The 99,299-nt window shown below is 65.7% G+C and carries 96 protein-coding genes and 1 pseudogene; 49 read left to right on the top strand and 48 right to left on the bottom strand.

Going from position 1 to position 99,299, the window contains the following annotated elements; all coding sequences use genetic code 11:
• Nucleotides 1-295: 295 nt before the first annotated feature.
• From RBB42_RS14875 to RBB42_RS14845, 7 genes are all read right to left on the bottom strand, one after another.
• The gene (locus RBB42_RS14875) at nucleotides 296-1,462 is read right to left on the bottom strand and encodes a M20 aminoacylase family protein (RefSeq protein WP_305972184.1); all 1,167 of its coding nucleotides are present in this window, start codon (nucleotides 1,460-1,462) and stop codon (nucleotides 296-298) included.
• Nucleotides 1,463-1,605: 143 nt separating this feature from the next.
• Nucleotides 1,606-2,772, bottom strand: coding sequence for a M20 aminoacylase family protein (locus RBB42_RS14870; protein WP_305972183.1), 1,167 nt, complete (start codon nucleotides 2,770-2,772; stop codon nucleotides 1,606-1,608).
• Nucleotides 2,773-2,825: 53 nt separating this feature from the next.
• Nucleotides 2,826-4,169 (bottom strand): NAD(P)/FAD-dependent oxidoreductase, encoded by a 1,344-nt coding sequence (locus tag RBB42_RS14865; RefSeq protein WP_305972182.1) that lies wholly within the window; start codon nucleotides 4,167-4,169, stop codon nucleotides 2,826-2,828.
• A gap of 160 nt (nucleotides 4,170-4,329) precedes the next feature.
• On the bottom strand, nucleotides 4,330-5,490 hold the full coding sequence (gene argE / locus RBB42_RS14860; protein WP_305972181.1) for an acetylornithine deacetylase: 1,161 nt from the start codon (nucleotides 5,488-5,490) through the stop codon (nucleotides 4,330-4,332).
• 39 nt (nucleotides 5,491-5,529) lie between these two features.
• On the bottom strand, nucleotides 5,530-6,411 hold the full coding sequence (locus RBB42_RS14855) for an endonuclease/exonuclease/phosphatase family protein (RefSeq protein WP_305972180.1): 882 nt from the start codon (nucleotides 6,409-6,411) through the stop codon (nucleotides 5,530-5,532).
• 3 nt (nucleotides 6,412-6,414) lie between these two features.
• Nucleotides 6,415-6,807, bottom strand: coding sequence for a hypothetical protein (locus RBB42_RS14850; RefSeq protein ID WP_305972179.1), 393 nt, complete (start codon nucleotides 6,805-6,807; stop codon nucleotides 6,415-6,417).
• Nucleotides 6,808-6,819: 12 nt separating this feature from the next.
• The gene (locus tag RBB42_RS14845; protein WP_305972178.1) at nucleotides 6,820-8,664 is read right to left on the bottom strand and encodes an ABC transporter ATP-binding protein; all 1,845 of its coding nucleotides are present in this window, start codon (nucleotides 8,662-8,664) and stop codon (nucleotides 6,820-6,822) included.
• Nucleotides 8,665-8,916: 252 nt separating this feature from the next.
• Between RBB42_RS14845 and RBB42_RS14840 the strand changes: the two genes are divergently transcribed.
• The 4 genes from RBB42_RS14840 (at nucleotide 8,917) to RBB42_RS14825 (ending at nucleotide 14,190) form a co-directional block, all read left to right on the top strand.
• Entirely contained in the window at nucleotides 8,917-10,614 is a 1,698-nt protein-coding gene (locus tag RBB42_RS14840) for a peptide ABC transporter substrate-binding protein (RefSeq protein WP_305972177.1), read from the top strand.
• A gap of 104 nt (nucleotides 10,615-10,718) precedes the next feature.
• The gene (locus RBB42_RS14835; RefSeq protein ID WP_305972176.1) at nucleotides 10,719-11,726 is read left to right on the top strand and encodes an ABC transporter permease; all 1,008 of its coding nucleotides are present in this window, start codon (nucleotides 10,719-10,721) and stop codon (nucleotides 11,724-11,726) included.
• Nucleotides 11,719-12,708, top strand: coding sequence for an ABC transporter permease (locus tag RBB42_RS14830; RefSeq protein ID WP_305972175.1), 990 nt, complete (start codon nucleotides 11,719-11,721; stop codon nucleotides 12,706-12,708). The genes RBB42_RS14835 and RBB42_RS14830 overlap by 8 nt, the downstream gene beginning before the upstream one ends.
• A gap of 432 nt (nucleotides 12,709-13,140) precedes the next feature.
• Complete coding sequence (locus RBB42_RS14825; protein WP_305972174.1) at nucleotides 13,141-14,190, top strand: YeeE/YedE family protein; 1,050 nt, start codon at nucleotides 13,141-13,143, stop codon at nucleotides 14,188-14,190.
• A 194-nt stretch (nucleotides 14,191-14,384) separates the two neighbouring features.
• Here the strand turns inward: RBB42_RS14825 and RBB42_RS14820 are convergent, their stop codons facing one another.
• Entirely contained in the window at nucleotides 14,385-15,686 is a 1,302-nt protein-coding gene (locus tag RBB42_RS14820) for a DUF3422 family protein (RefSeq protein WP_305972173.1), read from the bottom strand.
• 145 nt (nucleotides 15,687-15,831) lie between these two features.
• On the bottom strand, nucleotides 15,832-16,269 hold the full coding sequence (locus RBB42_RS14815; protein WP_306043722.1) for a DUF6314 family protein: 438 nt from the start codon (nucleotides 16,267-16,269) through the stop codon (nucleotides 15,832-15,834).
• 166 nt (nucleotides 16,270-16,435) lie between these two features.
• On the opposite strand from RBB42_RS14815, the gene purB reads away from it, so the two are divergent.
• From purB to RBB42_RS14790, 5 genes are all read left to right on the top strand, one after another.
• Nucleotides 16,436-17,746, top strand: coding sequence for an adenylosuccinate lyase (gene purB / locus RBB42_RS14810; protein ID WP_305972171.1), 1,311 nt, complete (start codon nucleotides 16,436-16,438; stop codon nucleotides 17,744-17,746).
• A 5-nt stretch (nucleotides 17,747-17,751) separates the two neighbouring features.
• A complete protein-coding gene (locus RBB42_RS14805; protein WP_305972170.1) occupies nucleotides 17,752-18,240 on the top strand; it encodes a DUF4396 domain-containing protein in 489 nt (162 codons plus the stop codon).
• Between the two features lie 121 nt (nucleotides 18,241-18,361).
• Complete coding sequence (locus RBB42_RS14800; RefSeq protein ID WP_305972169.1) at nucleotides 18,362-18,520, top strand: adenylosuccinate lyase; 159 nt, start codon at nucleotides 18,362-18,364, stop codon at nucleotides 18,518-18,520.
• A 239-nt stretch (nucleotides 18,521-18,759) separates the two neighbouring features.
• Nucleotides 18,760-19,812: a flagellar motor switch protein FliG gene (locus RBB42_RS14795; protein WP_305972168.1), complete on the top strand. Its 1,053-nt coding sequence runs from the start codon at nucleotides 18,760-18,762 to the stop codon at nucleotides 19,810-19,812.
• Nucleotides 19,813-19,880: 68 nt separating this feature from the next.
• Nucleotides 19,881-20,849, top strand: coding sequence for a lysophospholipid acyltransferase family protein (locus tag RBB42_RS14790; protein ID WP_305972167.1), 969 nt, complete (start codon nucleotides 19,881-19,883; stop codon nucleotides 20,847-20,849).
• Here RBB42_RS14790 and RBB42_RS14785 read toward each other — a convergent pair.
• Nucleotides 20,819-21,514, bottom strand: a complete 696-nt coding sequence (locus RBB42_RS14785; protein ID WP_305972166.1) for a DUF1223 domain-containing protein — start codon at nucleotides 21,512-21,514, stop codon at nucleotides 20,819-20,821. The two genes, RBB42_RS14790 and RBB42_RS14785, sit on opposite strands and share 31 nt — an antisense overlap.
• Nucleotides 21,515-21,823: 309 nt before the next feature.
• On the opposite strand from RBB42_RS14785, the gene acnA reads away from it, so the two are divergent.
• From acnA to RBB42_RS14750, 7 genes are all read left to right on the top strand, one after another.
• A complete protein-coding gene (acnA, locus tag RBB42_RS14780) occupies nucleotides 21,824-24,583 on the top strand; it encodes an aconitate hydratase AcnA (RefSeq protein WP_305972165.1) in 2,760 nt (919 codons plus the stop codon).
• A 206-nt stretch (nucleotides 24,584-24,789) separates the two neighbouring features.
• Nucleotides 24,790-25,665: a Hint domain-containing protein gene (locus RBB42_RS14775; protein WP_305972164.1), complete on the top strand. Its 876-nt coding sequence runs from the start codon at nucleotides 24,790-24,792 to the stop codon at nucleotides 25,663-25,665.
• Between the two features lie 301 nt (nucleotides 25,666-25,966).
• Entirely contained in the window at nucleotides 25,967-26,896 is a 930-nt protein-coding gene (locus RBB42_RS14770) for a Hint domain-containing protein (RefSeq protein WP_305972163.1), read from the top strand.
• Between the two features lie 119 nt (nucleotides 26,897-27,015).
• A complete protein-coding gene (locus RBB42_RS14765; protein WP_305972162.1) occupies nucleotides 27,016-27,351 on the top strand; it encodes a TM2 domain-containing protein in 336 nt (111 codons plus the stop codon).
• A gap of 122 nt (nucleotides 27,352-27,473) precedes the next feature.
• Complete coding sequence (locus RBB42_RS14760; RefSeq protein ID WP_305972161.1) at nucleotides 27,474-28,340, top strand: Hint domain-containing protein; 867 nt, start codon at nucleotides 27,474-27,476, stop codon at nucleotides 28,338-28,340.
• 972 nt (nucleotides 28,341-29,312) lie between these two features.
• Complete coding sequence (locus RBB42_RS14755) at nucleotides 29,313-30,254, top strand: Hint domain-containing protein (protein ID WP_306043721.1); 942 nt, start codon at nucleotides 29,313-29,315, stop codon at nucleotides 30,252-30,254.
• Nucleotides 30,255-30,582: 328 nt separating this feature from the next.
• On the top strand, nucleotides 30,583-30,723 hold the full coding sequence (locus RBB42_RS14750) for a hypothetical protein (protein ID WP_305971147.1): 141 nt from the start codon (nucleotides 30,583-30,585) through the stop codon (nucleotides 30,721-30,723).
• 34 nt (nucleotides 30,724-30,757) lie between these two features.
• Here RBB42_RS14750 and RBB42_RS14745 read toward each other — a convergent pair whose 3' ends face one another.
• The 11 genes from RBB42_RS14745 to yajC all read right to left on the bottom strand — a co-directional run bounded on the left by RBB42_RS14745 (nucleotide 30,758) and on the right by yajC (nucleotide 38,687).
• Nucleotides 30,758-31,600, bottom strand: a complete 843-nt coding sequence (locus RBB42_RS14745) for a cytochrome C (RefSeq protein ID WP_305971146.1) — start codon at nucleotides 31,598-31,600, stop codon at nucleotides 30,758-30,760.
• A gap of 98 nt (nucleotides 31,601-31,698) precedes the next feature.
• Nucleotides 31,699-32,238 carry a DsbE family thiol:disulfide interchange protein gene (locus tag RBB42_RS14740; RefSeq protein ID WP_305971145.1) on the bottom strand — a complete coding sequence of 180 codons (540 nt, stop codon included), beginning with the start codon at nucleotides 32,236-32,238 and terminating at the stop codon, nucleotides 31,699-31,701.
• A complete protein-coding gene (ccmD, locus tag RBB42_RS14735) occupies nucleotides 32,231-32,389 on the bottom strand; it encodes a heme exporter protein CcmD (protein ID WP_305971144.1) in 159 nt (52 codons plus the stop codon). The genes RBB42_RS14740 and ccmD overlap by 8 nt, the downstream gene beginning before the upstream one ends.
• Nucleotides 32,386-33,135, bottom strand: coding sequence for a heme ABC transporter permease CcmC (gene ccmC, locus RBB42_RS14730; RefSeq protein WP_305971143.1), 750 nt, complete (start codon nucleotides 33,133-33,135; stop codon nucleotides 32,386-32,388). The genes ccmD and ccmC overlap by 4 nt, the downstream gene beginning before the upstream one ends.
• A 71-nt stretch (nucleotides 33,136-33,206) precedes the next feature.
• Nucleotides 33,207-33,863: a heme exporter protein CcmB gene (ccmB, locus tag RBB42_RS14725; RefSeq protein ID WP_069208533.1), complete on the bottom strand. Its 657-nt coding sequence runs from the start codon at nucleotides 33,861-33,863 to the stop codon at nucleotides 33,207-33,209.
• Nucleotides 33,860-34,474: a heme ABC exporter ATP-binding protein CcmA gene (gene ccmA / locus RBB42_RS14720; RefSeq protein ID WP_305971142.1), complete on the bottom strand. Its 615-nt coding sequence runs from the start codon at nucleotides 34,472-34,474 to the stop codon at nucleotides 33,860-33,862. Before ccmA ends, ccmB begins: the two co-directional genes overlap by 4 nt.
• 179 nt (nucleotides 34,475-34,653) lie before the next feature.
• Entirely contained in the window at nucleotides 34,654-35,007 is a 354-nt protein-coding gene (locus RBB42_RS14715; protein WP_305971141.1) for an Mth938-like domain-containing protein, read from the bottom strand.
• 9 nt (nucleotides 35,008-35,016) lie between these two features.
• Nucleotides 35,017-35,766, bottom strand: coding sequence for a sulfite exporter TauE/SafE family protein (locus RBB42_RS14710; RefSeq protein ID WP_305971140.1), 750 nt, complete (start codon nucleotides 35,764-35,766; stop codon nucleotides 35,017-35,019).
• Complete coding sequence (secF, locus tag RBB42_RS14705; protein WP_305971139.1) at nucleotides 35,759-36,727, bottom strand: protein translocase subunit SecF; 969 nt, start codon at nucleotides 36,725-36,727, stop codon at nucleotides 35,759-35,761. The genes RBB42_RS14710 and secF overlap by 8 nt, the downstream gene beginning before the upstream one ends.
• A gap of 1 nt (nucleotide 36,728) precedes the next feature.
• Complete coding sequence (gene secD, locus RBB42_RS14700) at nucleotides 36,729-38,393, bottom strand: protein translocase subunit SecD (protein ID WP_305971138.1); 1,665 nt, start codon at nucleotides 38,391-38,393, stop codon at nucleotides 36,729-36,731.
• Between the two features lie 6 nt (nucleotides 38,394-38,399).
• Nucleotides 38,400-38,687, bottom strand: coding sequence for a preprotein translocase subunit YajC (gene yajC, locus RBB42_RS14695; RefSeq protein ID WP_305971137.1), 288 nt, complete (start codon nucleotides 38,685-38,687; stop codon nucleotides 38,400-38,402).
• A 273-nt stretch (nucleotides 38,688-38,960) separates the two neighbouring features.
• Between yajC and RBB42_RS14690 the strand changes: the two genes are divergently transcribed.
• From RBB42_RS14690 to lfb1, 5 genes are all read left to right on the top strand, one after another.
• Nucleotides 38,961-39,107 (top strand): hypothetical protein, encoded by a 147-nt coding sequence (locus RBB42_RS14690; RefSeq protein WP_305971136.1) that lies wholly within the window; start codon nucleotides 38,961-38,963, stop codon nucleotides 39,105-39,107.
• 112 nt (nucleotides 39,108-39,219) lie between these two features.
• Nucleotides 39,220-39,867 (top strand): trypsin-like serine peptidase, encoded by a 648-nt coding sequence (locus RBB42_RS14685; RefSeq protein ID WP_305971135.1) that lies wholly within the window; start codon nucleotides 39,220-39,222, stop codon nucleotides 39,865-39,867.
• A gap of 84 nt (nucleotides 39,868-39,951) precedes the next feature.
• On the top strand, nucleotides 39,952-41,244 hold the full coding sequence (serS, locus tag RBB42_RS14680) for a serine--tRNA ligase (protein WP_305971134.1): 1,293 nt from the start codon (nucleotides 39,952-39,954) through the stop codon (nucleotides 41,242-41,244).
• Between the two features lie 31 nt (nucleotides 41,245-41,275).
• A complete protein-coding gene (locus tag RBB42_RS14675) occupies nucleotides 41,276-41,977 on the top strand; it encodes a TspO-related membrane protein (RefSeq protein ID WP_305971133.1) in 702 nt (233 codons plus the stop codon).
• An 80-nt stretch (nucleotides 41,978-42,057) separates the two neighbouring features.
• On the top strand, nucleotides 42,058-42,429 hold the full coding sequence (lfb1, locus tag RBB42_RS14670) for an LIC10280 family protein (RefSeq protein WP_305971132.1): 372 nt from the start codon (nucleotides 42,058-42,060) through the stop codon (nucleotides 42,427-42,429).
• 178 nt (nucleotides 42,430-42,607) lie between these two features.
• Here lfb1 and der read toward each other — a convergent pair whose 3' ends face one another.
• From der to RBB42_RS14655, 3 genes are all read right to left on the bottom strand, one after another.
• On the bottom strand, nucleotides 42,608-44,080 hold the full coding sequence (gene der, locus RBB42_RS14665) for a ribosome biogenesis GTPase Der (RefSeq protein ID WP_305971131.1): 1,473 nt from the start codon (nucleotides 44,078-44,080) through the stop codon (nucleotides 42,608-42,610).
• 133 nt (nucleotides 44,081-44,213) lie between these two features.
• The gene (locus RBB42_RS14660; protein WP_305971130.1) at nucleotides 44,214-45,548 is read right to left on the bottom strand and encodes a PQQ-like beta-propeller repeat protein; all 1,335 of its coding nucleotides are present in this window, start codon (nucleotides 45,546-45,548) and stop codon (nucleotides 44,214-44,216) included.
• A 65-nt stretch (nucleotides 45,549-45,613) separates the two neighbouring features.
• Nucleotides 45,614-46,270: a tetratricopeptide repeat protein gene (locus RBB42_RS14655; RefSeq protein WP_305971129.1), complete on the bottom strand. Its 657-nt coding sequence runs from the start codon at nucleotides 46,268-46,270 to the stop codon at nucleotides 45,614-45,616.
• 346 nt (nucleotides 46,271-46,616) lie between these two features.
• On the opposite strand from RBB42_RS14655, the gene RBB42_RS14650 reads away from it, so the two are divergent.
• Together RBB42_RS14650 and RBB42_RS14645 are read left to right on the top strand one after the other, a co-directional pair.
• On the top strand, nucleotides 46,617-48,560 hold the full coding sequence (locus tag RBB42_RS14650; RefSeq protein WP_305971128.1) for an efflux RND transporter periplasmic adaptor subunit: 1,944 nt from the start codon (nucleotides 46,617-46,619) through the stop codon (nucleotides 48,558-48,560).
• Nucleotides 48,557-52,378, top strand: coding sequence for an efflux RND transporter permease subunit (locus RBB42_RS14645; protein ID WP_305971127.1), 3,822 nt, complete (start codon nucleotides 48,557-48,559; stop codon nucleotides 52,376-52,378). The genes RBB42_RS14650 and RBB42_RS14645 overlap by 4 nt, the downstream gene beginning before the upstream one ends.
• 129 nt (nucleotides 52,379-52,507) lie before the next feature.
• Here RBB42_RS14645 and RBB42_RS14640 read toward each other — a convergent pair whose 3' ends face one another.
• Nucleotides 52,508-52,678: a DUF2256 domain-containing protein gene (locus RBB42_RS14640; RefSeq protein ID WP_305971126.1), complete on the bottom strand. Its 171-nt coding sequence runs from the start codon at nucleotides 52,676-52,678 to the stop codon at nucleotides 52,508-52,510.
• Entirely contained in the window at nucleotides 52,678-54,189 is a 1,512-nt protein-coding gene (locus tag RBB42_RS14635; RefSeq protein ID WP_305971125.1) for an FAD-binding domain-containing protein, read from the bottom strand. The genes RBB42_RS14640 and RBB42_RS14635 overlap by 1 nt, the downstream gene beginning before the upstream one ends.
• Before the next feature lie 89 nt (nucleotides 54,190-54,278).
• Here RBB42_RS14635 and pepN point away from each other — a divergent pair, with 89 nt between their 5' ends.
• The 4 genes from pepN (at nucleotide 54,279) to RBB42_RS14615 (ending at nucleotide 59,321) form a co-directional block, all read left to right on the top strand.
• Nucleotides 54,279-56,831: an aminopeptidase N gene (gene pepN / locus RBB42_RS14630; RefSeq protein WP_305971124.1), complete on the top strand. Its 2,553-nt coding sequence runs from the start codon at nucleotides 54,279-54,281 to the stop codon at nucleotides 56,829-56,831.
• Between the two features lie 185 nt (nucleotides 56,832-57,016).
• Complete coding sequence (locus tag RBB42_RS14625; RefSeq protein ID WP_305971123.1) at nucleotides 57,017-57,760, top strand: SDR family oxidoreductase; 744 nt, start codon at nucleotides 57,017-57,019, stop codon at nucleotides 57,758-57,760.
• Entirely contained in the window at nucleotides 57,757-58,188 is a 432-nt protein-coding gene (locus RBB42_RS14620; protein ID WP_305971122.1) for a hypothetical protein, read from the top strand. The genes RBB42_RS14625 and RBB42_RS14620 overlap by 4 nt, the downstream gene beginning before the upstream one ends.
• Before the next feature lie 269 nt (nucleotides 58,189-58,457).
• Nucleotides 58,458-59,321 (top strand): GNAT family N-acetyltransferase, encoded by an 864-nt coding sequence (locus RBB42_RS14615; protein ID WP_305971121.1) that lies wholly within the window; start codon nucleotides 58,458-58,460, stop codon nucleotides 59,319-59,321.
• A 3-nt stretch (nucleotides 59,322-59,324) separates the two neighbouring features.
• On the opposite strand, the gene RBB42_RS14610 is transcribed toward RBB42_RS14615, so the two are convergent.
• On the bottom strand, nucleotides 59,325-60,086 hold the full coding sequence (locus RBB42_RS14610) for a transglycosylase SLT domain-containing protein (RefSeq protein WP_305971120.1): 762 nt from the start codon (nucleotides 60,084-60,086) through the stop codon (nucleotides 59,325-59,327).
• 243 nt (nucleotides 60,087-60,329) lie between these two features.
• Between RBB42_RS14610 and RBB42_RS14605 the strand changes: the two genes are divergently transcribed.
• Entirely contained in the window at nucleotides 60,330-61,562 is a 1,233-nt protein-coding gene (locus tag RBB42_RS14605) for a hypothetical protein (protein WP_305971119.1), read from the top strand.
• Between the two features lie 71 nt (nucleotides 61,563-61,633).
• On the top strand, nucleotides 61,634-63,148 hold the full coding sequence (gene gatB / locus RBB42_RS14600) for an Asp-tRNA(Asn)/Glu-tRNA(Gln) amidotransferase subunit GatB (protein WP_305971118.1): 1,515 nt from the start codon (nucleotides 61,634-61,636) through the stop codon (nucleotides 63,146-63,148).
• A gap of 362 nt (nucleotides 63,149-63,510) precedes the next feature.
• Here gatB and RBB42_RS14595 read toward each other — a convergent pair whose 3' ends face one another.
• Complete coding sequence (locus tag RBB42_RS14595; protein ID WP_305971117.1) at nucleotides 63,511-63,768, bottom strand: BolA family protein; 258 nt, start codon at nucleotides 63,766-63,768, stop codon at nucleotides 63,511-63,513.
• 73 nt (nucleotides 63,769-63,841) lie between these two features.
• Here RBB42_RS14595 and RBB42_RS14590 point away from each other — a divergent pair, with 73 nt between their 5' ends.
• The 3 genes from RBB42_RS14590 to RBB42_RS28130 all read left to right on the top strand — a co-directional run bounded on the left by RBB42_RS14590 (nucleotide 63,842) and on the right by RBB42_RS28130 (nucleotide 65,145).
• A complete protein-coding gene (locus RBB42_RS14590; RefSeq protein WP_305971116.1) occupies nucleotides 63,842-64,468 on the top strand; it encodes a J domain-containing protein in 627 nt (208 codons plus the stop codon).
• A gap of 213 nt (nucleotides 64,469-64,681) precedes the next feature.
• Nucleotides 64,682-65,047: a trypsin-like serine peptidase gene (locus tag RBB42_RS14585; RefSeq protein ID WP_371931836.1), complete on the top strand. Its 366-nt coding sequence runs from the start codon at nucleotides 64,682-64,684 to the stop codon at nucleotides 65,045-65,047.
• A complete protein-coding gene (locus RBB42_RS28130; RefSeq protein WP_371931802.1) occupies nucleotides 64,990-65,145 on the top strand; it encodes an invasion associated locus B family protein in 156 nt (51 codons plus the stop codon). Before RBB42_RS14585 ends, RBB42_RS28130 begins: the two co-directional genes overlap by 58 nt.
• 174 nt (nucleotides 65,146-65,319) lie before the next feature.
• Here the strand turns inward: RBB42_RS28130 and msrB are convergent, their stop codons facing one another.
• Entirely contained in the window at nucleotides 65,320-65,784 is a 465-nt protein-coding gene (gene msrB / locus RBB42_RS14580; RefSeq protein ID WP_305971115.1) for a peptide-methionine (R)-S-oxide reductase MsrB, read from the bottom strand.
• Between the two features lie 119 nt (nucleotides 65,785-65,903).
• Nucleotides 65,904-66,470: a fasciclin domain-containing protein gene (locus tag RBB42_RS14575; protein ID WP_371931800.1), complete on the bottom strand. Its 567-nt coding sequence runs from the start codon at nucleotides 66,468-66,470 to the stop codon at nucleotides 65,904-65,906.
• Nucleotides 66,471-66,701: 231 nt separating this feature from the next.
• On the opposite strand from RBB42_RS14575, the gene RBB42_RS14570 reads away from it, so the two are divergent.
• On the top strand, nucleotides 66,702-68,075 hold the full coding sequence (locus tag RBB42_RS14570; RefSeq protein WP_305971114.1) for an L-serine ammonia-lyase: 1,374 nt from the start codon (nucleotides 66,702-66,704) through the stop codon (nucleotides 68,073-68,075).
• A gap of 21 nt (nucleotides 68,076-68,096) precedes the next feature.
• Here RBB42_RS14570 and RBB42_RS14565 read toward each other — a convergent pair whose 3' ends face one another.
• From RBB42_RS14565 to RBB42_RS14495, 15 genes are all read right to left on the bottom strand, one after another.
• The gene (locus RBB42_RS14565) at nucleotides 68,097-68,657 is read right to left on the bottom strand and encodes a helix-turn-helix domain-containing protein (RefSeq protein WP_305971113.1); all 561 of its coding nucleotides are present in this window, start codon (nucleotides 68,655-68,657) and stop codon (nucleotides 68,097-68,099) included.
• 189 nt (nucleotides 68,658-68,846) lie between these two features.
• Nucleotides 68,847-69,716, bottom strand: coding sequence for a substrate-binding domain-containing protein (locus tag RBB42_RS14560; RefSeq protein WP_305971112.1), 870 nt, complete (start codon nucleotides 69,714-69,716; stop codon nucleotides 68,847-68,849).
• Between the two features lie 58 nt (nucleotides 69,717-69,774).
• On the bottom strand, nucleotides 69,775-70,584 hold the full coding sequence (locus RBB42_RS14555; RefSeq protein ID WP_305971111.1) for an ABC transporter substrate-binding protein: 810 nt from the start codon (nucleotides 70,582-70,584) through the stop codon (nucleotides 69,775-69,777).
• Between the two features lie 32 nt (nucleotides 70,585-70,616).
• Nucleotides 70,617-71,375 carry an ATP-binding cassette domain-containing protein gene (locus RBB42_RS14550; RefSeq protein WP_305971110.1) on the bottom strand — a complete coding sequence of 253 codons (759 nt, stop codon included), beginning with the start codon at nucleotides 71,373-71,375 and terminating at the stop codon, nucleotides 70,617-70,619.
• Nucleotides 71,368-72,075, bottom strand: a complete 708-nt coding sequence (locus tag RBB42_RS14545; protein WP_305971109.1) for an ABC transporter permease — start codon at nucleotides 72,073-72,075, stop codon at nucleotides 71,368-71,370. Before RBB42_RS14545 ends, RBB42_RS14550 begins: the two co-directional genes overlap by 8 nt.
• 203 nt (nucleotides 72,076-72,278) lie before the next feature.
• Nucleotides 72,279-73,607, bottom strand: coding sequence for a sigma-54-dependent transcriptional regulator (locus tag RBB42_RS14540; protein WP_305971108.1), 1,329 nt, complete (start codon nucleotides 73,605-73,607; stop codon nucleotides 72,279-72,281).
• 27 nt (nucleotides 73,608-73,634) lie between these two features.
• Nucleotides 73,635-73,760 (bottom strand): hypothetical protein, encoded by a 126-nt coding sequence (locus tag RBB42_RS14535; protein ID WP_305971107.1) that lies wholly within the window; start codon nucleotides 73,758-73,760, stop codon nucleotides 73,635-73,637.
• Nucleotides 73,757-75,040, bottom strand: coding sequence for a c-type cytochrome (locus RBB42_RS14530; protein ID WP_305971152.1), 1,284 nt, complete (start codon nucleotides 75,038-75,040; stop codon nucleotides 73,757-73,759). Before RBB42_RS14530 ends, RBB42_RS14535 begins: the two co-directional genes overlap by 4 nt.
• Nucleotides 75,040-76,296 carry a formate dehydrogenase subunit gamma gene (locus RBB42_RS14525; protein ID WP_305971106.1) on the bottom strand — a complete coding sequence of 419 codons (1,257 nt, stop codon included), beginning with the start codon at nucleotides 76,294-76,296 and terminating at the stop codon, nucleotides 75,040-75,042. Before RBB42_RS14525 ends, RBB42_RS14530 begins: the two co-directional genes overlap by 1 nt.
• Nucleotides 76,297-76,459: 163 nt before the next feature.
• Nucleotides 76,460-77,053 (bottom strand): formate dehydrogenase FDH3 subunit beta, encoded by a 594-nt coding sequence (fdh3B, locus tag RBB42_RS14520; RefSeq protein ID WP_305971105.1) that lies wholly within the window; start codon nucleotides 77,051-77,053, stop codon nucleotides 76,460-76,462.
• 12 nt (nucleotides 77,054-77,065) lie between these two features.
• On the bottom strand, nucleotides 77,066-79,966 hold the full coding sequence (locus tag RBB42_RS14515; protein ID WP_305971104.1) for a formate dehydrogenase subunit alpha: 2,901 nt from the start codon (nucleotides 79,964-79,966) through the stop codon (nucleotides 77,066-77,068).
• Nucleotides 79,967-80,105: 139 nt separating this feature from the next.
• Nucleotides 80,106-80,294: a twin-arginine translocation signal domain-containing protein gene (locus RBB42_RS14510; protein WP_305971103.1), complete on the bottom strand. Its 189-nt coding sequence runs from the start codon at nucleotides 80,292-80,294 to the stop codon at nucleotides 80,106-80,108.
• Between the two features lie 80 nt (nucleotides 80,295-80,374).
• Complete coding sequence (locus RBB42_RS14505) at nucleotides 80,375-81,004, bottom strand: TorD/DmsD family molecular chaperone (RefSeq protein WP_371931799.1); 630 nt, start codon at nucleotides 81,002-81,004, stop codon at nucleotides 80,375-80,377.
• On the bottom strand, nucleotides 81,001-81,618 hold the full coding sequence (locus tag RBB42_RS14500; RefSeq protein ID WP_305971102.1) for a DUF3306 domain-containing protein: 618 nt from the start codon (nucleotides 81,616-81,618) through the stop codon (nucleotides 81,001-81,003). The genes RBB42_RS14505 and RBB42_RS14500 overlap by 4 nt, the downstream gene beginning before the upstream one ends.
• The gene (locus tag RBB42_RS14495) at nucleotides 81,615-82,151 is read right to left on the bottom strand and encodes a DUF3305 domain-containing protein (protein ID WP_305971150.1); all 537 of its coding nucleotides are present in this window, start codon (nucleotides 82,149-82,151) and stop codon (nucleotides 81,615-81,617) included. The genes RBB42_RS14500 and RBB42_RS14495 overlap by 4 nt, the downstream gene beginning before the upstream one ends.
• A gap of 370 nt (nucleotides 82,152-82,521) precedes the next feature.
• On the opposite strand from RBB42_RS14495, the gene RBB42_RS14490 reads away from it, so the two are divergent.
• On the top strand, nucleotides 82,522-84,471 hold the full coding sequence (locus RBB42_RS14490; RefSeq protein ID WP_305971101.1) for a 4Fe-4S binding protein: 1,950 nt from the start codon (nucleotides 82,522-82,524) through the stop codon (nucleotides 84,469-84,471).
• A gap of 29 nt (nucleotides 84,472-84,500) precedes the next feature.
• Here the strand turns inward: RBB42_RS14490 and RBB42_RS14485 are convergent, their stop codons facing one another.
• A complete protein-coding gene (locus tag RBB42_RS14485; protein ID WP_305971100.1) occupies nucleotides 84,501-85,265 on the bottom strand; it encodes a cytochrome c family protein in 765 nt (254 codons plus the stop codon).
• Between the two features lie 53 nt (nucleotides 85,266-85,318).
• On the opposite strand from RBB42_RS14485, the gene RBB42_RS14480 reads away from it, so the two are divergent.
• From RBB42_RS14480 to RBB42_RS14410, 15 genes are all read left to right on the top strand, one after another.
• Complete coding sequence (locus RBB42_RS14480; protein WP_305971099.1) at nucleotides 85,319-85,510, top strand: DUF6494 family protein; 192 nt, start codon at nucleotides 85,319-85,321, stop codon at nucleotides 85,508-85,510.
• Complete coding sequence (locus RBB42_RS14475; protein WP_305971098.1) at nucleotides 85,507-86,580, top strand: Mrp/NBP35 family ATP-binding protein; 1,074 nt, start codon at nucleotides 85,507-85,509, stop codon at nucleotides 86,578-86,580. The genes RBB42_RS14480 and RBB42_RS14475 overlap by 4 nt, the downstream gene beginning before the upstream one ends.
• Nucleotides 86,577-87,287, top strand: coding sequence for a biotin/lipoate--protein ligase family protein (locus RBB42_RS14470; protein WP_305971097.1), 711 nt, complete (start codon nucleotides 86,577-86,579; stop codon nucleotides 87,285-87,287). The genes RBB42_RS14475 and RBB42_RS14470 overlap by 4 nt, the downstream gene beginning before the upstream one ends.
• Nucleotides 87,284-87,763 carry a DUF6505 family protein gene (locus tag RBB42_RS14465; RefSeq protein WP_305971096.1) on the top strand — a complete coding sequence of 160 codons (480 nt, stop codon included), beginning with the start codon at nucleotides 87,284-87,286 and terminating at the stop codon, nucleotides 87,761-87,763. Before RBB42_RS14470 ends, RBB42_RS14465 begins: the two co-directional genes overlap by 4 nt.
• Nucleotides 87,744-89,735, top strand: a complete 1,992-nt coding sequence (locus RBB42_RS14460; protein WP_305971095.1) for a sensor histidine kinase — start codon at nucleotides 87,744-87,746, stop codon at nucleotides 89,733-89,735. The genes RBB42_RS14465 and RBB42_RS14460 overlap by 20 nt, the downstream gene beginning before the upstream one ends.
• Nucleotides 89,736-89,829: 94 nt before the next feature.
• Nucleotides 89,830-90,882 (top strand): acyltransferase family protein, encoded by a 1,053-nt coding sequence (locus RBB42_RS14455; protein WP_305971094.1) that lies wholly within the window; start codon nucleotides 89,830-89,832, stop codon nucleotides 90,880-90,882.
• Between the two features lie 183 nt (nucleotides 90,883-91,065).
• Nucleotides 91,066-91,215, top strand: a complete 150-nt coding sequence (locus RBB42_RS14450) for a hypothetical protein (RefSeq protein ID WP_305971093.1) — start codon at nucleotides 91,066-91,068, stop codon at nucleotides 91,213-91,215.
• Nucleotides 91,206-91,367 carry a hemin uptake protein HemP gene (hemP, locus tag RBB42_RS14445; RefSeq protein ID WP_305971092.1) on the top strand — a complete coding sequence of 54 codons (162 nt, stop codon included), beginning with the start codon at nucleotides 91,206-91,208 and terminating at the stop codon, nucleotides 91,365-91,367. The genes RBB42_RS14450 and hemP overlap by 10 nt, the downstream gene beginning before the upstream one ends.
• Entirely contained in the window at nucleotides 91,364-91,846 is a 483-nt protein-coding gene (locus RBB42_RS14440) for a hypothetical protein (RefSeq protein WP_305971091.1), read from the top strand. Before hemP ends, RBB42_RS14440 begins: the two co-directional genes overlap by 4 nt.
• A gap of 29 nt (nucleotides 91,847-91,875) precedes the next feature.
• Nucleotides 91,876-93,147: an imelysin family protein gene (locus RBB42_RS14435; protein WP_371931801.1), complete on the top strand. Its 1,272-nt coding sequence runs from the start codon at nucleotides 91,876-91,878 to the stop codon at nucleotides 93,145-93,147.
• Between the two features lie 20 nt (nucleotides 93,148-93,167).
• Entirely contained in the window at nucleotides 93,168-93,443 is a 276-nt protein-coding gene (locus RBB42_RS14430; RefSeq protein WP_371931798.1) for a (2Fe-2S)-binding protein, read from the top strand.
• Nucleotides 93,410-93,895, top strand: a complete 486-nt coding sequence (gene bfr, locus RBB42_RS14425; protein WP_043143194.1) for a bacterioferritin — start codon at nucleotides 93,410-93,412, stop codon at nucleotides 93,893-93,895. The genes RBB42_RS14430 and bfr overlap by 34 nt, the downstream gene beginning before the upstream one ends.
• Nucleotides 93,882-95,396 carry a di-heme oxidoreductase family protein gene (locus tag RBB42_RS14420; protein ID WP_305971090.1) on the top strand — a complete coding sequence of 505 codons (1,515 nt, stop codon included), beginning with the start codon at nucleotides 93,882-93,884 and terminating at the stop codon, nucleotides 95,394-95,396. The genes bfr and RBB42_RS14420 overlap by 14 nt, the downstream gene beginning before the upstream one ends.
• 1 nt (nucleotide 95,397) lies before the next feature.
• A complete protein-coding gene (locus RBB42_RS14415) occupies nucleotides 95,398-96,387 on the top strand; it encodes an imelysin family protein (protein ID WP_305971089.1) in 990 nt (329 codons plus the stop codon).
• A 1-nt stretch (nucleotide 96,388) separates the two neighbouring features.
• Nucleotides 96,389-97,441 carry a DUF1513 domain-containing protein gene (locus RBB42_RS14410; RefSeq protein ID WP_305971088.1) on the top strand — a complete coding sequence of 351 codons (1,053 nt, stop codon included), beginning with the start codon at nucleotides 96,389-96,391 and terminating at the stop codon, nucleotides 97,439-97,441.
• A gap of 205 nt (nucleotides 97,442-97,646) precedes the next feature.
• Here RBB42_RS14410 and RBB42_RS14405 read toward each other — a convergent pair whose 3' ends face one another.
• Both RBB42_RS14405 and RBB42_RS28125 read right to left on the bottom strand, forming a co-directional pair.
• Nucleotides 97,647-99,035 (bottom strand): bifunctional enoyl-CoA hydratase/phosphate acetyltransferase, encoded by a 1,389-nt coding sequence (locus RBB42_RS14405; RefSeq protein WP_305971087.1) that lies wholly within the window; start codon nucleotides 99,033-99,035, stop codon nucleotides 97,647-97,649.
• Nucleotides 99,036-99,222: 187 nt separating this feature from the next.
• A pseudogene (locus RBB42_RS28125) lies at nucleotides 99,223-99,299 on the bottom strand (aldehyde dehydrogenase family protein); the annotation flags it as partial.

Below are 99,299 nucleotides of genomic sequence, written 5' to 3'. Positions count from 1 at the left end.
CTCCGGTGTGACGGGCTGGCCCCTCGCACCTTTCGGCGCACACCTCCGGTGTGACGGGCTGGCCCCTCGCACCTTTCGGCGCACACCTCCGGTGTGACGGGCTGGCCCCTCGCACCTTTCGGCGCACACCTCCGGTGTGACGGGCTGGCCCCTCGCACCTTTCAGTGCACACCTCCGGTGTGACGGGCTGGCCCCTCGCACCTTTCAGCGCACACCTCCGGTGTGACGGGCCGGCCCCTCGCACCTTTCAGTAAACACCTGAGACGTGCCCTCGTCACCGGGGGGGCAAGCGGCCTCAGGAGGCCAGTGGCATCCGGCGTTCGACGATCTCCGCCCACCAGGAACAGCCCGCCGGGATCGCGTCGTCGTTGAAGTTGTATTCCGGGTGGTGAACCATCGCCGTGTCGCCATTGCCCACAAGGATGTAGGCGCCGGGGCGTTCCTCCAGCATGTAGGCGAAATCCTCGCCGCCCATGACGATGGGGGCCTCGTCGATGCCTCCGGACACCTCTTTCGCAACTTCGCGGGCAAACTCGGTCTGCTCGGGATGGTTGACCATGACCGGGTAGCCGCGGTGATAGATCACCTCGGCCGTACCGCCATAGGTGGCCGCCACGCCGGCCGCGATCTCCTTGATCCGCTGTTCCGCCAGGTCGCGCATTTCCGCCGACTGGGTGCGCACGGTGCCGCGCAGGAACACCTTTTGCGGGATCACGTTGAAAGCCTTGGACGAGGTCTCGAAGGATGTGACGGAGACAACCACCTGGTCCACCGGATCGGCGTTGCGCGCCGCGATGGTCTGCATGGCCAGCACCAGCTGGGACGCCATCACCGTGGTGTCCACGGTCTCATGCGGCTTGGCGGCGTGACCGCCGCGGCCTTCGAGGTTGATCTCGAACTGGTCGGTCGCGGCAAAGAAGGCCCCCTCGCGGATCGCGAAGGACCCGACCGGGCGGCCCGGCCAGTTGTGCATCCCGTAGACTTCCTGGATGCCCCAACGCTCCATCATGCCGTCATCGCACATCTCCTTGCCGCCGCCGCCGCCTTCCTCGGCGGGCTGGAAGATCACCACGACGGTGCCGTCGAAATTGCGCGTCTCGCTCAGGTATTTCGCCGCGCCCAGCAGCATGGCGGTGTGACCGTCGTGGCCGCAGGCGTGCATGGCGCCATCGGTCTTCGAGGCATAGTCAACGCCGGTCTGTTCGTGGATCGGCAGCGCGTCCATGTCGGCGCGCAACCCGATCACCTTGCCAGAGCCATTTCCCCGTCCCTTGATGACGCCCACAACACCAGTGCGGCCGATACCGGTCACCACCTCGTCACAGCCGAACTCCTTCAGCTTTTCCTCGACCAGGGCCGAGGTCCGGTGCGTTTCGAACAGGATCTCGGGGTGTTCATGCAGGTCTCGGCGCCAGGCGGTGATCTCGTCCTGCAGTTCGGCAAAGCGGTTCTTGACGGGCATCTCGGCCTCCTTGTTGTCGTGAGTGTTCGTTGCGCCGCAGAGGGTCCTTGGGGCGCCATGCGGTTATGGGGTTCAACATATGCACCGTCGTGCGGGGCGCAACCACGACCGCGCGTCGCCCCTGCCCCGGCGTCCCGCGCTGCTCAGCCCAGGGGCATCCGTGTCTCGGCCAGGGTGGCGAACCAGCTGGCCCCCACCGGCGCGATGGCATCGTCGAAATCATAGGCCGGGTTGTGCAGGTCGGCGCTGTCGCCATTGCCGATGAAGACAAAGGCCCCGGGACGCACCCGCAGCATGTCGCCGAAATCCTCGCTGCCCATCACGCGCGGCGCCTCGCGGTCCACGTGGCCGGACACCGCCTCGCCCGCGTCGGCGGCCATGGCCGCCTGTGCCTCGGCATTCACCAGCGGATCCACGCCCTCGATATACGCCATCTCCGCCTGCGCCCCGTGGGCCAGGGCAGTTGCCTCGGCGATCTGGCGGATCCGGCTGCGCATCGTGTCGCGATCTGCGACATCATACTGGCGCACCGTGCCGATCAGCGTGACCGCATCGGGCAGCACGTTGTAGGTGAAGGTCTCGGATTTCATCCCGCAGACGGAAATCACCACTGCGTTCTGCGCGTTCACATCGCGCGAAGGGATCGAATGCAGCGCGGTGACGATCTGGGCCGCCGCCAGGTTGGTGTCCACCGCAAGATGCGGCATAGCGCCGTGGCCGCCCTTGCCCGTCACGCGGATCTCGAACTTGTCGGCAGAGGCCAGGAAAGGCCCCGGCCTCGTCGCGAAATGGCCCTGCGCCAGCCCCGGCCAGTTGTGCATGGCATAGACTTCGTCCACCTTGAACCGGTCGAACACCCCGTCCCCGATCATCGCCTTGGCCCCGCCGCTGCCTTCTTCGGCCGGCTGGAACAGCGCCACGACGGTGCCGTCGAAATTGCGCGTCTCGGCGAGATACCGGCAGGCGCCCAGCAGCATCGTGGTATGGCCGTCATGGCCACAGGCGTGCATCTTGCCCGGTATGGTCGAGGCATGATCCGCCCCAGTCTGTTCCAAAATCGGCAGCGCGTCCATGTCGGCCCGGAAGGCCACGGTGCGCCCGGACCCGCCCTGCCGTCCCCGGATCACCGCGACGACGCCGGTCTGGCCCACACCCTCGATCACTTCGTCACAGCCGAAACCCCGCAGCTTTTCGGCCACGAAACGCGCGGTCTCATGTTCCTCGAAACGCAGCTCGGGATGTGCATGCAGGTGGCGGCGCCATGCGGTCAGGTCCTCCTGCCAGTCGGCGATACGGTTCTTCACGGGCATCGGGTCTCTCCTTTGCCCATGATCCTGCGCCCATGCGGCCGCCTTCGCAAGCCTCAGAGATTGGGGCCAGGCTGCAACCGCGACCCGTCAAAGAAGCGCGACATGCGGAACCGGTCCAGGTCATGGCCAGGCTGCCCCCCGGTGGCCAGGTCGACGGCCACCCGGCCAAAGCCGGGACCGATGCCGAACCCATGCCCGCACATGCCCGTCACCACCGTCAACCCGGGGATCTGCGCGACCTGGTCCACCACCGGCACCACGTCCGGCAGCACGTCGATCATGCCCGCCCAGGCGTCCTGCGCCCGGACCGGCGCCGCATCCGGATAGATCTGGCCGAACCGCCGCATGATCTCCGAGACCTTGCCGCCATTGGGCGCGGGATCGAGGATGCGCATCCGCTCGAACGGGCTCTCTTCGGCCCCGCTCCAGTGGCGCGGGGTGGAAAAGGCATCGGGCCAGTGGCGCGGTTGCGGCCCGCGCGGGTGGATGTCGAATTCACCGGTCATGGCCAGCGGCAGGTAGTGGTGCAGGTGCCGCAGGAGATCCGGGCCAAGGTACAACTCGCCGAAAGCGGCGGGCGCCAGCGTATAGCCGCCATCGGCGCGCGGACGAAAGGCCAGCCGGTCGTCCACCGCCGCCGTCCCCACCACCGGCGGCAAGGGCTGCGTGGCCAGCGCGGTCGAACGCACCGCAAGCTGCGGAATGTCCACCCCGTGCCGGCGCAGGAACAGCGAAGACCATGCGCCCCCGGCCAGGACAACGGCCTGCGTCCGGACGCGGCCTTTCTCGGTGATGACACCGGTCACGCGCCCGGCCTGCCGGTCCAGCCCGCGTACGGCGCAGCTCTCGGCAATCGCCGCGCCCTCGGCCCGCGCCAGCCGCGCCAGTTCCGGCACCGCGACCGAGGGTTCGCCTTTCATGTCGGTGGGCGTGTGCAGGGCCCCGACCCAGGGGCCGCGCGGATAGTCCAGCAGGCGCAGCATCTGCGTCCGCCCCAGCAGTTCCGAGCTGACGCCAAGCCCCCTGGCCTCGTCCAGCCAGCCTTCGAAAGCCGCCATCTCGGCCTCGTCACGGGCCAGATAGCTGACCCCAACGGTGCGCGTGCCCAGACGTCCGCCACATTCCGCGTCCAGCGCCTGCCACAGGTCCTGCGCCTCAAGCGCGATGGGGATCTCGGCCTTGTCGCGCCCCTGCACCCGGATCCAGCCCCAGTTGCGCGAGGACTGCTCACCGGCGACCCGGCCTTTCTCCAACAGCACGACCTTCAGCCCCCGGCGGGCCGCGAAGAGCGCGGTCGACACACCGATCACCCCGCCACCGATCACCGCAAGGTCGACGGCCTCGGGCAGAGGATCTGAAAACTCCACCTCTCCCATCTCGTGATAGGGAAATCTCATCCTGCCCCCCCTTGCCCGGCACAGGCGCCCTTCCCGAATGTCGCGGCGCCGTATTTTACCAGAGAACAAGCACCGCGCGCGCCCCTGCTTCTTCTCTGCCGAAATACTCCGGGGGTGAGGCCGAAGGCCGAGGGGGCAGCGCCCCCTTGCAGCGAACCGGTCATGCCAGGCGCTCCAGCAGGCGTTCCATGAACCGCCGGCCTTCCTCGAACTGTGCCAGGGTGATGTACTCGTCCGGTTGATGCGCGACGGTGATGCTGCCCGGGCCGCAGACCACGGCCTTGTAGCCTGCGACCTGGAAATGGCTCGCCTCGGTGCCGTAGCTGACGAAATTCTCCGAGTTGTCGCCGGTGATCTGGCGGACCAGCGCCTCGGCGGTATTGTCCGTTTCCGGGGCAAAGGGCGGCAGGCTGAATTTCTCTTCCAGCTCGATCCGGGTCTCCAATCGGACCTGTTGCATCTGCGCGGTAAGCTCGGCGGCCTTGTCCTCGGTCAGGCGCCGCCACTGGTCCAGCGTCTCGCCCGGCACCACGCGATAACCAAAGCCGAACTCGCAATCCTTGGCCGCGATGTTATGAGCGGTGCCCCCCCGGATCTGGCCGACGTGGACGTTGGTATATGGCGGGTCGAACAGCCCGGCCATGCCGACCGGCTCCGCCGCCTGCAACTCGGCGTTCAGCTGGTTGGCCCAGTCGATCATCTTGGCCCCCCACATGATCGCGCTGACCCCGGTGTGCAGCAGCGAGCTGTGGACCTCGAAGCCGTGCACATGCACCCAGTAGGTCACGCCGCCCTTATGGCCGGTCACCGCCTTCATCATGGTCGGCTCCCCGACGATCACGTCGCGGGCACGCGGCAGGCCGGACATGGCCTCGATCAGCGGCGGCGCACCGGCACAGCCGATTTCCTCGTCATAGGACAATGCGATCTGCAGCGGGCGCGTGACACCGCGCCTCTTGGCCTCGACCAGGGCCCAGATCGCCAGCGCGTCGAACCCCTTCATGTCGGTGGTGCCGCGCCCGTAGAGGCGGCCGTCCCTTTCAGTCACCGTGAAAGGGTCCGTGGACCAGTCCTGCCCATCGACCGGCACCACGTCCGTATGGCCCGACAGCACCACGCCGCCCTCTTCGTCCGGCCCCACATGGGCAAAAAGTGCGGCCTTTTCCGGCTCGTCCGGCTTGACGTGGCGCCCCGCCTCGATCCCGTGCGAGGCGAGATAGTCCTGCACCCAGTCGATCAGCGGCAGGTTGGTGTCGCGGCTGACGGTGGCAAAGCTCACCAGCTTGTCCAGCAGCGCACGGGGGGACAGCACCTCGGCCATTCTCACCTCGTTCTTGATGTGTCGGATGGCTTATGCCTGTCACGGCAGGGCGATATCCGCAACCACCGGGTAGTGATCCGAGGGCCAGTCACCTGCCCTTTTGCCATGCAGCCCCCAGGGACCGCCCACAAGCTGCACGCCGGACGCGCGTCCCAGCCGGTCAATGGCGGGCAGGATGTGCAGACCGCGGTTGAAGTGGAACGAACTGCCGCGCGGGTCATGGGTGTGCAGCCCGGCCTCGCGCAGGATGCGCACCGTCCGCCAGCCCGGGAGCGCGTTCATGTCGCCCAGCACGATGACCGGCATTCCCTGCTGCAGCATCGGCGTGACATGTGCTGCAAGGCGGCGGGCCGCGCGACGCCGCTTGGCGCCGTCGCGAAAGTGGAAATGCACGTTGTAGACCCGGAACGGGCGCCCGTCCGGCCCGGCGAAAACCGCCCAGGACGCGAAATACAACCAGAACCCCTGGCGCTGGCGCTCTTTTTCGACGACCTCGGGCGCGTCGTAGAGGAACCAGCCCTGGTCAAGCAGGCGCAGACGGTCGGTGCGGTAGAAGATCGGCTGGCGGGTGGGAAAGCGTCGCCAGTCGCCCGTCGCGGCAAGGCCGTAGCCCGGGTTGCGGGACAACAGCCAGTCGCGCGCCAGGTTCACGTCGCGGTTCTCGTCCGGGCCGATGCTGACCATTTCCTGAAAGGCGACGAGATCGGCGTCCGCCTCCTTGAACACCGCGTCCAACGCCTGTTTGCGCGCCTCCCAGTCGGCCAGGGACCAGGGGCCGCGCGCCTGGGTCATGCGGATGAAATGCACGTTGTGACTGGCCACGCGCAGGACATCGGCGCTGCGCGCGGGCGGCGCCTGCGGCTTCCCGCAGGCGGACACCAACAACACCAGCAGGGCCAGGGACTTGCGCAGGGCCCGCATCGCTCAGCCCCCTCCGACGGGCGCGTCGCGCAGCCAGGTTCCGCCGTACCAGGTGCAGTACCAGTCCGGGTTCTCGGCCTCGATCGCGCGCAGCAGGCGTTCCGTGGCGCCCCATTCGTCGATGGCCAGGCTGATGGCCCGGCTGTCAGGTCCGGGCAACCGAAGCTGGATCCGAAAGCGGTCGCGCCTGTAAAAGCCCGCATCGCCGCTGTCGTTCCACCGCAGGCCCGGCAGATGGCGGTCGAAGACGGCGCGCAGGTCGGCCTGCGGACCAAAGGGGATCGCCGGGCAAGGACCGGCCAGCGCCTCGATCAGCGGCGACTGGTCCATGCGGGGATCATCGGGCGAACAAGGGGGCGGGCCGTCGAACCGCCAGATCCGCAGGCCCGCCGCCACGCCCTGCCCCCGTCAGTACCCGCTGTCGGTGATCAGCACCTTGTGGCCCGGGCTGACCTCTTCGTATTCCGAAGGCGCGGCCTCGTAGCCGACCGGGTGGATCGGTGAGGGGATCGGCTTGAAGTTGAGGTCCTTTTCCGTCTTCCGACGGCGCGGATCGGCGATCGGGACCGCCTTCATCAGGGCCTGTGTATAGGGGTGGCGCGGATTCTCGAAGACGGCGCGGCGCGGCCCCAGTTCGACGATCCGGCCCAGGTACATGACGCCGACGTAATGGCTGACCCGTTCGACCACGGCCATGTCGTGGCTGATGAAGAGATAGCCCAGCCCCATGTCCGCCTGCAGTTCCATCATCAGGTTGATGACCTGCGCCTGCACCGAGACGTCCAGCGCCGAAACCGCCTCGTCCGCGACGATCAGACGGGGTCGCAGGGCCAAGGCGCGGGCAATGGCGATCCGCTGACGCTGGCCGCCGGACAGTTCGTGCGGATAGCGGCGCATGAAGCTGCGCGGCAGTTCGACCCGGTCAAAGAGCTGCGCGACATGGTCGGACACCGCGCTGCCGGTCTCGATGCCATAGTTGTGGATCGGCTCGGCCACTTGGTCGGCCAGTTGCAGCTGCGGGTTCAGCGAGGCGAAGGGATCCTGAAAGATCATCTGCATGTCGCGCCGCGCCTCGCGCAGCCCGTTGGTCCCCAAGGCCATGACGTCGGTGCCGTCGAGATCGACCTTGCCCGCCAGCGGTTCGACCAGCCGCAGGATCGACCGACCGGCGGTGGACTTGCCGCAGCCGGATTCCCCCACGAGGCTGAGCGTCTGCCCCTTGTTCAGGACAAAGGACACGTCCTCGACCGCGTGGACATTGGCCACGGTACGGCGAAAGAACCCGCCCTTGACCGCAAAACGCGTGGTCAGCCCCTCGACCGTCAGCAAAGGTTCGTTGGTGCCGGGGATGGGTTTCAGATCCTGGTCGTCGCGGCCCACCAGCTTCATCGGTTCGGGCAGGTCCTTGCCGGTCATCTCGCCCAGCTTGGGGACGGCGGCCAGCAGCGCCTTGGTATAGGGGTGCTTCGGGTTCTCGAAGATTTCCTCGACGGTGCCTTCCTCGACCTTGTTGCCGCGGAACATGACCACGACCTTGTCGGCCATCTGGGCGACCACGGCCATGTCGTGGGTGATGAACATCACCGCGGTGCCGGTCTCACGCTTGAGCCGGTCCATGAGGGCGAGGATTTCCGCCTGGATCGTCACGTCCAGCGCGGTGGTCGGTTCGTCGGCGATCAGCAGGCGCGGCTTGCAGGCCATTGCCATCGCGATCACCACGCGCTGACGCATCCCGCCGGACAGTTCGTGCGGGAACTGGTTCAGACGGCGTTCCGGTTCGGGAATGCGCACCTCGCGCAAGAGTTCGACGGCCCGCTCCTCGGCCTGTTTCGCGTTCATGCCGCGGTGGACGCGCAGCCCCTCTGTCAGCTGTTTCTTGACCGTGAAGACAGGGTTTAGCGCGGTCATCGGCTCCTGGAAGATCATTCCGATCTCGTTGCCGCGGATGTTGCGCATATGCGTCTGGTCGAGGGTGCGCAGGTCGACCTCGCCGCCCTCCTTGCGATCGAACAGCAACCGGCCGCCGGCGATGTCGCCGCCACCGTATTCCACCAGCCGCATCAGCGAGAGCGAGGACACCGACTTGCCCGAGCCGGATTCGCCGACCACGCAGACCGTTTCCCCCGGACCGATGTCGAAACTGACGTCCTCGACGCCGACGACCGGTCCGTCCTTGGTCTGGAACTCCACCCGCAGCTTGTCGATCCGCGCGATCGGTCCTGCGGTCTGCGAGTTCGGTGCGCTGTCCAGCATTGTTGCGTGCTCCCCATGTCCTGAGGGCAAAGGCTATGGGCTGCGCGGGCAGGCTGTAAAGACCCGCAGTGCTTTTACGTTAGGCAATGCTTGCATTTTGCGCATGTTGTGCTTTCGATGGGGAACGGGTGGGGTATCCGGATCATCGATGTGCAAATGGCGGTTGCAATCGCCTCCTCATCTGGCCGACCATCCCGCCACAACGAAGGGGCCGGGCACGACATCCGGTCCCGACCAACATGGAGTGATATCATGAGACTCAAGACCCTGATGCTCGGGGCAGCCGCCGCTATTGCACTGGCTCCCGCAGCCTTTGCCGAGCGGGCGTCTGACGGCGACGTCAAGATCATCTACTGGCAGGCTCCGTCGATCCTGAACCCGTTCCTGTCGGGCGGCACCAAGGACGTCGAATCCTCGTCGATGATCATCGAACCGCTGGCACGCTACAATGAAAACGGCGAACTGGTGCCCTGGCTGGTCGACGAGATCCCCACCGTTGCCAATGGCGGTGTCTCCGAGGACCTGACCCAGATCACCTGGAAACTGAGCCCGGGCATCCTGTGGTCGGACGGCACGCCGCTGACCTCCGAAGACGTCAAGTTCACCTATGAATACTGCACCCACCCCGAGGGCGGCTGCGCGCAGATCACCAAGTTCGAGGGCGTGACCTCGGTCGAGACGCCGGACGAATCGACCATCGTCGTCACCTTCGAAGGCCCGACCCCGAACCCCTACGGCCCCTTCGTCGGCGGTGAGAGCCCGATCATCCAGAAGGCCCAGTTCGAGAACTGCGTCGGCGCCGCGGCCTCGACCTGCACCGAGCAGAACTTCAACCCGATCGGCACCGGCCCCTTCGTCGTCACCGAGTTCAAGCCGAACGACGTGATCACCATGAAGGCCAACGACAACTACCGCGACCCGGCCAAGCCGGCCTTTGCCACCGTGACCTTCAAGGGCGGCGGTTCGGCGGCCGCGGCGGGCACCGCCGTGATGGAAACCGGCGAATTCGACTACGCCTGGAACCTGCAGCTGGCCCCCGACGTCATCGCCAAGATGGAAGCGGGCGGCATGGGCAAGCCGGTGGCCGGCTTCGGCCCGCTGTTGGAACGCATCATGCTGAACAACACCAACCCCGATCCGAACCTTGGTCCGGACGAGCGTTCGGTGATCCGCCCGCACCCCTTCCTGGGTGACCCGGCGGTCTACAAGGCGATGTCGATGGCCATCGACCGCAACCTGCTGGTGGAAATCGGCTATGGCCAGGCCGGCCGCGTGTCCTGTTCCTGGGTCCCCGCCCCCGCCGCCTTTGCCGCAGACATCGAAGGCTGTGACGTGCAGGACATCGAGGGCGCCAAGAAGATGCTGGACGACGCGGGCATCGTCGACACCGACGGTGACGGCATCCGCGAAAAGGACGGCGTGCCGCTGTCGATCGTCTACCAGACCTCGGTCAACGCCGTCCGCCAGGACTTCCAGGCGCTGATCAAGGACTGGTGGGAACAGATCGGCCTCGAGGTCGAGCTGCGTTCGGTCGACGCATCGGTCTTCTTCGGTGGCGACCCGGGTTCGCCCGACACCTTCCAGAAGTTCTATGCCGACGTGGAAATGTACGCCAACACCTTCAACGGCACCGATCCGCAGGCCTATCTGGGCAACGGTCTGTGCGACAAGGCTCCGCGTCCGGAAACCCAGTGGCAGGGTGAGAACATCAGCCGCTTCTGCGACGAGGAATACGACGCGCTGCACAAGAAGCTGACCGAGACCGCCGACATGGAAGAGCGTCAGCGCATCGGCCGCGAGCTGAGCCGCATGGCCTTCGAGCGGGGCGCGATGATCCCGCTGGTTCACCGTGGCCGCCTCTCGGCGCATTCCAACAGCCTCGGCGGCGTCAAGCTGAACGTCTGGGACAGCGAGCTGTGGAACGTGGCCGACTGGTACCGGATCGACTGATCCGCTGAAAACCGGGGCGCGCCCGGCGCGCCCCTATTGCAGGCCGGACCCGCTTCGGCCCGGCCTGCCCCCGGCTCCATAGCCGCAAAAATCAGAGGCGTTTGATGCTATCCTACGCGACGCGACGTCTGGTCCTTTCGATCCCGACGCTTCTCTTCATCAGCTTTGTCATCTTCATGCTGCTCCAGCTTGCCCCGGGGGACCCGATGGCGCAGGTGCCGCTCACGGTCCCGCCAGAGGTGAAACAGAAGATGCGCGAGGCCCTGGGCCTTGGTGAGCCGCCGCTGGTGCAATACTGGAAATGGCTGGTGCAGGTCTTCTGGACCGAACCCAAGGTCTTTATCGACTGGGCCTTCGGCACCAACATGACAGAGGGCGCGCAACGCGTGATCTCGTGGCAGACCCGGTCGCCGGTCATGGACATCATCATCCAGCGGATCCCGCAGACCCTCTGGGTGGTCGGCACAGCCTATATCGTCGCCATCCTGATCGCCATCCCGGTCGGCGTCTATTCGGCCTACAGGCAGTATTCGGTCTTTGACCAGGCGGGCACCTTCGTGACCATGATCGGTTTCTCGATCCCGCCCTTCTTCACCGGCCCGCTGCTGATCGTGATCTTTTCCGTGCAGCTTGGCTGGTTCCCCTCGATCTACGACACCACCCACGTCGTGACCGACTGGGCCAGCTTCAAGGTCCAGCTGAGCCAGATGATCATGCCGGTCATGGTGCTGGCGCTGCAGATCACCGCCCAGCTGAGCCGCTACATGCGCGCCTCGATGCTGGACAACCTCAACCAGGACTACGTGCGCACCGCCCGCGCCAAGGGCCTGAGCGAGGCGATCGTCGTCAATGTCCACGTCGTGCGCAACTCGCTGATCCCGGTGGTGACCGTGATCGCGCTGGGGGTGCCGGCCATCTTCGGCGGCGCCATCATCACCGAACAGGTGTTCAAGGTGAACGGGATCGGCCAGCTGCTGATCACCGCGCTTTTCGCCAACGACCTGCCGATGGTCATGACCCTGACCTTCATCTTTGCCGTGCTGATCGTGCTCTTCAACCTGGTTGCCGACATCCTCTACGGCCTGCTCGACCCGAGGATCCGCTATGACTGACAACACCACCCCCTCGGACGAGCCATTGCAGGCCATCGAGGCCCTGCAGGACAAGGAACCGTCCAAGCCGCCCCGCGCGCGGTCCAAGGACGTCTGGGACCAGTTCCGCAAGCACAAGGGCGCCATGTTCGGCCTGGGGTTCCTGATCTTCATCACGCTCGCGGTGCTGATCGGGCCCTGGCTGTACCAGGTGGATCCGCAAAAGATCGACATCCGCAACAAGGACTTCCGCCCGATCTATGTCGCGCTGTGGGATTCCGATGCCAGGACCGGCTGGAACAAGCCTTTCGGCTCCGACCAGCTGGGCCGTGACCAGCTGGCGCAGATGATCGCCGGGGGCCGCGCCTCGATGGCGGTGGGCTGGGCCGCGATGATCCTCAGCCTCGTCATCGGCACGGCCGTCGGCGTGATCGCGGGCTATTTCAAGCGCCTCGACGGGTTCCTGATGCGCATGACGGACCTGTTCCTGTCGCTGCCGATCCTGCCGCTGCTGTTGCTGGCGGTGACGCTGTTCCGACAACCGCTCAGGGCCAACTTCGGGCCGGAGGGGGGCATGTTCATCCTGATCGTCACGATGATTGCCATCACCTCCTGGATGCCGACGGCGCGGATCGTGCGCGGCGACATCCTGGCCATCAAGGAACGCGAATTCGTGCTGGCCGCGCGTTCGATCGGCACAACCCAGTTCAAGATCATCCGGCGGCACCTGCTGCCCAACGTCCTGTCACCGATCATGGTCTCGGCGGCGCTGGGTCTGGCCACGGCGATCATCACCGAGTCGGCCCTGTCGTTCCTCGGCGTGGGCTTCCCCTCGGACTTCCCGACCTGGGGCAAGATGCTGGCCGACGCCGTGGTGCGGATGGAGGAATTCCCGGAGCGGGTTCTGCTGCCCGGGATCGCCATCTCGCTGACCGTGCTCTCGGTCAACTACCTGGGCGACGGGTTGCGCGATGCGCTGGACCCGCGCATCCGGGGCCGGTGAGCCTGACCGCAATGACAGCAACAGGGACCGGCGGTGCAAACCGCCGGTCCTTTTCCTTTCGGCGTGCCATGCCGCTTTCCTGCGCGCGGTGATCCAAGGGATCGGCGGCAGTGGCACCTTCGCTAATGACACCCCTGCCCCGGCGGGCACGATGCGCACCCTGAACACCGTTCCAAAAACCCCGCGAAATGCTGGCAGAGCTTACGTCTTCGAAAAAAGGATAAGCCCACGGCCCGTGGCCCGGCGTCCCGAACAGGCACGCGCCCCGGCTGGGACGCGGGGATGACGTTTTCCCACTGGATACCCTCCAAGTCGGGAAATCGTCCCGGTTCGAAAGGTGCGCCATAAAGATCATGCGCTTGCCTTGTGGCCTCTGCCCCCTCATTTGGGACAAAATTCCTGAATCCGAATTCCCGCACCCCGGAGGCTGCCATGTATGAATCGCTGGGTTTCGACACTCTTACCGCTCCGCAGGCCGCGGTCTGGTTTGCGCTGATCCTTGGTGCCGCCTTTGGTCTGCTGGCCGAGCGGACCCGTTTCTGCTTTCGGCGTGGCCTTGTCGGCGAGGATCGGCGCGCCGCGCTTGGCGTCTGGCTGACCGCGTTGGCCTTTGCGCTGGTGGGCACCCAGGCTGCCGTGGCGATGGGCTGGATCAGCTTCGGCGACCACCGCTTCATGGCGAGTGACCTGCCGGTGGCGGCGATCCTCGTCGGCGGCCTGCTCTTCGGCGCGGGCATGGTGCTGACACGCGGCTGCGTCTCGCGGCTGACGGTGCTGACCGCCTCGGGCAACCTGCGCGCGCTGACCGTGCTGGCGGTTTTCGCCGTGGTGGCCCATGCGACGCTCAAGGGCGTGCTGGCCCCGGTGCGCACGACCCTGGCGCAAACCACCCTGCCCCTGGGCGAGACCACCAGCCTTGCCGCCCTGCCCGGTGGCGCCGCCCTCTGGACCGCGCTGCTGGCCGCCGCGGCGCTGGCCTACGGGCTGCGCTCGGGCAACCGCTGGCAGGCCCTCGCGGGCGGTGCGCTCATCGGCCTGCTGGTGCCGCTGGGCTGGGTCGGTACGGGCTTCATCCTCTATGACGATTTCGACCCGATCGCGATGCAGAGCCTCGCCTTCACCTCCACCTGGTCGGACACGCTGTTCTGGACCGTCGCCTCCAGCTCGATCCCGGCGGGCTTCGGCGTGGGCCTGATCGGCGGCGTCTTCCTGGGCGCCTTCGTCTCGGCCCTGGCCGCGCGCCGCTTTCAGTGGCAGAGCTTCTCCTCCCCGGCAGAGACCGGCCGCTACCTGGCCGGCGCCGCGCTGATGGGCGTGGGCGGTGTTCTGGCGGGCGGCTGCACCGTGGGCGCGGGCCTCTCCGGCGTGCCGACCCTGTCGATCGCCGCGCTGGCCGCCCTGGGCGCCATCGCGGTCGGCGGGCTGGTGACCAACGCCCTGCTCTCCGCCTCTCCGCGTGGCACGCTGCAACCGGCGGAATAACCCCTTCTCGAACCGAAACGCACGGCCCCGGAAATGTCCGGGGCCGTTCTCGTTCGTGCCAGCAACCGCAAGAATCAGCGCGCCGCCTGTTTCCTGGTGACTCCGGAAGCAAAGACAGGCGCAGCCTGTCCCAAGGGTCGGCGGGCGGGCGCCTTTGCGGCAGAGCCGCAAACAGTCCCGTCCCGGCGACAGGCCTACAGGTCCGGCCCGCCGTCTTCCATGTGGTGCCGGATACGGCGGATCATCAGCCAGACCACCGCCACCACCGGCAGCGTCAAGATCGCCGTCATCATGCCCTTGCTGATCCCCAGCAGGTCCGCCACCGGGTACATCAGATAGCCCGCCAGCGAGACCGCGTAGTAACTGATCGCCACCACCGACAGCCCTTCGACCGTTTTCTGCAATTGCAGTTGCAACTCGGCGCGCTTGTCCATGCTTTCCAGCAATTGCTGGTTCTGCGCCGAACGCCCCACCTCGACCCGGGTGCGCAGCAGGTCGGCGGCGCGGGTGGCTCGGTTGGTCATGCTTTCCAGCCGGCGCTCGGCGCTTTTCACGGTCCGCATGGCCGGGTCGTAGCGGCGCATCATGAATTCGGAAAAGGTCTGCCGGCCCTGAAAGCGCTCCTCGCGCAGCACCTCGATCCGCTGCCCCACGATGGCCTCGTAGGCGCCCGTCGCGCCCAGCCGGAAGGACATGCGCGCGGACAGGCTTTCCAGCTGGGCCGAAACCTTGAGCAGCGCCTTCAGCGTGCCTTCCTCCTGCCCGTCCTCGTCGGTCATGACCTGCATCAGCCGGGTCAGCTCGGTGTCGATCTCGCCCAGCCGCGGAGAGATCTCGCGGACCCGGGTGAAACCGAGCATCGACATGGCCTTGTAGGTCTCGATCTCGCAGAGCCGCTGCACGATGCGCCCCACCCGGCGCCGGCCGATCCCCTCGCGCACGAAGATGGCAAAGCGCTGGTGTCCGGCCGGATCGATTCGGAAATCACCCGCAATCACCGCATCGCCGTCGATCACCTCGCTGACGGCCACGCTTTCGGGTACAAGCCAGTCGCCCAGCTGGCGGCTGATGGCAGCGTCGTCGGCGGGGCGCTCGTCGATGCGCAGCATCGCCGATGTCACCCGGACGCCGGGCGCGCGCGCAAGCCAATCCGGCGGAAAGACATCGAGATCCGCCGGATCGAAGGCGCGGTCGCCGAGCCCCGGCATGAAAACCGTATAGGTCACGAATTCCGTATGCTGTTCCCATTTCAGCATGAATTGCCCGATCGGCCCCTGGTAATGGGTGGCGCCGGGCTGGGGATGCGGGGTTTCATGCCGGTCGAGCAGATCGATCAGATGCGTCAGGTCCGCGCCCCGGTCCCGGGCGGCGGCATCCTTGGGCTGCTTGATCGCCAGGTAGATCGCACGGCAGGGCGCCGTGAGCGAAGGAAAGGGGCGCGCGTGCAACTCGTTGGCCAGCTTGAAGCGCAGCGGATGGTCCTGGATGGGCGGCATTGCATGGACTCCGGTTATCGGGCGCAACATGAATTGCTGCAGGTGCAAAGTAAAGATGATAAACGGCGTTTTTTCAGTGCCTTAGTTGAATGCGACCGTATACATTGCCGCAGCGGCAGGCGATCCGCCCGGCCGGCCCGGCCTCTCATGACCCCGGCCTCTCTGCCGCCGAGTACAGGGTCAGGCTCTCGTAGGCTTTGCGCGGCCCCGTGACGCGCCAGCGCAGGGACCAGCGCGGCCAGTCCGAGAAATCATAGAGGCCATCGTATTGATCCGGCGGGCACCAATGCGCGACCTCGCCTCCCTCGGTCGGGACCTTGTGGAACAGGCGACCATCCTCGAAGTAGACGGTCAGGTCCGCGTCCCAGCGATAGCTGCGTTCTGCCACGAAGGGCCCCTGCCCACCCAGCCAGAACTGCCCCCGTTCACTGTAGATCGCGCCGGTGCCATCCCGCTGCCAACGGGCGGTGCCCTCGAACCGGCCCCGGGCGCCATCGTCCTGCCAGATCTGCCGGCTGACCTGCCAGTCGCCGAGAAATGCCTCGAGATCCCGCGTCGCCACCCTGCCTGAATGCCCTGTCATCTTGCCGTCCCCGCCGGATTTCAGAGTGCTAACACGCGGCACCGCCCCGGGGAAAGCCACAGGTGCGGTGATCCCTATCGTCGCGGCGCGCCTGCCCCCCTATTGCCGATGCATGCCGGTCGGCGTATGGCACCCCAACGTCGCAGTCCCAGCCGAGAGGTCCGCCATGATCCCCCGCTATTCCCGTCCCGAGATGGTCGCCATCTGGAGCCCCGAAACCAAGTTCCGCATCTGGTACGAGATCGAGGCCCATGCCTGCGACGCACAGGCCAACCTGGGCGTGATCCCCAAGGAAAACGCCGAGGCCGTCTGGAAGGCCAAGGATGTCGAGTTCGACATCGACCGCATCGACGAGATCGAGCGCGAGACCAAGCATGACGTCATCGCCTTCCTGACCCACCTCGCCGAGCACGTCGGCAGCGAGGAGGCCCGGTTCGTCCATCAGGGCATGACCTCGTCCGACGTGCTGGACACCTGTTTCAACGTCCAGTTGGTGCGCGCCAGCGATATCCTGATCAAAGATCTCGAAGGGCTGCTGGCGGCGCTGAAGAAACGTGCCTACGAACACAAGGACACGGTGCGCATCGGGCGCAGCCACGGCATCCACGCCGAACCCACGACGATGGGCCTGACCTTTGCCCGGTTCTACGCCGAGATGGACCGCAACCTGAGCCGGATGCGCGACGCGCGGGCCGAGATCGCGACCGGCGCCATCTCGGGCGCCGTGGGCACCTTTGCCAACATCGACCCGGCGGTCGAAGAGCATGTCTGCGACCAGATGGGCCTGGTGCCCGAGCCGATCAGCACCCAGGTCATCCCGCGCGACCGCCACGCGGCGTTTTTCGCCACGCTGGGCGTCATTGCCAGCAGCATCGAGAACGTCGCCATCGAGATCCGCCACATGCAGCGGACCGAGGTGCTGGAAGCGGCCGAGTTCTTCTCGATGGGACAAAAGGGCTCCAGCGCGATGCCGCACAAGAAGAACCCGGTCCTGACCGAGAACCTGACCGGGCTTGCCCGACTTGTCCGCATGGCCGTCATCCCGGCGATGGAGAACGTGGCGCTCTGGCACGAGCGTGACATCTCGCATTCGTCGGTCGAGCGGAATATCGGCCCAGACGCCACGATCACGCTGGATTTCGCGCTGCACCGCCTGACCGGCGTCATCGACAAGCTGCTGGTCTACCCGCAGAACATGCTGGACAACATGAACAAGTTCCCCGGCCTCGTCATGTCGCAGCGCGTGCTCCTGGCGCTGACCCAGGCCGGTGTCAGCCGCGAGGACGCCTATCGCCTTGTGCAGCGCAACGCGATGAAAGTCTGGGATCACCGCACCGATTTCCGCGAGGAACTGCTGGCGGACGAAGAGGTGCGCGCGGCACTCTCCGAGGAAGAGATCAACGAGAAATTCGACCTCGGCTATCACACCAAGCACGTCGACACGATCTTTGACAGGGTGTTCGGTGCCCCTACCTAAGGGGAATGGAACAGCATGAGCACAATCCTGCGCATCACGGGCATGCGCAGGACGACAGCCACGATACCCACGCCACCTGGCCCGCCGCCTTCTGGGCGACGGTTCATTGTGCAACCGGCTGCGTCAGCGGCGAAGTCCTGGGGTTGATGATCGGCGTGTCCCTGGGGCTGAGTCCCTGGCCGATCATTGCCCTGACCACCTCCCTTGCCTTGCTGTTTGGCCTGACGCTGGTCTCTGTTCCGCTGGCACGACGGCTGGGCACCAGTGTCCCGGCCGCCCTCGGCATGGTCTGGCTGGGCGAGACCGTCTCGATCCTGACGATGGAATCCGTGATGAACGCCGTCGATTATCTCTTGGGCGGCATGACCTCCGGCACGGTCTGGAGCACGGCCTTCTGGCTGTCGATGGCCGTGGCCATCCCCGTCGGCTTTCTGGCCACGCTGCCGGTCAACTATGTCATGATCGGACGCGGGATCGCGAAACACGATCACTGAGCGCCCCGAAACCAAGCAGGTTTTCAGGATGCTGCGCGGACACGGGTCCGCCGGGCAAGTTTGTTTTTTGCCAGGGGCCGCATGCGTGCTACCCTTTCGGGTACACGTAGACAGGAGGACCATGAAGATGAAGCTGAAGATGCTCTTCGCCGCGACGGCCCTTATCGTGGCACCGGCGCTGGCGATGGCCTGCCCCGGACATTCCAAACAGGCCATGAGCTGCGCCGACGGCATGACCTATGACCATGAAAGCAACAGCTGCGTGGTGGTCGCCAGCTGACGGCCACAGGCGTCCGCAGCGCGCATGACCGAGGTTTCGCGGGCGGCCCATCGGGCTGCCCGTCTTGTTTCATGGCGGGTCCTGCCGCCAAAGCTTGACAGCGGCTTAACGTGGCCGGGCATTTTTCCAACAATTGCAGGGGTTTCCTGCGGCTTCTTCGAGCATTGGGCTTAACGGACCGGAAACCTTGTGGCGTTACCCCTTGGCCATAGCGCAACAACAAGGTCGGAAAGAACCGGATGTCCGCACTCGCTGCCCTGCCTGCCCCGTCCGCCATCGGTGGCAAGCCCCGTCTCAGCCGCAAGGCCAAGGCCGCCATCATCGTGCAATTCCTGCTGAACGAGGGCGCGGATGTGCCCCTTGCCGCTTTGCCCGACGAATACCAGGCCGAACTGACGATGCTCTTGGGCAATATGCGCTACGTCGACCGCGAGACGCTGAATGCCGTGGTCGAGGAATTCTCGAATGAGCTCGAATCGGTTGGCCTGGCGTTTCCCGGCGACATGGCCGGTGCGCTGACCGCGCTTGACGGCAAGATCAATCCGCACACCGCCATGCGCCTGCGCAAGGAGGCCGGGGTGCGCCAGACCGGCGATCCCTGGGCGCGGATCAACGCGCTGGAAGTGGACCAGATCAAGACGCTGGTGATGTCCGAAAGCACCGAGATCGCCGCCGTCATGATGTCCAAGATCGCCGTCGGCAAGGCGGCGCAGGTGCTGGCGAAACTGCCCGGCGACAAGGCGCGGCGGATTTCCTATGCGGTCTCGATGACCACCGGCGTGACGCCCGACGCGGTGGACCGGATCGGCCTCAGCCTGGCGGCGCAGATCGACGCCGAACCGCCCAAGGCCTTCAAGGCGCGGCCCGACGAACGGCTGGGCGCGATCCTGAACTATTCCAACACCGCCGTGCGCGAGGAACTGCTGCAGAACCTCGAGCAGGAGGACGCGGCCTTTGCAGAGGCGGTGCGCAAGGCGATCTTTACCTTCGCCAACATCCCCGAACGGCTGAACCCGATGGACGTGCCCAAGATCACCCGCGACGTGCCGCCGGACACCATGGCACTGGCACTGGCGGCGGCGATGCAGGGATCCCCGGAAGAGAGCAAGGCGGTCGAATTCCTCTATGCCAACATGTCCAAGCGCCTGGGCGAGAACCTGCGCGAGGAGGTCTCTGGCCTGGGCGAGGTCAAGACCTCGGTTGGCGAAAAGGCGATGGCGGCAGTGATCAGCGCGATCCGCGACCTCGTCTCGTCGGGCGAGATCGAGCTGGTGGCCCCCGACGAAGAGTGATGCCCGCGCCCCTTGCCGCCCGGCATCGCCCTGCATAGAACGGGGACGATCTGTACGAGGGCCCCCGGGTGAGCGGCAAGGACACGGAAAAGACACGGAACACAGGCAAGGCCGGTCCGAATCAGGAGGCGGCCCGGGGCACATGGCCGGACCGCCTGTCAGATATCGGGCTGAACCTCTTTGTGGGCGCGCTGCGCCTCTTGCCCGTACGCAGCCGGCTGAACCTGGCCAGCTGGATCGTGCGGCGGGCCGTCGCTCCGGCGCTGGGATACTATGACCGCGTCGAGGCCAATATCGACCATGTCTGGCCCGGCACGCCGCCCGAGGAAAAGCGCCGCATCGCCGATGCCGCGATCGACAACCTCGCCCGGGCCTTCATCGAGAACTACGACCCGGCCGAGATGCTGCAGCGGGGCGCCGCCTACCCGGTGGGTGGTCCCGGACTGCCCGCCTTTAAACAGGCCCGGGCCGAGGGGCGGCCGGTGCTGCTGCTCTCGGGCCACTACGGCAACCCGATCTGTGCGCGCTGCGCGCTGGTCGCGCGGGGCTACGAGGTGGGCGGCCTGTTGCGGGCCATGTCGAACCCCTATTCCAACGCCCGCTACGTCCAGAACTACCGCGACGTGGCAGAGCCGGTCTTTGTGCAGGGCCCCGGCGGGCTGAAGGCGCTGCTGCGGCATGTGCGCGGCGGCGGCGTGCTGGCGATGGTCTTCGACGTCTTCGACGGCTCTGGCGTGCCCATCGATTTCCTTGGCCAGCCGGCCCCGACCGTGACCTCTCCGGCAGATATCGCGCTCAAGACCGGGGCGCTGCTGATCCCCTATTTCGGCATCCGCCGCGCGGACCATTACGGCTTTGACACCATCCTCGAAGACCCGATCGAACACGGCGATCCGGTCGAGATGATGCGCGAGGCGACACGGCGGCTGGAAGCGCGGATCAAGGACGATCCGGGGCAATGGATGTGGACCCACCGGCGCTGGAAACCCAAGCGCCAGATGAAACGTCAGCGCAAACGGGCCGCCGCCACGATGTGACCGTTCTCGGGGTCCTGCACCAGCACGACCACCGGCGCATCCTGCCCCACCTCGACTCGGCCCTCGTAGATGCCGGTCCCGTCCCAGCGGGCGACGACATCCCAACGACGGGCGATGTTGGTATAGGTCAGCGTGTGGCCGGCGTTCTCTCCACGGGTGATGGTCACCTCTTCGGAGGGATCGTAGCGCACGACGTGAATATCGCAGGGCCGCGCGTCGGTCAGGGCCTCGGCCCGGATCGCGATGCTGGCTCCGTCGCGCTGCACCGAGAGATTGACGTGCGAGGGACGCTCGGCGTGTTTGCGGATCAGCTTGGAGAGCTTCATCGGGCGCGAACCGACAACATCGTCCTCGCCGTTCACCACCATCTGCGGCGTGTAGATCATCTTCCAGCCGCCAGTACGGGCATAGGCCTTTTGCCGCCGGGTGAAGGCATGCTGGGCAAAAACATCCTGCCAGCCGATGTAGTCCCAGTAGTCGACGTGCAGTGCCAGGGCGATCACGTCCTCGCGGTCGCTGAGTTCGGCAAGGATCGCGTCGGCTGGCGGGCAAGAGGAGCAGCCCTGCGAGGTAAAGAGCTCAACCACGACCGGATTGTCCTGGGCGGAAACCGCCCCTGCCAGCGCGATCCAGCCCGCCGCCACGATACCTGCAATCCTGCGCATGAATGCCTTGCCCTTGTCTCGTTCCCCCATCCGGGTCTACCCAAGCGCGTTCTCGAACGCCAATCAAGGTTTTGGGAGATTGCGTGACAGGTTTTGCCCCGCCAACACCCGTCACACCCGCGTATATACGGCCATCAGGGCGCAGAAACAGGGGGCCACACGGACCACGTTGCACGGGTTCGCCCGCCCAGTCGGGCAAAATTGTGTGCAACGGTATACAAAAACGACGCACCCCCCTTGATTGACTCACCCGCTTTCGGCATGAGGGTGCCAAGAAATCCTTTCGTCACCCCATCGGAGGCATTGCCCATGACCATCACCGTAGGCCATGACAGCGCGGGCACGCGCAAGACGCTCGAAGCCGGCGGCAAGACCGTCGCCTATTACTCGATCCCCGCAGCCGAGGCTGCCGGCCTTGGCGATTTCTCGAAACTGCCCGCCGCGCTTAAGGTGGTGCTCGAGAACATGCTGCGCTTCGAGGACGGAAAGACCGTCACCCAGGACGACATCAAGGCGTTCAGCGACTGGGCCAAGAACGGCGGCAAGGGCGACCGTGAACTTGCCTACCGCCCGGCGCGCGTGCTGATGCAGGACTTTACCGGCGTTCCCGCCGTGGTCGACCTGGCCGCCATGCGCGACGGCATCAAGGCCCTGGGCGGCGACGCGCAGAAGATCAACCCGCTGAACCCCGTCGACCTGGTCATCGACCACTCGGTCATGATCGACGAATTCGGCAACCCGCGCGCCTTCCAGATGAACGTGGACCGCGAGTACGAGCGCAACATGGAGCGTTACACGTTCCTCAAGTGGGGCCAGACCGCGTTCAACAACTTCCGCGTCGTGCCCCCGGGCACCGGCATCTGCCACCAGGTCAACCTGGAATACCTCAGCCAGACCGTCTGGACCGACGAGGACCAGAACGGCGTAACCGTCGCCTACCCCGACACGCTGGTCGGCACCGACAGCCACACCACGATGGTCAACGGCGCGGCCGTTCTGGGCTGGGGCGTGGGCGGCATCGAGGCCGAGGCCGCGATGCTGGGTCAGCCGATCTCGATGCTGATCCCCGAGGTCGTCGGCTTCAAGCTGACCGGTGCGATGGTCGAAGGCACCACCGGTACCGACCTCGTGCTGAAGGTCGTGGAAATGCTGCGCGCCAAGGGCGTGGTCGGCAAGTTCGTGGAATTCTACGGCGACGGCCTCGACAAGCTGCCGCTGGCGGACCGCGCCACCATCGCCAACATGGCCCCGGAATACGGCGCCACCTGCGGCTTCTTCCCGATCGACGGCGAAACCCTGCGCTACCTGCGCAACACCGGTCGCGACGAGGACCGGATCGCGCTGGTCGAAGCCTATGCCAAGGAAAACGGCATGTGGCGTGACGCGGACTACGACCCGGTTTACACCGACACGCTGGAACTGGACATGGGCACCATCGTTCCGGCCATCTCCGGCCCCAAGCGTCCGCAGGACTACGTTGCCCTGACCGCGGCAGCCACCTCGTTCGAAAAGGTCGTGGCCGATTTCCGCGGCATCGACATTTCGGGTGATGCCAAGGACATGGCGGCCGAAGGCCCTGCCGCAACCAAGCCGGTCAACGTCCACAAGACCGCCAAGGTCGAGGGTGAGGACTATGAGCTGCGTGACGGCTCGGTCGTGATCGCCTCGATCACCTCCTGCACCAACACCTCGAACCCCTACGTCATGATCGGCGCGGGCCTGGTGGCACGCAAGGCCGCGGCGCTTGGCCTGACCCGCAAGCCCTGGGTCAAGACCTCGCTGGCCCCGGGGTCGCAGGTCGTCTCCGCCTACCTGGAGGCCGCCGGCCTGCAGGAAGACCTGGACAAGGTCGGCTTCAACCTCGTCGGCTATGGCTGCACCACCTGCATCGGCAACTCGGGCCCGCTCCAGCCGGAGATCTCGAAGTCGATCAACGAGAACGACCTGATCGCAACCTCGGTCCTGTCGGGCAACCGCAACTTCGAAGGCCGGATCTCGCCGGACGTGCGCGCCAACTACCTGGCCTCGCCGCCGCTGGTCGTGGTCTACGCGCTGGCCGGTGACATGAACATCGACATCACCAGCGAACCGATCGGCCAGACGCCGGACGGCAAGGACGTCTACCTGAAAGACATCTGGCCGACCACGCAGGAAGTGGCCGAGCTGGTCGAGCAGACCGTGACCCGCGAGGCGTTCCAGTCCAAGTACGCCGATGTGTTCAAGGGTGACGAGAAGTGGCAGGGCGTCGAGGTTCCGCAGCAGGAAACCTATGACTGGCCGGCGACCTCGACCTACATCCAGAACCCGCCCTACTTCCAGGGCATGGGCAAGGAAAAGGGCGCCATCACCAACATCGAGGGCGCGCGCGTCCTGGCACTGCTGGGGGACATGATCACCACCGACCACATCTCTCCAGCCGGTTCCTTCAAGGAAACCACCCCCGCCGGTAAGTACCTGGTCGAGCGTCAGGTTCCGGTGCGCGAGTTCAACTCCTACGGGTCGCGCCGCGGCAACCACGAGGTCATGATGCGCGGCACCTTTGCCAACATCCGCATCAAGAACGAGATGCTGGACGGCGTCGAAGGCGGCTATACCAAGGGCCCCGACGGCGACCAGACCTCGATCTTCGACGCGGCCATGGCCTACAAGGACGCTGGCACCCCGCTGGTGATCTTCGGCGGCGAACAGTACGGCGCGGGCTCCTCGCGCGACTGGGCGGCCAAGGGCACGGCGCTGCTGGGCGTGAAGGCGGTCATCGCTGAATCCTTCGAGCGTATCCACCGCTCGAACCTGGTCGGCATGGGCGTCATCCCGTTCGAGTTCACCGGCGGCGACACCCGCAAGTCGCTGGGTCTGACCGGCGACGAAAGCGTCTCGATCACCGGTCTGGACACCGTTCAGCCGCTGCAGGAGGTGCCCTGCACCATCACCTACACGGACGGTTCGACCAAGGAGATCACGCTGAAGTGCCGGATCGATACCGCCATCGAGGTGGAATACATCGAACACGGCGGCGTGTTGCACTACGTGCTGCGCAACCTCGCGCAAGAGCCCATAGCGGCGGAATGATCTGACCGATCAACGTATACAGAAAGGGCGCCTTCGGGCGCCCTTTTTTATGCCCGGGATTCGGCCCGCCCGGCGTCCCCCCTTTTCACTCGATAGCTCCGGGAAATGACGGCTTACTGTCCGCCCACAGCTTTGGATTCAAATCCGATTGACGTTGCCAACTGTTGCAGTAACGTGCCGGTGTTTATCCAATATTGTGGGGAAAAATGTCCGATTTCAATTACGTGCAGGATTTCGTCTATGATCCGGCAGGAACGCAAATCAACAATTCCATCGCTGGCGGATCCCTTGCGGATGAAGACAACGACGACCAGTTCGAAACCGGCGATCAGACCTTTTCGACCAACGATTACGTGGGCACCATCACGGTCGGTGGCATTGAAATGCCGGTGTTCCAGCGTCCCGATGGCTCGCATCACGTGTACAACCCCGGTCCGGGATGGGTTACTCCCCCGGCGAGTTTTCCGGGGGCGACTTCGGGCGCTCATCTCTTCTGTTTCGCGGCCGGAACGCGGATTTCGACCCCTGACGGCACGGCCGCTGTCGAGGATCTAACCATCGGCGGCTACATCCTGACGGAGGATGGCCGCTGTGTTCCCGTGAAATGGATTGGGCGTCAGACGGTACGCACGGCATTTGCTGCGTCGAAGCGGCAATTGGTCAGGCTTCGCGCAGGCTCGCTTGGCCATGGACTGCCAAATGCCGACCTGACCGTGACCGCCGACCACGGCATGGTGCTGGACGGATACGTCATCAACGCGTCCGCGCTTGTGAACGGCGACAGCATCAACTGGGTGCAGAGCGCGGAACTGGGCGGCAGCTACACCGTCTACCACGTCGAAACCGAAGTGCATGACGTGATCCTCGCCAATGGCGCGCCTGCCGAGACGTTCATCGACTACCGCGACCGCCGCGCCTTTGACAATTTCGACGAGTACCTGGACCTGTTTGGCTGCGAGCGGATCATTCCCGAAATGCCCGCCCCCCGGATTTCCAGCGCCCGCCTGGTCCCGCAGGCCATCAAGAATCGCCTGGCCGGAACCGACGCCCCATCCACCCGGCAAAAGGCGTGGTGCGCCTAATCGGATCGCGTTCGGAATGAAACCGAGATGTATCGAACAGGGCGGCCTGCGGCACGACGCGCCGGGCAACCTGGCCAAGTCGCATTCGGCACCGGGGTGGGACTCGGGCCGGGCATCGCAGATCGCCTCATGATCATCTGAAAGCAGAAACGAGCACCGAAACGGGCGGGCCGTAGTCTTCGCCCTGATTGAGGTCGGCATCCCGGTACGCGCGCAATGCGAACGAACACGGATTTTTCTTTGCCCCTCAAAGCTCCTGTCTTAAGGTGCCACTGTTAATTATTAACAAAGAGTAAAGAGTATGCCGACCGAACATACTGTCATCGTATGGGAAAGCACCCCCACGGATACCTCGCCGACTAGTCTGTCCCTCGGCGAAGACCTGATCGCCTCTGTCCTTACCTTTACGGATGTCGATGATAGCGGGACACTCGCCGTTGGGGATAGCGTGGGCGGCGAAGCGATCACATATATAGAAATAGTCGATATCACTTTGAGTGTCAGCGGCCCCGTTTCCGTCTGCGCCGTCCAGACACCCTCGACCATCTATCTCATCCCCTTGGATGGCTCCACGCCGACGGCAGAAGTGTTTACGTCAATCGAAAGCTACACGGGCGTTTCCTCCGCCGACATATCTCTGATGTGCTTCCTGCCCGGCACCCGGATCAAGACCCCCCAAGGCGATGCAGCCGTCGAATGCCTGAAGATCGGGGACCTGATCGCCACGGCCGATGGCCGCCAGGTGCCGGTCAAGTGGATTGGGCGCCAGACGGTCCGGCCCCTGCTCTCGCGTCAGGGCGCGCAACCCGTCCGCATCCGTGCAGGTGCCCTGGGCGATGGCCTGCCCGACGCCGACCTGACCGTGACCGCCGATCATGGCATGGTTCTGGATGGACATGTCATCAACGCCTCGGCGCTGGTGAACGGCACGACGATCGACTGGGTCCCGCTGGCCGAACTGGAGGACAGCTTCACCGTCTACCACGTCGAAACTGAGAACCACGACGTGATCCTTGCCAACGGCGCACCTTCGGAATCCTTCATCGACTACCGCGACCGCCGCGCCTTTGACAATTTCGACGAGTACCTGGACTTGTATGGTTGTGAGCGGATCATTCCCGAGATGCCCGCGCCCCGGATTTCCAGCGCCCGGCATTTGCCGATGGATACAAGGGTGCGCCTCGGCATCGGACGTCTCCCCACCGACAGGGGCGCCGCGATCAGCGCCTGACAGACACGCGGCAGGACATGCAGATTTTGGGGGCTTTTCCCCATTGCTCCCATATTCATGCCGTATTTCCCCTGCATCGAGCATGTTCATATGCATTTCAGACTCCCAGGAGACCCGGATTGGAACTTTCCACGCAACAGCAAATGCTGGTCGAACAAAAACTGGCCAACGAAAAGAAGTCCTCGACCACGGCCTATCTGCTATGGTTCTTTCTCAGCGGGTTTTCGGCCCATCGCTTTTACCTGGGCCGCGCCGGCACTGCCATTGTCCAGATGATCCTGTTCTGGGGCGGGCTGCTGCTGGCCTATTTCATCATCGGGATCCCGATGCTGCTGGCCTTCGTGATCTGGTGGATTGTCGACGCCTTCCGCATCGGCCCGATCATCGCACAGGACGCCGAGGCCAAGCGTACACGGATCGCAAGCGAAGTCGCCCTGACAACACGGGCTGACTGACGCTCCCCGACATCGGGGCGCCTGCGAAGTTTCGCGCGGCGCCCCCTTGATTGCGACCGGGAATCGAACCTAACCTGCGGACACCCGCCCGCTTGTTACTTTTGGTTCCAGAGGATTGTATCGTGTCGCAAAGCTTTACCCATATCTATGTCGTCGGCGGGGTCGACGGCCTCGGCAATTATCAGCTGCAGGGGCCGAACGCCATTTCATCAACCGTCAGTGACGGCGCGGACGGCCTCAACGACACCAGCACCGCAGTTGGCGACAATGTCACATGGACCGTGTCCAGCGTGCTGACCAGCGGTCCCTATGAATTGTTGGGGCTGACCGTCGACGGCGATCCGGTCCTGTTCAACGGCTCCTCCGCCTATGTCGCTTCGAACGATCCCAGCCTGGGGCCGGGCGTCGTGGCGGCCTCTTCGGATACGACCTACACCTACTGCTTTGCCGCCGGCACCCGCATCGCCACCCCGGAAGGTGAGACCCCGGTCGAGATGCTGGACATAGGCGCCACCGTCCTGACGGCGGCGGGCAATGTGGTCCCGGTCCGATGGGTCGGTCGGCAAAGCCTGCGCGCCACGCAGGCCCGGCTGGTCCGCATTCGCGCCGGCGCCCTGGGGCACGGTCTGCCCCACAGTGACCTGACCCTGACCGCCGATCACGGCATGGTTCTGGATGGCCGGGTGATCAATGCCGCCGCGCTTGTCAACGGGGACACGATCAACCGGGTGTCCGTCGCGGACCTGTCCACGCGCCTCACCGTCTACCATGTCGAGACAGAGGCCCATGACGTGATCCTTGCCAATGGCGCGCCCTCGGAAACCTTCATCGACTACCGCGACCGCCGCGCCTTCGACAATTTCGACCAGTACCTGGAGCTATATGGGGTCGAGCGGATCATCCCGGAAATGCCCCTGCCCCGGGTCTCGTCCGCGAGGATGCTCCCTGCAGAGGTGCGCCTTTCGCCAGGGCTGCGGCACAGCGCCTGATAGCGCCCACCCCTTTTTGACGATTGACAGACCCCGTCACCCTTATGGTTGGCGGGGTCTTTCGGTCCTGATGAAAACGGATGACCGGGTTTGCCCGAGTTCCGGATTTCGGTTTCGATCCGGCGAGTCGCCCCAATAACAATCCATCTGCGGCAGGTCGATCAACGCCCGGACGTCGCGCCCCATGTCCACCGTCCGGGCCGAGTCACATCGCCGCCAGTTTTCCGCAAGTAGCGGCGGAGGCATTTGCCGACTGCCTGGCCACAGGCACCAGTCCCAGAACAAGCACCTGTACCTCTTCCGGCGTCACATCTTCATCGGCGTGTGATCGTCCTCGTGAGGGAGTGCACGCAGAGACCACCCCGCCCGGCGGCGTTCAGACGATGCCCCTGCGTCGTGGCGGCCAACGCCCGCTTGTCCCCGAGGTCACTCCTCCGGTGTCGTCACGGGTCAAGACGTCGGGCCTTACGTTGGACGCGGCCTTCGCGCACCCCATGCCCGGAATCCCTATATCAATACTTCATGACACGATCTTGTACCGCAGGTCCATAACCCCAGAAGTCACACCTCATCCCATACTACTTTAGGAGGAGTTGACAATTCCTCTATTCGGAATTGCCGCAGAAAAGCGTGTTGAAGGCAGGCAGGCAGGACAATCATGACATTCATGCAAATATTTTGTGACCAACTGGTAAAATCAACCCATTATCCATCATGCAGCATAAATGTACACTTAAAGGCTTAACCGCATGTGTATAGGACACATCCAAAAGTATATTTAAACTCTTAGTCCAAAATGCAGTTTTTTGCATTGACTGTCGGAAAACCGCCGGGCTAACTCTCGTATAGAGGGAGCTAGTCTAGACCTTCCCGAAGGTGCGAGGGGCAATCTTCGGGGCGTTCAAGGGCGTGTTTTCAAGACGGGGCTGTTCAGAGTCCTGGTCGATCAGGTGTGACGAATAGGAGAATTTCATGTCCACGATAAACCTTGATGATGTCTATACCGATGGCAGCCTGATCGGTCTGTCCGTCGGCCAGTTGATCAACCCGACAACATTGCTGGACTTCAGCAGCCCGGAGTCGCCCGCATCGATCACCGATGCCAACGACACGTTCGAGCAGACGGACGACGGCATCACCACGTTCAACGGCGATCCCATCGACTACATCGGCCATGGGACCGCATCGGTTCTTGGCCTGCTTGACCCCAAACCCTTCGTTGCGTTCGACGCCGGCGGTCAGACCTATTTCTGGTTCCCGGAAGGCAAGCCTGCCCTGGGCGCTGTCACCACCACCTTCGACCTGACCAGCACCGGTGACTATGCCTACTGCTTTGCGGACGGCACGCTGATCGCCACCCCCGAAGGTGAGCGCAAGGTCGAGGACCTGTCCATCGGCGACAAGATCCTTACCGCAGACGGTTCGGAAACCACGGTCAAATGGCTGGGCGTCCAGACGCTGAACGGCGTCCTTGGCGAAGCATCCAGGCAGATGGTGCGCATCAGCGCCGGCGCGCTTGGCGATGGCCTGCCCCACAGCGACCTGACCGTGACGGCCGATCACGGCATGATCATCGACGGACTGGTCGTGAATGCCTCGGCCCTGGTCAACGGTTCGACCATCGACTTTGTGCCGGCTTCGGAATTGGGTGCCCGCTTCAAGGTCTACCATGTCGAAACCGAAAGCCATGAAGAGATCATTGCCAACGGTGCGGCGGCAGAAACCTTCGTCGACTACGCAGCGCGCAAGAACTTCGACAACTACGAAGAATACGTCGCGCTCTACGATGGTGTGGAACGCCTGATCCCGGAAATGTGCAAGCCGCGCGTTTCCTCCAGCCGGATGCTGCCCGCACAGCTGCGCGCGAAACTGGGTATGACCCCCCCTGTCACCCAGTTCCGCAAGAGCGCCTGACCCCCAATACGCCCTAGTCTTCCGAGGAGCGTTACGTACAACAGGCACTCTGGACGGGCTCTGCGATTTTTCGCAGGGTCCGTTTCTTTATTATTGGCGCCAGGTAGCCAAGTCCTTTTACCGGCCCGAAGTGTCCGCGCTCGCAAGGCGCCCATCCTGCGCCAAACTGCGGATCGGCCGAGGGATGCTCATTTCACGGACAAATTTGCAGGTTTCCGCGCATATCCTGCGCACTGGCGGATTTCCTGACCTGCGCAACACGCAATTCCCCCTGTAATTCAGCCTCGAAACCCCATGTCTTGGCCAGAAAGACAAACGAGGCAGACTCATGAAAACCCTGACCATTCTCCAGGCCGCAGCCTTGCTGATGTTGGCAGTGATCGGTGCCTATGCCGATCAGGACGACAGCACACGATCCTGCGTCGCCCCCCAGCAGGCCACCGCACAGGTAGAGGCCTGCGATCTGTGATCACAGGTCCCTTTTTCCGGTCTGAATGTCCGGTTCAGCCCGCGTCGGGCAATGGCGGCAGGCTGCGCAGGTAGAGGATGATGGCCGAGAGGTCGTCCCCCGTCATCCGCGCAAGGTATCCATAGGGCATCGGTGGCATCATCGGGCTGCCATCGGGCCGCACTCCCTTGACGATCATGTCGGCCAGTTCGGCGTCGGTATAACCTGCCAGCCCGTCTTCATGCGAGGTCAGGTTGGCGGCAACCGATGTGCCCCAGGGGCCGTGGAATTCAAAGCCGCCAGCGCCCAGGCGGGTGTCCAGCATCGGCCCCTTCTCTCCCATCGGGGTATGGCATTCCATGCAATGCGCCACCGGCCCGGCCAAGTAGGCGCCGTATTCGACGGTTACCGCCTGCTGGGGGTGGGGCACGCTGTCGATGGGCGGGCCATAGGCCGGTGGCAGCGGGATGTTGTAGGTGCTCTTGCCCGGATCATTCTCGACAGCGGGCACGGTGCGCAGATACATCACCATGCTCATCACGTCGTCATCCGACAGGCCCCGGTACATGGGAAAAGGCATCGGCGGGCCGATGATCGTGCCATCGGGGCGCAGCCCCTCGCGGATCGCCCGCGCCAGTTCGACATCGGTCCAGCCCGCCACGGCACCGGCGGGCGTGATGTTGGGCGCAATGGCAGTAAAGGCCGGGTTCTTGTCCACCAGCCGTCCGGCCAGGTTCTGATCCATCACCGGGCCCTGCGGTCCCATCGGTGTGTGGCAGTTGCCGCAGCCCGCCGGTCCTTCGACCAGATAGCGGCCGCGGTCGAGGCTTGGCTCTGCCTGCGCCGTGGCCCCGGACATCGCCAGCGCCAGGCCCAGGCCTGTCAATCGTCGAAACATGGTCTTCTCCCTGGAAAATCGCTTCTTTTTTTGTAGACAAACGACTCGCACGCGGGGCGAGTGTAGCGCCTTCCAAAGAAGTTCCTCAGGGAAATCTTTTAGCGGCCAAGGGCCTGGTTCAGCTCTGGCAGGAACCTCTGTTCATAGTCCGAGCCGACAAGCGGGCCGACGAACTTGAACAACACGGTGCCGTCTCCGTCCAGAATGAAGGTCTCTGGCGGGCCGGTCACGCCCCAGTCGATCGCCGTGCGCCCAGCCGGGTCAAAGGCCACCGCCATGAAGGGATTGCCGTCATCGGTCAGGTACTTGGTGGCGTTGCCCGCCTGGTCCTTGAAGTTGACGCCGACGACACGGATGCCCTCTTTGCGCATTTGCAGCAGGACGGGATGTTCGGCCCGGCAGGGCGGGCACCAGCTGGCCCAGAAGTTGACAACGGTCACCTCTCCGCCCGCCAGAATCTCTGGCGTGATCGCCGGATAGCCCGGCAGCGCGGCATCGGTCATGGCCGGCGCGGGCTTGCCCTCGAACATGGATTCCAGCTTGTCCGGATCCTCGCGCCCAAGGCCGAGATAGAACAGCGCGCCAAGTGCCGCAAAGATCAGCGGCGGCGCCACCATGAGGGGAGAAACCTTAGCCATTCTTCTTCTGTCGCTCCTCGATGCGCTGCAACTCTGCCTTGACCCGGCGCGACCGCAGCACGCTGACCACGATCAACAGAACGATCAGGACCAGCGAAACCGCGTAGGACGACAGCACCGTGCCCGCGTATTTTCCCAGTTCCGGCATCATGCGCTGCGCTCCCGTGCCAGAAGGGCGCGCGACCGGCGTGCCCGGATTTCCGTCTGTGTCCGCAGCAGGACCAGCGCCAGGAACAGAAGGACGAACCCGATCCCGGACACCAGAAGCGGCATGAAATAGACGTTCGAGACCTTCTCGGTGGTGTCCGTTCCCGTCACTGCCCCCGCGCGCAGCACCGACGAGCCCTGGTGCAGACCCTGGTTCCAGAATTGCACCGCGTAGCGGCTGAGCAGCGCAAAGACCGAGCCGACGAGGCAGAGGATCGAGGTCAGGTCGGCGGCGGTGTCGTCGTCCTCGATCGCCTCCCAGAGCGCCATGTAGCCAAGGTAGAACAGGAAGAGGATCAGGAAGACCGTCAGGCGCGGGTCCCAGGCCCACCAGGTGCCCCACATGGGCTGCCCCCAGATCGCACCGGTGACAAGACCGATCACCGTCATCGTCGCGCCGATGGGCGCCGCGGCGCGGGCGGCCAGTGCGCTGACATGGTGACGCCGCACGATCCAGATCAACGAGGCCAATAGCATCATCAGCCAGGCATTGATCGCCATCATCGCGGCGGGCACATGCAGATAGATGATCTTGACGGTCGAGCCTTGCCGGAAATCCTCGGGCGTGAAGAAGAACCCCCAGACCAGCCCGGTGACAAGGCAGATCACCGCGGCCACCGTCACCCAGGGCAAGAGCACATCCGCGGTGCGGATGAACTTGACCGGATTGGCGTATTCCCAGATCGACATGGTCCTTGGCCTCCCTCTCGCAGGGTTACAGCGCAAATATCGTGCGGGCGCAATACGTCACGGGCGCGCGCTCACCTTAGGTTGATCCGCAGGACCGCCGCGCTGGCAAAGGGCAAAAGCGCCGCGACACCGAAACTGATCCCCGCCAGCATGAGGAGCGGCGTCTGCACCGCCAGCCCCTCGGCCCCGCGCCGCGCGACCTCGGCACCAAAGATCAGCGTAGGCACGTAAAGCGGCAGCACCAGCAGCGACATCAGAAGACCACCGCGTTTCAGCCCCACGGTCAGCGCCGCGCCGAAGGTGCCGATGACCGACAGCGCGGGCGTGCCAAGCGCCAGGCTGACAAACAGCCACAGGTAGCCCGGCCCGGCCAGGTTGAGCAGCACCCCCAGCGCCGGCGCGGCCAGCACCAGCGGCAGGCCCGTGGTGATCCAATGCGCCAGCGCCTTGACGCTGACAATGCCCTCCATCGGCAGCGGCGCGGTGGCGAGCAGATCAAGCGAGCCGTCCTCCCAATCCAGCGCAAAGATCCGGTCGAGCGAGAGCAGGCAGGCCAAGAGCGCGCCGATCCAAAGGATCCCCGGCGCGATCCGGGTCAACAGGTCGGTCTGCGGTCCAACGCCGAAAGGCACGAGCACGGTCACGATCAGGAAGAAAGCCAGGCCAAGGCCGAACCCGCCTCCGGCCCGCACCGCCAGCCTCAGGTCGCGTGTCAAAAGCGCGATCACAGAAAGGCCTCGTCCTGTAGCGCCGCGCGCGGTTGTGCACGATAAGGCGTCACGTCGAAATCATCCGCCTCGGGAATGCCCAGGTCGATATGGGTGGCCATCAGTGCCGACCCGCCCTGCCCCAGGTGCGCGCGCACCGCCTCGGCGAACAGGGCGACCGATGCGGTATCCAGCGAGACGGTCGGTTCATCCAGAACCCAGACGGGCCGCCCGGTGACCATCAGCCGCGCCAGCCCCAGCCGCCGCTTCTGCCCCGCGGAAAGCGTGCCTGCCAGCCGGTCCTCCAGCGTTTCCAGGTTGAAGGCGGACAGCGCCGTGCCGATCCCCTCGGTGCCAAAGACCCGCGCCCAGAAGTGCAGGTTCTCCCCCACGCTGAGCATGGATTTCAGCCCGTCCGCGTGCCCGGCATAGGTGATGCGCTCTCCGGCGCCGCTAACCTCTCCGGCCAGTGCCGGCTGCAATCCCGCCACGGTACGCAAAAGCGTCGTCTTGCCCGCGCCGTTGGGCCCCCGCAGCACCAGCGCCCGGCCCGGTGCCAGCGCAAAGCTCACCCCGTCCAGCACCGGCACGCCGCCCCGGGCCACCGTCAGATCGCTTGCCGTCAATTCCATGCCTTGCGGCTTACCCCAGCGCGCGCGCCCGCAAAAGCCCCAAGCGCGCGCCGCGACGCGATGCCCTGCACCGCCTTTGCGCGGGTGCCTGTTTCTTTGGGCCTGAAATACTCCGGGGGAGTCGATCGAAGGGAGACGGGGGCAGAGCCCCCACCCGCAACTGCCCCCAAGCGCGGCGCTCAGACCGGCAATGCGGCCAGTGCCACCCGGCGGCCTTCGCTCAAGAGGACGTTGTAAGTGCGGCAGGCCGAGGGCGAATTCATTGCCTCGACGCCCAGCCCGGCCTCTTCCAGCCGGTCGCGCAGGGCCTTGGGCAGATGCGCGGTCTCTGCGCCCGTTCCGACAAAGATCACGTCGACATGGCCGATCATGCTCAACAGCGTCTCGTGATCCTCGAGCCCGCCCCAATCGGCACGGCCCCGATCCCAGATCAGCAGAGCGCCTTCGTGAACCTCGCCGCCGACACGGAAGAAGCCGGGACCATAGCCGTCGACCGGCAGCGCATCGGTGAATGTGATCTCGTTCAGTCGCATGGTGGCTTCCTACTCCCAAATGGGCAGGCCGGACAAGGCCGCCAGTGCGATCAGGACATAGGCGATGCCGCGGTAGAAACGCTCCCGCTCCGGTCGGAACAGCCATCCTCCCAGCATGTTGCCCGCCATGTTCGGCAGCGCCATGAACAACCCCAAAAGGGCAAAGCCCGGTTCCAGCCTGCCGAAAGCGCCCATGTAGCCCACCAGCAGCAGGTCATAGGACAGGAGAAACAGCAGAATCGTCGCGCGGATGATCCGCACCGGAAGCGGCCGCGACATGTAGAACAGGATCACCGGCGGCCCCGGCAGGCCCGCCACGCCGCCCAGAACCCCGGCCGCGCCTCCGATACCCGTCACCATCCGCCGCCGGACCGTGCCGCGATAGCGCAGCCCAAGCGACAGGATCCCCAGCATCGCAAGTGCCAGCAGGCCAACGGCGATTTGAAAGATCTCGGGTGGGATTCGGGTCAGCGCCCAGAGTCCCAGCGACAGACACAACAGGCAGCCAAGCACCAACCGGCCCAGGTCGCCGCGATCCACGTCATTCCAGGCGCGGCGCAGAATCGGCAATGGACCGAACAGGTCCATCAGGGTCATCGTGAGGATTGCGCCGAAAGGGGGCAGAACCTGTGCCGCCACCGGCAGGAAAACCAGCCCCGAGCCGAAGCCGGTAAAGCCACGCACCAACCCGGCGAGAAAAGCCGCCAGGACAATCCAGCCCGTCTCCATCGGAGACAGGCTGAACCATGCGTCAGGCATCAATGTCGCCGAACTGGTTCCCGGTGGTGTCCGAGGGCTTGGACCAGTCGCGCTTCACGCCAAGGCGCAGCAGCATGATCGAGGCCACGAAGATCGACGAATAGGTGCCGACGATCACGCCCCAGGTCATCGCAAAGACAAAGCCGCGGATCACGTCGCCGCCCAGCACCAGCAGCGCGATCAGCGCCAGCAGCGTCGTGGCGGACGTCATGAAAGTCCGGCTCAGCGTCTCGTTGATCGAGAGGTTGAGCACCTCCTTGAGGTCCTTGGACTTGTACTTGATCAGGTTCTCGCGCACCCGGTCGAAGACCACGACCGTATCGTTCAGAGAATAGCCGACGATGGTCAGCAGCGCCGCGATGATCGCCAGGTCGAACCGGATCTGAAGCTCGGAGAAGATGCCGATCGTCAGGATCACGTCATGTACAAGCGCCACGACCGCACCCAAGGCGAACTGCCATTCGAAGCGTAGCCAGATGTAGATCAGCACCGCCCCGATCGCCAGGGCCACGGCGATGGCCGCCGTGCGGATCAACTCGCCCGAGACCTTGGGGCCGACGGATTCGACCGAGACGAACTTGATGTCCGGAGAGATTTCCAGCAGTGCCGCCTCGGCGGTCTCGATCACCTCGGTGCTGACCGCCTCCTCGCCGTCCTGCGCGCCGATGCGGATCATGGCGACGTTCTGTTCCGGGCCGAAGTTCGGGTCGAAGACCTCGGAGATCACGACGTCGCCCAACTCCAGTGCCGCCAGCGCGTCACGATAGGCGCCCACGTCCACCGGCTGCGCGCTTTCGGTCCGAATGGTGGTGCCGCCGCGAAAGTCGATGCCGTAGTTCAGCCCACGCACCCCGAAGCTGGCCAGCGCCAGCAGGATCAGGAAGGCCGAGATGCCCAGCCAGAGCACCGGCCGCGAAAAGAAATCGAAGTTGGTCTGTTGGGGTACCAGTCTCAGGCGCATGTCAGACCTCGATCGTTTTCGGACGGCGGCGTTCGAACCAGATGACGATCAAGAGCCGCGTGACAAAGATCGCAGTGAAGACGGAGGTCAGGATGCCGAAACCCAGGGTCACGGCAAAGCCGCGCACCGGACCCGACCCCATGACATAGAGGATCACCGCGGTGATGAAGGTGGTGATGTTCGCATCTACGATCGCCGACAGGGCCTTTTCATAACCCAGTTCGATCGCCCGCGCCGGACCGCGCGCGGTGCGCAGTTCCTCGCGGATCCGTTCGAACACCAGCACGTTGGCGTCCACGGCCATACCCACGGTCAGCACGATGCCCGCGATACCCGGCAGGGTCAGCGTGGCCCCGATCATCGACAGCAGGCCAAAGATCAGCCCGATGTTCAGGATCAGCGCCACGTTGGCAAAAAGACCGAAGAGCCCATAGCTCAGGCCCATGAAGACCAGCACCGCGCCAAAGGCCACCATCGTCGCGATCTTGCCCGCGTCGATGCTGTCCTGCCCCAGTTCCGGGCCGATGGTCCGTTCCTCGAGGAAGACCAGTTCCGCTGGCAGGGCGCCGGCACGCAGGAGGACGGCCAGCTGGGTCGATTCCTCGACCGTGAAATTGCCGGTGATGATGCCGGAACCGCCCGCGATGTGGGCCTGGATGACGGGGGCGGAAATCACCTCGTCGTCCAGAACGATGGCAAAGGGCGAACCGATGTTCTGCGCGGTATAATCGCCAAAGCGCCGCGCCCCCGAGGGGTTGAAGCTGAAGTTCACCGCCGGGCGGCCGTTCTGGTCAAAGCTCGGCTGCGCGTTGGTCAGGTCCTCGCCGGTGACCACGGGCGCCTGTTCGAGGATGTAGTAGACGCCTTCCTGATCCAGCGAGGGCAGGATCTCGTTTCCGACGCCGGGGCGTTCGCTGCCATCGGATGTCCGGCTGACCACGGGCTGAAAGGTCAGCTGCGCGGTGGTGCCGATGATCTCTTTCAGTTCGGCGGCGGACCCGATGCCCGGCACCTGGATCAGGATACGGTCGAACCCCTGACGCTGGATCGTCGGTTCGCGGGTGCCGACCTCGTCGATGCGGCGCCGGATGATCTCCAGGCTTTGCTGCATGGTGCGGTCGTCGAGCGCCTGGCGTTCGGCCTCGGACAGGGAGATGACCAGAACGTCATCCTCGCCGCGCACCTCCAGGTCCGTGGACCCGGCCCCGGTGAGCGAGACCACCGGCTGCGCCAGCGTGCGCACCAGTTCGATGGCCCGGTTCATGCCGGCGGGTTCGGAAATCTTGATGCGCAACTCGCCCAGGGGGGCGTTGGGTTGCAGGCGGATGGTGCCCACCTCGTCGCGCGCATCGCGCAGCAGGTCGCGGACCTCGGGCCAGAGCGATTCCATCCGCGACTGGTAGACGTCCTGCACCTGGACCTCTGCCAGCAGGTGCGCACCGCCGCGCAGGTCCAGCCCCAGGTTCACAAGCCCCGAGGGCAGGAACGACGGCCAGCCGGCGGCGAGTTCACGGTTCTCAGACGTATCGAACCCCGCTTCGATGGCCTTGACGGCATCGTTGTGGGTTTCGACCCGCGAATAGAATGCGTTGGGCATGGCGAGCAGCAGGCCGACCACGACGGTGGCCCAGATCAGCACGCGCTTCCAGAGATCGACCTGCAGCATGCCCGATCAGCTTTCGGCCGGTTCGGTCTTGGACAGGACCTGCGCGATGGTCTGCTTGACCACGCGGACCTTGACGCCCTCGGCCAGTTCGACCTCGATTTCCTTCTCGTCCTTGACCTTGGCAACCTTGCCGATCAACCCGCCCTGGGTGACAACCTGGTCGCCGCGGCGCAGGGCCTCGACCATTTTCTGATGTTCCTTCATCTTTTTCTGCTGCGGACGGATCAGCAGGAAATACATGATCGCGAAGATCAGGATGAGAGGAAGAAACTGGCCGATTGCGCTTGCGTCCATTGGGGATGCTCCTGTTGGATTGCGGCGGGGCACCCCCCGCGAAATTTGGCCGGAACCTATGCGCGGTACTGGCCAGATGCAAGAAGGGCCCGGCCCCTGCGCGCATTTGTTTCCCGGCCAGGGCGTCGGTTTTGCAATTGCCCCGGCTCAGGCGGCGGGATCGTCCCCCGGGTGCGCGCGGATCGGGTCAAAGACGAAGGCCCCCTCGTCGTTCACCCCGCCAGCAGCGCCGGGTCCGGCTTGCAGAACGGCACCCGTAGCCCCGCCAGCAGGATGATCGACCGTGCCTCATCCTATTCGGCCAAGGCGCGCAGGGCGCCCCTTTCGATGATGGCGCAGGCCGCCCAGGTCAGCGCGGCGGCCCGGGTGGATCAGGAAATGGTCTGCCGGGAACTCCATGCGTTTCCCTTTGTGGCATGAACAGAGCCCGGTATCGCCCCTGCGCCCGTGGTGAGAATTCGCCGCCTTGCCCTGGCGTCGCGCGCCGCCTACCTTGGCTCTTGCGAACAGGGCCAAAGCGAAAGGCCACCACATGCTCCGCATGGCTCTGACATTGCTGCTGTTGCCCCTGCCCCTTCTGGCGGGCGAGCCCTCGATCGGGCGGCTGAACACCGCCGGCTACCGCATGACAGAGATGTGCACCGCCACGCTGATCGCCCCGGACCTTGCCCTGACCGCCGCCCATTGCGTCACCCGGCCAGAGGACGGCTATCTCAAGCGGATCGCGGACATGGTTTTTGTCGCCGGCTGGGATGGCGAGGACCATACCGGCGCCGCCCGCATCCGCGAGGTCCGCGTTCACCCAAAGGCCTATGCCGATGGCGGGTTCGACCTGCGCCACGATATCGCCCTGGTCGAACTGCAAGACCGGCTGGAGCCGCCGCCCTTGGCCCTTGGCAACGCGGCCCTGCCCGGCCCCCTGACGCTGATGGGGTATCGCCGCTCGCGGCCGCACAGGCTTACGGTGACACCGCTCTGCTACGGCGACGCTTATCGCGGCATCTGGCGCATCGGCTGCCGGGTGGAGCCGGGGCAAAGCGGCGGGCCGGTCATGGCGGGCGAAGGCGCGGCACGTCGCATCGTCGCGGTGATCGTCGCCGTCACCCGCGACGAAGAGGCGCTGGCGGTGCCCGTGGACGGCTGGCTGCGGCGGGAATTCGCGGCAGCGGACCGGGATTGACACAGGAGCCTCGCTGCCCCTCTACCTTCCTTAATCAAGATGGGGCATAACCCCCGCGACTCACACTACCTTCTGGAGGATACGATGCACGACATCCGCGCCATCCGCGAAAACCCCGCCGCCTGGGATGCGGCTCTTTCCCGTCGCGGGGTTGATGCGATGTCGTCGCAGGTCCTCGACCTGGACCGCGCACGACGCGCGGCCATCACCGCTGCCGAAGAGGCGCAGGCCGAGCAGAACCGCGCCTCCAAGGAGGTCGGCAAGGCCAAGGCCAGCGGCGACGAGGCCGAGTTCGAGCGCCTGCGCGCGCTGGTCGCGGCGAAAAAGGCCGAAGTCGGCGAGATGCAGGAAAGGGCCAAGAGCCTGGACGCCGAGCTTGAGGCCCTGCTGGCCGGCATCCCCAACCTGCCGCTGGCAGAGGTGCCCGAAGGCGCCGACGAGAACGACAACGTCGAGATCAAGCGCTGGGGCACGCCCCGCAGCTTTGATTTCACGCCGAAGGAACATTTCGACCTCGACGGCGTGAAACCGGGCATGGATTTCGAAGTTGCCGCGAAACTCTCGGGCAGCCGTTTCGTCGTGCTCTCGGGCGCCGTCGCGCGCATTCACCGTGCGCTGGCCCAGTTCATGATCAACACCCACGTCGATGAGAACGGCCTGACAGAGACATGGACCCCCGTGCTGGTGCGCGAGGAGATGATGTATGGCACCGGCCAGCTGCCCAAGTTCGGCGAGGACAGCTACAAGACCACCAATGGCTGGTGGCTGATCCCCACCTCCGAGGTGACGCTGACCAATATCGTCAACGGCCTGATCGTCGATGAGGATTACCTGCCCCGCCGCTACACCGCGCATTCGCAGTGCTTCCGCTCCGAGGCCGGCTCGGCGGGCAAGGACACCTCCGGCATGTTGCGCCAGCACCAGTTCGAAAAAGTTGAGATGGTTTCCGTCACCCATCCGGACAAGTCGCTGGAGGAACACGACCGCATGACGGCCTGCGCCGAGGGCATCCTGGAAAGGCTGGGCCTGCCCTATCGCACCGTGGTGCTGTGTACCGGCGACATGGGCTTCGGTGCGCAGAAAACCCATGACATCGAGGTCTGGCTGCCCGGTCAGGACACCTACCGCGAGATCAGCTCTGTCTCGACCTGCGGCGATTTCCAGGCCCGGCGCATGAACGCGCGCTTCCGTCCCACGGCCGGTGGCAAGCCCGAGTTCCTGCACACGCTGAACGGCTCGGGCCTCGCCGTGGGGCGTTGCCTGATCGCGGTTCTGGAAAACGGCCAGCAGGCGGATGGCTCGGTCGACCTGCCCGAGGCGCTGCATCCCTACCTGGGCGGCAAGACCCGACTGACCGCCGAGGGTACTCTGGCATGAGCCGGACGCCCCCCTGTCCGGAGGCGGTCTCTTGACCCGCCTCTGGGCCCTCCTGTGTTTCCTGGCCGCGCTCTGTTTCGCGGCTTCGCCTTGGCTGGTGCCCGGGTTCAACGGGTACGAGCCGTCGCAATTCCCGGTCGTTCTGGAAGACCCGCCGGTGCAGCCCGCGGGCTATGCCTTTGCAATCTGGGGCCTGATCTATGTCTGGCTGGTGATCGGAACGGGCTTCGGCCTGCTGCGACGGAGCGATGACGTCGATTGGGCGCCCATGCGTCCGCCGCTTTTTGCCAGCCTCGCCGTTGGCGCGATCTGGCTGCCGGTGGCGCAATGGTCCCCGATGCTGGCCACGCTGCTGATCTGGGTCATGCTGGGCACGGCGCTTGTCGCGCTCTGGCGGGCGGGCGACACGGATCGCTGGCTGCAACAGGGTCCGGTGGCGGTCTATGCCGGCTGGTTGTCGGCGGCGGCCTGCGTCGGCACCGGCGTGGTGATCGGCGGCTACGGCTGGATGCCACCCACCCCGGCGGCGCTGCTGTCGCTCTTGGTCTGCATGGCGCTCTCGGTGACCATGCAATACCGGCTCCACCGGGCGCCGGAATACGGCATGACGGTGATCTGGGCACTGGTCGGTGTGGTCGTGGCCAATAGCCAGCCCTTCAACGCCGCGGTCACGGGGCTCGCGCTGGTGGGCATGATCGCCATCCTGGGCGTGCGCGGAACGGACACGGAGTAAAACACGACGGAGCGCTCGGTTCTGGACAGCTGTCTGGCCGGCTCGTAGGCTGCGCGCATTCGGTTCAAGAGGTTTCCTCCATGCGCGCCCTTATTCTCTCTGCCTGCCTGCTGGCATTGCCGCTTGTCCCCGGTCCGCTCCCGGCCCAGGAAAGCCTGCCTATCGAAGGCGGCTCTGACATCGCCGGGGCCTACCGGGTCGCGGGCCGCAATCCGGATGGGTCCGCCTACAGCGGTACGCTCCAGTTGACCGGAAATAGCGCCCGTTACCAGCTGACCTGGACCATCGCAGGCCAGATCTTTCGCGGCACCGGACGGCTGGAAGGCCGCGTCCTGACGGTGGACTGGCAGGGCGACAGCAACCCGGTCGTCTACGTCCTGATGCCCGACGGTTCCCTGCATGGCACCTGGGCCGACGGCCTCGCCCTCGACCGGCTCGAACCGCTCCGCTAGATCGCCCAGCCTTCGCGCCGCGCAACCTCCACCAGAGGTGTCGCCGCCGGTTGCAGAGCGGCGCTCAGCCTGCCCATCGTTTCCCGGGGCGCGAACGGACAGGCGCAGCCTGTCCCAAGGGTCGGCGGGCGGGCGTCTTTGCGGCGCAGCCGCAAACAGTCCCGTCCCGGCGCCCGACTCAATCCTTCTTGGACTGCAACTTGCCCAGGTGCTTCTTCAGCGCGCCAGCGTTCTTCTTCTTGCGGCCCTTGTAGGGGTTGCGATCGCCCTGGCCACGCATGGTCAGGCGGATCGGCGTGCCGGGCATGTCGAAATCCTCGCGCAGCCCGTTCACCAGGTAGCGCGAATAGCTCTCGGGCAGCTTGTCGGGATGAGAGCACATCACGACGAACCCCGGTGGCCGGGTCTTGGCCTGGGTCATGTAGCGCAGCTTGATCCTGCGCCCCTGCGGCGCGGGGGGCGGATGGCGGCTGACCATCCCTTCCAGCCAACGGTTCAGCTGTGCCGTGGGAACGCGGCGGTTCCAGACGTCGTAGGCCTGCATGATCGCGGCCTGCAGCCGGTCCAGCCCCTTGCCGGTGCGGGCGGAAATCGTCACCAGCGGCGCGCCGCGCAGCTGCGGCAGGACATGTTCGAACTGCTCGCGCAGCCACTTCAGCTTGTCCTGCTTCTCGTTCTCCACGTCCCACTTGTTGACCGCCACCACCACGGCCCGCCCCTCGCGCTCGGCAAGGTCGGCGATCTTCAGGTCCTGGGTCTCGAAGGGGATGGCCGCATCCAGCAGCACCACCACGACCTCGGCGAATTTCACCGCGCGGATGCCGTCGGAGACCGAGAGTTTCTCCAGCTTGTCCTGGACCTTGGCCCGGCGCCGCATGCCTGCGGTGTCGAAGATCCGCATCGGCACCCCGCCCCAGTCCATCTGGACCGAGATCGCGTCGCGCGTGATCCCCGCCTCCGGCCCGGTCAGCAGCCGTTCCTCGCCCAGGATCGCGTTCACCAGCGTCGACTTGCCCGCATTGGGCCGCCCAACCACGGCGATCTGCAGGGGCTTGTCCCGCGTGGGCAGGCGCATGTCGCCCTCACCCGCCTCGGCCTCTTCCTCGCTCAGCGTGACCTCGACCTCGGGCGCCTCCGCGGCGGCGCGCGCCTCGAATCCTTCGGACAGGGGCAGAAGTGCCGAGTAGAGGTCGTTCATGCCCTCGCCGTGTTCGGCCGACAGGCGGATCGGCTCGTCTAGACCCAGCGAATAGGCCTCAATCACGCCGGCATCGGCAGCCGATCCCTCGGCCTTGTTGGCCGCAAGGATGACGTGCTTGGCCCGCTTGCGCAGGATCTCTGCAAAGACCTCGTCATCGGGCAGGATGCCCGCGCGCGCGTCGATCAGGAACAGGCACACATCCGCCTCCTCCACCGCGCGTTCGGTCAGCCGACGCATCCTGGCGGGCAGCGACTCGTCGGTCTCGTTCTCAAGGCCTGCGGTGTCGACCACGGTGAATCGCAGGTCGCCCAGCCTGGCCTCGCCCTCGCGCAGGTCACGGGTCACGCCCGGCTGGTCGTCGACCAGCGCCAGGCGCCGCCCGACGAGACGGTTGAACAGGGTCGACTTGCCCACGTTGGGGCGGCCGACGATGGCAAGAGAGAAACTCATGGCCCGGCTCCAAGGATCAAGGGCGCCGCTTAACGCATTTCAAAGCAGGGCGAAAGGGGCATCCCGGCGCCACGGTACAGTCCGGGCGCCAGGGCACCGCGGTCTCGCCGGCGCGGGAACGGGAAGACAGGCCTCAGCGATAGGCGTGCAGAACGCCCTTGCGGGACACGACATAGAGCGTGCCGCCCGCCACCACGGGGCGCGTGGTGGCGCCACCCGGGATCGCGATTTCCTGCAGCAGCTTGCCGTCCACCGGGTTGAAGGCCCGGATCTTGCCGTCCGAACTGGCCACGATCAGGCGGCCCCCCGCCAGCACCGGACCATGATTGGCAAAGGCGCCGTCGCGGCGGCGGTTCGGGTTGCGCGTCGGGCGATAGCCCGGCAGGTCACGGCTCCAGATTTCCTGCCCGGTTCCGGCATCGAGCCGGACCAGCTGGTTGAGGTCGGAGACGAAGAACACCGAATCGCCTGCCGGCCACATCGGACCCAGCGCGCCTCTCTTGGCGGTCCAGATCCGCTCTCCGTTGTAGACCGACAGCGCCACCGCGCGGCCCGAGTGGTTGCCGGCAAAGACCCGGTCGCCCGCGATCACCGGATCGCCGGTGATATCGTTGATTCCGGCGATGGTGACGCCGGTACGGCGGCCCAAAAGCTCGGCGTTCCAGACCTGCAGCCCACCCTGCCGGAAGGCCGCCGAGACGGCACCCGATCCGAAGGCGAAGACAACGTACTTGTCGTTGATCGCGGGGGCCGGTGCCCCTGCGATGTTGTTGAAATCCTTGGTGCCGTCGAACTGCCAGCGGACGCGGCCATCGTCGCTTTCGATCGCCCAGGCGGTGCTGTCGCCCGAGACGACGTAGACCAGCCCGTCGCGATAGCTGGGCGCGCCGGTGGCGGTGTTCTTGAGATCCTGCTCCCAGAGCATTCGCCCCGTGGCCGGGTCAAGCGCCGTCAGCATGCCGAAGCCGGAGGACACGAACAACTTGCCGTCGCCGTAGGCCAGCCCGCCGCCCTGACCTTCGGGGGCCTTGTCGCGCTGCGGGACAAGGGTCGCGGACCACAGTTGCTGACCCGAGGTTCCGGTCGCCCGGACCTGGTGGTTGGCGTCCATCGTGAAGATGCGACCGCCCGCGACGATCGGATCTGCGTTCAACCGCGTCTTGCGCCCGTCGCCCGCACCGATCCCGACCGAGAACAGCGGTTTCAGGGCCTGCCCCAGGGCCGCGTTCGTGACACGGACCATCGGCGAGACGGGGCTTTGCGCCCAATCGGTGTTGCTGACGCTGGCGGGCGTGGAAAAGGCGCGGGCCTGCGGTCCGGTCTCTGCCGGGTCGGTGCCTTCGTCGTAACCGCCGGTCAGCACGTCCCGGACATTCAGACGTTCCCCCGGAAGGATCTGCTCGCTCTTGGCACAGGCCGTCAGCGCCAGCGCGGCCAGCGAAATCAGCAGAGAGGTCTTGCGCAGCATCACCATGCCCCTTTTCGTCACTACCCGGGGCCCTGCCCCCCGCCGTGCGCCCCGCCTGAGCGGGCTCAGTTACCGGGCGCGTCGCCGCCCAGTGCCACAATCAATTGACCGGCGCGGCGCTGCAAGCCCTGCGTCGCCTCGGCATCTTCGGCCAGCCGTTCAAGCCGTGCGATCGCGGCGTCACGGTCGCCGGTTTCGATCTCGATCAGGGCCAGTTGTTCCTCCGCCAGCAGGCGCAGAGGCTGCCCCGGCACGGCCAGCGCCTCGAAGCCTGCACGGCGCTCTTCAACCGGCAGGACGGATGCGCCGCGGGTCAGGGCCTTGTAGCTGGCGATCTGGCGATAGATGGCGGGGATCTCTGTATTGGCGGCCACCGCCTGAAGACGGGCGACCGCGTCGGCGTCATCGCCGGCGGTGCCTTCTTCGGCGGCGGTCAGCATCGACAGGATCGCCGCGCCGCCGGTGGTCGGCGGTTCGATCGCCGTCAGCGAGTCGATGCGCTGCGCCGGTTCCTCGGCGTCGAGCGCGTCAAGCACGCTATCGCCAAAGGCCTGGGCCTGAGATTCGGCAGAGGCGATCCGCCATTCGCGCCAGGCGGTGCCGCCGACGATGAGAAGCACGATGACCACGCCAACCCAGCCCCACTTGCGCAAAGTGGCGTAAAGGCGGTCGCGTTTGACCTCTTCGGTCACCTCGTCGATAAAACTGTCGGCGTCGCTCAAACGGGCCCCCTCCGGTTGGTTTTCTCCCTCTTACATGCCCCGCAGCGCAGTGCCAAGGCGAGAAGGCATACCCGCAAGGGCCGTTTCCCGCGCCGAAACGGGCTTAGCGAATTGTCGCGTAAATGCGGTTTAATCGTGAAACTCTCGCAGAATTGTCGAAAAAGCGCCGCTTTGCAGGGCAAAAACCACGCCCGTGCTTGAAGCCTACGTTGCGGCACCCTAAAACTGAACGAAACGGTTCAGCCCGGACTCGTCCGGGTCGGCAGGGGTCGGGCCGGCTCGGCACCGTAACGATCAACAGGATGTGCGACGGGCCACGCGGTTCGGCGCCGAGAGGACGAAGACGATGCGCATCATGTCTATCCTGACCGCCTGCCTTGTGGCTGCGGTCCTTTACGCGGTTGTATTCGAGCGCGACCGACTGCTTGAGTTCGCTCGCGAGGTGGCCCCGGCGGCTCAGGGGGACGTGGCAGATGGCGGCCCCGCCCCTTCCGAAGATGCGGACCCGGCGCTGGAGGCGGGCGCCCCCGATGCCCTCCCCGAAGGCGCGGTGCGCGTGATGGCCAAGCGGTCGGTGGCTCAGGTGGTCGACAGCGAGGTGATCCTGCGCGGCGAAACCGAGGCCGTCCGCCAGGTCGAGGTGCGGGCCGAGACCTCGGGCAAGATCGTGTCCGAACCGCTGCGCAAGGGATCGCTGGTCGAAGCCGGACAACTGCTGTGCGAGATCGACCCGGGCACCAGCCAGGTCTCGCTGCAAGAGGCGCTGGCCCGGCTTGCGGAATCCAAGGCCCGGCTGCCCGAGGCCAAGGCGCGTCTGGCCGAAGCGGAGGCGCAGCTTCCCTCGGCCAAGGCCCGCATTCTCGAGGCCGAGGCCGCCGTGCCCGCCGCCGAAGCGCAACTGGCCGAGGCCCGCGCCAGCATCCCCGCCGCAGAGGCCCTGCTGGCCGAGGCAAAGGCGCGGGTGCCCGAGTTCGAGGCCCGGCTGGAAGAAGCCGAGGCCCGCGTCCCCGAGGCAGAGGCGCGGCTGGCAGAGGCCAAGGCCGCCGTGCCCGCCGCCGAGGCCCGCCTGAAAGAGGCAGAGGCCGGCGTGCCCGCCGCCGAGGCCCTGCTGGCCGAGGCAGAGGCCCGCGTGCCCGAGGCCGAGGCGCGCTTGAAGCAGGCGCAGGCGCAGGTGCGCGAGGCGGAAATCAACCTGCGCGCCGCGCAGGAACTGGCCCGCGACGGCTTTGCCGCGCAGACCCGGCTGGCCGCGGCCGAAGCCACCTACGAGACCGCCCTGACCGCTGTGCAGACCGCGCAACTTGGCCTGAAATCCGCCGCCTCCGGCATCGAGGCGGCCAAGTCTCAACTCCAGGGCGCGCTGGCCGCCGTCCAGACCGCCAAGAGCCAGGTCGAAACCGCCAAGGCTGCCGTGCAGGCGGCTCAAAGCGGCATCCGCAATGCCCGCGCCGGGGTGATCTCGGCCAAGGCCCAGATCCAGAACGCCCTGGCCGGCGTGCAATCCGCGCAGAGCCAGCTGCAGGGGGCCAAAGCCGCCGTGGCCTCGGCCCTCTCCGGTGTCGAAGGTGCCAAGGCGGCGGTCATCGCCGCCCGTGCCCAGCTTGAAACTGCGACGGCGGGTATCCAGTCCGCCAAGACCGGCGAGGAAAGCGCGCTGAGCGCGATCCAGTCCGCCGAGGCCGCCGTCGCCTCGGCCCGGCGCGAGATCGACCGGCTGAAGGTGCATGCGCCCTTTGCCGGTCTGCTGGAAACCGACACGGCGGAATTGGGCGCACTGCTGCAACCCGGTTCGGCCTGCGCAACCGTGATCCAGCTGAACCCGATCAAGATTGTCGGCTACGTGCCCGAAACCACCGTGGCGCGCGTGATGGTCGGGGCCAAGGCGGGCGCGCGGCTGACCAACGACCGCGTCGTGCAGGGTGAGGTCACCTTCGTCTCGCGCAGCGCCGATCCGACCACGCGCACCTTCCTCGTGGAACTGACGGTCGACAACTCCGACCTGACCATCCGCGACGGCGAAACCGCCGAAGTTGCCATCGAGGCCGAGGGGGCCAAGGCGCATCTGCTGCCGCAATCCACCCTGACCCTGAACGACCAGGGCAAGCTGGGCGTGCGCACGGTCAAGCCGGACGACAGCGTGCAGTGGATGGATGTCTCGATCCTGCGCGACACCCGCGATGGCGTCTGGATCACCGGCCTGCCGGATGAGATCAACGTGATCACCGTCGGTCAGGAATACGTCACCAATGGCGTGACCGTGGTGCCGAGTTACGAGGATATCATACAATGACCGGCATCATCGACTGGGCCGCCGCGCGCGCCCGAATGATCATCGCCTTCATCGTGCTCAGTCTGGTGGCCGGGGCCTATGCCTATGTCTCGCTGCCCAAGGAGGGTGAACCGGACATCGAGATCCCGGCGCTCTTCGTCTCGGTCCCCTTCCCCGGCATTTCGGCCGCCGACGCTGAAAAGCTGCTGGTCAAGCCCATGGAGACCGAGCTCTCGGATCTCGACGGGCTCGAGAAGATGACGGCCACCGCCGCCGAGGGTTATGCGGGCCTGGCACTGGAGTTCGAGTTCGGCTGGGACAAGACCAAGATCATCGCCGACGTGCGCGACGGCATGAACAATGCCGAGGCCGAGTTCCCCGAAGGCGCCGAAAAATACTCGATCAACGAGATCAACTTTTCCGAATTCCCGATCCTGATCGTCAACCTCTCCGGCCCGGTTCCGGAACGTACGCTGAACAAGGTCGCCAAGGACCTGCAGGACAGGCTCGAGGCGCTCGATTCGGTGCTGGAGGCCGGGATCGCGGGCAACCGCGACGAGATGCTGGAAGTGGTCATCGACCCGCTGCGACTGGAAAGCTACAACGTCACCGCGGATGAGCTGATCCGCGTGGTCCAGAACAACAACCAGCTGATTGCCGCCGGCGAGGTCGAAACGGAAAACGGCGCCTTTTCGGTCAAGATCCCCTCCAGCTTTGACGATGCGCGCGATGTCTATGACCTGCCGGTCAAGGTGAACGGCGACCGCGTCGTGACGCTGGGCGACCTGGCCGCGATCAACCTGACCTTCGAGGACCGCAAGGGCACGGCGCGCTTCAACGGAGAACAGACCGTCGCGCTTCAGGTGGTCAAGCGCAAGGGCTTCAACATCATCGACACCGTGGCGCAGGTGAAGGCCGAACTTGCCACCGCGCAGGGGACCTGGCCCGACGAGTTGCGCGCGGTGCTGGACGTGGGCACCTCGAACGACCAGAGCCGCCAGGTGGCCAGCATGGTCAGCCAACTCGAAGGCTCGGTTCTGACGGCCATCGCGCTGGTGATGATCGTGGTGCTGGCAAGCCTGGGCCTGCGCCCCGCCCTGCTGGTGGGGTTTGCCATCCCCACATCTTTCCTGTTGTGTTTCGTGCTGCTGGCGACGATGGGCGTGACGATCTCGAACATCGTGATGTTCGGGCTGATCCTGGCCGTGGGCATCCTGGTCGACGGCGCCATCGTGGTGGTGGAATACGCCGACAAGCGCATCGCCGAAGGCACCGGCCCAATGCATGCCTATGTCGAGGCGGCGCACCGGATGTTCTGGCCGGTTGTCTCGTCCACGGCGACGACGCTTTGCGCCTTTCTGCCGATGCTCTTCTGGCCCGGCGTCGCGGGCGAGTTCATGGGCATGTTGCCGATCACCATCATCTTCGTGCTGACCGCCTCGCTGGTGGTGGCGCTGATCTACCTGCCGGTCATGGGCGGCGTCTCGGGACGGTTCTCGCGCAACGTGCACCGCGCCGGCGACTGGCTGCGCGCGCGCCTGCATTGGACGCTGCGGGTGCTGCTGGTGCCGGTGGCGATCCTGGGGCTGTTCACCGGCGCGATGATGGTGCTGAACCCCAGCTACCTGGGTCCGACAGAGGCGACGGGCTGGGCCGCGCATATGCCCGGCGTCGTGATCTTTGTGCTCTTTGCGGTGATCTCTTCCGTGGTGATGGACGCCGCCGAAATCCGGCGCAAGCCCAAGCGCATCGAGTCGCGCAGCCGCCGGACCCCGTTCGGCAGTTTCACCAAGCTGATCGCCGGCAACCCGGTCATGCCTCTGGTGACGGTCGGGGCCGTGATCGTGTTCGTGGTCAGCGTCTTCGCCTACTACGGCGAGAACAACAACGGCGTGGATTTCTTCGTCGAGAGCGAACCGGAACAGGCCATCGTCTACGTCCGCGCCCGCGGCAACCTGAGCCTGGCGGAAAAGGACGCGCTGGTGAAACGGGCCGAGCAGATCGTGCTGACCCATCCCGGCATCCTCAACGCCTTCTCCTTTGCCGGTGAAGGCGGGCTGGACAACAACACCGGCGGTGCGATGGCCCCCAAGGACACCATCGGCCAGGTCCAGTTCGAAACCATCGCCTGGGCCGACCGCCCCGCCTATGCCCGTGCCAACGATGTCCCGCTGGCGCAGCTGGACGGGGACGTGATCCTTGACGACCTGACCGAGAAGCTGGAGCGCATCCCCGGCGTCGAGATCGAGATCCTGGCCCAGGCGCGCGGCCCGGCCAGCGCCAAGCCGGTACACCTGCAACTGAAGGGCGACGACTGGACCGCCCTGCTGGAGGCCGCGAGCATTGCGCGCACGAAATTCGACAGCACCCCCGGCCTGACCCTGATCGAGGACACCCGCCCCCTGCCCGGCATCGACTGGCAGATCGACGTGGACGTGGAAAAGGCGGGCCGCTACGGCGCCGACGTGGCCACGGTGGGCGCGATGGTGCAACTTGTGACGCGCGGGCTGGCCATTGGCAGCTATACCCCCGGCACCTCGGACGAGGAAATCGACATCCGCGTGCGCCTGCCCGAGGAAAACCGCGTCCTGTCCACGCTGGACAGCCTCAAGGTCCGCACCCCGGATGGCCTGGTGCCGCTGGTAAACTTCATCACCCGCGAGCCGGTGGCCAAGCTGGCCGAGATCGAGCGCATCGACCAGACGCGCTATTTCGACGTCAAGGCCGGTGTGCGCGAGAGCCTGATGGAAATCGGCTGGGACGTCACGACAACCGGCCCCGACGGCGCAGAGGCGACCGAGTTCGTGCCGCTGATGACCGGCGTGGAACTGGACCCGGAAACAGCCGATGTCTCGACCGCGGACTGGAGCCATGACTTTGGCCGTTCGTCGGGGTTCTTCGAATGGCTGATGGGCGCCAATATCCGCCACTTCGGCGACGTGCGCCTGCTGACCGACACGACACCCGAAGAGATCGTCGCGCAGGCCGATACGGGCGAGCGCTCCAAGCTCAAGGTCGTGCCGGTGACGGGCACGGAACGGATCGGCGTCCTGACCGACTGGCTGGAAACAGACCCGCTGCCCGCGGGCATCGAATGGGAATGGACCGGCGACCAGGAGGACCAGGAGGAAAGCCAGGCTTTCCTGCAATCGGCCTTTGGCGGCGCATTGTTCCTGATGTTCATCATCCTGCTGGCGCAGTTCAACAGCTTCTACAACTCGGTGCTGGTGCTGCTGGCGGTGATCCTGTCCACGACGGGCGTGCTGATCGGGATGCTGGTGATGGATCAGTATTTCTCGATCATCATGACCGGGACCGGGATCGTGGCGCTGGCGGGCATTGTGGTGAACAACAACATCGTCCTGATCGACACCTACCAGGAGTATTCGCGCTACATGCCCCGGATCGAGGCCATCGTGCGCACGGCGCAGGACCGGATCCGCCCGGTGCTGCTGACCACGATTACGACGATGGCGGGCCTTGCGCCAATGATGTTGGGGCTCAGCCTCGACTTCTTCAACGGCGGCTATTCGATCGACAGCCCGACCGCCCTGTGGTGGAAGAACCTGGCCACGGCCGTGGTTTTCGGCCTTGGGATCGCGACGGTACTGACGCTGGTCTTTACCCCCGCGATGCTGGCGATCCGGGTCTGGTTCACGACCTATGTGCTGTGGTTCGCGCGGCTGCTCGCGCGGCTCAGCTTTGGGCGCGGCAGTCGCGTGGCCCGCGACTGGGCCCTGAACCGGGCGGCGCGCCAGGTGAAATCGCCCGAAATCATCTGGGAGGATGCGCCGGCCAGCACGATGGAACTGACGCAGGATCTGCGCGCAGCAGAGTGAACTGACAGCGGATCGACCCGCTGGCGTGGGCCGATCCGCGGGACCTGCGGCGCGCATCTTGGGGCGCCGCCCCGGTTGCGCAAAGCGCGACCCCCGAAGTCTTTCGAGCCCAAAGCAACGCTGTGCCGGTCAGGGACGACCTGCGTTCGCCTTGTCGGATTTGCGGGTGCGGCGGCAGCGGTCGGAACAATAGCGGACCTCTGCCCAGACCTTTTCCCATTTCTTGCGCCAGGTGAACGGGCGGCCGCAGGTCGCGCAGGTCTTGACCGGCAGATCGCCCTTGCGGGTACCGCGCGGCATCAGAAATCGAAACTCTGCTGGCGGCTGTCGCCGGCGGGGCGCCGTTTTCGCGGCGCGCGATCGTTGACGAAATGGCGTTGCGGATCCTTGCGCGAGGCGTGCTTTCGCACCACCCGTGCGGCTTCGTCATGGAACCCCTCATTCTTGCGCACCGACCAGATGGCATCGCGGGCGGTCCTTGCCGCCTGTTTCACGTCGACCACCGGTGGCGGATAGTCGATCTGCCCGTCCCAGCGCCAAGGTTCCTGCAGGCAATCGTCGGGAACATCGACCAGTTCCCGGCACCAGCGGCGGGTGAAGGCGCCGGTCTGGTCCTGGTCGTGGCCCTGTTTGACCGGGTTGTAGATACGCAGGGTATTGATGCCGGTGGTGCCCGATTGCATCTGGACCTGGCTCCAGTGAATGCCCGGTTCGTAATCGGTGAACAATCTCGCCAGGTGCTGGCCCGTGCGCTGCCAGGGAAGCCAGAGGTGGTAGGAAGCGACGCTAATCAGCATCGAACGCATGCGGAAATTGAGCCAGCCCGTGGCGATCAGCGAGCGCATGCAGGCATCGACGAAGGGCAGCCCGGTTTCGCCCTTTTCCCATGCCTCAAGGCGCGCGGCATCCGGGGTTTCCGGGCGCAGGCCCTCATAGGCGCGGTGCAGGGCACGCCATTCCAGATCCGGCTCGTCCTCCAGCTTCTGGATGAAATGGTCGCGCCAGGCGAGGCGCGACTGAAAGCTTTTCAGGCTGCCGGACCACCCGGTCCGCGTGCCCCTAACTTCTCGCTGGCGGGCGGCGGTGGCGCGCACCGCCTCGCGCGGGCTGAGAGTGCCGAGGGCCAGGTGCGGCGACAGCCGCGAACAGGCGCTTGCGCCCTCCAGCGGGGTCGACATGGCCTTGCGATAATTCTGGCCGCGCTCTGTCAGGAAACTGTCGAGTAGCGCCTCGGCCTCGACGCGGCCGCCGCGCTGGCGTCCCGGGCAGGGATCGGTGGCCAACGCCAGGTCGGCAGCCTCTGGCAGGGCGTCGGACGGTTGCTGGACGGGCGGCAGCGCCCCGGGCGCCGGCAGCGGATCCTGCGCCATCAGCCGGTTGCGATGGGCGGCCCAGCCGTCACGGTCGTGCCGTCCACGGCGCACCGCCGACTGCGGCAATTCCTGCCAGCGCAGGCCCTGACCAGCAGCCCAGGCGGCCACGGCCCTGTCACGGGCAAAACTCCAGGCGTTGCCGGTTTCCTCGGTGCTGACCAACCAGTTTGCCCCGGTTTCCGCGCGCAGCGCCTCCAGCACGTCGACGGCCGGGCCGAACCGGATCACAAGGTCGCTGCCAAGGGCACGCAGGTCGGCGCGCAGCCCGGCCAGCGTCTCGCGCAGAAAGGCGTACTGGCGGGCAGAGGCGTCGGGCTGTTGCCACAGGCCCGGTTCAACGATGTAAAGCGGCAGGACAGGCCCGATCTCGCAAGCGCGCAACAACGCCGCGTTGTCGGCTACGCGCAGATCGCGCTTGAACCAGAGGATCACGGACATCAGGTCTCCTTTCGGCGGCGGTGCCATTGCAGCCCCCTCGGCTCCGACCTAGGGTCACGGCCAACAGCTTCCAGCCCCGCGAGGACCCGATGAAAGACGCCGCACCCAAGACCATCTATCTCAAGGACTACACTCCTTTCGGCTGGCAGGTCAGCGATGTGCACCTGACCTTTCGCCTTGCGCCCAAGTCGACGCGGGTGATCTCGAAGATCCATTTCGCGCCCAACCCCGAGGCCCCGGCACAGGACTTCTTTCTGCATGGCGAGGACCTGAAACTGATCCGCGCCACCATCGACGGGGTCGAGGTGACGCCGGAGGTCACGCCCGAGGGCCTGCGCTGTGCCGTGCCGGAAGGCCCGTTCCTCTGGGAAGCGGAGGTGGAAATCGCACCCGAAGACAACACCGCGCTGGAGGGGCTGTACATGTCCAGCGGCATGTACTGCACCCAGTGCGAGGCCGAAGGATTCCGCAAGATCACCTATTACCCCGACCGCCCCGACGTCATGAGCGTCTTTTCCGTGCGGATCGAGGGGGATTTGCCGGTGCTGCTGTCGAATGGCAATTCGGTCGACCGGGGCGAGGGCTGGGCCGAGTGGCACGATCCCTGGCCGAAGCCCGCCTACCTGTTCGCGCTGGTTGCCGGCGATCTCGTCAACCACCCGGACCGCTTCACCACCCGGTCGGGCAAGGAGGTCAAGCTGAACATCTGGGTGCGACCGGGAGACGAGGGCAAATGCGCCTTCGGCATGGAGGCGCTGAAGAAGTCGATGAAATGGGACGAGGATGTCTATGGCCGAGAATACGACCTGGACGTCTTCAACATCGTCGCCGTGGACGATTTCAACATGGGTGCAATGGAAAACAAGGGGCTGAACATCTTCAACTCCTCCTGCGTCCTGGCCTCGCCCGAAACCTCGACCGATGCCAATTTCGAACGCATCGAGGCGATCATCGCGCATGAGTATTTCCACAACTGGACCGGCAACCGCATCACCTGCCGCGACTGGTTCCAGCTGTGTCTGAAGGAAGGACTGACCGTCTTCCGCGACCAGCAGTTCACCGCGGACGTGCGTTCGGCCCCGGTGGCGCGCATCGACAACGTTGCCATGCTGCGCGGGCGCCAGTTCCCCGAGGACCAGGGACCGCTGGCGCACCCGGTCAGGCCCGAGAGTTTTCAGGAGATCAACAACTTCTACACCGCCACGGTCTATGAGAAAGGCGCCGAGGTGATCGGCATGCTGAAACGGCTGGTGGGCGATGCGGATTACGCCAAGGCGCTGGATCTGTATTTCGAGCGCCACGACGGCGATGCCGCCACGATCGAGGATTGGCTCAAGGTCTTCGAGGATGCCACCGGCCGCGACCTGTCGCAGTTCAAGCGCTGGTACAGCCAAGCCGGCACGCCGCGGGTCGAGGTGACGGAGGATTGGGCCGACGGAACCTATACGCTGACCTTCAAGCAGCACACGCCGCCCACGCCCGGACAGGACGTCAAGGAACCGCAGGTCATCCCCATGGCCGTGGGCCTGCTCAATCCCAACGGCGACGAGGTGGTACCGACCCGCGTTCTGGAAATCACCCAAGCCGAACAGAGCTTTTCCTTTGACGGGTTGGCCGCGCGGCCGGTGCCCTCGATCAACCGCGAGTTTTCCGCCCCCGTGGTGCTGGAGCGCGAACAGAGCCGCGAGGAACGCGCCTTTCTGCTGGCCCATGACACCGATCCCTTCAACCGTTGGGAGGCCTCTCGCCTGCTGGCCCGTGACAGCCTGATCGCCATGATCACCGAGGATGCCGGCCCCGACCTGGCCTGGCTGGACGGGCTGGAAAGGCTCTTGCGGGACCGCGATCTCGACCCGGCCTTCCGGGCGATGATGATGGGACGGCCCTCGGATTCGGAACTGGCGCAGGTGCTGTTCGAACGCGGCGTGACACCGGACCCGGACGCGATCTGGCAGGCCAAGGAAACGCTGGTTCAGGTCATGGCGGAACGCTGGGCCGACCTGCTGCCTCAGCTTGCCGCCGAAGGCCGGGTGGACGCGCCTTTTGCGCCGACCGCCGAGCAATCGGGCAAACGCGCCCTTGGCGGTTCCGCCCTGTCGCTGATCACCCAACTGGATGGCGGCAAGGCGGCGGAGGAGCAATTCGCCGGGGCCGACAACATGACGCTGCAACTTTCGGCGCTGGGGCAACTGGTGCGGGCTGGCAAGGATACAGAGGCGCTCGCCTCTTTCGAACAGCAGTGGAAGGGTGACCGGCTGGTCATGGACAAGTGGTTCGGGCTGCAGATCGGGATGACCGCGCCGGACAACGTGGTTCCGCGCGCCGAGGCGCTGACCGGGCATCCGGATTTCGACTGGAAAAACCCCAACCGGTTCCGCGCGGTCATGGGTTCTGTGGCCATGAGCCACGCCGGGTTCCATCGCAAGGACGGCGCGGGCTATGCCCTGCTCACCGACTGGCTGATCCGCCTCGATGACCTGAATCCGCAGACCACGGCGCGCATGACCTCGGCCTTCCAGACCTGGAAACGCTACGACGCGGACCGCCAGGACTTGATGCGAGCGCAACTGGAACGCCTGCAGGCCAAACCCAAGCTGAGCCGCGACACAGGCGAGATGGTGGCGCGCATCCTGGGCGCCTGAGCCTGCGCGGCGGCTGAAACGGCTTTTGCCGGCAAGAACGGCGCCGGGCACGCAAGCAATCTTGTGGCCCGCGCCAAAACCGCGATAGCCTGAGGCCGAACCACTCCGGAGACCGCGATGCGCCCTGTCCTAACTATTGCCGGCCGCAGGCCGTCCCCACTCTTTTCCGCCCGGACACTCCGCGCATGAACGGCGCGCTGATCATCACCGGCGCCAGCGCCGGGATCGGTGCGGCCACCGCGCGCATGGCGGCCTTTTCGGGCTGGCAGCGGATCGTCGTCCATTACGGCCAGGACAAGGCCGGGGCCGAAACGACCGCGGCGATGGTCGAAAGCATGGGGGCACAGGCCTACCTTGTGCAGGCGGATGTCTCCAAGCCCAAGGCCATCGAGAAGATGTTTGCCAAGCTGCGCGAGCTGAAGCCCGGCCCGGTCGGACTGGTCAACAACGCCGGCATCGTCTCTCCCCACGGCAGCATTGAAGACCTGACGCCCGAACGGGTTCAGAAAGTCTTTGCCGTCAATGTTTTCGGCGCGATCGAGGTCGCCCGGCAGACCGTCGGCCTGATGCGCGAATGGGGCATGGGGGGCGGGATCGTGAACATCTCTTCGATGGCCGCGCGATTGGGGTCGGCCCACCAGTACGTCGATTATGCGGCCAGCAAGGGCGCCATCGACACATTCACCCTGGGACTTGCCGATGAATTGGCGCCAGAGGGGATCCGCGTCAACGCCATCCGCCCCGGTCTGATCGAAACGGATATCCACGCCAAGGGCGGCCAGCCCGACCGGCTGGAACGGCTGGCCCCGACCACGCCCATGCGGCGCGCCGGCACGACCGAGGAATGCGCCGAGGCGATCCTCTGGCTGCTGTCCGAGCGGGCCTCCTATGTCACCCGTTCCATCCTCGACGTGTCGGGGGGACGGTGAACAGCCCCCTGGAACATGCTTCTTCGGGCCGGTCACTGCGGGCCTTTCTGGTGCTGATGCTGGTCTGGCTGGCGGCCATGACGCTGTGGTTCGTGCTACAGGCCTCGATCTGGATCGTCGGGGCGCTGCTTTTGGTCAGCCTCCCGGCCCTCATCGATTTCAGTACCGGGCGCAGCGCCTGGTTGCGATTGGACGACAACATGCTCCGCTGGGGATCGGGCGGGGCAACGGGCGAGGTTGCGTTGTCTCGGATCGCAGTGGCCCGCTTCGAAACGCGACTCGATTTCTCGATCCGGGTGCGGCTGGTGCTGGATGACGGGCGCCGCATCACTCTGCCGCAGGACAGCCTGCCGCCACATCCCCGGCTGCAAAAGGCGTTGGAGACGCGGGACATCAAGACGGAGCGGCATCATTTCGGGCTGATCTGACGCCTCAACAAATCGTCGCGCAACATACTGTTTAATTGAAATAATTTCAATCTCAGCCCGCCAGAACCACATCCCCTGACCCTAGCTTTTCCAAGGACAGACAGGCCTGAAACCGGCAACGACACCCCGCTATCTGGACCGCCGAATGGCAAGCCATCGCCGAAACCCTATGTCATGGGCGTGCACCCGCCGCAGCTGTGGTGTAAACTGCTCATGTAAGAGGCGCGCCCGTCATGGAAGTGTCACTAAATTATGATCTTGGGGCTAGAATGAAAGACCGCATCGACCCGCTGATCGCCGAACGCGCGCCCTGGTTGTTTTCCAGTTCTCCGGTTGTCCGGCCTGCCCGGGCCGTGCTGAACCGCATGTTGGGGTATGAAAAGACCATCGAGATCGGGACCCTCGTCAAGGACATGACCGCTGACCAGATCATGCAGGTCATGGCCGAGATGCTGGCCAAGGACCTGGAGTTCACGGGGCTTGAGAACGTGCCGCGACAGGGGCCGGCACTGATCGTGTCGAACCATCCGACCGGCATCGCCGACGGGATCATGCTGCATCATGTCATCGGCAAGATCCGGCGCGATACCTATTACTTTGCCAATCACGACATCATGCGCGTCCTGCCGCAATACGCCGAGATGATCGCCCCCGTCGAATGGCGCAAGGAAAAGCGCAGCCACGGCAAGACACGCGAGACAATGGCCTATACCCGCAAGGCGGTGGATGAAGGCCGGCTGGGTGTCATCTTCCCCTCGGGCCGCTTGGCGAAACGGCGCGGTCTGTCTCTGCATGAACGGCCCTGGATGGCCAGCGCGGCGATGATCGCGCGCAAGTTCGACCTGCCGGTCATCCCGGTGAACATCCGGGCCCGCAACTCGGTTCTGTTCTACCTGTTCGACCTGCTGCACCCGACGCTGCGCGACATCACCCTGTTCTACGAAACGCTGAACAAGGCCCGCCAGCCCTACCGCATCACCGTGGGCGAGGCGATCTCTCCCAAGGCGCTGCCAGCCAAGTCCGAGGACGGGATCGAGATGCTGCGCCGGGCAACCCTTGCCCTGGGGGGACCCAAGGCACCGGCGGTGTCGCTGGTGGATGCGACGCGCCGGCCCAGCTGGCTGAAGGCCTGAGCCTCAGTCCTCTGCCGGCACCGGGGCGTCCGCGACGTCCTGGACAGGGCCCAGCCCCTCGGGGCGTAGAACAGGGCGCAGTGACCGCGCAAGGCCCGTGCAATAGCTTTGCGACCGTGTCCAGGACTTGATGTCCTCGCGCTTGCGCCGGGAATGGAACGGCCCCCAATCCGCCGCCACACCCCGCATGCCGCGGCTTATGACCTTGTCGCGCGGCACGGTGACCGCCATGATCCGCAGCGCACAGGACAGGTTGTCCTCGGGGTCTTTCAACGCCGCGCCACTGCGCGCCTTGCATTTGTAAAAGCGCGCGGTCGGTGGATAGATCTGTACCAGCCCGAACCAGCGCCCGCCACCGCCCACGGCCCAGGGGCGATGGGTGCTTTCGTGCCAGGCGAGGGCCGAGATCAACCCGACCCAGAAGGCCTCTCTTTGGGTGCGGCCTGCACTGGGATAGGCAGGACAGTACTCGGCGATGTCACGCGGCACGAGGTCCGGCAATTGGCTGGCCTGCGCACGCAACCCCCGCAGGGCCGCGATGCTCCAGCTACGGCTGCCCTCGATATTGTCCCAGCGCGCCTTGGGCACGACGATCGTCTTGCGCGCCTTGGGCCGCAAGGACTCTGGAACCGCGAGGCGCGAGATCTCCGCCGCGGGTGGGCTGAGCGGCGCATGCAGGGCAACGGCCCCGGCGGGATCGGGATTGGCGAAAGCAGCCTGACCCGCAAGGGCGAGACCGCAAAGAATGGCAGCAGCTTTTTTCATTTGTCCTGAAATGTCGCCCGGGGCGCTGAACGTTGCAAGCGTAGCTGCCGCCGCAGGGCCATGAACCACCGAAAAACAAGGCGGATCTCTGCCAATCGCCCCAGCCTTGGCGATGCACTGTTCGCCCGCCCGCAACATGTTGTCCCCCGCCCGGCACCAAAGCCCGGCCTTCGCCGGCAGAAAGACAGCGCAATTCCCGCAAGCCGCCGGATTTTGGCCGCGAATCGCGGGCAGTTTGAGGTCATGACGATACATCACCTGTTTCCCTCGGTACGCGCCGTACGCGCTCGTTTGTCGCCCCGTTTGGCGATCCCCGCCACCATCCCGGCCACGAAACCCCCGGCGCCTCGGCATCCGCCGGTCCACCTCCCCCTGTGCGATCCCGGCCCCGATGCGCTGGCCTGTGAGCATCTTCGCGCACGCGGGCAGTTCCTGGCCCGGCAGGAGGACTGGGAACAGCTCGGCACGGAAATCGCCACGGCAGAGGCCGAGCGGCGCCTGACGCCGGGACTGCGCTCGGCCGCGTCGATGCTGGCCGAGGGCGCGCGCCGCGACGTGACCGCGGCCATCGCCGAGGCGATCAACCGGGGCCAACAGCGCGAGGTACAGGCAACCGTCGCCTCGCTGGACCCCTTGCTGGCCGAGATGCCCGCCTGCCCTGTGATCGCCCAGATCGTCGCGACGGTTCATGTCGAGACCGCTCGTGCCTGGCGCGCCGCCGACGATGCAACAGCCCCCGCGACCGACCGTCAGAAAGCTTTTGCCCGGCATATGGCCACCGCAACGCGACTGAACGACCGGTTCGACCCCTTCGAACATCAATCACCGCTCTGGGCGGTGGTGCGTTGCGCGGTGCTGGAGGCGGACCCGGCGCCGCGGGACCGCGTGGCCGACGATTTCGAGGATCTGATCGATCTCGACCCCGGCAACCCCTGGCACATGTGGCAGTTCGGCAAGGCCCTGCGCCCCACGCGCTTTGGCAGCTGGGAACAGCTGGATGCGCAGGCCCGCCGCACCGCGGCGCGGACCGGCGATCTCTGGGGCAGCGGCGGCTATGCCTGGATCTACCTTGGCGCGCTCTGCAAGGAGGCCGGCGCTTTTGCCCGACTTGATTCCGAGCTCTTCGTGGAAGGGCTGCACGACATTCTGACGCGTCATCCGACGCAGGACATGGCCAACCGGATGGCCGCCCTGATCGGGCACACGCTGGGCGGGCCGACCCCGGCGGGCAGCACGCGGCGCCGGGTCGCGGATTGCCTGGGCTGGATTGCGCAGGATCACCTGCGTGAGTTGCACCCCGAGATCTGGGCCAAGGTTCCTGAACGCCAGACAGGCGGAACGCCGCACCACCACGCGGCCCATCCGGGCGAGGCGCGTGCGCTGGACTGCCTGGCAGAGTTCTATGCCCCCGCGCTGGACACGGGTCGGCGGCTGCACTTCGGGCCGGATGGAATGCGGATGATCAAGGAGGACTGACGGGCGGGCCTTGCCCCCTGCCCCGCGCTGTTCTAGACCGCTCGGCAACCCGTTTTCCGATGAGGACCGCCATGCTGGATCTGACCTATGAAGCGCCCAAACCCAAGGTGATCGCCGGGGCCAAGCACGACTGGGAGCTGGTCATCGGGATGGAGGTGCACGCGCAGGTGGCCAGCCAGGCCAAGCTGTTCTCGGGCGCCTCGACCAAATTCGGTGCCGAACCCAACTCCAACGTCTCCTTCGTGGATGCGGCCATGCCCGGCATGCTGCCCGTGATCAACGAATACTGCATCGAACAGGCGGTGCGCACCGGGCTGGGCCTGAAGGCGGAAATCAACCTAGTCAGCGCCTTCGACCGCAAGAACTACTTTTACCCCGACCTGCCGCAAGGTTACCAGATTTCCCAGCTCTATCATCCGCTTGTGGGTGAGGGGGAAATCATCGTCGACATGGAGCCGGGGATTGCCCGCAAGGTGCGCGTCGAGCGCATCCACGTCGAACAGGATGCGGGCAAGTCGATCCACGACATGGATCCGCACATGTCCTTCGTCGATTTGAACCGGACCGGCGTGGCACTGATGGAAATCGTAAGCCGCCCCGACATCCGCGGGCCGGAAGAGGCCGCGGCCTATATCGCCAAGCTGCGGCAGATCCTGCGCTACCTGGGTACCTGCGACGGCAACATGCAGAACGGCAACCTTCGGGCCGACGTCAACGTCTCGGTCTGCCTGCCGGGACAGTACGAGAAGTACATGGAAACGCAGGATTTTTCGCATCTCGGCACGCGCTGCGAAATCAAGAACATGAACTCGATGCGGTTCATCCAGCAGGCCATCGACTATGAGGCCAAGCGCCAGATCGGGATTCTCGAGGCAGGCGGAGAAATCGTCCAGGAGACCCGCCTTTACGACCCGGACAAGGGCGAAACGCGGTCCATGCGGTCCAAGGAAGAAGCCCACGATTACAGGTACTTCCCCTGCCCCGACCTGCTTCCGCTGGAAATCGAACAGGGTTGGGTGGACGACATCGCCGCCAGCCTGCCGGAACTGCCGGACGAGAAAAAGGCGCGGTTCGTCAAGGACTTCGGCCTGTCGGAATACGATGCCAGCGTGCTGACCGCAGAGGTGGTGAACGCCGCCTATTTCGAAGAAGTCGTGACCGCCTCGGGCGATGGCAAGCTCTCGGCCAACTGGGTCATCAACGAGCTGTTCGGCCGCCTCAAGAAAGACGACACCGAGATCACCGAAAGCCCGGTCAATCCCGCTCAACTGGCCGGAATCATTAGGCTTATCAAGTCAGACGCCATCAGCGGCAAGATCGCCAAGGACCTCTTCGAGATCGTCTATACCGAGGGCGGCGACCCGGAGAAGATCGTCGAAGAGCGCGGCATGAAGCAGGTGACAGACACCGGCGCCATCGAAACGGCGGTGGACGAAATCATCGCCGCCAACCCGGCGCAGGTGGAAAAAGCCAAACAGAACCCGAAACTTGCGGGTTGGTTCGTGGGCCAGGTCATGAAGGCCACCGGCGGCAAGGCGAACCCCAAGGCCGTCAACCAGATCGTCAGCGCCAAGCTGGGTTTGTAAGGCGTCTTTCGACCTTTGGGCCATGTACAAAACGTACGTTTTGTACGGCGTTTTCCGCATTTTGTACAAAACATGCGACGCGGCCCATCGGGGCCGCGTTTCGCGTTTCCTCACGCCGGTCTTTGCGGGCAAGGACCCAACCTGCCCCAAGGTAAGGAATCCCTTACTGCCGTGGCGTCAACGCAATTTGTTAACGTTCTGTTACCGGGGGTTGATAGATCTCCAGAGCGTCAGGATTGATCGGCGCGACACGCAAAAGATTGAAACGGGGGCTTTCATCCGTTTGTTGACTGAAAGTTGGGGCGCGGTCCACAAGGACCACGCCCCTTTTCCGTTCCCCCCTGATCGTGGCGGGCCACAGCTCAGCCGTCGAGGTCCAGCGACAATGCGTGGATTTCCGCCACAAGATCCGGCCCCAGCGCCTTGTGCACGGCCCGGTGACGGGCAATGCGGCTTTTCCCTGCCAGTTCCGGCGCGCGCAGCACGACGTGGAAATGGCTTTCGCCGCTGCCATCGTCGCCCGCATGGCCGGCATGGCGCGCGCTGTCGTTGCGCACCTCGATCAGGCTCGGCTGAAAGGCCGCCTCTAGTTTCATCTGGATTTCATCGGCTCGCGACATTTTTCGCAGGACCCCCTGTATCTCGTTCCGCGATAGTCTATGCTCCGGTGTCCGAGTCGAGAAGAGGTGCGAGATGAGCAAACCTGACCCCTTCGGTTTCGACATGTCCGTTAAGTCCGCGAAAAAGAAAAACCCGCGCGGACGGAAGGGCATGACTGGCGCACAGGAGACATCCACGCGCATCTGCGACCATGACGGTTGCGAGGAACCGGGCAAATTCCGCGCGCCCAAGGCGCCTGACGTGCTGGATGATTTCTACTGGTTCTGCAAGGACCACGTCCGGGAATACAACGCCAAGTGGTCCTTCTTCGACGGCAAGACCGAGGCGGAGATGAACGCCCAGGAATCCTCGGACAAGGTCTGGGAGCGCAAGACCAAGGACTGGCGCGACCCCGAGGCCAAGGCCTGGGCGCGGCTGGGCATCGAGGACCCGCACCAGGTTCTGGGCGACAAGGCCACGCGCAACCCCGGCCGCAACAAGCCCGGCGGCGGCCGCAAGCTGCCCCCGACCGAACGCAAGGCATTGGATATCCTCGATGCCAAGGACAACATGTCCAAGGCCGAGATCCGCAAGGTCTACAAGTCGCTCATCAAGGTGCTGCACCCGGACATGAACGGCGGCGATCGCAGCCAGGAAGAACAGTTGCAGCAGGTGGTCTGGGCCTGGGACCAGATCAAGGACAGCCGCAGCTTCAAGTAGGCGGCACCCGGGTCGGGACGCGGGTCGGACATTTCTTTGAGTCAGAGGCTGGGTCCGGGTATTCCGGACCCATTTTCGTCGCGGTTCCGGTGCTAGGCTGGGTCAAACCGCCAGGAGTTCGATACGCATGTCCGCCCCCCCCCGCCGCCTGGCCCTTTCGGCGCAGCACCTGCCGCTGATTCCTTCGATTTCGATCCGGACCGGCACGCCGGCTTGCCCCTGATCGTCATCGGCCACCCGATCGGGATGGCCCAGCACATCAGCCGCAAGGAATGCCGGGCGGCGGCGCGCAATCTGCTGGCGAACAACCGGCTCCGCCACACCTGTGACACGCTGCGCGGTAATTCCGGCTCGCCGGTGATCGGCGAGGACGGTCGCAAGGTCGTGGCTCTGCATCACGCCGGGGATTCGATCATCAGCGTCAATTTTGCCGTCCCGATTGCGGCCATCGCTGAACGATCGCCTATCGTGGCCGCGCTGACCGAAGCGGCGGAACCTGTCACGGCCAGGCCGCCGCGCGGATCGGAGTCACCGCCGAGACGCTGTCGCGGCTGGAACGGGGACGGCAGGCGACGCTGACCATCTACCCGGCGGCAGCCCCGGATACCCCCGTGGCACTGCCCATTTCCCTGCGCGGTTTCACCCGTACTCTGTCGGAGGTTTCCACAATGAACTGAGCAGGGCCGGCAGGCCCCTTCGACCGGGTTGCAGAATTCGCTGGACAGGTAAATTGACGCGACGTAACGTCGGATTCGGGCAATTTTTCAGCCCTTAAGACCCACCAACGGAAACGGGCGCGTGGCCCTAGTCCAGCCACACGCCCGTTTTTCTTTGTCTGCCGCGCCGCCCCGTCAGGCCGGGCGGAATTTCAGGCTGACACCGTTGATGCAATGGCGTTTGCCCGTGGGCGGCGGACCATCGTCGAAGATGTGCCCCAGGTGCGAGCCGCAACGGCGACAATGGCATTCGGTCCGGGTCACGAAGAGCTTGCGGTCGGGCTTGGTCTCGATGGCGTTCGGCAGGGCCTGATAGAAGGAGGGCCAGCCGGTGCCGCTCTTGAACTTGGTTTCCGATGCGTAAAGCGGCAGGTCACAGCCCTTGCACAGAAAGGTGCCCTTGCGCGTTTCGTCGTTGAGCGGTGAGGTGAAGGCGCGTTCCGTCCCTTCCTCGCGCATGACGCGATACTCAGCATCGGTCAGCATGGCGCGCCATTCCGCCTTGCTGCGGGTGATCTCGAAATTGCTGTCGGCGGCCAGGGCGCTGCGCGTGAAGAACGGCAGCACAGCCCCGGCGGCGATAAAGTTGCGTCGTTTCATCGGGGCCTCCTCTTTTGTGGGAAAGATTGCGCACCCCGGCCTGCGGGGGCAAGCACGGGGCGCGCACGATTGCGCGAGGCGCCAACTGGGGGTTGCTTTGCCACGCGCAACCGATCGCTTTACTGCTTGGGCAGCAAGACGCGGTCGATGACGTGGATCACGCCGTTCGACTGCTTGACGTCCGCGATGGTGACGGTCGCGGTGCGCCCGTTCTCGTCGGTCAGGGTGATCTCGTCACCATCCATCTTGGCCTGCAGGGTGCAGCCGCCGACCGTGGGCACCGGGTGCATGCCGCCGTCATCGGCGATCATGCCGGCAATGGCGTCGGACATGGCGTTGGCCGCCACGACGTGACAGGTCAGGATCGTGGTCAGCTGGTCCTTGGCCTCGGGCTGCAGCAGCGCGTTCAGGCTTTCGGGCTTGATCTTGCCGAAGGCGTCATCGGTCGGTGCGAAGACGGTGAACGGGCCTTCGCCGGACAGCGTGTCGACAAGGCCGGCCGCCTTGACCGCGGTGACGAGCGTTTCGTGATCTGCCGAGTTCACGGCATTTTCGACGATGGTCTTGTCGGGGAACATCGGGGCGCCACCCACCATTGGGTTGCCGGTATCGGAATGGCTGGCCGCAAAGGCGGCGCCGGACACGGTCACGAGGGCAACTGCTGCGAAGGTCTTGAGGGGTTTCATTTGGTGTTCCTTCCTGTTTCTCTGTCGTTTCGGGGGCTGCACCTCCTTGGTGCGGCTGACCGGAGTCACGAGACAGCGAGACGAAAGTTTCGCGCCGGACGATCACAAGCCGTTCACGGAACCGTGAGCATCCCGGTGCCAAGCGCGCCTTTGATTGACGTCATGTCGTTTTCGGCAGCGGCATCGGTGGTGTGCTGCGCTACATGAGGCGCAAGAATACAAGGAGCGCAGATGTTTCTTTCGGTCTTCGACATGTTCAAGGTGGGGATCGGCCCGTCGTCCTCGCACACGATGGGCCCGATGGTCGCGGCGGCCCGTTTCCTGGACAAGCTGCGCGCCGCGCCCTTCGCGGTTCACGGGCTGCGCGCTTCGCTGCACGGCTCGCTGGCCTTTACCGGGGTGGGCCATGCCACCGACCGCGCCACAGTGCTGGGACTGGCCGGTTTCGTGCCGGAAACCTACGACAACGACAAGGCCGAGGCAGCACTGGCTGAGATCGCGAAAACCCACAGCGTCACGCCCGAGGGCCTGCCCGCGCTGCGGTTCGACCCGTCCCGGGACCTTGTCTTCGATTACGACGAGACGCTGCCGGGCCATGCCAACGGGATGATCCTGCGGGCCACGGACGCGCAGGGCGACGTGATCCTGCAAGAGGTCTATTACTCGGTCGGCGGCGGCTTTGTCCTGACAGAGGCGGAACTGGCGGCCGGCAAGGACACGGATGAGGGCACCCCTGTCCCCCACCCCTTCAAGACCGCCGCGGAAATGCTTGACATGGCGAAGAAATCCGGGCGCAGCATCGCCGAGATGAAACGCGCGAACGAGGTGTCGCGCGGGTGTGCCGACAGCCTGGACAAGGGGGTGGCACAGATCTGGCAGGTGATGGAGGACTGCATCGACCGCGGCCTGACCTCGGACGGGGTCCTGCCCGGCGGGCTGAACGTGAAACGCCGCGCCAAGAACATCCATGACCAGTTGCAGGCCGAACGGGGCATGAACCTCAGCGCGCCGCACACGATCAACGACTGGATGAGCGTCTACGCGATGGCGGTGAACGAGGAAAACGCCGCCGGGGGCCAGGTGGTCACGGCGCCGACCAATGGTGCGGCGGGCGTTGTCCCGGCGGTGATCCGCTACTGGCTGGACCATGTGCCCGGCGCCACGCGCGCCCGCATCCCCGAATTCCTGCTGACCGCTGCGGCAATCGGCGGTTTGGTGAAATACAACGCTTCGATCTCGGGCGCCGAGGCCGGCTGCCAGGCAGAGGTCGGCAGCGCCAGTGCAATGGCGGCGGCGGGGCTGTGCGCCGTCATGGGCGGGACGCCGGAACAGGTTGAAAACGCGGCTGAAATCGCGCTGGAACATCACCTTGGCATGACCTGCGACCCGGTCAAGGGGCTGGTCCAGGTGCCCTGTATCGAACGCAACGGTCTGGGCGCGATCAAGGCGGTCTCGGCCGCCTCGCTTTCGCTGCGGGGGGACGGCACCCACCTTGTGCCGCTCGATGCCTGCATCGAGACCATGCGCCAGACCGGCCACGACATGAGCGAGAAATACAAGGAGACCTCGCTGGGCGGGCTGGCGGTCAACGTGCCCAACTGCTGATCCCGGATCGCGGCGCGGCGCTCAGCTGGTGACGCTCACCATCATGAACTTGGCGCCTTGTCCGCGATCCGTGACCAGCCGCACCTCGCCGTGTTCGCGATAGCGCAGCGAGTCCCCCGCGCCGAGATTATAGCCCGATCCGTCCAGGCTGACGTGCAGATAGCCGCTGAGCAGCACGATATGGTGCTCCTGCCCGACAACCTCGGGCGACTCCTGCACCATCTCGGAATTGGGCGTCATCTTGCATTCGACCACCTCACCTGCCAGGGCCGAGGCGGCAGGAGAGACGAACCGCTTGGCCAACCCGGTCTCGCCATCGCGCCAGACCGCTTGTTCCTCGCGCGTGACATGGGCGGAAAACCCGTCCTCGATCATGGCAAAGAGGCGGGAGAGGGACATGTCATGCGCCGCCGCCAGGCGCGAAAGAACCTCTGCCGAAGGACTGACCTCGGCGTTTTCCAGCCGCGACAGCGCCGCGCGGCTGACGCCGCTTGCAGCGGCGAGTTGATCCAGCGTCCAGCCACGGGCAGCCCGTAGCGCCGACAGGCGCCCGGCGAGGCGGACCGTCAGATCGCTCTTCATTTTTATCCCCCCGGGAAACAATCCCGTATCTCGAATTAGATACAGATTCCCGCTGAAAGGCAAGAATTGCGCGGCTTCGGTCCTGTTAGAATTGGCCATATATCCGGTAGAGCGCCCTGCCCCGAATATGCCAATTCGGGTTTTATTCAGCGTTTCCAGCGGCCAATAAGGCAAAGTTCAGGCAAGCTGTCAGGCGTTCCAGCGGATGCTGCCCAGGTCCGCGATGTCATACCCCCCCAATCGGGCCGCCTGGTCCCGGAGGGGGTCGCCTTTGCAGAAGTCGAGCAGCGCCTGCACCGGCGCCTCGAAATACTCCCGCCGGTCGATCAGCAGGTCAAAGTACTCTTCGATCAAAGGCAGGAATCGCAGACCGAAATCCCGGGCCAGCGTCTCCAGCCCGAAGGTCGCATCGGCCTCGCCCCGGGCCACGGCCTGCACGGCCTCGGTCTCGGTCCGCGACACCGGTGCCAGCGCAAGCGCCGCGTGATCCAGCCCGGCCTCCTCTGCCAGATCTCCGAACAGTTTGGCGGTGCCCGAAAGCGGCTGACGCGGCGCGAAACGACGCCCCACAAGATCGTCCAGACCGGTGATCCCCGTCTCGTCCGGGCGCACCACCAGCCCGCGGCGGCGGCGGGCAAAGGCCACCAACACCGCGTCGCGGGTCTTGTCGACGCTGGGCACGTTCCAGTCGCCGGCTTCGGAATGATAGACATGCAGGCCGCAGGCGACGCCTTCGCGCGCGTTGAACCTTGCCAGCCCGTCGAGGGAGCCGTCGAAATAGGTGGCAAGACCGCAGCGGCTTTCGCGGACAGCCCAGTCCAACAGCGGATCGTGGCTGCCCAGCAGGATCGGCGGGCGGGCCACCGTGTCTTGCGGGCCCGTCGTATGCGAGTCGATCCAGGCATAGACGTCGCGCGCGGGAAACAGCAGCTTGCCGGTCGCGCGCGAACAGGGAACCCCGCCTGAGGCGGCGAGGTCGTAGATCTTGCGTTCCTTCAGCCGCAGCAGTTCTGCCAGTTCGGCGACTGTGAAATACTCGGGCGTCTTGACGCTGGACATCCGGGCCTCCTGGCCCGCTGGTCCGGTTTATGCGGGCTGCCTCGCGACCGGTCCTAGATCAATCCGGAGCGTTCGGAAAGAAGAGTTGTTGCCCGTCGACCTCGTATTCGGCAATGGCTGCCTGGCCTGCATCCGAAAGCAGCCAATCGGCAAAGACCTGGGCGCCGTCGACGTTGGCCGACGGACACTTGTCGGCAGAAAGCGGGATGACGCCGTACTGGTTGAACAGGTCCGCATCGCCCTCGACCATGATCTCGTAATCCTGCTTGTTCTTGAAGCTGATCCAGGTGGCCCGGTCGGTCATGACATAGGCCCCCATGCCGATGCCCGCATTCAGCGTCGCACCCATGCCCGACCCGGTTTCACGATACCAATCGCCGGAGGCATTGGCCGGATCGACAGAACTGGCGCCCCAGAGCGAGACCTCTTTCTTGTGGGTGCCGGAATCATCCCCGCGGGAGGCAAAGAGCGCCTGCGCCGCAGCGATCTTTTCCAGCGCCGGCTGGACATCGTCCATGCCTGCCACGCCGGCCGGGTCGGAAGAGGGGCCGACAATGACAAAATCATTGTACATCAGATCGGTACGCGACGCCCCGAAGCCGTCGGCCACGAATTGCTCTTCCGCCGGCCTGGCGTGGACCAGCAGCACGTCACCGTCGCAGTTGCGGGCATTGCGGATGGCCTGCCCGGTGCCCACCGCAACCACGTTGACCTGAATGCCCGTCGCCTCGGCAAAGATCGGCAGCAGGTGGTCGTAGAGACCCGAGTTCGCGGTCGAGGTGGTCGACTGGACCAGGATGTCGTCGGCCAATGCGGCCGAGGGCAGCGACAGGGCGCAGAAAAGCGCCGCAAGGCGAAGCGGTTTCATGGAATATCTCCTCCGTAGGGTCTTGAATGATGTCAGAGCACGAGGCCGCCCGAGACATGCGCCCGGGCCGCCGGTGTTCGTGGGCCTGCAAAGAACCGGTCGGCTGTGGCCTGTTCGGCCACCCGTCCGCCGTGCAGGAAGACGATCTCGTCCGCCAACCGGCGGGCCTGGCCGATGTCATGAGTGACAAGGATCACGCGGGTGCCGTTGCGCACGGCCTTCAGCACGATTTCCTCGATGCGATTGACGGACGCCGGGTCCAGGCTGGCCGTGGGTTCGTCCAGGAACAGCACCTCGGGTTCGGTGGCCAAGGCGCGGGCCAGCGCCAGGCGCTGCGCCTCTCCCCCGGACAGCAGGCGGGCGGGCTGGCGGGCCTTGTCGCCCAGGCCAACATGGTCCAGCAGGGCACTACGACGGGCACGCGGCAGGTTGCGCGACCTTAGCACGAAATCCACGTTCGCGGCGACGGACCGGCGCAGCAGCACCGGTTTCTGGAACACAAGCGCCTGTCGCGAGGTGACCTGTTCGGGCGCGGTCCCGTTCCAGTCTATCTCGCCCGCATCTGGCTCAAGAAGGCCGTGCAACAGCCTGAGAAACTGCGTTTTTCCGGCTCCATTCGGACCAAGGAGGACGGTGCAGCCCGTCGGCCCCAGGTCCAGGTCCAGGCCGTTCAGGATGCGACGTCCGCCGAGGGTCAGGCACAGGCCGCGCACCCGCAGGGGAAGAAGGTTCGAGGCCGGGATGGCGCCCGCTGTCAGGGCTTCGGGCCCGTGGATTATGGCTTCACGCATGGGCTTGTCTCACGGCAGTCAGGCGCAGGCTGTGGACCAGGGCATTGACCCCCAGCGCCAGGATCATCAGCACGATGCCCAGCCCCAGGGCCAGCGGCAGGTCCCCTTTCGAGGTCTCGAGCGCGATGGCGGTTGTCATGACCCGGGTCATGTGGTCGATGTTGCCGCCCACGATCATGACGGCGCCCACCTCGGCCACGGCGCGGCCAAAACCCGCCAGCGCCACGGTCAGAAGCGCGTAGCGCGCATCCCAGAGCAGCGCCTGCACGGTCTGGCGGGCGCTGAGGCAAAGCGAGCGGAAGTGATCGGCATATTCCGCGTGCATATCCTCGATCACCTGGCGCGACAGGGCGGCGACGATGGGGGCAATCAGGATGGTCTGGGCGATGATCATGGCGGTGGGCGTATAGAGCAGTCCCAGAAAGCCCAAGGGCCCCGCCCGCGACAGGTGCAGGTAGACGATCAGCCCCACGACCACCGGCGGCAGGCCCATCAGCGCGTTCATCACCACCAGGACCGCCCCCCGGCCGGGAAAGCGGTTGGTGGCGACCAGCGCGCCGATCGGAAGGCCAATGACACAAGCGGCGGTCGTGGCGGTCAGGCTGACGCGCAGCGACAGGGCCACGATCTCGATGAGATCGTCATCGCCCGAGAGGACAAGCGTCATGGCGACGGTAAGTGCCTCCCCCATGTCTTGCATGTGATCTCCTGCAAAATTTCCGGCCACACGCCGCGTTTCGCACAGAAGGTATGAAAAGACAGCCCCTGCCCGCAAGAAGAAAAGCGAGACAAAACGGCCATACATCGAAGAAATCATGGCTATTGGCGGGTCAGATTGACCCGCCAGCGTAAACGCATAAAATGCATGATTTTGCAGTTACCCGGGCGCGCCTTCTGGCGGCCTCACTCGCCCCAGGTCGCCACCTTGCGGTCCACGGTCTTGCGCGAAACGCCAAGGCGCCGCGCGGCCTCGGCCCGATTGCCGCCCGACAGTTCAAGGACGTGCATGATGTGCCGCTGCATCACCAGGTCGAGGTTCTCGATGGCCTGCACCCCGGTGACCGACCCGCTGCCGGAGAAATCATCCGGAAAGCTGCCAAGGATGACCGAGCGTTCGACGAGGTTGCGCAACTCGCGCACGTTGCCCGGCCAGGGATAGCGGCTGAGCTTCAACAGGGTCTCATCGTCCAGTTTCAGTTCCGGCAGGCCCAGCGCCCGTGAAAAGTGCTGGATGAAGAGCGCGGCAAGTTCCACGATGTCCTCGGACCGGTCGCTGAGCGGCGGCATCTCGATCCGCAGCACGTTGATGCGATGGTACAGATCCGCGCGAAAGCGCCCGGCCTCCACCGCCTTGTCGAGATCGGTATTGGTGGCGAAGGTCAGGCGCAGGTCCAGCGGGATCTCGCGTTCGGCGCGGAGCGGGCGGATGCGCTGATCCTCGATCACCCTGAGCAGCGCCGCCTGCAGGGTTTCCGACATCTGCGCCACCTCGTCGAGGAACAGCGTGCCGCCATCGGCCAGCAGGAACAGGCCCGGGCGCAGTCGGTCGCCTTCGACCTCGCCAAACAGCTCGGCGGCGATGCGGTCGGGCGCGATGGCGGCGCAATTCACCGCCACGAAGGGCCGTTCCGACCGGCCGCCCATCTGGTGCAGCGTGCGCGCGGCCAGTTCCTTTCCCGTGCCGGTCGCGCCGGTAAACAGCACCGGCGTCGGCAGCGGCGCCAGTTTCTCCAGCATGGCGCGCACCGCCTGCATCGGCGCCGACCGTCCCAGCAGCCGTGTCTCGCCCTCGGCCTGCAGGGCGTGGCGCAACAGGCGGTTGTCGCGGCGCAGCGCGCCGCGATCCAGCGTGCGCGCCACGGCGCCGATCAACTGGTTGGCGCGAAAGGGTTTCAGGACGAAATCGCTGACGCCCGCACGCAGCGCGGCGATGGCGGTTTCAAGATCGGCATAGGCGGTGATCAGCACCGTTTCGGCATAAAGCCCCTTGCGCCGCTGTTCCGTCACCCAGTCGATGCCCGACCCGCCGGGCATCTTGTTGTCGACCACGATGACGTCGAACTGCGCCTCGTCCAGGCGTTCCGTTGCCTCGCGTGCCGATCCCGCCTCGGCCACGGTCTTGACCCGCGGGCCCAGCGTCTTGGCCAGGAAATTGCGCATGCCCGGTTCGTCGTCGACGACCAGCACCGAGGCACCGCTAAGGGCCTGTCCATAATCATCCAGTGGGCTCATGGCTGACAGTCTAACCGGGCTGCCAGATCAGTCGAGCCGGACATTGGCGCCGGACTGCTTGTCGGCGGAGGAGAACCCCATCTCGTTCAGCCCGTACCAGGCGCCGACGGCCAGCAGGATCATCGCGGCGAACCCCGAGAGCATGGCTTTCATTTGCTGCTTCCTTCAGTTGCGGATTTGAGAAAGGCGATCAGGTCAGCCCGGTCAGAGGGCTGCGCGATCACCTGCATGGGCATCTTGGAGCCGGGGATGTAGTGGTCCGGCCCCTCGTCGAACAGGGCGTCTATGGTCTCATCCGTCCAGGCGAAACCGGCGCCGGCCAACGTGTCGGAATAGCTGTAGCCCGGCAGGGTTCCGGCCTGGCGGCCAAAGACACCGTGCAGGGTCGGCCCGGCCTTGCGCGACGGCCCTTCGGTCAGAGCGTGACAGATCGAGCACTTGCGCATGAACTGCCGTTCGCCGTTGGTCATGGTTTCGGGGTCGCGCAGAAAGCTGCGCTGGCCCGAGCCTTCGGGCGCGTCGAGTTCGTCCAGCAAGGCCACGGGCCAGGCATAGACGACGTCGTCCAGCCCGCCCGCAAAGATCATCCGACCATCGGGTGAAAAGGCCAGCGCCCAGACCGGGCCGTGGCGCATGGCGCGGAAATCGCGGGTGATACGCCATTGGTCGGTGTCGACCACCATGACATAGCCGTGGCCGTCCCCAACCGCCAGTTGCGCCGTCTCGGCGTGCCAGGAGAGGGCAAGGATAGGTCGGCGGTCCAGCGTGAAATCGGCGATCTGGTCGCCGGTCGCGGCGTCGATCACGCGGGTGCCGCCGTCCACGGCGCCATAGGCAATCCAGCCGGGACCAATGGCCAGCCGGTTGATGCCAAAGCCATGTTCGACCAGCGGCAGGGGCGATCCGCCCGTGCCGAGGTCATATTGCAGCAGCACCCCCTTGGAGGTCGCCGCATAAAGGAACCGGCCGTCCGGGGAATGGGCCACCGCGTTCACGCCCGCGCCGGGATAGGGCAGCTCGCCTGCCCTGCCCGCCTCTGTCAGTGGCCAGAGCCTGATGCTGCCGTCCCAGCTGCCGCTGGCGACATGGCTGCCGTCCGGCGCGACAGAGAGCGAGGTGACCTTGCCCTTGTGTTCGCCCAGCAGGCGGTCGACCGGGCGCCATTGGCGCACCGCGAAATCGTCCCCGCCAGAGACCAGCGCGCCGCCTGCCCCCCATGTCAGCGCGGTGACCGCTGCCGCGTGCCCTTCCAGCCAGGTGGGCACGCGGCCGGCCCAGAGCCCGACGGAATTGTCGAAGCTGGCGCTGGTCACCGCGCCGCCGGGCGATACGGCCAGCGCCATGACCGGACCGCCATGCCCCTTGAGGGTGGTGAACTCCTCCGCGCCCGCGGGCAGGGCCGCGAGCGCGAGGGCGAGCAGCGCGGCCCGCATCATTCCGCCGGGGTGGCCCCGGTATCGGGGCTTTTCTTGCCGGTCCTGGCCTCGCGCGCCTTGACCTCATCGAGCCAGAGCGAGTGGTGCTGATGCGCCCAGGCCTCGTCGACCTCGCCCGAGCCCATCGCGTCGAAGGCGCCCTTCATCCCGATGGAGCCGATGTAGATATGCGCGATGATGATCGCCATGAGGACAAAGGCCACGATCGCGTGCCAGGCCTGTGCAAGCTGCATTTCCTCCTGCGGGGCCAGATCCGTCGGCAGCGCGCCGTAGCCCAGCCACTGGATGATGCCGGTGTCATTGATGATCGCAAAGGTCTTGGCAAAGAGCGGCAGCTCGAACGGAAACAGCAGCGACAGGCCCGAAAGCGAGATCGAGGCGCCCAGCAGGATGACCGACCAGAAGATGATCTTTTGCCCGCCGTTGAACTTCTTGGCCGGCGGGTGGTTCTTGCCGATGATGCCGCCCGCCTGGGCAAACCAGGTGATGTCGGTGCGGTCGGGGATGTTGTGCCAGACCCACATGACAAAGACCATCACCAGCCCCAGCATGAAGGGCCAGGCCAGGTTGTTGTGCACGAACTTCGCCGCGATCAGCAGCTGCGAGTTCAGCTCTGGCCCGAAGGTCGGCAGGATGAAGAACCGCCCGAAGAGCGTGAGCAGGCCGGAAAGGCCTAACAGCACAAAGGATCCGGCCAGCAGCCAGTGCGCAAAGCGTTCGATCGCCTGGAAGCGGGTCACGGTGCGCCCGGTCATCGGCTCGTCGAGACCGATCCGGCCGCGTACCATGTAGAAGAAGGCCAGCGCGATGATCGTGCCGATCAGCAGCCAGCCGCCATAGGTCGCCAGTGGCCCCTTGCGGAACTCGTACCAGGCCATGCCGCCATCCTGCACCAGCACCTTGGCCACGTCGCCGCCGGCAGAGACATTCACATCCGCCGCATCATAGCGCAGCGCGCGCCACAGGTCGGGGTCCGATGCACCGCCAAGCGGGGCCAGCGCAAGGGGCGCATCCGGGTCGGCGCCCGGCTGACCGAACTCGCGGCGAAAGCTGAGGTCGACGTCTTCGCCCCGTTGCCGGGCCAGGATGTCCTCCAGCGTCTGTGCGCCGCCGGTGGCCTTGCGGGCCTCGGCCAGGGCCGCCGGGTCGGTGCCCGTCTCTGCCGGCGCGGGAGGCCGGAAAATGAAGGTCAGCACGGCAAGGCCGGCCACCAGGAGGATGAACCATCCGAAACCGCTGGAACGTTGTGACATGACTGTCCCCGTCGAAAAGACACGCCGTGGACGCGGCAACCGTGTTGGCGGTGCCGGAGGCCCGAGGCGTCATATTCTGCCATTGGTCAGAGGCCCGTGGATCACGGGCCCCTGCCATGTGATGCGATGACAGGGCGGGACAGGGCCCCGCCCACAGGTGGCCTCAGCCGCCTTTCTGGTCGTAGGCGGTGCCCCAGCCCCAGGCGCCCGAGCCGAAGCCGCGGGCCACCACGCGTTCGCGGTAGATGCCCGAGACCACGTCGCCGTCACCGGCGAGCAGGGCCTTGGTGGAACACATCTCGGCGCAGATGGGCAGCTTGCCCTCGGCGATCCGGTTGCGCCCGTACTTGGCGAATTCCGCGGTCGAGTGGGTTTCCTCGGGGCCGCCGGCGCAGAAGGTGCATTTGTCCATCTTGCCGCGGGACCCGAAGTTGCCCGCCTGCGGGAACTGCGGCGCGCCGAAGGGGCACGCGTAGAAGCAGTAGCCGCAGCCGATGCAGAGGTCCTTGGAGTGCAGGACCACGCCTTCTTCGTTCTGGTAGAAGCAATCCACCGGACAGACGGCCATGCAGGGCGCGTCTGAACAGTGCATGCAGGCCACCGAGATCGAACGTTCGCCGGGGCTGCCGTCCTGGATCGTCACCACGCGGCGGCGGTTGATCCCCCAGGGCACCTCGTGCTCGTTCTTGCAGGCGGTGACGCAGGCGTTGCACTCGATACAGCGCTCGGCGTCACAGAGGAATTTGGATCGTGCCATGTCTGTTTCTCCTTACGCTGCGGTGATCTTGCACAGGGTACACTTGGTTTCCTGCATCTGTGTCACCGAGTCGTAGCCATAGGTCTGGGCGACGTTGGTGGATTCCCCAAGCACATAGGGATCCGCGCCGTCCGGGTACTTGGACCTCAGGTCTTCGCCCTGGAAGTGGCCGCCAAAGTGGAAGGGCATGAAGGCAACGCCCTCGCCCACCCGCTGGGTGACCATCGCCATGACCTTGACCTTGCCGCCCTCGGGACCCTCGACCCAGACATCCGCGCCGTCGCGGATCCCGAGGTTGTTGGCGTCCCGCGGGTTCACCTCGACGAACATGTTCTGCTGCAGTTCCGCCAGCCAGGGGTTCGACCGGGTCTCGTCCCCGCCACCCTCGTATTCGACCAGGCGGCCGGAGGTGAGGATGATCGGGTAGTCCTGGCTGAAGTCCTGCTTCTGGATCGACGCATACATGGTCGGCAGTCGGTAGAACTTGCGGTCCTCGTAGGTCGGATAGTCGGCCACGAGGTCGCGACGGTTGGTGTACAGCGGTTCGCGGTGCACCGGGATCGGATCCGGGAAGGTCCAGACAACCGCGCGGGCCTTGGCGTTGCCGAAGGGGGCGCAGCCGTGCTTGATCGCGACCCGCTGGATGCCGCCGGACAGGTCGGTTTTCCAGTTGGTCTTGGGCCCGGCGATGCCATCGATCACCGCGCGCTCTTCCTCGGTCAGGTCACCGTCCCAGCCGAGATCCATGAGCATCTGCATGGTGAATTCCGGATACCCGTCCTGGATTTCCGATCCCACCGAGTAGACACCATCGGCCAGGAGGTTCTCGCCGTTGCGCTCGACACCGAAACGCGCCCGGAACGTCAGGCCGCCCTCTGCGACGGGCTTGGACATGTCGTAGAGGTTGGGCGTGCCCGGGTGCTTCATGTCGGCGGTGCCCCAGCTGGGCCAGGGCAGACCATAGTAGTCGCCGTCGGCCGGGCCACCCACCGCCTGAAGCGTGGTGCGGTCGAAGGTGTGCTGGTTCTCCATGTGCAGCTTCAGCCGTTCCGGCGACTGGCCGGTATAGCCCACGGTCCACATGCCCTTGTTGATCTCGCGCAGCGTGTCCTCGACGTTCGGCGTGATGCCGTCATCCTCGAGCGCGATGTTGCGGAACATGCGGTCATGGAAACCGAACTTCTTGGCGAAGAGACCGATGATTTCCTGGTCGGGCTTCGATTCAAAGAGCGGATCGACCACCTTCTGGCGCCACTGCAGCGAGCGGTTGGAGGCGGTCACCGACCCGTAGGTCTCGAACTGCGTCGCCGCCGGCAGCAGGTAGACGCCATCCTCGCGGTCATGCAGCACGGCAGAGACGGTGGGATACGGGTCGACGACGACCAGCATGTCCAGCATTTCCATCGCCTTCTTCATCTCGACCATGCGGGTCTGAGAGTTCGGCGCATGACCCCAGAGCACCATGGCCCGGACCTTGTTCGGCTGGTCCATGTTCTCGGGATCTTCGAGGACACCGTCGATCCAGCGGCTGACCGGGATGCCGGTCTCGAACATCAGGTTCTTGTCCTTGCCGTCGGCGCCCTTGAGCGTGTCGAACTGGGCCGAAAGCCAGTCGAAGTCTTCCTCCCAGACGCGCGCCCAGTGCTGCCACGACCCCTTGGCCAGGCCATAGTAGCCGGGCAGCGTGTGCGACAGAACGCCGAGGTCGGTCGCCCCCTGCACGTTGTCATGGCCGCGGAAGATGTTGGTGCCGCCGCCGGAGGTGCCCATGTTGCCCAGCGCAAGCTGCAGGATGCAGTAGGCGCGGGTGTTGTTGTTGCCGTTGGTGTGCTGCGTGCCACCCATGCACCAGATCACGGTGCCGGGACGGTTGTTGGCCAGCGTGCGGGCCACGCGGCGCAGCTGCGAACCGGGGGTGCCGGTGACGCGCTCGACCTCTTCGGGGGTCCACTTGGCCACTTCCTCGCGGATCTGGTCCATGCCCCAGACACGGGTGCGGATGAACTCCTTGTCCTCCCAGCCGTTCTCGAAGATGTGCCACAGGATGCCCCAGACCAGCGCCACGTCACTGCCGGGCCGGAAGCGGACGTATTCATCCGCGTGGGCCGCCGTGCGGGTGAACCGCGGGTCGCAGACGATCAGCGGCGCGTTGTTCATCTCCTTGGCACGCAGGACGTGCAGCAGCGAGACGGGGTGCGCCTCGGCGGGGTTGCCGCCGATGATGAAGATCGCCTGGCTGTTGTGGATGTCGTTGTAGGAGTTGGTCATGGCGCCGTAGCCCCATGTGTTCGCAACACCCGCAACCGTGGTCGAGTGGCAGATCCGTGCCTGGTGGTCGACGTTGTTCGTGCCCCAGTAGCCGGCGAACTTGCGGAACAGGTAGGCCTGTTCGTTCGAATGCTTGGCCGAGCCGAGCCAGTAGACGGAGTCAGGGCCGCTTTCCTCGCGGATCTGCATCATGCCGTCGCCGATCTCGTTGATCGCCTGCTCCCAGGAGATGCGGACCCATTCGCCGTTCTCCTTCTTCATGGGATACTTCAGGCGGCGCTCGCCGTGGGCGTGTTCGCGGACGGATGCGCCCTTGGCGCAGTGGGCGCCCAGGTTGAAGGGGCTGTCCCAGCCCGGTTCCTGCCCGACCCAGACGCCGTCGCTGACTTCGGCGATGACGGTGCAGCCCACCGAACAGTGGGTGCAGACGGATTTCTTCAGCTCCACCGCGCCAAGACCGGCAGCAGAGGCGGCGCTGGCCTGTTTGACGGTGCCGCCCGTGGCGGCAATGGCGGCAATCCCGCCGATGGCCAGACCCGAGCCGCGCAGAAAGGCGCGGCGGTCAACCGAGGCATTGGCGGCCTCGGACAGGATACTTGTCCGCTGGGGGCGTCGCGCAACCCCGTTGGTCTTTTTCCTAAGCATGGTTTCTCTCTCCCTTGCGCGCCTTCTGAGGGGCGCGGGACTCTGACGATGGCCTCGGGCAGTCGGGCGTCACGCAACCAGTCGCCGTGGGCCGTTGAGTGCCTCGACCGGACAATGCCGGGCGACGCGGGCGCCGCTATCAGAAGCGGGCGGTCTCGTAGAAGGCGCGGGTATGCGCCGTGTCCTGCATCTTTTCCGATGTCAGGTCGGGTTCGGCCGGGCCGGCTTCGGCTGCCTGGCCGCTGGCGATCGCAACCGCGGCCGCAGGGGCCGAAACGCTTGCCAGCTTGAGGAAATTCCGGCGCGAGGCCTTGGTTTCCTGGGTCATGAAAGTAGCTCCTTTCACGGGTTGGGGGACGGTCGCCCGCCCCGGGATGGGTACGTCTGCGAACGCACCCGGCGAAATCCTCACTCGCCGCTCATGCGGAACCCCTCGGCCTCGATCTCCATGAAGAGCCGTCCGACAGTGCCCACGGGGGCGTAGAAGACAGAGTTCTTGGCGCCTTCGAGATCGGCGTAGAAATGCCCCGCCCAGGGGCCGATGTGCTTGTTGAAGAATTGCCGCTGCGCATCGAGGCTTGCGGGGGGACCGAAACGGCCGACGATCATCGCGCCCATCATCTCCATCAGCGAGGCGATGTTGTCCTCGGGTTCGAACACGTTGTCGGCACGTTCCAGCCCCTGCCGCACCATGTCCTGCCGCAACAGGGCCAGCGGTTTCTCGTTCAGGAAACCGGTCAGGTAGTAGGAGGCGTAGGGCAGCAGCTCACCCCGGCCCAGTCCGATGAACAGCTTGTTGTATTCGCTGGTCGCGGTCTTGGGCTTTGTCACCTTGGCCAGTTTCGCCAGCGTGCCGATGGCCTGCCCCATCTCTGTCGCGTCCCCGGACAGGCCAGCGGTCTGTGCCAGCAGCATCTCGTCCGGCGGCCCGGCCAGCAACAGCCCGAGGAAATTGTAGAGATCGGCGCGCAGCCGGTCTTCTTCGGCGATCTGGCGGGTTTCGGCGGTGTTTGTCATCGGGTCCCTGTCGGTCGTCATGTGCTGGTCTCGAAGCGGAATCGCATCCGGCGCGGAGCGGCGGCGCAGGCCTCTGGTTCGGATATGGGTTCGGAGTGCGCCAAGGGTGCCGGCGCGGGGGATGCGACGGGCAGCTCCACGCTGTCATCCGTGTCGGGCGCGCCCGCGTCCAAGTGCTGATCCGTGGACACGTCGATCTCATTCGTGTCGACGTTGGCGGCGCGGGCCTCGGCCTCGGCCTGCTCAACCGCCTTGTCGAACATGCCCTTGCCGACCTGGTAGAGCGATTGCAGGTTCTCGACCACGCGGGCCGCGTCGGTGAAGTCATCGCCGTAATCGACCAGCCCGTCCACGTTGGCCAGCACCGGGTTCAGCCGCCACAGCCGCCGAAGGGCACGGGTCTTGAGCCGCTGCGGCGCCACCGCCTTCAGCAGCGCCTGCACCTGCGCGGGGTCGTCCATTTCCTCGGGCGCGGGCAGGTTCAGCTCGGCCAGGATCTCTTCGTCCGGCCGATCTTCCAGCGCACGCTGTTGCTCGGCCTTGGCCGCGTGCTGTTCGGCCTCGGTCTCGGCCCTGTCCTCGGCGGCAACGGCGGCGCGCCGGCGCGACCAGAAATCTGCGGGGGTCCGGCTCAATTCATCCGCCTCCGCTGTTGCGCGGGCGAGGCATAGACATCTTCCAACTTGCCGATACGCGGATCGCCCACGCCATCCTCGACAAGGTCGATGCGCTTCTTGTCCCGCTTGCGCTTGATGAACACCTCTTCCTCGTGGAACTCCTCGACGAAGTTGGCCACCAGCGCGTGCAGCGCGGGCGGCATCGGGACCTTCTCGATGATTTCCTCGCCGCTGTCCGAGTAGTCCTGCGCCTCGTAGGGCGAGGCGGTCACGGTCAGCACCTCGAGCGGGGCCTCACCCTCTGTGGTTTCACGCAGGATGACGTAGACGCTGGGCTGCTGCGCCGAAAGCTCATGCAGGTAGGCATCCGTATCGGCGCCGTGCAATTCCAGCGGCAGCGTCGCGGCATGGTATTCCGTCACCTCGCCCTCGCTGCGCAGCACGCGCCAGTCGGCGGCACCGGCCCCGGGCATGACGGCGGATGCGGTCCAGACCCATTTCGCCCATCGAGTCACGCCAAGGGCGCGTCTCAGCACGATGCCCAGCGGCATGGTCCGGTACGCTTTCGGATTGTGGATCACGGTGCTTCCCCCTTGACAGGAGTTTGATCCGGCAACCTTGCCGAACGAAAGCGAAAAACGGCGTACCGCGGTATTCCGCGCCCGAAACGGTCATTTTGGGCAGCCGCGTGAGGGCCGCCACCGGGCCACGGACGTTTTGTCCAACCTGACATTTTCGCTCGGAAAAGAGGCAGTTTGAGAATGCCCGAATCAGCCGCGGCGCAGCATCGCGGTTGCGCCCGTTCCGGTGCTTTGGCTGACCGGGATAAACGGTTGTGGAGGGCTGCGAATCATGGCTAGGCTCCACCGGCAAAGCGCGAAACAGGCACCGTCAAGCGTGCTTTGAGGGGAGAGCAAGACAATGGTCAAGTCATTGATAACATGTGACTGTCTGGGAACGCAGCAGATCGATTCACAGGCCCTGTCACGCACCACCGGGCTGGAGGTGCGCCCCCCCTGTTCGGCCCTCTGCACCAGCCAGATCGACCGGGCCGCCACCGCCCTTCAGGGGGGGGGCACGATTTTTTGCTGCACCCAGGAGTCGCGGGTATTCGAGGCCCTGGCCGAGGAACTGGCCCTGCCCGCCCCGCCGGTGCTGGACCTGCGGGACCGGGCCGGGTGGAGCGCGGATTCCGCCTCTGCAGTACCCAAAATGTCCGCCCTGATCGCCGAGGCCCTGTTGCCGGCCGCGCCGGAAAAGACGCTGGACGTGATTTCCGAAGGGCTGTGCCTGATCCTCGGCGACCCCGATATCGCCCTGCCCGCCGCCGAACAGCTGGCGCCGCACTTGGGGGTGACGGTGCTCTTGCCCGAGGACTCGGAGGTGCCCGACAGCCGCGCCTATGACGTGGTCACCGGCCGCCTGCGGCAGGCACAGGGCGCGCTGGGGCAGTTCCGCGTGGTGATCGACGCCCTGCGCCAGGTCGAGCCGGGCGGACGCGGCGCCTTTGCCCTGACCGAGCCGCGCGACGGCGGCGCTTCGGACTGCGACGTGATCCTGGACCTGCGCGGCGACAGTCCGCTGTTCCCCGCACATGAAAAGCGCGAGGGCTACCTGCGGGCAGATCCGGCGCATGCGCCCTCGGTCGCGGCGGCGGTCATGGCCGCCTCTCACCTTGTCGGCACTTTTGAAAAGCCGCTGTACGTCCGGACGGAGTCGCTGCTCTGTGCCCATTCGCGGGCCGGGCAGTCCGGCTGCACCCGCTGTCTCGACCTTTGCCCAACAGGCGCGATCATGCCCGAGGGGGATCATGTGACGGTCGACCCGATGATCTGCGCCGGGTGCGGCGCCTGTTCGGCGGTCTGCCCCTCGGGAGCGATCAGCTATGACGCGCCGCCTGTCGACCTGACCTTTCGCCGGGTGCAGACACTGGCCAAGGCCTACCTGGATGCGGGCGGCAGCGCACCGCGCCTTCTGGTCCATGACGCCCAAGGCGCCGAGATGATCCGCCTGTCGGCCCGCCACGGGCGCGGGCTGCCGCGCGACGTCATCCCGATGGAACTGCCCGTGGTCGGCGCCTTCGGCCATGCCGAGGCAGTGGCCGCACTGGCGGCGGGCTTTGCCTCCGTCACCTTGTTGCCGGGGCCGGGCGCGGATCGCGATGCGCTGGCCGCGCAACTGGCACTGGCCGCCGCGATCGCTGGCGAAGACAGGGTCCGCCTTCTGGACACGTCCGACCCCGACGCGATGAGTGACGCGCTCTATGACGAAGCCGCACCTGCACCGGTGGCAGAGCCGGTGCGCCCCCTTGGCACCCGGCGGCAGGTGACAAGGCAGGCCGCCCGCGCGCTGCATGGGGATCAGGCGCAACTGCCCCTGCCCAAGGGCGCCCCCTATGGCGCGGTGCTGGTGGATACGGATGCCTGTACGCTCTGCCTGTCCTGCGTCTCGCTCTGCCCTTCCGGCGCGCTGGGGGACAACCCCGACTTGCCGCAACTCCGGTTCCAGGAGGATGCCTGCCTGCAATGCGGGATCTGCGCCACGATCTGCCCGGAGGACGCCATCACGCTGGAGCCGCGTCTGGACCTGACCGAAACGGCCTTGCGGCAGGAGGTGCTGAACGAGGAAGAGCCCTTTGCCTGCGTCGAATGCGGCACGCTTTTCGGCTCGAAATCCGCCATCGACCGGATCACCGAGAAACTCTCGGGGCACGCCATGTTCCAGGACCCGGACAAGCTCCGGATGATCCAGATGTGCGACGATTGCCGGGTCAAGGCGCAGATGGGGGCGACGGACAATCCCTTTGCCATGGGCGAGAGGCCCCGGGTCCGCACGACCGAGGACTACCTGTCCAAGCGTCGGGATCATTGACCGTGACGGAAACCACCCTGCCCCGGGCGCTACTGGAACTCCAGCGGCGCGCCCAGATCCGCAGCCTCCATCGCCGCGACATAGGCGACGATGGCCTCGACCTCGTCCAGCGTCATGCGGACCGGCGCGATGGGCGAGGGCCGGTTGTCCGGAAAGGGCAGAGTCAGGCCTTCGATCACGGTGAAAGCCGGGTGCGGGTTCAGGACGTAGAAAGAGTAGAACCGATCCTCCCAGTCCGGCAGCGCCCGCAGCACCATGAAGCTGGGGGTCGAGCCGATGCCGAAGCCGCGCGTCGCCTCGTCGATGACATGGCAGCGGACACATTTGGCGCGGCTGACCTTGTGTCCCAGTTTCGCGTCGCCGTCGATCACCACGGTCTCGACCTCTTCGGTCGCGTCCGGCGGCGGGCCGAACAGCGTGGTACCGTCCGGCGCAAAGCTTGCCACCGTGTTGAGGCCCACCTCCGAGGTCAGCCAGTCCGCGAAGCGGCCGGTACCGGCGTGATCCGCCGATGTCACCTGCAGGTGCCAGACCCGTTTCGGCCCCGCGAACAGCGGCGCCCCGGTCGCACCCAGCGCGATGTCGGCCTTTTCCGGGTCCTCGACCAGTTCCACCCGCACCCGCGTCTTGAGCGTGAAGCGTGGGAGGATATGTTGGACAAGACCGCTGTCGACAAGCGCCGCCGGCGCATGCAGGCGGACAGGGCGCGGATCGTCCTGGGCGATCAGCGCGACGGGAACGAGCGACAGGCCAAGCGCCAGTGCGCTGGAAATGAGTGAAAGACGCAGGGTCATCGGGTCATGCTAGGCCCCTGCCCTGCCATGCGTCAAATGAAAGGGACCAGACCATGAGCGAAGACTTCAACATGTCGATGCGCAAGTTTCTGAAGCAGGTCGGCGTGACCTCGCAGCAGGCCATCGAAGAGGCAATGCGCAACACCGACACCGCCGGCAAGAGCTATGCCGTCAAGGCTGTCGTGACGATCCCCGAACTGGGCCTGACCCATGAGGTCACCGGCGAGATCAAGGGCCAGGAATGACCCAGGTAACACTTGGACGCGACGCCGTCCTGGACGTGCTGAAGACCGTCGCGGATCCGGTCGCGGGCGGCGACATCGTTGCCAGCGGCGTGATGCGGGCGCTGAATGTCGAGGGCGGCAACGTCCGCTTCGTCATGGAAATCGCGCCGCAGCACGCCGAGGCCTACGGCAAGGTCAAGGCCGAGGCAGAGGCCCGGCTGGGCGCGCTGGACGGGGTCGAAAAGGTCGCCATCGTGCTGACCGGCCATTCGGAAAAGGCGCCGCCGGACCTTGGCATGAAGAAAAAGGCCGAGCCGCAGGGCCCGCAGAAGATCCCCGGGGTCGAGCACATCATCGCCATTGCCAGTGGCAAGGGCGGCGTGGGCAAGTCCACGGTCTCGGCCAACCTTGCCTGTGCGCTGGCCGCGCAGGGGCGGCGCGTGGGCCTGCTGGACGCGGATGTCTACGGCCCCTCGCAGCCCCGGATGCTGGGCGTGTCCGGCCGCCCCGCCTCGCCCGATGGCAAGACCATCCTCCCCCTGCGCAACCACGGCGTCACCATGATGTCGATCGGCCTGATGACCAACGAGGACCAGGCGGTGGTCTGGCGTGGGCCGATGCTGATGGGGGCGCTGCAACAGATGATGATGCAGGTGCAATGGGGGGCGCTGGACGTGTTGCTGGTCGATCTGCCGCCGGGCACCGGCGACGTGCAGATGACGCTCAGCCAGAAGGCACAGGTCGATGGGGCGATCATCGTCAGCACGCCGCAGGACGTGGCACTGCTGGACGCGCGCAAGGGCATCGACATGTTCCGGCAGCTAAATGTCCCGATCCTTGGTATGATCGAGAACATGAGCACGCATATCTGTTCCAATTGCGGACATGAGGAGCATGTCTTTGGCCACGGTGGCGTGGCTGCCGAGGCGGCCAAGCTGGGCGTGCCCCTGCTGGCGGAGGTCCCGCTGGACCTGCAGATCCGCCTTGCCTCGGACGGTGGCGCGCCGATCGTGACCTCGAAGCCCGACAGCGCCCAGGCGCAGGCCTTTCACGCCGTCGCCAGCGCGCTGGTGGCCGAGGGCGTCGCATGAGCGGGACCACCGAGCCGCTGACCTTTCCCCCCGCGATGAGCGGCGAGGAGGTCGGCGGCGATCCCTTTGACGGCGCGGTCATGCGGGCAATCCGGGGCTGCGACGCTGGCCTCGTGTGCCATCGCATCGCCGCCGACCGCATGGGCGCCGCGCTGGTCATGACGCCAGAGGTGCCGCTGAAACAGGCGATGGTGATGCTGCCGCTCTGCGGCGTGGGCTTGCAGAACGCGCTTGGCGCGCTGGCCCCGCCAGAGGTCGCGGTGCACCTGGCCTGGGCGGGCGGTATCCTGATCAACGGCGCCGCCTGCGGGGCCTTTCGCGCCTGCGCCTCGACCCAGGACCCCAAAGAAATCCCCGACTGGCTGGTGGTCGGGTTCGAACTGCCGCTGACCCTGGCCGCCGTGCCCGGCGAAGTACCCGACCAAACCGCCCTGTTCGAGGAAGGCTGCGCCGAGGTCGCGCCCGAACGGCTGGTCGAAGCCTGGGCGCGGCACACGCTGAACTGGATTGCCCGCTGGGAAGACGAAGGCACCAAGGCGCTGCACGCGGAATGGCGCGGCCTGGCGCATGGTCTGGGTGAAACCGTGGTGCAGGACGGCTGGCCCGGCACCTTTCTCGGCGTGGACGAGGACTTCGGGATGCTCCTGCGCGACAGCGAGACCACCCACCTCATCCCCTTGACGACCCTTCTGGAGGAGGCCCCATGAAACTGGCCCGCGCCATCCATTTCGACGAAAGCGATCAACACGTCTTTGCCAACCCGGCGCGCACCGGCGAATGGTGCATCTCCGGCGGGTTCGAGTTCTCCAACTGGACCGAAGGCGACCTGGCCGGCAAGGCCCGGCAGGCCTTTGCCAACGGCTGGTTCGGGCTGGAAACCGGCGGGCGGGTGACATTCGTCGCCGTGACCGAGGCAGAGCCGGCAGAGATCATTGCGCTGACTGACCTGCTGGCCCAGCATTTCGTGACCTATTACGGCGCGCCCTCCGTAGAGGCCGCGAGTCCCGTCGCACAGGACGAGATCGCCCACATGGCTGAACTCTGCGAGGACCACCCGGCCAACACCCTGCTGACCGTGGCGCGGGAACTGACCGACTCCGGCGTGCGCGAGGCCTATCGCGTGATCGAGGCACAGGCCGCCGGGCTGGAACAATTCGCGATTCATGGATCGCTCGACGAGTGAACGGCCAAGGCGCGGGCGCGTGCCCGCGTTGTCGGTGCGCCTGCGCCTCCTGGTGCTGGCGCTGGCACCGCTGACGGTGCTGATGCCGCTGTTGCTGGTGCTGGGCATGACGCGCTGGACCAGCGACTATGACGAACTGCTGATCGCCAATGTCGAATCCGACCTGCGCATCGCCGAGCAATACCTTGCCCGCATCATGGAAACGACCGGCGACGAACTGACCGGCGTCGCCGAAAGCGCCGAGTTCGGGCGCGTGCTGGCGGTCAGCGGCCCCGCCCTGGACAGCTACCTGGCCGAAAAGCGCGAGGCACTGGAGCTGGATTTTCTCTACTACCTGCCAGAAGCGGCGACGCTGGGCGATGCCTCGCGCTGGCCGGTGATCGTGGCGGGGCTGAATGGCCGCCCCTCGACCGAGATCGACATTCTTTCGGGGGCCGACCTCGCCGCCCTGCCCGGTCAGCTGGACGCGCGCGCCCGCATCCCGCTGATCGAGACAGAGGCCGCCGTGCCCACGGAACGCGAGGTCGAGGATCGCGGCATGGTGGTGCATTCCGCGGCGCCTGTCCTGCTGGACGGCCACCACGGCGTGCTGGTGGGGGGCATCCTCTTGAACCGCAACCTGCAGTTCATCGACACGATCAACGCGCTGGTCTACCTGAACGCGGTCACCGGCGGCGAACGCCAGGGCACGGCGACGCTTTTCCTGGACGATGTGCGGGTCTCGACCAACGTGCGGCTGTTCGAGGACGTGCGCGCGCTGGGAACGCGGGTTTCGGCGGTGGTGCGCCAACAGGTTCTTGGCGAGGGCAAGACCTGGCTGGACCGGGCCTTCGTGGTCAACGACTGGTATATTTCCGGCTACCTGCCGCTGACCGACAGTTTCGGCGAGCGCGTGGGGATGCTTTATGTCGGCTTTCTCGAGGCCCCCTTCACGGCGGAAAAACGCGACGCGATCCTGTGGATGCTGGCCGCCTTCGTCGGTGTGCTTGTCCTGTCCGTGCCGCTGTTCCTGACCCTGGCGCGCGGCATCTTCGCGCCGCTGGAACGGATCACCCGCACGATGCAGCGGGTGGGCCGCGGTGACCTATCGGCCCGCTACGGCGATGTCGGCGCGCGCGACGAGATCGGCCAGGTGGCCGCGCATCTCGACGATCTTCTGGGACAGGTGCAGGAGCGCGACGCCCGCCTGCGCGCCTGGGCGGACGAGCTGAACCAGCGTGTCGAAGAGCGCACCGCCGAATTGCGCGAGGCCAACGCCAAGCTGGAGGAAACCTATCGCCAGCTGGTCATGAACGAGAAACTTGCCTCGATCGGCGAGATCACGGCAGGTGTCGCGCATGAGATCAACAACCCGGTGGCGGTGATCCAGGGCAATGTCGACGTGATCCGCGAGACGTTGGGCGACAAGGCCGACCCGGTCAAGACGGAACTGGACCTTGTCGACCGGCAGGTGGCGCGCATCGACGCGATGGTGGGCAAGCTGCTGCAATTTGCCCGTCCCGGAGAGTTCCATGCCTACGAGGACGCGGTCATGCTTGGCCCCTTGGTCGAGGATTGCCTGCTGCTGGTCGAACACGTCCTGTCAAAGAGCGCCATCCGGGTCGAGACGCAGCTGGGCGCCGCGCCAGAAGTGAAAGTCGATCCCGGCGAGATGCAGCAGGTCATCATCAACCTCGTCATGAACGCCGCGCAGGCGATGGGCCACGACGGCACGCTGACCCTGACCCTGAACGCCGAAGAGCGGGACGGACGGCCCGGCGCCTGCCTGAGCGTGCAGGACAGCGGGCCGGGCCTCTCCGAGGGCGCGCAGGAGGCGGTCTTTGATCCGTTCTTCACCACCAAGCAGGGCGAAGGCACCGGGCTGGGCCTGTCGATTTCCCAGACGCTGGTGCAACGGGCCAGCGGGCTCATCACCGCGACGAACGCCCCCGAGGGCGGAGCCCTGTTCCGGGTCTGGCTGCCCGCAGCATGAGCCCGGGGGATTTCACCAAGGCGGCCTCTTTCGGCCCCGACGCTGCCACTTTCCACCGGCATTCGCCGACAAGGACTTGCGCAAAGACCATCGGATGACAGAACAGGCCAGCCTTCCCCAAGGCACCTTTCCGGGTGCAACCAGCCCCGCCGGGGCGCTGGCCGCCGACCTGCGCACCCTGACCGCCTTTCGCTTTTTCGCCGCCTTCTGGGTCTTCCTTTTTCATGTCCGCGTGCGGATCGAACCGGGCACGGGGCTTGGCTGGGACATCGTCGAGAATGGCGCACGGGGGGTGGATTTCTTCTTTATCCTGTCGGGTTTCATCATCGCCCATGTCTACGAAGGGCAGATCGCCTCGGGACGGTTCTCGTTGCGGCGGTTCCTTTGGAAACGCTTTGCGCGCATCTACCCGCTGCACCTGGTGATGCTGCTGATCTTCCTGGCCCTGGCCGTGCTGGGGAACAACCGGCATGACGGGGTCATCGCCTCTCTGCTGATGCTGCACAGCTGGGCGCTGACCGACGGTCTGGTGCTGAATGGACCCAGCTGGACGATCTCGGCCGAGATCTTCGCCTATCTTCTCTTTGGCGTTCTGGCCGTCCGGCGCCACCCGACATGGGCATTGCTGGTCGCGCTGGCAGTCACTGCGGTCGGCGCACATCTCCTTGCGCTCGGCCTGGGCAAGTCGGCCTTCCTGCACCTGACCTGGGATTTCGGCGCCCTTCGCATCCTGCCGCTGTTCATCCTGGGGATGGTGTTGCGCCGGATCGCGCCCCTGGCGTCGATGCGGTTGGCGCTGGCGACCGGGACGGTCGGGCTGCTGGCGCTGCCCCTGCTGGCGGGGCAGCACGGCCCGGGGTACGAGGTGCTCGTGCCCTTCTGCCTGCTCATCGTGGCGGGCGCCCGCCTCTCCGAGGCCTCCTGGCTGCCCACCAACAGCCGGGTCATGGTCTACCTCGGAGAGATCTCCTACTCGACCTACATGATCCACGTCCTGGTGATCAAAGCCTGCTACGACTACGCGCCCAAGCTGGGGTTTGCAGCCCCCGGATGGCCGCTGGTGGGGGTGATCGTGATCGCCGGATCGGCCCTCTGCTATCACTTGGTCGAACGCCCCGCGCGCCGGTTCCTCAACCGTTTCCTCTGAATGCTGCCGACGGGCTGCCGCTGCGGAAACCGCGGGGATTCCGGCAGGTTGCGCGCACGCCCTTATCCGACAAAATTTGTCGGATTGACAAACCATACAGAAATAGTCAGCTTTGGATCATCCCAGCCAGCCCCTCGAATCCGGGCCAAGCCAACGATGAAATCCGGCACGCGGAGACCCATGATGCTGAACGTCAGCGACATTGCCGCAGATCCCCGAACGCCCGGCGAGGGCGACCGGCGGCCCGTGACACTTGGCTTTTCCACCCTGTTTTCCCTCGAACGCCTGTTCGACCGGATCGAAGGCAAACCGGAGGGACGGACATGGGCCTGAGCACAGCGACCGACAGCGGGCAGGCCGACCCCCTGCCCGTCTATGACGCCCGCGACTTGACCGAGGGCGGTGATCTGGCCCGCATCCGCCTCGCCGACCAGCTTTACATCCTGCGCATCACCCGCGCCGGCAAACTGATCCTGACGAAATGAGCGGCATGGTCGAAAGAGGCGGTGCGCCGGTGGGTTACCTGTCCGAACTTGGCCCGGTCGAGGCGGGGGCGGTCCTGTACCTGAGGCTGTGGAACGACGGCGATGCCTCCCGCAGCGAGGTCTGGAATGATTTCGCCCGCCACCTTGGAGCCGCCGAAGGCCGCCAGGCCCTGGGCGCCTTCGAGGAACTCTGTGCGCTTTGCGCGCGCCATTGCCGGCGCCCGCTGATGCGCCACCACGTCACCTGCAAATGCCTGGGCGCCGACGAGTCCTGCTTTGCCACCTTCATCGGATACGCCAGCGAAGGTCAGCGCGAGGACGCGCTGTTGCTGGCGATGACATTGGTGCGGCCCGACATGGCCCCGATCCTGGCCGGGCTGGCCGAGGATTTCGGCCTCGCGCTGCGCCGCATGACCTGCCGAACTCCCGCCGGGACATCGCGCAAAGCGGGCCCGAACACTCCGCGGACACTCCACTAGCAAACGCCAAGAGGACAAAGACAGTGAAGATCAAGACCACCCGGACCCTTGCGACCAGCGCGCTGGCGCTGACCCTCGCCGCCGGTTCCGCCCTCGCCGAGGTTTCCAGGGCCGAGGTTCTGGACAACTATGCCGACATCGCCGAGGCGATCTATGGCGACAGCCTGATCGCCGCCCAACGCCTGCAGTCGGCCGTCGACGCGCTGATCGCGACCCCTTCGGCGGAAACCCTGCAAACGGCGAAATCCGCCTGGCTGGCCGCCCGCGTCCCCTATCAGCAGAGCGAGGTCTACCGGTTCGGCAATGCCATCGTGGACGACTGGGAAGGCAAGGTGAATGCCTGGCCGCTGGACGAGGGCCTGATCGACTATGTCGACATGACCTATGGCGGCCCGACCGATGAAAACGCGCTGGCCGCGCTGAACGTCGTCGCCTCGCCCTCGCTGACCATCTCGGGCGAGACCGTGGACGCGGCAGAGATCACCCCCGCCCTGCTGTCCGACACCCTGCACGAGGCCGACGGGGTCGAGGCCAACGTGGCCACCGGCTATCACGCCATCGAGTTCCTGCTCTGGGGGCAGGACCTGAACGGTCACGCGCATGGCGCCGGCAACCGCCCCTGGACCGACTATGCCCAAGGCGAGGCCTGCACGAATGACAATTGCGACCGCCGCGGCGACTACCTCAAGGCGGCGACCGACCTGCTCGTTTCGGACCTGGAATGGATGGCTGCCCAATGGGCCGAGGGCGGTGAGGCACGCAGCACCCTGATGGCGGACGAGGCCGCCGGCATCACGGCGATGCTGACCGGCATGGGCTCGCTATCCTACGGGGAGCAGGCGGGCGAACGGATGCGCCTGGGCCTGATGCTGAACGATCCCGAGGAAGAGCACGACTGTTTCTCGGACAACACGCACAACAGCCACTACTACGACGGGCTGGGCATCCAGAACGTCTATCTGGGCGAATACGTCCGCATCGACGGCTCGCTGGTCAGCGGCCCGTCCCTGGCCGACCTCGTCGCCGAAGCCGATGCCGCGCTGGACGCCGAAATGCAGGACAAGTTGGCGCAGACCATGAAGGCGCTTGGCCGGATCAAGTCCGCCGCCGAGGCCGGGTTCAGCTATGACATGATGCTGGAACGCGGATCCGAAGCCGGTGAGGCGCTGGTCATGGGCGGCGTCAACGGTTTGATCGACCAGACCCGCAGCATCGAACGCATCGTCGCCCTGCTGGGTGCCGAGGGCACCGCCATCGAAGGTTCGGACAGCCTCGACGACCCCGACGCCGTCTTCCAGTAAACCCAACCGGATCCGCCGCCATGATCATCTGTCATTGCCAGAACATCACCGATCACGACATTCATTCCGCCATCGACTGGATGCGGGCGGCGGACCCTGAGACCCTCATCACACCAGGCAAGATCTACCACGCATTGGGCAAGGCCGCGGATTGCGGCGGATGCATGCCGCTGTTCCTTGGCACCATGCGCAAGAATCAGAACTTGGAAGTCCCCATGCACCTCCGTAACCTCCGGGGCGGAGCAACACAGGAAACCCGACCATGCAAGGCGACCCGAAAGTCATCGACTACCTGAACCGCGCATTGCGCAGCGAGTTGACGGCGATCAGCCAGTACTGGCTGCACTACAAGCTGCAAGAGGACTGGGGCCTTGGCCACATGGCCAAGAAAAGCCGCGAGGAAAGCATCGAAGAGATGAACCACGCGGACAAGCTGATGGAACGGATCGTCTTTCTCGAAGGGCATCCCAACCTGCAAAAGCTGGATCCGCTGCGCATCGGCCAGACGCCCAAAGAAACGCTGGAATGCGATCTTGCCGCCGAACAGGAGGCGCGCGCGCTCTACAAGGAGGCCCGCGAATACTGTCACGAGGCCGGGGATCACGTCACCAAGGAGCTGTTCGACCAGCTGCTGGCCGATGAAGAGGGTCATATCGACTTTCTCGAAACCCAGCTTGACCTGCACGATCGTGTCGGCGCCGAGAACTATGCCCACCTCAACGCGTCGAAGATGGATGAAGCCGAATAAACTGGCCCTTATTGCCGTCCTCATGGGGCCCGCCGCCGTGGCGGGCCCTCTTGATGAACCGCATCTGAGCATCACCCCCCGCACCCCGGCCGAAACCGCGCGCATCGCCAAGGTGCTGGCGCCGCCCGAGGGTTTCGATACGCCCGAACGGTTCGAGGACAAGTCCGCCGGCGCCGCCACCGTGCGCGTGACGCCGGATGCAAATGCCTTTTCCCTGCCTTCCGCCAGTCTCGATTTCGAGGGTGAACTGACCTTCAAGGTCGGCAACGGGCTGTTTCGCAAGATCTGGGTGTCGTCGCCCTCCTCCACCCTCGCCTCTGACGGCTTGGGGCCGCTGTTCAATGCCCGATCCTGTCAGCGCTGCCACATCAAGGACGGGCGCGGCCACCCGCCTGATGGGCCGAGCGACAAGGCGATTTCCATGTTTCTGCGGGTCTCGGTGCCCGGCGGGCCCGAGGACATGATCCCCGAGATCGAGGACTATATCGCCAGCGCGCCCGAGCCGACCTATGGCACGCAATTGCAGGACTTCAGCCTGCCGGGCCATGCGCCCGAATACCGCCTGCAAATCGACTACGAGGAAATCACCGTTCCCCTGTCGGGCGGCGAAACCGCCAGCCTGCGCAAACCGACCTATACCGCCGCCGACCTTGGCTATGGTCCGCTGCACCCGGAGGCCATGCTTTCGCCCCGGGTGGCCCCCCAGATGATCGGACTTGGCCTGCTGGAGGCGGTCCCGGCAGCGGATATCCTGGCCGGGGCCGACCCCGACGATGCAAATGGCGACGGCATTTCGGGCCGGGCGAATGTCGTCTGGTCGGTGGAGTTCGACATGCCGATGCTGGGCCGTTTCGGTCACAAGGCGGGCAACCCGACGATCCTGGAACAGACGGCGGCGGCCTTTGTCGGCGACATCGGCATATCCAGCCCGCTGTTCCCGGCGGGCGCGGGCGAGTGCACCGACATGCAGGCCGACTGTCAGGCCGCGCCGCATGGCGACGGTGACGCGCGCGGTTTCGAGGTCGATGCCGAGGGGTTGGAACTGACCGCCTTCTACAGCCGCAACCTGGGCGTTCCCGCGCGCCGCAACCTGGACGACCCGCAGGTGCTGCGCGGCAAGCAGGTCTTTCACGACAGCGGGTGCGCCGATTGCCACAGGCCGAAGTTCGTCACCCATCGCCTGCCCGACCGGCCGGAACACAGTTTCCAGCTGATCTGGCCCTATACCGACATGCTCTTGCATGACATGGGCCCCGGTCTGGCGGACGGGCGACCCGAGGCACGGGCCACGGGCCGGGAGTGGCGCACCGCGCCGCTTTGGGGGACCGGTTTGACGCAGCAGGTTTCGGGGCATACCACGTTCCTGCACGATGGCCGCGCGCGCTCTCTGCTGGAGGCGATCCTCTGGCACGGGGGCGAGGCGCAGCCCAGCCGCGACGCCGTCACCCGGATGCCGCCGCCCGACCGCAACGCCCTGATCGCCTTTCTGGAAAGCCTCTGACATGCGCAACAGCCTATTCGCCCTCGTGTTTGCCGCCTCTCCGGCTCTGGCCCAGGCGCCCGACGTGGGCGCCATCGTCGACGCCCATGTCCTGCCCGGCTACCAGGCGCTGGCCGAGAGCACGGCCGCGCTGGCCACCACGGCAGAACAGCATTGCACGGCAGGCGACCCCAAGCTGCAAGAGGCCTATGGCGCGGGTTTCGATGCCTGGATCGCGGTCAGCCACCTGCGGTTCGGCCCTTCTGAACAGGGCGACCGGGCCTTTGCTCTGGCCTTCTGGCCGGACAGCCGGGGCGCGACGCCCAAGGCGCTGGGACAGTTGATCCGGGACGAGGACCCGGCGGTCGAAAGCCTGGACAGTTTCCAGAAGGTCTCGATCGCGGCACGCGGGTTTTACGCGATGGAGTTCCTGCTCTACAACGACCAGTTCAGCAACGCGGGGAGCGAGGCCTACCGCTGTGCGCTGGTGCAAGTCATGAGCGCCGACATCGCCGCGACCTCGGCGGCGATCCTCGCGGATTGGGAAACCGGATATGCCGACCTGATGCGCCATCCCGGCAACGACACCTACCGCACGGCGGACGAAGCGGCGAAACAGTTGTTCACCGCCCTGTCGACGGGATTGGAATTCACCGGGGACACGCGGATCGGGCGCCCGATGGGCAGCTATGACCGTCCCCGCCCGATGCGCGCCGAGGCGCGCCGCTCTGGCCGCTCGCTGCGCCATGTCATGCTGTCGCTGGCGGCGCTGCGCGACCTGGGCACACGACTGTCCGGCGGGGACGCAGCGCTTGACACCGCCTTTGCCCGCGCCCTGACCCGGGCCGACAATCTGGATGATCCGGTCTTTGCCGGGGTCGGCGATCCGATGGGCCGCATCCGCATCGAAGCGCTGCAACAGCGCATCTCGGAGATCCGCGAAATCGTCGCGCAGGATCTTGGCCCCCGCCTCGGCATCGCGGCCGGGTTCAACTCGATGGACGGGGATTGAGTTGGCCAACCGGCGACACTTTCTGGCCGGTCTTCTGGCTGCCACGGCCTGCCCGCGCCCGACATGGGCCGAGGCCGGATCGCCCGCCTTCCTGTCAGCGGCGATGACCCGCGACGGGCGGTATCAGCTTTGCGGGCTGAGCGCCGCAGGCCAGATCACCTTTGCCTGCCCCCTGCCCGACCGAGGCCATGCTGCCGCTGCCCATCCGACACAGCCCATTGCCGTGGGGTTCGCCCGCCGTCCAGGGCGTTTTGCGGTGGTGCTGGACTGCGTGACCGGCCAAGAAATCACCCGGTTCGACGCCCCCGAAGGGCGGCATTTCTACGGTCACGGTGTCTTTTCCCCCGATGGCACGCGGCTCTACACGGCGGAAAACGACTATGCAGCCGCGCGCGGCGTGGTCGGGGTCTGGTCTCTGGACGGCAAGCGACTGGGTGAGTTCGACAGCCACGGCACCGGCCCGCATGACATCCGCCTGATGCCGGACGGCGAAACGCTGGTGATCGCCAACGGCGGGATCGAGACGCATCCCGATTCCGGCCGGACCAAGCTGAACATCCCGCTGATGGCGCCGTCGCTTGCGTTCCTGTCACCGGAGGGCGCGCTGCAAGACCAACAGCGGCTGGCGCGCTCGCTGCACAAGAATTCGATCCGTCACTTGGCGGTCGGGCCGGATGGCACCGTGGCCTTCGCGATGCAATGGCAGGGCGATCTGTCCGAAGATCCGCCTCTGATCGGCGTCACGCGACAGGGCGGCACCCCGCGCCTGTTCAGCTCCCCGCCCGAGCAGGCCGCCCGGATGCAGGGGTATGCGGGCAGCGTGGCGCTGCTGGCCGACGCCCGAGAGGTTGCCATCACCTCTCCGCGTGGCGGGCTGGCGCAGGTCTTTGACCTTGGCAGCGGTGCGCTCAAACGGAGCATCGACATGGAGGACGTCTGCGGCGTGGCCGCCGGCGGCGCGGGCTTCCTGCTGACATCCGGCACCGGAGAAGTGCGCGGCGAGAGCCATGTCGCCCATGACCTGCACTGGGACAATCATCTGGTCCCGATCTGATCGGGGTCAGCCAGCCCCTTGGTCCATCGCGGCGAGGGCGATCACCAGTTCCTCGTTTGTCGGGATCACCAGTATCCGCGACATGTCCGACCTGATGACCAACAGGCCCAGCACACCCGAGCGGCGGTAGAGCAGCCCTCACATCGACGCGCCATTGCCCAGGTGCGCAACGACCACCCGACGTTCAGGGCCGACGCATGCGCCCTCACCCTGTCCCCGTGATACGCGCATGGTGCAGCGCCGCCACCGCACAGGAGGCCAGCCGAGACATGTCATCGTCGGCGCGGCTGTTGAGGATGATCGGCACCCGCGCGCCCAGCACCAGCCCCGCTGCCTCGGCGTGGCTGATATAGGTCAGCTGCTTGGCCAGCATGTTGCCCGCGTCGATGTCCGGCACCACCAGCACCTCTGCCCGGCCCGCAACCGGCGAGAAAATCCCCTTTGTCCGTGCTGCGGCGATATCGACCGCATTGTCCATCGCCAGTGGGCCGTCCACCAGCCCGCCGGTGATCTGCTTGCGCTCGGCCATCTTGGACAAGAGCGCCGCATCGACCGAGGACGGGATGTCGGGGTTCACCGTTTCCACCGCCGACAGCACGCCGACCTTGGGTTCCTCGATGCCGATGCTGATTGCCAGGTCGACGGCATTCTGGACGATGTCCTTCTTGGCCTTCAGATCGGGCGCGATGTTGATTGCCGCGTCCGTCACCAGCAGCGGGTGCGCCAGCCCGGGCACGTCCATCACGAAGACATGGGTAAAGCGACGCCCCGCGCGCAGGCCGGTCTGCTTGTCCAATGCCGCGCGCAGCAAATCGTCGGTGTGCAGATGGCCCTTCATCAGCGCAGCCGCCCGCCCCTCCGTCACCAGCGCCACGGCGCCACGGGCGGCGGCGACGTGATCCCGTTCGGTCACGATCTCGACCCCGTCGAGGCTCTGCCCCAGGTCTTCTGCCGTGGCCGCGATCCTGTCCGGGCAGCCGACGAGGATCGGGGTGATCAACGTGTGATCGCGCGCCAGCAGTGCCCCGCCCAGCGAGTTCGGCTCTTCCGGTGCGATCACCGCCGTCACCAGCGGCGGCAGGGGGGCGGCTTTGGCCAGCAGCTTCTCGAAATGCCGATGACGCTGGACGATGAGCCCCGGCAGGTCATGGCTGGAATAGCTGGTCTTGCGGCGCGGTGCCTCGACTTCGGCCACACCAGAGAGGATCAGCGCGCCATCCGCCGGTCGTGTGACCTCTGTCGCAAGCGTCACGATGCCGGTCTGGTCGTTGCGGTCGGTGACGGTGACGCGGCTTTCCAGTTCGTCTCCTGCATGGGCGCGGTTGTGAAAGACAAGGCTTTGCGCATGATACAGCGTCCCCGCCCCGGGCAGCATGTTGCCCAGCACCGCGGAAACCAGTGCCCCCACGAACATCCCCGGCGCCACGGCCTCCGGTTCGCCGTCGCCATCGCCGTCCACGTTGAAGACATGCATCGGGTTGTGATTGCCCGAGACATTGGCAAAGACGATCAGGTCGTCCTGCGTGCACAGGCGCCGCAGCGCGGCGGTGTCCCCCGGTTTCAGTTCGTCGAATGTCCTGTTTTCAATCTTCATGGCCTGCAACCCCTTTCCCCGACCCGCCCACGGACATGCCCAGCCCTACAGGACGGGGCGCCCTGCGACATGACCCAAGTCAATACCCGCCCAGTGTGACGAGAGTTCCTGCGGCCGTGTACCCAAAGGCGCGCATGAAAAAGGCCCGGCAAGCCGCCGGGCCTTTCCATCGTCTTTGGCGTTTGAATTATCGCAGGTCGCCGGGCAGCAGGGCGTCGGGGAGGTTCTGGTAGCAGACCGGGCGCAGGAAGCGGCGGATGGCCA

It is taken from the genome of Mameliella sp. MMSF_3455, assembly GCF_030733205.1.
Lineage (GTDB): Bacteria > Pseudomonadota > Alphaproteobacteria > Rhodobacterales > Rhodobacteraceae > Antarctobacter.
This window is presented reverse-complemented; position numbering and strand designations above follow the sequence as displayed.

What these genes read in the sequence shown, in the direction of transcription:
- RBB42_RS14875 (WP_305972184.1), bottom strand. Translation starts at nt 1,462, where the DNA reads ATGCCCGTCAAGAACCGCTTTGCCGAACTGCAGGACGAGATCACCGCC.
- RBB42_RS14870 (WP_305972183.1), bottom strand. Translation starts at nt 2,772, where the DNA reads ATGCCCGTGAAGAACCGTATCGCCGACTGGCAGGAGGACCTGACCGCA.
- RBB42_RS14865 (WP_305972182.1), bottom strand. Translation starts at nt 4,169, where the DNA reads ATGAGATTTCCCTATCACGAGATGGGAGAGGTGGAGTTTTCAGATCCT.
- argE (WP_305972181.1), bottom strand. Translation starts at nt 5,490, where the DNA reads ATGGCCGAGGTGCTGTCCCCCCGTGCGCTGCTGGACAAGCTGGTGAGC.
- RBB42_RS14855 (WP_305972180.1), bottom strand. Translation starts at nt 6,411, where the DNA reads ATGCGGGCCCTGCGCAAGTCCCTGGCCCTGCTGGTGTTGTTGGTGTCC.
- RBB42_RS14845 (WP_305972178.1), bottom strand. Translation starts at nt 8,664, where the DNA reads ATGCTGGACAGCGCACCGAACTCGCAGACCGCAGGACCGATCGCGCGG.
- RBB42_RS14840 (WP_305972177.1), top strand. Translation starts at nt 8,917, where the DNA reads ATGAGACTCAAGACCCTGATGCTCGGGGCAGCCGCCGCTATTGCACTG.
- RBB42_RS14835 (WP_305972176.1), top strand. Translation starts at nt 10,719, where the DNA reads ATGCTATCCTACGCGACGCGACGTCTGGTCCTTTCGATCCCGACGCTT.
- RBB42_RS14830 (WP_305972175.1), top strand. Translation starts at nt 11,719, where the DNA reads ATGACTGACAACACCACCCCCTCGGACGAGCCATTGCAGGCCATCGAG.
- RBB42_RS14825 (WP_305972174.1), top strand. Translation starts at nt 13,141, where the DNA reads ATGTATGAATCGCTGGGTTTCGACACTCTTACCGCTCCGCAGGCCGCG.
- RBB42_RS14820 (WP_305972173.1), bottom strand. Translation starts at nt 15,686, where the DNA reads ATGCCGCCCATCCAGGACCATCCGCTGCGCTTCAAGCTGGCCAACGAG.
- RBB42_RS14815 (WP_306043722.1), bottom strand. Translation starts at nt 16,269, where the DNA reads ATGACAGGGCATTCAGGCAGGGTGGCGACGCGGGATCTCGAGGCATTT.
- purB (WP_305972171.1), top strand. Translation starts at nt 16,436, where the DNA reads ATGATCCCCCGCTATTCCCGTCCCGAGATGGTCGCCATCTGGAGCCCC.
- RBB42_RS14805 (WP_305972170.1), top strand. Translation starts at nt 17,752, where the DNA reads ATGGAACAGCATGAGCACAATCCTGCGCATCACGGGCATGCGCAGGAC.
- RBB42_RS14800 (WP_305972169.1), top strand. Translation starts at nt 18,362, where the DNA reads ATGAAGATGAAGCTGAAGATGCTCTTCGCCGCGACGGCCCTTATCGTG.
- RBB42_RS14795 (WP_305972168.1), top strand. Translation starts at nt 18,760, where the DNA reads ATGTCCGCACTCGCTGCCCTGCCTGCCCCGTCCGCCATCGGTGGCAAG.
- RBB42_RS14785 (WP_305972166.1), bottom strand. Translation starts at nt 21,514, where the DNA reads ATGCGCAGGATTGCAGGTATCGTGGCGGCGGGCTGGATCGCGCTGGCA.
- acnA (WP_305972165.1), top strand. Translation starts at nt 21,824, where the DNA reads ATGACCATCACCGTAGGCCATGACAGCGCGGGCACGCGCAAGACGCTC.
- RBB42_RS14775 (WP_305972164.1), top strand. Translation starts at nt 24,790, where the DNA reads ATGTCCGATTTCAATTACGTGCAGGATTTCGTCTATGATCCGGCAGGA.
- RBB42_RS14770 (WP_305972163.1), top strand. Translation starts at nt 25,967, where the DNA reads ATGCCGACCGAACATACTGTCATCGTATGGGAAAGCACCCCCACGGAT.
- RBB42_RS14755 (WP_306043721.1), top strand. Translation starts at nt 29,313, where the DNA reads ATGTCCACGATAAACCTTGATGATGTCTATACCGATGGCAGCCTGATC.
- RBB42_RS14750 (WP_305971147.1), top strand. Translation starts at nt 30,583, where the DNA reads ATGAAAACCCTGACCATTCTCCAGGCCGCAGCCTTGCTGATGTTGGCA.
- RBB42_RS14745 (WP_305971146.1), bottom strand. Translation starts at nt 31,600, where the DNA reads ATGTTTCGACGATTGACAGGCCTGGGCCTGGCGCTGGCGATGTCCGGG.
- RBB42_RS14740 (WP_305971145.1), bottom strand. Translation starts at nt 32,238, where the DNA reads ATGGCTAAGGTTTCTCCCCTCATGGTGGCGCCGCCGCTGATCTTTGCG.
- ccmD (WP_305971144.1), bottom strand. Translation starts at nt 32,389, where the DNA reads ATGATGCCGGAACTGGGAAAATACGCGGGCACGGTGCTGTCGTCCTAC.
- ccmC (WP_305971143.1), bottom strand. Translation starts at nt 33,135, where the DNA reads ATGTCGATCTGGGAATACGCCAATCCGGTCAAGTTCATCCGCACCGCG.
- ccmA (WP_305971142.1), bottom strand. Translation starts at nt 34,474, where the DNA reads ATGGAATTGACGGCAAGCGATCTGACGGTGGCCCGGGGCGGCGTGCCG.
- RBB42_RS14715 (WP_305971141.1), bottom strand. Translation starts at nt 35,007, where the DNA reads ATGCGACTGAACGAGATCACATTCACCGATGCGCTGCCGGTCGACGGC.
- RBB42_RS14710 (WP_305971140.1), bottom strand. Translation starts at nt 35,766, where the DNA reads ATGCCTGACGCATGGTTCAGCCTGTCTCCGATGGAGACGGGCTGGATT.
- secF (WP_305971139.1), bottom strand. Translation starts at nt 36,727, where the DNA reads ATGCGCCTGAGACTGGTACCCCAACAGACCAACTTCGATTTCTTTTCG.
- secD (WP_305971138.1), bottom strand. Translation starts at nt 38,393, where the DNA reads ATGCTGCAGGTCGATCTCTGGAAGCGCGTGCTGATCTGGGCCACCGTC.
- yajC (WP_305971137.1), bottom strand. Translation starts at nt 38,687, where the DNA reads ATGGACGCAAGCGCAATCGGCCAGTTTCTTCCTCTCATCCTGATCTTC.
- RBB42_RS14690 (WP_305971136.1), top strand. Translation starts at nt 38,961, where the DNA reads ATGATCGACCGTGCCTCATCCTATTCGGCCAAGGCGCGCAGGGCGCCC.
- RBB42_RS14685 (WP_305971135.1), top strand. Translation starts at nt 39,220, where the DNA reads ATGCTCCGCATGGCTCTGACATTGCTGCTGTTGCCCCTGCCCCTTCTG.
- serS (WP_305971134.1), top strand. Translation starts at nt 39,952, where the DNA reads ATGCACGACATCCGCGCCATCCGCGAAAACCCCGCCGCCTGGGATGCG.
- lfb1 (WP_305971132.1), top strand. Translation starts at nt 42,058, where the DNA reads ATGCGCGCCCTTATTCTCTCTGCCTGCCTGCTGGCATTGCCGCTTGTC.
- der (WP_305971131.1), bottom strand. Translation starts at nt 44,080, where the DNA reads ATGAGTTTCTCTCTTGCCATCGTCGGCCGCCCCAACGTGGGCAAGTCG.
- RBB42_RS14660 (WP_305971130.1), bottom strand. Translation starts at nt 45,548, where the DNA reads ATGCTGCGCAAGACCTCTCTGCTGATTTCGCTGGCCGCGCTGGCGCTG.
- RBB42_RS14650 (WP_305971128.1), top strand. Translation starts at nt 46,617, where the DNA reads ATGCGCATCATGTCTATCCTGACCGCCTGCCTTGTGGCTGCGGTCCTT.
- RBB42_RS14645 (WP_305971127.1), top strand. Translation starts at nt 48,557, where the DNA reads ATGACCGGCATCATCGACTGGGCCGCCGCGCGCGCCCGAATGATCATC.
- RBB42_RS14640 (WP_305971126.1), bottom strand. Translation starts at nt 52,678, where the DNA reads ATGCCGCGCGGTACCCGCAAGGGCGATCTGCCGGTCAAGACCTGCGCG.
- RBB42_RS14635 (WP_305971125.1), bottom strand. Translation starts at nt 54,189, where the DNA reads ATGTCCGTGATCCTCTGGTTCAAGCGCGATCTGCGCGTAGCCGACAAC.
- pepN (WP_305971124.1), top strand. Translation starts at nt 54,279, where the DNA reads ATGAAAGACGCCGCACCCAAGACCATCTATCTCAAGGACTACACTCCT.
- RBB42_RS14625 (WP_305971123.1), top strand. Translation starts at nt 57,017, where the DNA reads ATGAACGGCGCGCTGATCATCACCGGCGCCAGCGCCGGGATCGGTGCG.
- RBB42_RS14615 (WP_305971121.1), top strand. Translation starts at nt 58,458, where the DNA reads ATGAAAGACCGCATCGACCCGCTGATCGCCGAACGCGCGCCCTGGTTG.
- RBB42_RS14610 (WP_305971120.1), bottom strand. Translation starts at nt 60,086, where the DNA reads ATGAAAAAAGCTGCTGCCATTCTTTGCGGTCTCGCCCTTGCGGGTCAG.
- RBB42_RS14605 (WP_305971119.1), top strand. Translation starts at nt 60,330, where the DNA reads ATGACGATACATCACCTGTTTCCCTCGGTACGCGCCGTACGCGCTCGT.
- gatB (WP_305971118.1), top strand. Translation starts at nt 61,634, where the DNA reads ATGCTGGATCTGACCTATGAAGCGCCCAAACCCAAGGTGATCGCCGGG.
- RBB42_RS14595 (WP_305971117.1), bottom strand. Translation starts at nt 63,768, where the DNA reads ATGTCGCGAGCCGATGAAATCCAGATGAAACTAGAGGCGGCCTTTCAG.
- RBB42_RS14590 (WP_305971116.1), top strand. Translation starts at nt 63,842, where the DNA reads ATGAGCAAACCTGACCCCTTCGGTTTCGACATGTCCGTTAAGTCCGCG.
- msrB (WP_305971115.1), bottom strand. Translation starts at nt 65,784, where the DNA reads ATGAAACGACGCAACTTTATCGCCGCCGGGGCTGTGCTGCCGTTCTTC.
- RBB42_RS14575 (WP_371931800.1), bottom strand. Translation starts at nt 66,470, where the DNA reads ATGAAACCCCTCAAGACCTTCGCAGCAGTTGCCCTCGTGACCGTGTCC.
- RBB42_RS14570 (WP_305971114.1), top strand. Translation starts at nt 66,702, where the DNA reads ATGTTTCTTTCGGTCTTCGACATGTTCAAGGTGGGGATCGGCCCGTCG.
- RBB42_RS14565 (WP_305971113.1), bottom strand. Translation starts at nt 68,657, where the DNA reads ATGAAGAGCGATCTGACGGTCCGCCTCGCCGGGCGCCTGTCGGCGCTA.
- RBB42_RS14560 (WP_305971112.1), bottom strand. Translation starts at nt 69,716, where the DNA reads ATGTCCAGCGTCAAGACGCCCGAGTATTTCACAGTCGCCGAACTGGCA.
- RBB42_RS14555 (WP_305971111.1), bottom strand. Translation starts at nt 70,584, where the DNA reads ATGAAACCGCTTCGCCTTGCGGCGCTTTTCTGCGCCCTGTCGCTGCCC.
- RBB42_RS14550 (WP_305971110.1), bottom strand. Translation starts at nt 71,375, where the DNA reads ATGCGTGAAGCCATAATCCACGGGCCCGAAGCCCTGACAGCGGGCGCC.
- RBB42_RS14545 (WP_305971109.1), bottom strand. Translation starts at nt 72,075, where the DNA reads ATGCAAGACATGGGGGAGGCACTTACCGTCGCCATGACGCTTGTCCTC.
- RBB42_RS14540 (WP_305971108.1), bottom strand. Translation starts at nt 73,607, where the DNA reads ATGAGCCCACTGGATGATTATGGACAGGCCCTTAGCGGTGCCTCGGTG.
- RBB42_RS14535 (WP_305971107.1), bottom strand. Translation starts at nt 73,760, where the DNA reads ATGAAAGCCATGCTCTCGGGGTTCGCCGCGATGATCCTGCTGGCCGTC.
- RBB42_RS14530 (WP_305971152.1), bottom strand. Translation starts at nt 75,040, where the DNA reads ATGCGGGCCGCGCTGCTCGCCCTCGCGCTCGCGGCCCTGCCCGCGGGC.
- RBB42_RS14525 (WP_305971106.1), bottom strand. Translation starts at nt 76,296, where the DNA reads ATGTCACAACGTTCCAGCGGTTTCGGATGGTTCATCCTCCTGGTGGCC.
- fdh3B (WP_305971105.1), bottom strand. Translation starts at nt 77,053, where the DNA reads ATGGCACGATCCAAATTCCTCTGTGACGCCGAGCGCTGTATCGAGTGC.
- RBB42_RS14515 (WP_305971104.1), bottom strand. Translation starts at nt 79,966, where the DNA reads ATGCTTAGGAAAAAGACCAACGGGGTTGCGCGACGCCCCCAGCGGACA.
- RBB42_RS14510 (WP_305971103.1), bottom strand. Translation starts at nt 80,294, where the DNA reads ATGACCCAGGAAACCAAGGCCTCGCGCCGGAATTTCCTCAAGCTGGCA.
- RBB42_RS14505 (WP_371931799.1), bottom strand. Translation starts at nt 81,004, where the DNA reads ATGACGACCGACAGGGACCCGATGACAAACACCGCCGAAACCCGCCAG.
- RBB42_RS14495 (WP_305971150.1), bottom strand. Translation starts at nt 82,151, where the DNA reads ATGCCGCTGGGCATCGTGCTGAGACGCGCCCTTGGCGTGACTCGATGG.
- RBB42_RS14490 (WP_305971101.1), top strand. Translation starts at nt 82,522, where the DNA reads ATGGTCAAGTCATTGATAACATGTGACTGTCTGGGAACGCAGCAGATC.
- RBB42_RS14485 (WP_305971100.1), bottom strand. Translation starts at nt 85,265, where the DNA reads ATGACCCTGCGTCTTTCACTCATTTCCAGCGCACTGGCGCTTGGCCTG.
- RBB42_RS14480 (WP_305971099.1), top strand. Translation starts at nt 85,319, where the DNA reads ATGAGCGAAGACTTCAACATGTCGATGCGCAAGTTTCTGAAGCAGGTC.
- RBB42_RS14475 (WP_305971098.1), top strand. Translation starts at nt 85,507, where the DNA reads ATGACCCAGGTAACACTTGGACGCGACGCCGTCCTGGACGTGCTGAAG.
- RBB42_RS14470 (WP_305971097.1), top strand. Translation starts at nt 86,577, where the DNA reads ATGAGCGGGACCACCGAGCCGCTGACCTTTCCCCCCGCGATGAGCGGC.
- RBB42_RS14465 (WP_305971096.1), top strand. Translation starts at nt 87,284, where the DNA reads ATGAAACTGGCCCGCGCCATCCATTTCGACGAAAGCGATCAACACGTC.
- RBB42_RS14460 (WP_305971095.1), top strand. Translation starts at nt 87,744, where the DNA reads ATGGATCGCTCGACGAGTGAACGGCCAAGGCGCGGGCGCGTGCCCGCG.
- RBB42_RS14455 (WP_305971094.1), top strand. Translation starts at nt 89,830, where the DNA reads ATGACAGAACAGGCCAGCCTTCCCCAAGGCACCTTTCCGGGTGCAACC.
- RBB42_RS14450 (WP_305971093.1), top strand. Translation starts at nt 91,066, where the DNA reads ATGCTGAACGTCAGCGACATTGCCGCAGATCCCCGAACGCCCGGCGAG.
- hemP (WP_305971092.1), top strand. Translation starts at nt 91,206, where the DNA reads ATGGGCCTGAGCACAGCGACCGACAGCGGGCAGGCCGACCCCCTGCCC.
- RBB42_RS14440 (WP_305971091.1), top strand. Translation starts at nt 91,364, where the DNA reads ATGAGCGGCATGGTCGAAAGAGGCGGTGCGCCGGTGGGTTACCTGTCC.
- RBB42_RS14430 (WP_371931798.1), top strand. Translation starts at nt 93,168, where the DNA reads ATGATCATCTGTCATTGCCAGAACATCACCGATCACGACATTCATTCC.
- bfr (WP_043143194.1), top strand. Translation starts at nt 93,410, where the DNA reads ATGCAAGGCGACCCGAAAGTCATCGACTACCTGAACCGCGCATTGCGC.
- RBB42_RS14420 (WP_305971090.1), top strand. Translation starts at nt 93,882, where the DNA reads ATGAAGCCGAATAAACTGGCCCTTATTGCCGTCCTCATGGGGCCCGCC.
- RBB42_RS14415 (WP_305971089.1), top strand. Translation starts at nt 95,398, where the DNA reads ATGCGCAACAGCCTATTCGCCCTCGTGTTTGCCGCCTCTCCGGCTCTG.
- RBB42_RS14405 (WP_305971087.1), bottom strand. Translation starts at nt 99,035, where the DNA reads ATGAAGATTGAAAACAGGACATTCGACGAACTGAAACCGGGGGACACC.